This window comes from Nostoc sp. (genome assembly GCF_036917615.1).
GTDB lineage: Bacteria > Cyanobacteriota > Cyanobacteriia > Cyanobacteriales > Nostocaceae > Nostoc.
Genome location: NZ_JBALCZ010000017.1, coordinates 1 through 115,343, shown reverse-complemented (window position 1 = coordinate 115,343; position 115,343 = coordinate 1). Strand labels below are relative to the sequence as shown.

Here is a 115,343-nt window from a genome sequence, read left to right as displayed (position 1 = left end):
GCGCTGCATTGAATTAGCTGGTTCACTACCCTGGTATTCAGGGGGCGAAAGCAAAGATATTAGAGTGCAACTTCTAAGATTTTATCCCAGATAAACAAAAGGCAGATTAAAGAACGCACACTCTCTCTATAGCTACCTTGTGAATCAGTAACTAACAGCAGGCTCGGTTAGCTTCTCTAAATCCATGCTTTTTAAACAACTGCTGAATGTCTAATCCACAGTAGTGCCCAAGAGCTAGTGCGTTACTTTTCTAGAGTTGAAGCAACTGCCGTCGGTTATGCCGACTTGTAGAGGTTCACAAACGCGCAAAGGGCGGCTTGCCATAGGCTAGGGCAGCTTAAGGCAGGGTAGCAGCTGGCGTTGCTGAGTATAACCCTAAGGATAAATCCGGGGAATGGAAAATAGAAATAGTTTCTTTTTCTTAACGACTTCAGTAGGTTACTCTCAAATGAAGCGTCCTGAGTTAAAATGCTTACTCAGGATTGAGAACTTTCAACTCAGAACTCTCTTGATTGAGGGTATTGCATCACGAATCAACCACGGACGGTTGATTAATTGCTGAGAGAATATGCAGCCGTTCTGGAATAATCAGCCGTGTAAACGCTCTTAAGAGCGCCAATAGCTATTTAACTTAGAAGCTCAGGTTTGCGATTTTTATTACCAGTAGCGCCTTTTAAGGGTTGTAGGGACAACAAAAGAAAACACAAACCTCCAGACCTATTGGTGCTGCCAGTTTTTGAGGAAATTGAATGCCAAAACAAATTATCATCGCGGAGCAGCACCAAATTGCTGCGGTTTTTTCTGAAGATCAAATACAGGAACTCGTTGTTGCTACAGGTCATCATCAAATAGGTGATATCTACTTAGGAGTAGTAGAAAACGTATTGCCTGGGATAGATGCGGCTTTTGTCAATATTGGCGACCCAGAGCGCAACGGTTTTATTCACGTCACCGACTTGGGGCCATTGAAGCTAAAGCGTACCGCAGCGGCAATTACAGAACTCCTAGCACCACAGCAGAAAGTTTTGGTGCAAGTAATGAAAGAGCCAACGGGGACAAAAGGGCCCAGGCTCACGGGTAATATTACCTTACCCGGACGCTACGTAGTACTGATGCCCTATGGTAGGGGCGTAAATTTATCCCGACGGATTAAAAGTGAAAGTGAGCGCAACCGCTTACGGGCGCTGGCAATTTTGGTAAAACCAGCGGGAATGGGTTTGCTTGTGCGTACAGAAGCTGAAGGCAAACCAGAAGAAGCGATTATGGAAGATTTGGAGGTGCTGCAAAAGCAATGGGAGGCGATCCAGCAGGAAGCGCATTCCACCCGTGCTCCAGCACTGCTCAACCGGGACGATGACTTTATCCAGCGCGTATTGCGGGATATGTACGGCGCGGATGTAAATCGGATTGTCGTGGATTCCAGTACTGGTTTGAAGCGCGTGAAGCAGTACTTGCAGAACTGGAGTGGAGGTCAAACACCGCAGGGATTGTTAATAGACCATCATCGCGATCGCTCTCCAATTTTAGAGTACTTCCGCATCAGTGCCGCGATTCGAGAAGCCCTTAAACCAAGAGTAGACCTACCTTCTGGAGGCTACGTCATCATTGAGCCGACTGAGGCCTTAACCGTAATCGATGTTAACTCAGGTTCCTTCACGCGATCGGCAACAGCTAGAGAAACAGTTTTGTGGACAAACTGCGAAGCTGCAACAGAAATTGCTCGCCAGTTGCGTCTGCGGAATATCGCTGGGGTAATCGTCGTTGATTTTATTGATATGGAATCGCGACGTGACCAACTGCAAGTTCTCGAACACTTTAATAAAGCACTCAAAGCAGATAAAGCTCGTCCCCAGATTGCCCAACTCACCGAACTGGGTTTAGTAGAATTGACCCGCAAGCGTCAGGGTCAAAACATTTACGAATTGTTTGGTGAAACTTGCCCAACCTGTGGCGGTTTAGGACATACTGTGCGTCTGCCTGGAGAAATCGAAAACCGATTGCCAATACCGGCAGAAACACCAGAGCGTGAGCGTTTTGTATCCCTGCCTCACCGAGAACCACGTCAGCCATCTGCCCGCATCCCGGAACCACGAGAAACCTATGATGGATTTGGGGAAGCATTTGACAGCGACTCGGAATTGAGTAATCTTAATTTGATTAATCATCCTAGTTATCAAGAACTTAATGATAATAAGCGTCGTACCCGCACTCGCCGCAGTCGAATTGGCATCAATGGGTTAAACGGGAAAGATGAAGCTCGGGTTGTTGCCAATCCACTGGCTTTTGTCAACGAGCCAGACTTAGACCTTGATGTGGAACCAGAACTAGGAGTTGCACCAGAGATCCCCTTACCAACCCTTGGTAAACCAGGTTGGAGTGAAAGAGTAGAGCGCACTAAAGTTATCAAGGCAGAACCAGTCAAACCAGTGGTAGAACCACCGGAGATTAGAACTGTAGAAATGAGCCTCCAGGAACAGGATATGTTTGCCTTGATGGGAATATCTCCCTTGGTGAAGTTAGAGCAAGAGGTTAAAAATACCAAGTCTGTGATTATTAATGTGATTCAGCCTGGTCAACTGCCAACGACCCCAACTGAATCAACCTCTGAATCAACTATTGCCCAAAAAGCAACATCTGAAATAAGCGCAAGCAAGATACCGACACCAAAATTTATTGAGCCAGAACAAAAATCTTTGATAGAAGAGACAACTGAACCATCGGAGTTGACTGCGAACCCAACGGGTAGCTTGTCTGCGAAAGCCTCAGCCGCCAACGAGATCGCAGATGAAAGTGATGCGAACAGCGCCGCCACTGCCAGCCGTCGTCGCCGCCGTCGTTCCTCAGCGATCGAGGATAATTAATTTGCCTTATGGTAGAAACGTCGCCAGCACCCTTGGAAAAATCCAGTTGGCTGGAGTTTTCTACCTTGTCAGGGATTCCAGGGTTGGTTGCAGGTGTGGATGAAGTAGGGCGAGGTGCTCTATTTGGGCCTGTGGTAGCGGCAGCAGTGATCCTACCAGATCATGCTTTGCCAATACTGATGGCAGCTAAAATTAAAGACAGTAAAAAGTTGTCTAGTTCTCGTAGAACTCAGCTAGCGCAGCAAATTTGTGGGCTGGCTATAGATTGGAAAATTGGGTTTGCTTCTACTGCCGAAATTGACAAGATAAATATTTTGCAAGCGACGCTGTTAGCAATGAAGCGGGCTGTGCTGAAGTTCAAGGTACAGCCTGCACTCTGCTTGGTTGATGGCAATCAGTCAATCAAAGACTTGTTACTGCCGCAACAAACAATAGTCAAAGGGGACGAGCGATCGCTCGTTATTGCCTCTGCTAGTATTGTCGCTAAGGTTTGGCGTGACGACCTGGTACTGCGTCTGGCAATAAAATACCCTATGTACAACTTGGAGTGTAACAAGGGTTATGGTAGCCAGCGGCATAAGCTTGCTTTGCAACAATACGGGCCCTCGCCCCTACATCGTCAGTCTTTTCGTCCTTGCCAAATCAAACGACTGAGTGTTGAGTGATTAAATAATTACTCAGCATTCAGGATTGGTAATTCAGTACTGTCACCGTCAAGTCCTCTATCTTTGGTTTGTGATATCACCCAGTAGCGATAATCCGCCAAAAGTTGATTTAATAACCGTTGCTTGACCGATAACAGCACGCTTTTGAGCAAACCATTGCCAGTAGCTTCTAAAATCGGCTTAGGAGTCAAGGAAAATGGCAAAGGGAAATCCACCAGCACTTCTAAATCAGCTCTTCCTTCGAGGCGAGTGCCAGTACTAAACTCTTTGGGAGACAAATACCCTTTTAAATTGAGAGCAAAGCGCTGGTTAATATACTCGAAACCCAGGATTTCACAGCTTAGCGATCGCAAATAAATTATTCCATTTGATTCTGCCCAGACTCTCATGTCTACAGTAGGTTGAATACTCAGTGACATAAAAGTCAGCGGACGCATTTTCAAGCGAAATACCTCCTCAGAAAGCTGCTGAATCCGGCTATTGTCAACTAAAGCCTTAACCAGACGTTGAGGCTGACGCAAGTAGTGCTGAATAGGAATAGGCTGCTCTGGAACAGCAATTTCCACTGATTGGGAGGCAGTAAACTTGGTAGCCATGAATTGAAGGAAGTAATTGTTTGATACTTCTATTATTGATTAATTTATTATGTTTATTTTTTTTAATTTAGATTACATTGGACTAGCAATTTCAACAAGAATTCCATCCAAATCACGGACATAAGCCACTGTTTGTCCCCAAGGCTTAACTTTGGCATCTACAATAACCACAGCACCAGCTTCTATGGCACACGACAAAGCTGCTGCTATATCGTCTGTTACAAAACCAACCTCAATACCAGCAGGTAGATTTAATAGGCTGTTTTCTTGAAATCCTTGGGGGAGGTTAGATTTTGCAATTTCATTTGAGGCGAAAGCGAGAGTTGTTCCACCCGTTTGCATCTCGGCGTATTGTTTGCTCTCGTGAATAAACTGCTGTTTGAGTCCGAACGCCTTTTCATAAAAAGCGACCGATTGGGCAACATCCTTTACATAGAGAATTGTGTAGGAGAACTTCATAATCTTTATTTCTGACTGAAACAACTACTGAAATCAAGCTAGTACATTTGCTCTACCTAGTCAAGCACCCACACAGTTGTACAGCCATAAACTGTATAATTATGCCACCTAAAAGAGCGGTACGCAATCAAATGAATCAAATTAAAGCAATATTCTCGGTCAATAAAGAAAGGCTGGGTTGACTCACGATATAGTCTATAAATTGAACAGATAACTAATAAACACATGACTATATCGATCGCACATTTAGGACCTCCCGGCACTTACGTAGAACAAGCAGCTGTTTTTTATGTCAACTGGCTAGCTAAAAGTACGGGACTTGAAGCTACGTTATATCCCTATCCCACCATCTCCCAGTCACTACACGCCGTTGCTGATGGTCAAGCTCATTTGGCTGTTGTGCCAGTGGAAAATTCTATTGAAGGGAGTGTTACCACAACACTGGATACACTATGGCAGTTGGACAGTTTGCGAATTCAGTTGGCTTTGGTATTACCCATTGCCCATATGTTAATTTCTTGCGCCTCTAGCTTAGATAGGATTAAAACTGTTTACTCTCACCCGCAAGCTTTGGCTCAATGCCAGGGATGGTTAGAGCGGTTTCTGCCGGCTGTACAAATTATTCCCAGCAATTCTACAACCGAAGCGCTACAGGGATTGGAACAAGACACGACAACGGCAGCGATCGCTTCTAGTAGAGCAGCTCAACTCTACAACCTGCCCATACTTGCCAGTAATATCAACGACTATCCAGAAAACTTTACTCGTTTTTGGGTAGTAAGTCAGGGTGAAGCGGAGGCTGGATACCAGACATCAAGAACATGTGCCAGTCACACATCGCTGGCTTTTAGTATGCCTGCCAACACACCCGGAGCATTGGTCAAACCTTTGCATATATTTGCTCAGTTAGGGATTAACCTTAGCCGGATTGAATCTCGTCCAACGAAGCGATCGCTAGGCGAATACTTGTTTTTCATCGATTTAGAAGCGGATGCCAAGCAAGCACAAATGCAATCTGCTTTAGTAGAATTAAGTATCCACACAGAGATTTTAAAAATTCTTGGCGCTTACAATGTTTTGCCGATCAGCGCTCTTACTTGAAAAGTTAGGAGTGAGGAGTTAAGAATTATCAGTTATCAGTTAGCCAATATAAATTATAAGTTGTCAATCTTTTATTTTTTGTTATTTCTTCTTCACTCCCCACTCCTAACTCCTCACTCCTAACTCCTCACTTTTCATTAAATGTGTCTTTGAGAACAGCGCGAGCTGCCAAGTGATTCCTAGTAGAAGTTAAAATTTCTGCTTCTCGCTCTAGACGAGTTGCAGTATCTTGCATTTCTAGCAATAACTGCTGCTCTGCGGCGACACCGTAAAGATTACTGGCTACCCAATAAGATAGCTCTGTTGGTAGGTCAGGCAAATCTTCTGGCAGTTCGATATTTTGTTCGGTTAATTTGGCTGACAGACGCACAACATCTCGCAGTAGTTGTTCTACCTCAGAAGACAAAGGTCGCAAATCTTTAGCCGGTGGTTGGTCTTCAATCCACTCAACTAAACCAACACGGTATGGCTTTTCACGAACATATTCTAATACACGAAATCTTTGCTGCCCTAAAGTCAACATCTTGATCCGATCATCTGGCAGCCGTTGGTGATGAACAATTTCCGCACAGCAACCAGTGTTTGCAATTGTACCTTTAACAGGATCGACCATCAAAACACCGAACCTGCGATCGCTCTCCAAAATCGTGTTCATCATGATTCGGTAGCGAAATTCAAAGATGTGCAGGGGCAATGGCCTGGTAGGAAACAGAACTACTTCGGGTAACGGGAACAGAGGTAGTTCGCGAACTGCAATTTTAGAAGATGATGTCATTGTTACCTTGGTATAAACTTAATCTTTAAAATTTATTTTTCTCTGCTTTTCCCGTACTTTGTCTACATTCTATCATTTGTTTCCTAGCTAAATAAAAGCCCTGAGATATATTTCTTCAGGGCTATGTCAAAATTCATACTAATGTCATTTGTCCTCTCTTACAAACTTCTGAGCGGAGGTTTCCTCCGCTCAGACTTTGCGCTTTGTCCTTTGTCATTTGCCTGAGTACTAATGACTAATTACTAATGACTAATTAAAGTTTGACTTCGATATCTACACCCGATGGTAGATCCAATTTCATCAGGGCATCAATAGTCTTAGAAGAGGGCTGGTAAATGTCAATAATCCGGCGATGAGTTCGGGTTTCAAAGTGTTCCCGTGAATCTTTATCTACGTGAGGCGATCGCAGCACACAGTAGATCCGGCGTTTTGTTGGTAAAGGAATTGGCCCTATGGCTGTAGCGTTGGTGCGGTTAGCTGTGTCTACAATCTTCTCGCAAGATGTATCTAATAGGCGTCGGTCAAAAGCCTGTAAGCGAATTCTAATCTTCTGCTGCTGTAGAGTTGCCATCTTTAATTGTCCAGGTTCTGCGTAATTAGGGGAGTATTTACAAAGTAAAGGTTACAAGTTATAGGTTACAGAAAACTATCACCTGTCCCCTGTAACCTATTACCTTATTTATAGAGGGAAGAGAAAGGAGCAGAGAGGCATTATACCATCCCTGCTCCTTTGTAATGAGCAAAAAGGTGCTACTTGAGAATTTTGGAGACGACACCAGCACCGATGGTGCGCCCACCTTCGCGGATAGCGAAGCGCATTCCTTGTTCAATAGCGATCGCGTTGATCAATTCTACTGTCATCTTGATGCGATCGCCTGGCATCACCATTTCGGCTTCACTACCATCATCGGAGGTGAAGGCTTTGATGGTACCGGTTACATCGGTTGTCCGCACATAGAACTGGGGACGGTAGCCGGAGAAAAATGGAGTTTTACGACCACCTTCTTTTTCCGTTAGAACGTACACTTCACCTTCAAATTGAATGTGAGGTTTAATTGAACCTGGTTTGGCGATTACCATGCCCCGTTCAATATCAGCCTTCTGGATACCCCGGAGGAGTACGCCAGCGTTGTCCCCAGCCATACCTTGGTCAAGACTCTTCTTGAACATTTCAATACCAGTTACGGTAGTGGCGCGAGTATCTCTGATACCCACTAGTTCAACGTTATCGCCGACTTTGACTATACCCCGTTCAATCCGACCAGTGGCGACAGTACCACGACCTGTGATTGAAAATACGTCTTCTACAGCCATCAGGAAGGGCTTATCAACATCCCGCTCAGGGGTGGGGATGAAAGAATCCACAGCGTCCATCAATTCGTAGATTTTGTCTACCCAGGGGTTTTCACCTTTTTTAGTCTTAGGATTCTTGGTCATTGCTTCGAGAGCTTGTAGACCAGAGCCTTTGATAATGGGGATATCATCGCCAGGGAAATCATAGCTGCTTAACAGTTCTCGAAGTTCTAGTTCTACTAGTTCCAAGAGTTCTGGGTCATCCATCAAGTCTTCTTTGTTCAAGAAAACAACCAGACTGGGAACGCCTACCTGTTTTGCCAGTAGGATGTGTTCACGGGTTTGGGGCATTGGCCCATCGGTAGCAGCTACTACCAGGATGCCACCATCCATCTGAGCAGCGCCGGTGATCATGTTCTTCACATAGTCAGCGTGTCCTGGACAGTCTACGTGAGCATAGTGCCGATTTTCGGTTTCATACTCAACGTGAGCAGTATTAATGGTAATACCCCGTGCCTTTTCTTCTGGCGCGTTATCGATTTGGTCGTAGCCTTTAGCTATAGCTTGACCCATAGCTGCCAAGGTCATGGTGATGGCTGCTGTTAACGTAGTTTTACCGTGGTCAACGTGGCCAATGGTACCGATATTGATGTGGGGTTTATTCCTTTCAAACTTTGCGCGTGCCATGAATGCTCATTTCCTTATTTTAACTAAGCGTTCCCTTTGCTTTTAGCAATGATTGCCTCAGCCACGTTGCGAGGTACTTCTTCGTAGCGGCTAAACTCCATTGAGAAGATGCCCCGACCTTGGGTCTTCGACCGGATATCAGTGGCGTAGCCAAACATTTCTGCCAACGGGACTTTAGCTGTCACTTTGGCAATACCCTGCTCAGATCCCATGCCTTCAATTTGCCCACGACGGGAATTGAGATCGCCCATAACATCCCCAAGGTAGTTTTCGGGAACTTCTACCTCAACTTTCATCATAGGCTCTAAGAGGACGGGTGAAGCTTTTAGCACAGCCTCTTTCATCGCCATTGAGCCAGCGATTTTGAAAGCCATTTCCGAAGAGTCTACATCATGATATGAACCATCAATTAGCGTCGCTTTGACGTCAATCAACGGATATCCAGCTAGAACACCGGATTCGCAGCTTTCTTTCATTCCTTGTTCTGCTGGGCTGATGTACTCTTTAGGTACTGTACCACCGACAATTTTGGAGACGAATTCAAAGCCAGTACCGGGTTCTCCAGGCTCCAAATTGATCACAACGTGACCGTATTGACCTTTACCACCACTTTGGCGGATGAATTTGCCCTCAATTTTGCTCACAGCTTTCCGAATTGTTTCTCGGTAAGCTACTTGCGGCGCACCTACATTCGCTTCCACCTTGAATTCTCGTAACATCCGGTCTACTAGAATTTCTAGGTGTAGCTCTCCCATCCCCGCGATCACGGTTTGGTTTGTTTCGGGATCGACACGGACACGGAATGTGGGGTCTTCTTCTGAGAGAGATTGCAGAGCCTTGGATAGTTTATCCATGTCGTTCTTGGTTTTGGGTTCAACCGCCACCGAGATTACAGGCTCAGGAATGAATAGGGATTCCAGAATTACTGGCGATCCTTCATCACAGATCGTGTCACCTGTCAAGGTGTCTTTCAATCCCAGGGCTGCTCCCAAATCACCCGCTCGCAGTTCATCGACATCTTGCCGATCATCTGCCTTCATCAGAACTAAGCGGGAAATCCGTTCTTTTTTATTCTTACTAGCGTTGAGGACGTAGCTACCCTTTTTCAACACACCAGAATAAACACGGACAAACGTGAGGCGACCGTAAGGGTCAGCCATAATCTTGAATGCCAGAGCCGCTAGGGGTTCGTTGTCATCAGCCCGCCGCTCAACAGTATCGCCATTCGGCAGTATGCCTTGAATTGGCGGCACTTCACTTGGCGCTGGCAGGTAATCGACAACGGCATCCAGCATCAATTGCACGCCTTTGTTTTTGAATGCCGAGCCACAAAGTACTGGTACGATTGTGCCAGCAACTGTGCCTTTACGCAGTCCAGTAGCGATTTCGTCTTCTGTCAGTTCTTCGCCCTCGAAGTACTTAGCCATCAGACTATCATCAGTTTCTGCCACTGCTTCCACTAGCTTGACGCGGTATTCATCTACCTGCGCTTGCAATTCGGCGGGGATATCCGTTTCCTGGATATCGGTTCCTTGGTCATTGGCGTAAATATACGCACGTTGCCGTACTAGGTCGATGATCCCTTGGAATTCGGTTTCACTACCAATTGGTAATTGAATGGCGATCGCATTTGCTCGCAGGCGATCGCGCATCTGCTCGTGAACTTTATAGAAGTTCGCTCCAGTGCGATCCATCTTGTTGATGAAGGCTATCCGAGGAACTTTGTAGCGGTCTGCTTGTCGCCACACTGTCTCAGACTGCGGTTGCACGCCACCCACAGAACAAAATACTGCGATTACACCATCCAACACGCGCATGGAACGCTCAACTTCAATTGTGAAGTCTACGTGACCTGGAGTATCGATAATGTTAATTTGATGATCATTCCAACTGGTACTGATAGCAGCGGCAGTAATGGTAATTCCCCGCTCCCGCTCCTGCTCCATCCAGTCAGTAACGGCAGTTCCTTCATGAACTTCGCCAATTTTATGAATTATCCCAGAGTAAAATAATATTCTCTCTGTTGTTGTTGTTTTGCCCGCATCTATATGCGCCGCAATACCAATGTTGCGTACTTTCTCTAGCGGGATCGTACGTGCCACAGCTACCTCCTATAGTTTTTGCCTCATGATATCTTGTATATTACTCTTTGTTAAGATTCTATACTTTTACGGAAAACCGCCTTTTTTTGTAAATCTACGATATACCGCTTCGGGAGGGCGATATATCGCTTTTCTACTTAGTAACGATAGTGTGCAAATGCTTTGTTAGCTTCCGCCATCCGGTGCGTTTCTTCCCGTTTGCGAATGGCATTTCCAGTTTCGTTGGCAGCATCCATTAACTCATTTGCCAGTTTGCTTGCCATTGTCCGACCTGGTCTAGACCGGGAATATTGCACTAACCAACGCAGTGCTAGGGTAGTGCCCCGTTCTGAACGCACTTCCATTGGTACTTGGTAGGTTGCTCCACCAACTCGCCGAGCTTTTACTTCTACTAAAGGCGTGGCATTTCGCACTGCTCTTTCAAAGGTTTCCAAGGCAGCGCTACCAGTGCGTTCCTCAATAGTTTTCAATGCATCATAAACAATGCGTGCGGCAAGTGATTTCTTGCCATGACGCATGATTCGCCTGATAATCATGCTCACAAGGCGACTGTTATATACGGAGTCAGACGGAACTGGGCGCCTTTGAATAACACCACGACGAGACATACTTCACCTTTAATTCGGAATTGGCAACGAAATTATATGCTATCAGACACCGGAAACTAAAAGCGGTGGAACCCAACCCTCAGACTTCCTCAATTTTTCCGATCGTTGCAGCGAGGCTGACTTCTTGAGTGCCAATTTGGGATTTGGGATTTGGGATTAAGAATTTTCGGTAGATGTTCAGACCACAAGGGTTGGAACAAATCAAAAATCAAGAGTCTATAAGCTTCATCCCTTTGTGGGTTAGACCAATCCAAAATCACAAATCTAAAATTGTTTGACTTGCTACCTGCAACTAAATACTTAAGGCGACAAGATTGTAAACCTTAATGCCCAGATGAGAATTCTGCTGTCGGTTACAGCGTTCTCCTCAGAACTTCTACACTTGCTCGCTTAGTGTAGGGTGTAGTTTGCTTGATTTATTTAAACGGACTTTAGCAGCCTTCATGACTGCTGTTAGAACACAGATACTGATCGTTTTTTTGTCCTTGGGCGCTTCTAAGGTAAACGATTAATCGTGTTGGATGCGATTAATCGCCTAATCCTATTTTTTGGCTTCTTTGGGACGCTTGGTTCCATACTTGGAACGGCCTTGCTTGCGGTCTTTAACTCCGGCTGTATCTAAGGTGCCACGGATGATGTGGTATCTCACGCCTGGTAGATCCTTAACCCGACCGCCGCGAATCATCACAACTGAGTGTTCTTGTAAGTTGTGACCAATGCCTGGAATGTAAGCTGTGACTTCAAATCCAGAGGTAAGTCTTACTCTTGCTACTTTGCGTAGAGCTGAGTTAGGCTTTTTTGGTGTGGTCGTGTATACTCTGGTACAAACTCCCCGACGTTGGGGACATTGTTTCAGAGCAGGTGACTTGGTTTTCTGACGCGCTTGTTCGCGTTCAGTACGTATTAGCTGCTGTATTGTTGGCATGAGTTACAGCGCGTAAAGCTGCTTATGGTCTAAGTTTTAACAAATCCTGATTATATCGTTTTTTAATGTTTTATGTCAATCGTTATTTTTCCTTAATCATTATTGGTCATTTTTCCTTTGTTATTGGCAAATGATCACTAATTAAGGACTATTAACTAGTTGTGGAGAAGGAATTGCCACAGCTACAGGTAGCGATCGCCTGGGGATTGTGGAAGCGAAAACCACCACCCATTAAGTCTTCTGAATAATCCACCCTCAAACCGTTGAGGTAATTTAAGCTTGCTTTATCTATAACTACTTGAATCTCATCCAAGTCGAAAACCTGGTCGCCAACTTTTATTGCTTTATCGAAGGACATATCATAAAAGAACCCGGAACAACCACCTGGTCTTACTGCCAATCGAAACAATACATTTGGTTGCTGCTTGGACTTTATGCGCTCAATCTCACTCGCGGCTGCTTGACTCAGATGAATCATGGAACTCATTTTTTGCAATTGAATACCCCATCTTCATTTTACAGATGGGTTGACCGTTGCTATCTCCCTGTGCCAAATCACCGAACCCATGAGCGCGATCGCTATTACTACATTTATAACACAAGATGTTTCAATCCCCACCTTAACTAGGTAGGGACTTCTGGGGTGCGGTGATTACCAAAGACAGTTTGCACAAAAATGTATTCAGTTTTGGGATTAAAGCTTTAGTAGCTTTTTTTTGGCATTAATCCTTGGTACGGGCATAGTCATCTTGGTAGCGAATAATATCATCTTCTCCCAAGTATTCGCCATTTTGCACTTCAATCAACACCAAGGGGATGACGCCAGGATTCTCTAAACGATGAGATGTACATTGGGGTACATAGGTTGACTCATTATTGCTCAGTAGTACTTCTTTCTCGCCACAAACTACCCTAGCTGTACCAGAGACAACAATCCAATGTTCACTGCGGTGGTGGTGCATTTGTAGACTGAGGCGGTGTCCGGGCTTAACCTCAATGCGCTTGATTTTATATCCGCGTCCTTCTTCCAAAACTGTAAAAGCACCCCAAGGACGTAACTCAGTTGCAGCAACGCCTCTGGAAGTGATACCTGGAGGTAGGTGTAGAGTGTCAGTCTGTGTAGTTTCTTGATATCGAGCCATAGTTACCTCATTTGGAGACATAACAAACCGTTGGTACTCTTAACTATTGATCAAAAATTTGGCGCTATCTTGCAACGTTAAAAATCAGCAATTTTGTTGCACCTTGATAAACATAGCAAAATCAAACGTGATGGTGTAAATCATTACCACTAAAATTCTGATGTCTACATCAAGTCTTCATCAAGCAAAATTGCAGCTTGTTCTAAACTTTAAAAAAAGGATAGGGCATTGGGGAGCCAGCGCTCTTACAGGGGGTTTCCACGCCACTTACTTCTCCTGTCGGAGACGCTCTTGCTAGCTTGCTTCTCCGTAGGAGTACAACTCTTGGAACCCCGCAACAGAGTGGCTCCCCTTTCCTCGGCTAGCGTCATCGGGCATTGGTGATTAAGAGACTTCCCTATTCCCTGATTATCGGAAATTAAAGGGTTAAGACCTTCAGCCGCCACCGTCCCCTTAGCACCTACTACCTATTCCCTGATTATCGGAAATTAAAGGGTTTAAGACCCCTACCTCTACACGTAGCTCGGAGCTCCTCCCAAGGGGAGACGCCAAGGGCAAACGGTGGCTCCGACTTTGCTCAGTTACCCTGCAGGATCTTGCTACAGTCAGGGTTTAAATTCCCCGCACTCGCCACAACTCTTGGGACCCCCGTAAGGCGCTGCTCCTGTCTAAAAATGTCTTTAATGCGTGAATTTGGAATTGTTAACGTGGTTGCAAGAAAATACCAATTCCGTTATGAACACGAGCAGCTGTACTAGGTAAGCGATCGAGTAGTTGCCCTCCTAAGTAAAGGCTGGTAGAACTGCCACCGTCCAAATTTAGGGCATCCACACAGCCCATGAGTTGCATCAATTGGGCATGTTCTGTCAAATTAGGCCCATAACCGCCGACACGATTATGTATGGCAGTAATCATCAGTGTGCCTGTTGCCGTTGTGCAAATACCGCTACGAATAGCCTTTTCTGCAATAAAAGCATTGCTGAATTTTTCGCCTTTGGCATCAAGGACAATTTGACGATTTTGGACTAATAGCGGTCCAGCTCCGATAATGTAGGGATAACGACTAAAATCACTGGGAGCAGTGGCGCTGGAAATACTTACTGCGCTTCCAATAGATAGCTGTGAAGCAGCACTAGCAGCGTTGCCGCGTAAGGTTAAAAGATAGCCATCTTGAGGAATGGGAACCGCCGTCTCACCAACTTTGCCGCCTGGTAACTGATTAGTAATTTGGTCTTTCTGTACCACGAGGATGATTTCGTTATCCGTCAAGGGTGTGTAAGTTGATCCCCAAGCTGGGGTGTAACGAGCAATGCCACTCTGGACGTAGCCGCTGTTAAGAAACAGAATTGGTAGACGCTGGTCATTTGCCGTGATTAAAGTTTCTTCTAAGGTGAGACGACCGAAGTAAAATTGGCCAGAATCATTCCAAGCGATCGCACCCCGGTTAAGAATGGGGCCTGATAACCACTGACCATCCCGACGAATTGCACCCAATGGCAATCTGTTATTGCGGTTAAAATAACCACCATTAATTCCAGCTACTGCTAAGTAACGTTGTGCTGTTTGAATTAAGGGAGCAGTACCCGCAAGCCCATCAAGACTAGCCCACATGGGTTTCAGTGTTAGCCCAAATTTACGAGGATTAACTTCTAACCAGACCACCGGAAAGCGTTCTGTGCCTAAGTTTACATAATGCTGTCGCCAGCGCAATCCTGGCCCCCAAGTAATATCTCGTTCTTCTAAAGGATCGGGTCGAATATCGATAATCAGGCGATTGGGGCTACCGACAGTACTAACTTGAGGCGATAAACCAAAGGGAATACTCAGAGAAATAATGGTTTGGTTTTTCACCACCTCCACTTGTTGAATCAGTGGTTCAGGGGCTGGTGTTGGTGGTATTGGTTGTGTTGGTGTAACTGGTGATAATTGTTTGAGCAGGTTTGGCAGTAATATTGCTGGTGCAGCTGTTGGTGCTGGTGGCTGCGGGGTATAGCGTTCTATCAAAACGGGATCGGCTATTCCATCCAGGGTGACTGTCCACTCTCGATTTGGCGGTGCAGTGGATTTGGGGATTAATGTGTCTGGATCTGAAGATGGAGGTTGAATTTTTTTAACAGTTGACCCTTGTGTAACTTGCCAGGGAGTTGGACGATCTAAATCGACAAGAATGCGAACTTGTTGCAAAGGATTTACACTCGTGTCTAAAGATTGCTGACTCGGAACAATATTTGTCACTTGCGCTTTTGGAGTAGCAATCACCAAAATGTTGCCATTGGCTTGGATTTGCCATCCAGATGTTTGAGCAAAATTAGTAATATCCAGATAGCGATATGCTCCTAGTAACTTGGTGGCTAAAACTAGTGGCGTTGTCACCGACGAAAACCACTGTACTGGTTGCCTACCTGAATTACTACTGTTTAAGAAATTAACTCCAATTAATTGCCTAAATGCCCCGTCACTGAGATGAGTTGTGATCTGACCAGATTTTCCAGGTCGCTGCAACCAACTTCCTGGTAAAGTACGACCATTGAGGGAAATTTGATTACCAGAGGATGCTACACCTGTTAAAGGGGGTGCAGGTGACTGTGAGATTAACCTGGGTGTTGATTTGGTGCTTTTTGGCGACTCCTGGGCGTTGGTAGCACAGGTAGTAGTTAAGCATAGTGCTGTCAAAAGTATCGGTGAGACAGTAGCCCGGAAAAATCTGCGTTTGGTAATCCCTGATTGCCAACAATTCGGCATTTTTACCATAATTTACTAGGTACTTTTGAAAACTATCACCCAAGGTATAAACTAACTAATTATTTGGAACTCTAAAAAAACATGACTTTATTTTTTAAAAAACATGATATTTTATATATTGGCTAGCTATCTCTTTTAGACAAAAAACAATTTAGACGCCAAAGCCATTGCAATCAAGTGTTTTAACTAGCACTAATTATAATCGCACTATACACGGTAGTCTTGGTTATCAAAACTGGATTAAGATATTCAATCCTCGCTGAACGTTGCTAGTGTTGATTTTTAAGTAAGATCAAGTAAATAATAAGACATGAGGCAACTGATAAGCAGCAAAACTCCAGACAACAACAGAAATATTTGGGAATTGTCAAATGGGTATATATTGTAATACGCTGATTTTATTGCCGGATCAGGATGAGTTTGGCTTTAAAACATAGGACAGCGTTCAGTTTTAATTTTGTTTCAGGTGAGCCGAAATAGGCTCTATGAGTAGCTAGCGTGCATCTGGAAAAAGGGGATTGAAAAAATACTTAGCTTCACAATATAAAAAAGAAACTGTCAGGGCAAAAATAATGTCTTGGCTGAGTTAACTTGTCTAACACCGCATTAATACATAAAAACAAGTAATAATTTTAACACGGATGAACTAACTAAAGTAAAACCGAAGTTAAAATTTTTTTTCCCTAAATTTCGGTGCTTATATATTTCTCCATCGCTGAATTTAGAAATTTTTCCGATAATTAGTGGCAAAATTGGTAACTCAATACTTCAGGAACAGGGTATGAATAATAAACCGATAAATCAAGACCAGAAAATCACGGCGGATATAATCTCAAGAGATACCTATCAGGGGCAAAAGTGGTTAGTAGAGGAACGAGATGCCTGTGGTGTCGGTTTTATTGCTCATCGTCAAAATCATACCAGCCATGAAATTGTAGAAAAAGCCTTAGCTGCTTTAACCTGCTTAGAGCACCGGGGAGGTTGTAGCGCTGATCGAGACTCTGGTGATGGTGCAGGAGTATTGACAGCTATCCCTTGGGAGTTGTTCCAACAAGACTTTGCCCAAATAGGGAAGGAATTTTCATCCACTAATAATATAGCTGTGGGGATGATCTTTCTACCACAAGATCAAGAAGCAGCACAAAAAGCGAGGACGACAGTTGAACAAGTAGCTGCTGAAGAAAAATTGATTGTACTGGGTTGGCGAGTAGTCCCAGTACAACCTGATTTACTCGGTGTACAAGCAAGAGAAAATCAACCCCAGATTGAACAAGTTTTGCTAGCTTCTGTTGATAAAAGTGGCGATGAATTGGAACGACAGTTGTATATTACGCGCCGCCGAATTAGCAAAACAGCAAACAACATCTCAGAAGAATTTTATATCTGCTCCTTGTCAAATCGCACAATTGTCTACAAAGGCATGGTGCGTTCTGCTGTATTGGGAGAATTTTATAAAGATTTACAAAATCCGGTTTACAAAAGCGCCTTTGCTGTCTATCATCGCCGCTTTAGTACCAACACTATGCCCAAGTGGCCCCTAGCTCAACCAATGCGGCTTTTGGGTCACAATGGCGAAATCAATACTTTGTTGGGTAACATCAACTGGATGATGGCACGAGAAGCTAGCCTGAATCATCCTGTATGGGGCGATCGCATCGATGAACTCAAGCCATTAGTTCATATTGATAACAGCGACTCAGCTACCCTAGACAACGTACTGGAATTGCTGGTGTGTTCTGGACGCAGCCCCTTGGAAGCTTTAATGATTATGGTTCCAGAGGCTTACCAAAATCAGCCTTCTTTACGTGACTCTCCAGAAATTGTCGATTTCTACGAATATTACAGTGGTCTGCAAGAAGCGTGGGATGGGCCAGCACTTTTAGTATTCAGCGATGGCAAAAAAGTTGGTGCAACACTAGATCGTAATGGCTTAAGACCAGCTCGCTACCTGATCACCAAAGATGACTATATTGTTGTAGCTTCGGAAGCTGGTGTAGTGGACTTTCCAGAAGCCAATATTGTTGAGAAAGGTAGACTTGGGCCAGGGCAAATGATTGCCGTAGATTTAGAAAACCATGAAGTGCTGAAGAATTGGGAGATTAAGCAGCGCATCGCCAAACAGCATCCATATGGAAAATGGCTGCAACAGCACCGTCAAGAACTTAAACAAATTGTCAGTAGTCAGTCGTCAGATGTGAATGGAAATGGACATCTGGCTGCTGAAAATGGTAAAGGGCATAGTACAACTGAGAAAATTGACAAACAAACCTTGCTTCAACTTCAAACTGCCTTTGGCTACACCAAAGAAGATGTAAAAATGGTGATTCATAAAATGGCGGAGACAGGTTCAGAGCCGACTTTCTGCATGGGGGATGATATTCCTTTAGCGGTGCTGTCAACAAAACCCCACCTGCTTTATGACTATTTCAAACAGCGCTTTGCTCAGGTGACGAACCCGGCGATCGATCCCCTACGGGAAAAGCTAGTGATGTCTTTGAAAGTTGAACTGGGTGAACGGGGTAACTTATTAGAACCTAAGCCAGAATATGCTCGGAGATTGAAGCTGGAATCGCCAGTGTTAACGGATGCTGAATTAGAGGCAATTAAGCTGTCAGGATTTGCCACAGCCGAGTTGTCAACCCTATTTGCGATCACCACTGGTCCCGAAGGATTGAAAACCGCAGTCCAGTGTTTACAAGCACAAGCAGCTGAATCAGTCCGGGCAGGTGCAAAGATTTTAATATTAAGTGACCAAATCCCCCCAAGCTCTCTTAATAATGCGGGAATCAGCACAGAATACACCTACATTCCTCCCCTGTTAGCAGTGGGTGCAGTGCATCACCACCTGATTCGTGAAGGGTTGCGAATGAAAACATCCCTGATTGTCAATACTGCCCAATGCTGGAGTACTCATCACTTCGCTTGTCTGATTGGCTACGGTGCTGGTGCAGTTTGCCCGTATATGGCTTTGGACACGGTGCGTGATTGGTGCATTCCCAAAACCCAAAAGTTAACGGCTGTGGAGGAAATTCCTACCCTCACCGTAGAACAAGCTTTAGGAAACTATCGCAAAGCGGTAGAGTTAGGCTTGCTAAAAATTCTCTCCAAAATGGGAATTTCTCTACTGTCCAGCTATCAAGCAGCCCAAATCTTTGAAGCTATTGGCATCGGTGGGGATTTAATAGAACTAGGATTTCAAGGTACGACTTCCCGCATTGGTGGTTTGAGTGTTAGCGAACTCGCTGATGAAGTACTTTCCTTCCACAGCAAGGCTTTCCCAGAAATGACGATCAAGAAGTTAGAAAATCTCGGCTTTGTGCAGTACCATCGTGGCGGCGAGTATCACATGAATAATCCAGAAATGGTTGACGCGCTGCATAAGGCTCTAGATGGCGAAAACTATGACCACTACGAAGTTTACAAAAAGCACCTCGAAGGCAGACCAGTAACAGCCTTGCGGGACTTGCTAGACTTCCAAGGCCACACACCGATTCCCATAGAAGAAGTGGAGTCGGTATCTGAAATTGTCAAGCGCTTCTGCACTGGTGGTATGTCTTTAGGTGCTTTGTCAAGAGAAGCCCATGAAACTTTAGCGATCGCCATGAACCGCATTGGCGGTAAATCAAACTCTGGGGAAGGCGGCGAAGACCCAGTGCGCTATACAGTTCTAGATGATGTAAACGATGGTCACTCGCCAACCCTACCGCATTTGAAAGGATTGCGGAATGGCGACACTGCCTCTAGTGCTATTAAGCAAGTCGCATCAGGACGCTTTGGTGTCACGCCAGCGTATTTAAGCAGCGCCAAACAAATTGAAATCAAAATCGCCCAAGGTGCCAAGCCTGGGGAAGGTGGACAACTACCAGGGCCCAAGGTGAGCAAATATATTGCAATGTTAAGACGCTCCAAGCCAGGTGTGACGCTGATTTCACCGCCACCGCACCATGATATATATTCCATTGAAGACCTAGCACAACTGATTTTTGATTTGCACCAAATTAATCCGAAAGCAAAGGTATCGGTGAAGCTAGTTGCAGAAGTTGGCATTGGCACGATTGCTGCTGGTGTAGCCAAGGCAAACGCTGATATCATCCAGATTTCTGGTCATGATGGTGGTACAGGTGCATCGCCACTAAGTTCGATTAAACATGCTGGTTCCCCGTGGGAATTGGGTTTAAGTGAAGTGCATCGCGTCTTGATGGAAAATAGCCTGCGCGATCGCGTGATTTTACGCGTGGATGGCGGTCTGAAAAGTGGCTGGGATGTGGTAATAGGTGCATTGATGGGCGGTGAAGAATTCGGTTTCGGCTCCATCGCCATGATTGCTGAAGGCTGTATTATGGCACGAATTTGCCACTTGAACACCTGCCCTGTGGGTGTTGCTACTCAAAAAGAAGAACTCCGCAAGCGGTTTACGGGAATACCGGAACAGGTTGTCAACTTCTTCTACTTCATCGCCGAAGAAGTGCGTAGTCTGTTAGCACGACTAGGTTACCGTTCTTTGTCAGAAATCATTGGACGTGCAGATTTGTTGAAACTGCGCCAAGAGGCAAAACTCAGCAAAACGCAATCACTCAATCTCAACTGTTTACTTCAGCTACCAGATACCAGAGAAAATCGTAATTGGTTGGTGCATGAAGAAGTCCACAGCAACGGCGTGGTTTTGGATGACAACTTGCTTGCCGATCCCGACATTCAAGCTGCCATTAGGGATCAATCCACCGTTACTAAGACTTACCCTATTGTCAATACTGACAGAACAGTGGGCACAAGATTAGCGGGAGCGATCGCTTCTCAATATGGTGACAGCGGCTTTGAGGGACAAATTAATCTCAACTTTACAGGTAGTGTTGGGCAAAGCTTTGGTGCGTTCAACCTCCCTGGTATAATCCTCAGCTTGGAAGGAGAGGCGAACGACTACGTAGGTAAAGGGATGCATGGTGGTGAAATCATCATCAAACCTCCAACTGATGCTACCTATAACGCATCACAAAACGTGATAGTTGGCAATACTTGCCTCTATGGTGCTACTGGTGGCATGTTATTTGCCAACGGTTTAGCAGGAGAGCGTTTTGCTGTAAGAAACTCCAAAGCCATAGCAGTGATTGAAGGCGCTGGGGATCACTGCTGCGAATATATGACTGGTGGTGTGATTGTCGTCCTCGGTAAAGTAGGACGTAACGTCGCAGCTGGAATGACTGGTGGATTGGCATACTTCTTGGATGAAGACGACTCATTTGGTGAGTTAGTCAACCCGGAAATTGTCAAAATCCAGCGGGTGATTACAGAAGCAGGTGCAAAACAACTGCAAGAGTTAATCCAAACTCATGCAGAACGCACTGGTTCACCAAAGGCGAAGAAAATTCTGCAAAATTGGCAAGAATTCTTACCGAAATTCTGGCAGTTGGTTCCACCTTCTGAAGCTGATAGTCTAGAAGCTGATCCTGAAAAAAAAACAACTGAGTTCAGTTTAGTAACTACTCATTAGTAGCTGTAACCATTCTCATCCTCTGCCTTAAGCCATTCTCCCGTCAAAGAAGCTGGATAAACAGGTACTGTGCGAAAACCCTTTGGATGCCCAAAGTAGTCGCCTGAATTTACTCTTTAAAAAGAGCCTAGAGAGAAAAAAATATTCTCCCTAAAAAAGGGAGAATATTCACCAACTGATTCACAACTGAACTTTGGACGGTCAATAGTTTTAGTAGAATTTCCTTGACTATGCGCCTATGGTTGGCATTGAGTGCGTTAGGTAGCTGTTAATGCCGCCAAAAATGCCAACAATCCGATGTGCCCAACCGCTAAATAAGTAGAATTACTTGTAAAATAGTCAAGCAGGCGAGAAATTTACCCACCACTAGAACCTTAGCGAGAAGGTAGTTTACAAGTTTCCGCTCTTCACACCATTCATTTGACATTCTTACAAAATGGAAGATAATTACCTTGAATACAAAATGTCTGAAGAAGAACGTTTTCAATCAGACTGTTATTCCTACTTGGAACAGCCGGAAAATGCTACCCGCTATACACTACCAGTTCATTTTCTAAAGGATGCTTTTAAAGAAAGGTCATTCTCTTTATTGGATCTGGGCTGTGGAAATGGGGCTTTGCTCAAATATCTACCTTCTCAATGCAACTACGTTGGCGTAGATCACAGTGAATATGCCATTAAATACTGTTTAAACCTATACCCCAACAGAACCTTTGTGTGCGAAGACTTATGGGTATTTCTGCGTCAACTTGCTATAGAAGATAAAAAGTTTGATGCAGTGGTACTATGCGGGATGATATATCATACCGTTGATAAGGAAAGCCAACAACACAAGGATGAGCAGGAAATTATTCAATTTTGTCTGGACAAGATAATAAGCGACAAAGGATATGTGGTGATAATTGTCGGACTTAATTATGGCAACCATCCAGATCATAATCTGTTTGTTCGAGCGGAATGGCTACAAAAGTTAGTAGAAAAAATGCTGGAAACTACGAAGGCAAACATTGTTTACGAAAATCTGTGCCTACAGATTGGCTTGGAAGAAAAAATTGCACAGCAAAAAGCGATTCCTGAGTGGTTTGTTCCGGATGCCTCTACTGACTATTCAAGTAAGTTCGTTGGAACATATTGGGCAAGTTGGACATTTATTGCCTCTCCCTTATGTGTGACAGGTTAAAAATAGTTGATAAAATTTGATTGCGATCGCAGGAATTATGCTTAACTAGTCAAAAACTCGGTTTCTTTAACCTAGTTTCTTTGTATACGATTTGTTGTCTCGAAATTCATCACCTGAAGGAATGAGCAATTATCCTTTGAATGAAATGGAGAGATGATAAAAATCTAAAAAATATGGCTCGATTGACTGTTATCCGTTGGCTAATTCTTTGCTTCATCTGTCTATTTCTGCTTTCAGGTTGTAGTTTTACAAACGGTTCCACTGCTGGTAAAACACTTACGGTGGCAGTAGAACCTACGTTTCCGCCTTTCGAGTTTCAATCTGCAACTAGTGAGTTGCAGGGTTTTGACGTTGACTTGATGAATGCGATCGCGCAATCTGCTGGCTTTCAAGTTAAGTACCAAAATATGCCTTTTGCTGGTATGATTCCAGGATTGCAGACGCAAACTGTAGATGCGGCAGTTGCGGCTATGGCAATTACTGCCCAACGGGTGAAGATAATTTCCTTCTCGCGTCCTTACTTCAAATCTGGTATAGCGATCGCCACCCGCATAGACAATCAAAATATTACCAATTTCGACAGCCTTAAAAACAAGATTATTGGTGTGCAAATTGGAACCACCGGCGCACTCAAGGCTAAAAATCTTCCTGGATCTGAAATTCGCACTTTTAATGATTCACCTTTAACTCTTCAGGCATTAATCAACGGTAATGTCGATGCCGTTCTTAACGATCAAGTCGTTATCTTATACGGCATAAAGAGTGGCAACCTCAACCGACTCAAAGTAGTCAGCAGTCTGCTTACAGAAGAATTTTATGGCATTCCTACACCCAAAGGATCGCCTAACCTAGACCTGATTAATCAAGGCCTGGCAACAGTGCTGAAAAATGGCACTTACGCCCAAATTTACCAAAAGTGGTTTGGTACTCAGCCGCCACAATTACCAGAAAAATCGCCCATTGAAAACCAGACTAGCAAAAAAGGCGTATCTGAGCTATTTACCTCACTAAGTATTATTTTCAAGTCACTACCCGCCCTGCTGGGTGGGGCTTTGGTGACTCTTGAACTCACTACACTTTCAGTATTGCTGGGAATACTCGGTGGTTCACTGATTGGGATTGTTCGCCTTTCTCCTGCTTTGCCTTTGCGTTTTTGTGCCGGAGCATATGTGGATTTTTTCAGGGGAACGCCGTTGCTGGTGCAGATTTTTATGATTTACTTTGGGTTGCCTGCTTTAGCCCAAACTTTTGATTTCAACTTCAACTTAAATCGTCTGGTGGCAGCGGTGATTGCATTAAGTCTCAATAGCGCTGCCTACATCGCGGAAATTGTCCGCGCAGGTATCCAATCAATTGAGCCGGGGCAAGCAGAAGCCTCGCAATCACTAGGCTTGAGTTCAGTGCAAACGATGCGCTATGTAATCTTTCCTCAAGCCCTGCGGCGGATGCTGCCACCCCTTGGCAATCAGTTCATTAGCCTGCTCAAAGACACGAGCTTAGTTGCTGTCATCGGCTTTGAAGAGTTGTTCCGCAAGGGGCAGCTGATTGTAGCAGAAAACTATCGCTCGTTTGAGGTTTACGCCACTGTTGCCTTGGTTTATTTATTTCTGACGCTGCTTTTTTCCCAAGCATTTAGTCGCTGGGAGCGATCGCTCAATCCTATTAAAAAACAGAGTAAGTGAAAAAGGATAGACAAGGGAGAGGTGTTTTACAATTCATTAAGGACTGCTATAGAGAACCTGACTTTATTATTATTCGTCCTCACAAAGGAATACTTATTTATTGCCTCTCAATCGCTGAGTTAAACCGTCATCTAAATAACCAAGATTATTCATCAGATTTTAAGTTGATTTGTTCTTTAGTTTTGCATTGGTAACTAGTCTAAACTCCAGTCACAAATAATGCATCTTAACCAAAAAACATAATTTGAGTTTTTAGCCAATTGCTATTAACTAATCACCGATAATTAATAATTATTGCTTTTTGTGATCGAGCAACTTTTGGTCTGTATCTTCCATTTCTAAAAGTTCTGGAATAGTAACAAAGCGATACCCTTGCTTTCTAAAGTGGCTAATAATTTCTGGTAAAGCTTGCACGGTTCTGGAACGGTTACCACCACCATCATGCATTAGCACAATACCACCAGGTTTTGAATCTTTAATCACGTTATTGATCAACTTTGGTACAGCTGGCAACTTGTAGTCTGTAGAGTCAGCTGACCACATCACCACAGCATATTTCTCTCCTTTAGCATAAGCAGCTAATCCATTATGCAGGATACCCCCAGGCGGTCGGAACAGATTTGCTTTAGCACCTGTAATTTGATAAATTAGGTCTTCTGTGCGATCAATTTCAAAAGCAGCTGCTTGTGGATTAAAGAAGTGATACCAGTGATGCCAAGTATGGTTGGCAATTACGTGACCTTGAGCGACAATTTGCTTTCCTATTTCTGGATAATTTTTTAGATTCTGCCCGACGACAAAAAACGTCCCTTTGATATTATTTGATTTCAGGATATCTAGTACTTGCTCTGTGGTCTGAGGCCAAGGACCATCATCAAAGGTGAGAGCAATCACTTTCTCACCCTGAGTAAGTTTTGCAGCGCTAATTATTGCCCCTTGAAAACGTGACGGTATAGCGTAGGCTAGTCCCTTTACTTGTGCTTCTTGCTGCCAACTTGTAAGCATCGCCGCCTTTAATTTCTCAATGCGCTGCTGAGTTCCTACGTTTGCAGTTACATCCTTGACATTTATACTTTGTCTACTCTGAGCCTCCGAAGTATTTGGTCTTAGAAGCATCATGAAAGCAAGGCTAAAAACACCACATAAGGCAAGCAACGCAATTAATATTCCTTCTGGCCACAAAAACGACTTATTGTTTTCCACCTCATAGCTCCTTCAAAGATCGAACCATCCACCACGATTATGACGGTACGTTATAGCACATTTTTTTAGATATCTTAGAGACCAGTTGCTTTCTGGTAATCCTGAAAATTGGAATTGGGACTAACGGAAATTTACAATCGAGAAGACAGACTATATGGCTTTAACTGAATTCTAGATGCTCTATATTTGGACGAACGCTTATACAATACTTGGTACTGTTTAATGTCAACCCACTCATAAAAGGCAAGGTCTGCACTTCCACATTCTTATCGCTAGCTCTAAGAAGGAGCGCAATCAGATAATTAACCACACCCCAAAATCCTCTTAATAGGAATTCTGAATTAGTTACTGTCTTTCACTTCACCGCTAAGGCAGTATTATGCTTTCAAGTTTTATAGCTTTGCAAATAAGATGAGCCAAGCTGTTGCGCCGACAATTTCCACTTTTCACGGGCTGAAGTTTTTATAGCAAGACTTTCTGAGAGGAAAGTTGTATAATTTACAGCTTAGTGAATTATTTTATTAACATACAAAACTACTTACAAGAGACGGAGTATCTTTCAAAGAACAGTATAATCAACTATTAGTTCTATTCTTAATAAGATATATTCTACTGCCTGCTGTCATTGCTTCCTTTTTAAGAAAAAGTTAAATTTTTAACTGACAGAATGTTGCCTTGTACTTTCTATGAAATAGACAGACGAAAATTGATTCAATATAGTTTCTCATTGCCAAGGGGCACTTATTCGTTAATCTAGATACTTTTGACTCATTCAGCAAAAATAATTTTATTGGCAGTTTACTTCTATTTTTGATGCTGATACTTGAGCCGAAATTGCTAGTAGCTTTCTGTCTGTTAATGTTTTTCTCGATAATTGAAGATATCTATATCTTATTAATAGTACAATTTAATATGTACTGTCACCGTGTAATTACGGCATTTAATCGCATATATAATATATAGGCAAGTTGTTAAAATTGCAATAGTATGACATCTATCTATTAAACCATTAAATTCTCCATTTAAATGTAATATTTTTTACTAAAAACACCGATTAACCGAAAATTTTGTATTTAAAAATACATTTAAATTGCAGTTTATTTTATGTAATATCACTTAAGAATACCTATAAAAATATATTTTCTTTCAACTCAGCCTCCAGCAAGACTGCCCTCTGCCTTTTTTCGGTAAAGTGAAGCAGATATTCTCAGATATTCGGTAAACTGTTTTGCCACTCAACGACCAATTTTCTGCTCAGAGAAAAAACCGACTGGCTGTATTGCTTTACCAGTCGGCCACTAGCTTTTTTAGTAGGAGTAAGCAAAACTGAAAATCATTTAATAACTTGCCTTATAATTACAGCAATTAGAATTAAGATTTTTAATTATCTATTTAGGAATCCTAATTATCAGCTTATATTGCCTTAGACAGGTCATAGTTTATTTACAGTACTTTTGCTTATCTTTGATAGATGCAATAACTGTATTATTTGATACTTATATGGATTCGTACAGAAACCAGCTTGCCTATCAGTATACCTTTTGAGTCAAAATAATCAAGGTATTTGTCCCACTTCTGAAACTGGCTAGAAACTTTTATGATTCCTCACGAAAGTGATGCAAAACAAGAGCGTGCGTCGTTAAAAGTATGGCGTAGTTGGCAAGAAAATCTGATTTTAATTGCGATCGCATTGTGTTTGGCATTCCTGATCCGGACTTTTATCGCCGAACCCCGCTATATACCTTCTGATTCAATGTTGCCCACCTTACATACTGGCGATCGCTTGGTAGTTGAAAAAATCTCTTACCATTTTCACCCTCCCATAACTGGGGATATTATTGTTTTTCAGCCACCCGCAGAACTACAACGTCGAGGATATCCCAAAGACCAAGCCTTCATCAAGCGAGTTATTGGCAAATCTGGTGAGGTAATTAGTGTTGCTTCTGGCAAAGTCTACCTCAACGGTCAACCCTTGGTAGAAGACTACATCGCTGAACCCCCAAATCAGCCATATCAACCAGTGAAAGTTCCAGAAGACGAATTTTTTGTCATGGGCGATAACCGCAACGATAGTAATGACTCTCGCTATTGGGGTTTTTTACCCAGAAAAAATATTATCGGTCGGGCAACGTTTCGCTTTTGGCCTCTCGACCGTATTGGGTTCATTTAATCAATTTTGGATTTTAGATTTTAGATTTTTCCTTCAATCCCTTCGGCTTGGTGCAGTCACTCATGGGGGAAACCCCTTTCTCTACGAGACGCTCTGCGTTGGCGTAGCCTCTCCCAAAGGGAGAAGACCGTGCTGCTTCACCAAAATCCAAGTTGCGCTGGAAGGGCACCTTTGGTGCGACCCAAAATCTAAAATTGGCAGAGTTAGGAGTTATTTTAAAACTTCTAACTTTTAACTTAAAACCTTAAATAATACATCAGTTGAGCGATCGCATCACCAGTTAACTCCAGCCGTCGCTGGAAATCAGCCAGGTTACGGTAAGGCCCGGCTGATTGCCGATTTTGAACCACTGCTTGCGCGACAGACAAATCTATAAATGGAATTTGTGCTAACTTTTCAACTGTTGCTGTATTCGGATTGACTAAATGCAGAGGATTTTCTAAAGATTCGTGGTCATAGTAAATAAAATTCAGCAGAGGTGTTAATGGCTCTAGCCGCTGCGCTGGCATACCCAAAGCCGCAGCGATATCTTCAATACAGTAAAATTTCACACCCGAACGCGAAAGTTCCACAAGCGATCGCGCTTGGTGAATTGACAAACCTGGTAGGCGTAACCAATCATCTATAGTGGCTTGATTAGCATCAATGCGAATACCTAATTTTGCCGCTATCTGAATTTCTTCCCCAGATTGTAGGCGATAGTAGGGATCGTTGAGGAGCTTGGCACGGAGTTTTTGCAGCTTGGGGTTCAAAGGTAGCCAGTTATTCATGATTGTTGCTCACCTCAAGAAATCTGGTCTAGCAGTTGGCGGCGCTTTTGCTCAAATTCATACTCTGAAATCAGTCCATCCTGGCGCAGAGCATCTAATTCTCGCATTGCCTCAGCGATCACTCCTACCTGATTACTCACCCGTTGGGAGTTCCTTGTCGCTGACTTGCCTAGATTAAAATTACGATCAAAAGCTTCTTCATCTTGGGCTAAATACCAAACTCCCTCAATGGCACTAGCTACCTTGGGGATAGGCGTCCAGGAAAGCAACACATACAAAACACCCCAGAGCGGCTGTCCCAGATAGAATTTATGTAATCCTGAAATTGTCAGCGTGCCAGAAAAAGCTAGAACAGCGGCAACACTTCGGCTTTTGCGCTTAGTCAACATATTTCTAATAAATCTACCAGTACCACAGTTCCTACAATAAGACAGCCATAGTAGCAAAGCACCTTGATAAATTAAGCATTACAGAATTTTTACTTACCAGCAATTATATGAATCTATTCTAGTCAACTAAATCGTAAGACAGCTTCGATTTATAGTAATGGCTATGTCGAACTGCTACTAAATCGCAGTGCTAAGGGGAACTATGTGCAAAAGCTAGATTCGGTAACTAGTACGGTACGGCGGAAATAAACCACCCATTCCTAATCAATGAAACGCTTGCGGTAGAAGAATTCTGAATTACAAATTCTGTTAGCGTAGCGGGGCGTAGACCATTACGAATTATGCGTAGCGGTACTAGTGAATTTATCAATTAAGTTCATCTGTGAGCAGTATGAAAATCTCAAGTAGCGGAGAATACTTAGGATATAAGGATTAATTGATATGCTAAGTAATGGCGCATAAAAAAGTAGAGGCTGAGAGGATAGCCAACATGTCATCTTGTGAATCAAACAATCCTAATACTATTGAAGTAGATGAAATCTGCTTTGAAAATTTCATACCTGAAGCAATGGTATGCCTCCCTAAATATGGGGAAGAAATCCCTGTTCAAGTTGGAGTTCGTATTACTAATCAAGCATCAATACCCTATCGCTTTGACTTGCCTTATGTTTTGCCATAAATCTTAGAGCCTTATGGCAACGCTATGCAAAGGTCTTTAAATAAAAATGCAACAAGGAAGGTAAAAAAATCAGATATCCCGCTAATCATGCCTGGAGAAAGTTTAGAATTTTTAATGGATGCCAAATTTAATTGGTACAGCGAAAATTGTCTACGGCTTTTAGGCAATGCCATTTATGGAGGTATTTGGATTTTCTGGTACATTCAGCCTGGGAAATATCAAGTTAGGTTCACCTATAAAAATCAACTAGCCAAGAAGGAAATGCTTACATTACAAGAAGGATGGACTGAAATTGATGGATTTTGTACAGGGAAACTTATCTCATCCTTTGCAGATTTAATTCTCAGATAGAGCTAAAATCTCTATTACTTATTAAGAAGAGATAGAAGGTATAGGATTAACTTTATAAAGTTTGATTTTTTAATTCAGTAGATGCTTGCTTTTACAATTCACTGAATATTAGGTTATCACTTACTCAAAGGAGCTTACGTTTATCTTAATGTTCTCTAATTAATCAGATGTAGCGCCGCAGTACAGAATTTATTTTCAGCCTCTGGTTGAAATATTGTTTCTACAAAATCCTCGCACAACACGCTTTAAATATCACATGTTTTTCATACATCAGCCACCACTTTTAAAACATTCTCTCAGACTAGGGCGGAAATATTAGCCTTACTAATAATAACTATCTACCTATTAGAACGCCAGCATTATAAGCTTTCTCGCCAGTAATCAACAAAAAGCGATCGCCTTTTTGCAATCTGAAGACGCTTTATTCTAGTTTTACCTTCAAAGGTAAAGTCTGCAAATACTTCTATAGGACACTGACTGTTTAAGTAAATTTGAGTAGGTTTCACATGATTGTGCATTGAGCTTTGATGCTAAATTTGAGTTTTTAAGGCCTCATATTACTACGATGTCACAGACCTTCCTACCACCAGAATGGCTTAAACAGCTTTGTGATCCTTACGCTGTGCTTGGAATTTCTGTGACTGCTGATGAGCGTCAGATTTTTAAACGCTATCACACTTTAGCGAAGCTGCTACATCCCGATCGCAATACCAAAAACGGCAATCCAGACCAAAAATTAGCAACGGCAATATTGAGCCATTTAATTAATCCAGCTTATGAACAACTAAAACATCGAGATAAGCGCTTTATTGCCATAGCTATGCTGCGCTCAGACGCAAGAGTTTTGGAGCAGCAAGCTTTGTCTTCTCAAAGTGCCATAGCTGAGGAAATTATGGAAATGTCTGCACCCCAGGCAGAATTGTTTTACGAAGAAGCGATCGCCTGTTATGCAGAAGCTCAATACAAATCACTACATCAGTTTTATCAGGTGACGAAACAAATTAGTATACTGAATTTAGTTTACTTACAGTTGCATAAACCTGACCTGTTCTTGCCACAAAAAGCTGTTAGCATCATCCCTGAGGTAGAAGTCAAGCCAGTTGAATTGACATTAGATGAAAAAACTAATGTCAAACCAGTTTTGACAAACTACGCTCAACGTCACTACCAGCGAGCTATTGAGTACGTCAGGCTAGCAAAATGGACGCTAGCTGTGCAAGAACTGCGCGATGCCATCAAGTTAGAGCCAAATAACAGCGACTATTATGCCTTATTAGGTTTGGTACATCTCCAACAGAAATTTATCGGCATGGCCAGGGTTTACATCCGTCAAGCATTAAAACTGAACCCGGAAAATTCACTAGCATTGAAATACGCTCCCGGACTGAAAATTCAACCGCATGAAAACACCAATCCTAAATCAATGGCTAAAGCTCTGAATATTGTGGCTTTATTAAGTCGGTTTACAGTCGGGAAAGGTTCTCAAGTCAAGTGTTGAAATTTCGCTAACAAACCGTACTAAAACCGAAGCTTCGTCATTAAATTACTCACCTAGACTAAAATAATAAATAGAAGTAAAACTATTAAGCTGCTGAGTCTGGGCGCTCAGTTTAATATAAGCAATATGGGATTCTTCGATTCTGAGATAGTTCAGCAAGAAGCAAAACAGCTGTTTGAGGATTATCAAGCGCTGATCAAGCTTGGCAACGGTTACGGCAAATTTGACCGCGATGGCAAAAAGCTGTTTATTGAGCAAATGGAAGCCATGATGGATCGGTATCGCATCTTTATGAAGCGCTTCGAGCTATCAGAAGATTTCATGGCGCAAATGACAGTAGAACAACTGAAAACGCAATTAGGTCAGTTCGGTGTCACCCCGCAACAAATGTTTGACCAAATGCACCTCACTTTAGAACGGATGAAAGCCGAGCTAGAAAAACAGGTCTAGTCAATTTTAGATTTTGCAGAAAGTCGAGCCAGTGCATTCCTGTCGCCTTGCGTCGGAATGTTCTGGCATGGAGCGTCGACTTGCGGCAATTTGTTAGCGCAGGCTCTTCGATCCAGGAGCGTCACTTTCCAAGACAGATTTTGGATTAATTGCCAATCCCAAATCCGAAATTCCAAATCCCAAATTATTGTGACTTGGGGCGAGAAAACTGCGAAGGTGGCTTGAAGTTTTCTACTGGTACGTTCTTAAGTGCCTTCTCCATAAAATCTTTCCAAATGGGAGCAACCAGAACACCACCTGTCGCATGGTCAGCTAATTGTCTGTTGTCGTCTCTCCCTACCCAGACAGCAGTTGTTAACTGTGGTACAGTACCAACAAACCAAATATCCTTTTCTGATGATGTTGTTCCCGTCTTTCCGGCAGCTGGGCGACCGATAGCAGCACCTTTACCTGTACCTTCAGTGATTACCGATCGCATCACATCTATAATTGCTGCTGAGGCCCAAGGATCGAGAACTAGCTGGGGTTTAGGGGTATTGTCTAGCAGCACGTTACCACTACTATCGGTGACGCGGGCAATTACAGTTGGTGGAGATTGCCAGCCATAATTAGCAAAGGTAGCATAGGCACTAGCCATTTCCAGAGGAGTGACACCAATTGCACCAAGTGGCAAGGAACTTACAGGTTCCATCGGACTCATAATCCCCAAGGTACGGCAGGTTTCTATAACTCTATTCATCCCCACAGCCTTACCAACCTTGATCACGGGAATGTTCCGCGATTGGGCTATAGCTGTACGGATTGGCATCGCTCCCCTAAAAGTGCCATCATAATTTCTAGGAAAGTACCAACCGTTACCATCTCGATAGCTAACTGGAGCATCTACGACCGTTGAGTCTGGCCCATATTTACCGGTAGCAAAAGCAGTATAGTATACAAACGGTTTAAAAGAAGATCCGGGCTGCCGTTGAGCTTGAGTTGCACGATTGAATTCACTGGTCTTAGGATCTATACCACCCACTAGTGCTTTGATAAAATGCGTGCGCGGGTCAATTGCCACCAAGGCCATTTGATTCTTAGATAATCCTTGTCCCAGGAGTGATTTATGCCATTTACTGATAGTTTCTTCTGCCATCATTTGGAAATCGGCATCAACTGTAGTTTGCACCCGCATCCCACCTTTGAGTAGTGCTTCACGCCCAAACTTCTTAGCCAACTCCTGCGCTACAGTATTGGTTACATAAGGTAGGGCACTACCTTGAAAGGATTTGATTCTACCAAGCTTGATTTCTTGCTTGAGGGCATCGTCGTACTCTGACTGGGTGATCCAGTTTAATTCCAGCATCCGTCCCAGCACTTCTTTTTGTTTCTGTTTTGCCAGCTTCATGCTCACAAACGGGCTGAATTCTTCTGGTGCTTGGATCAAACCCGCCATCATTGCTGACTCACCCAAGCTTAAATATTCTGCTGACTTATTAAAGTAACTGCGGGCCGCCGTTTGTACACCATAATTGTTATGACCCCAATAAACTTGATTGAGGTACATTTCTAAAATTTGGTCTTTATTGAGAATTTGCTCTAACCGAATTGCCAGCACTCCTTCAGCTAACTTCCGGGTAAAGGCACGCTTGTGAGACAAAAATAGGTTTTTTACCAATTGCATGGTAACAGTAGAGCCACCCTCTCGGACTCCACCTGCTGCCCAGTTAACTACAACAGCACGCCCAACGCCGACGGGGTTAATACCGTGGTGATCGTAAAAGTGGCTATCTTCACTTGCCAATACCGCCCGTTTTAGATTCGGGGAAATCCTATCTAAGGGAACTACTTCTCGGTTGGCTTCTCCGTGGACACTGGCTAAGAGTTTACCCTTAACGTCATAGATGTAAGTCGTTTCTGAGGGAAAGAAGTTACGTAGCTGTCTCACATCTGGCAAATTACGGAAACTAATCGCTAAACCAACCAGTCCTCCGGCTACAATGGAACTTGCCAGCATGGTAATTGACAGGAGAGTACCGCCAGTTACCTGACCGACTCCTTTCAAAAACTCAAAACCTGATGAAGCCCGACGCTGTGGCTGTTTATCTTCAAAAGTCCTAGACGACGACACGGCGATTTCACTTCCTCACTTGTAAATTTAACTGTAATTGATTGGGCGAAGCAAGGCGGTTAATTTTTTGCAATTATAGTAGTTTGGCAGATGAGAAAGCGGATAAATTGCAAGTGTTTATAACCAACTTAACTTCTAGTGTGCAAAACATAGCTAACAGTGAATTTTATAGTATGACGCAAGATTTTGCTTGGCTGCGTCGTGGTGTAGTAGAAGTTTTCCCACAACCAGTTGATGCTAACAGCGAAAGTCTAGAAAAGCGCTTGGTAACTACAAATCAACCTTTGAGGATCAAATTGGGGATTGACCCGACAGGTACTGACATTCATCTCGGTCATAGCATACCAGTACGGAAATTGCGAGCGTTTCAAGATGCAGGTCATATAGCAGTTCTGATTATTGGCGATTTTACAGCACGCATTGGCGATCCGACTGGGAAATCTGAAGTGCGTCGTCAGCTTACAGAAGCAGAGGTAGCGCAAAATGCTCAGACTTATCTTGACCAAGTACGTCCTATCTTGGATTTTGACACACCCGGAAGGTTAGAGGTGCGCTATAACTCCGAATGGCTCTCTGGACTAAACTTAGAGAAAATTTTGGAGTTACTCTCCACGATGACGGTAGGGCAGATGTTGGCTAAGGAAGGATTTGCCGATCGCTATAGAAAAGAGAATCCGATTTTTATCCATGAGTTCCTGTACCCGTTAATGCAAGGTTTTGATTCGGTTGCAGTTGAGGCAGATGTAGAATTAGGTGGCACTGATCAAAAATTTAACATTGCTGTGGGCAGAGATTTGCAGCGCCATTTTGGTCAAAAGCCCCAGTTTGGGATGCTGCTGCCAATTTTGATTGGCACCGATGGCGTGCAAAAAATGTCCAAGTCTTTAGGTAATTATATCGGATTGTCGGAACATCCAGGACAAAAGTATCAGAAGTTACAAGGAGTCCCAGATCATCTGCTCTCACAGTATTTTGAACTTTTGACAGATTTACCTTTGGACAAACTCCCAGAAAATCCCCGCGATCGCCAAACACTCCTAGCATGGGAAATTGTCAAACAATACCACGGCCAAACAGCAGCCCAAGAGGCGAAAGAAGCAGCACAAAGCGGCGGAAAGGAAGGTGCAGTTCCAGAATTCTCTCTAGCTGGTGTGCAACAGTTTCCTACTAAGTTAGCTTATATTCTCAATCTTAGTGGCTTGTGCAAAAGTACCGGGGAAGGAAAGCGGAAAATTCAAGAGGGTGGAGTGCGCTTAGATAGCGATCGCATTACCGATGTCGATACCACTTTTGCTGATCCTGCTGAGTTACAAGGTAAGGTTTTACAAGTTGGGAAAAAGAAGTTTGTGCGTTTAGTGCCTTAATGTTAAGGAACCACGGATAAATACTGATGAATACAGATGAGCGGATTATTGTTCCCCTAGATGTGCCAGATATGGAAAGTGCGATCGCTCTTGTGGATCAACTTCCGCAAGTGGTTTGCTGGAAGGTGGGTTTAGAGTTGTTTACCAGCACTGGCCCGAAAATTCTGGAAGTGCTAAAGTCCCAGCAAAAGCGCATTTTCCTGGATTTAAAGTTTCACGATATCCCTAACACAGTTGCTGGTGCTTGTCGTAGGGCAGCTAGTTACGGGGTGGATTTATTGACAATTCATGCTACATCTGGTGTAGATGCTCTGAAAGCTGCAACAGAGGCGGCACAAGAAGGGGCTACCCAAGCGGGTGTAAAACCGCCTAAATTAATTGCTATTACTTTGTTAACGAGTATTTCTACTAGGCAGTTGGCGTTTGATTTAAAAATTCCCCTAGAATTACCAGAATACGCCCTAGAAATGGCACTGCTGGCTCAAAAGGCGGGATTGGATGGGGCAGTTTGTTCGCCTCAAGAAGTGGCACAGCTACGGCAAACTTGTGGAGATGACTTTTTGCTAGTTTGTCCGGGGGTTAGACCAACTTGGGCAGATAAAGGCGATCAAAAGCGATCGCTCACCCCAGCACAAGCAATCATTGCTGGTGCTGATTATCTAGTGATTGGGCGTCCCATCACTACTGCTACTGAGCCTGAGTTAGCCTGGAAGAGGATTTCTGAGGAGTTAACTACGGTGGCATGAAGCTAAGAGTCAGTCAGAAGCTGGGGGATAGGGTGCAGGGTCTAGGAAAGAACAATCTTGCCTCTTCGCTCAGAAAGAAAAATTATAGTTCGCTTTTAGCTTGTGGCTTCTGGGTTTTAGTATCAAATAACCTTGCTTACCCAGCGTTTTCGACAAACCTCACCCTTAAAACCTCTGCGCTAGTAGAAAGGGAAAATATCAAGGGTGGAGCGAGGTCTTTGTGTTCTGAGCAAAATTTAGAAATATTAACTATAAAGCTACTGGAAGATTTGCCTAGTTATACTAATCGCGTCAGCCAACGCGCCCGCCGCCTCAGTAGAAGCAGTGATGTTTACAGTTATATGCTAGTGGCAGGAAGACCTGAGTTTACTCCTCTGCCCCTTAACCTTGAAGAATATAGTGCAGATGCGTCTAAAAGCTCTGCATCAGGAGTTGAGCAAGTTTTCTTTACTACCTTGGAGCGCCAGTATATAGGAAAGAAAGCGGTAGAATTGGAAGAATTCCACTGGCTGTTGTTGACTAAAACGAAAACTGGTTGGCGTCTAGTGATGATGTTTTCTCAAACTGGTTCCCATTCAGCACAGCAGCCACTATCCCCGCCACGCGATAGTAGTAACGGCACTGTTGCCCAAGCGGTTGAAGCTTGGTTACGCGATTGTCAAGCTGGAAGTGTACGTCAATAAAACCTAATTCCAAATCTTTGTAAATTAGGAGAACATTAAATAATGTCTATGCTCGACTTTATCCAAAATGAGCACCTAAGTTTTCTTTATCCGGCAAAAACCCTAACTTTTTAGCACAAACTTTTTGCATGTCACTAGTAATCGTTGAACTTCATAAAGTAAAACTACCATCCCACAAAGGTTTCACCTTCAGCGTTGGTGTTTCCAAAAAATGGATAAAGTCGAGCTAAAATACTCACTCAAATTCTCTATGAACAGGATTATCACTTGTGGTTAGAAACTACGTTGAAACAATTACAAGAACGAAATTTAGAGGATCTTGATTAGGAGCATTTGATTGAGGAGATTGAAAGATTGGCTAATGAACACAAACACAAGCTCGAAAGTTCTTTACTGCAACTTCTCAAACATCTGCTTTTGTATCAATATTGCAGTCTTCCTGAATGTAAAAATCATTGGGAAGTAGAAATTGATAATTTTCGGGTGGAACTCAGGAAATGAACCAAATCTAAAAATATCTACAACTATCTGCTTACAGTGCTTGAAGAAGTCTACATTGATGTGCTACGACAAGCAAAAAAGAAAAGTGGCTTGAATTGTTTTTTGCAAAATTGTCCTGATCGCATTGAGCAAATTTTAGATGTGGATTATTTACCACCATTTATTTATTGATAAAATGCACAAGTAAGAAAAAAAGTAAGAAAAGTTTTGATGATCAAGCTCAAACGCTTTATTGATAAGAGTTTTAAGAGCCATTACTTGGAAATGCTCTGACGCGGCATAGCCCACTTTTAAAGGTAGGCAAACTGACGCCACAGTCTACTAGTCCCTTTTATAAAGATACATCACCCAACTAGCCTGTATCAGTGGAATTGCGCCTATGTCTTTGGGAAGATTTTCAGGGAGTATAGCTGATAAACAGCAAAAAAAAAGCAGACCTTATTTAAAAACGAATGCTGGCTTGAATTTGAGCGTTGTAACTCCCGTTTTTTGACGATAACATGGAAATAAGTTTATTTCAAGCTTCTCAAACCGCGTTTAGCGTCAGTTTTTTTTATGGACATTCAGTTAATCAACATCGGCTTTGGTAACATCGTGTCTGCCAACCGAGTAGTTGCCATTGTCAGTCCAGAATCTGCCCCGATTAAACGGATTATTACCGATGCACGGGATAGAGGTCAACTGATTGATGCAACTTATGGTCGTCGGACTAGAGCTGTAATTATCACCGATTCCAGCCACGTAATTCTGTCAGCGATTCAGCCGGAAACGGTAGCGAATCGCTTTGTGATTTCCCGCGATCATCAGACTGTAGATAATTGACTATCAGTGGATTATTCCCACTCTTCTTTGCACCATATCGGCAGTGCCATGTGAATTAAACAAGTTTTCTGTCACCCTTACTACAAATTCTTTAGTCACTAGTGGACTAGGCCAGAAACACAAGACTAATGAATAATATCTATTGATTGATTCACAGGTTGAAGAAATGATGCCAGTTTTACCCATCCAGAGTAGTGCTACTACCGAAGAATGCTTACATTTAGGCAGGTTAATTGTTTTAACTGGCCCCAGTGGGGTCGGTAAAGGCACTTTAATGCGATCGCTCCTACAACGTCATCCGGAACTATATTATTCCGTATCCGTGACAACTCGTTCTCCCCGTCCAGGAGAAATCGATGGCAAAGATTATTACTTTATCAGCCGCAATAAGTTTGAACAATTAGTTGCTGAAGGTGAATTTTTGGAATGGGCAGAATTTGCTGGTAACTATTACGGCACTCCCCGTGAAGCTGTGCTTAACCAAATTCATTTTGGTAAGTTGGTGGTGCTGGAAATTGAGCTAGAAGGGGCAAGACAAATTCGTGCTTCCTTCCCCAGTGCCCTCAGCATTTTTATTTTACCGCCTTCTTTTGATGAATTGGAGAAACGGATACGTTCTCGCGCCCAAGACTCCCAAGAAGCGATCGGCCGTCGTTTGTTCCGCGCCCGACAAGAAATTCAAGCCGTAGATGAATTTGATATTCAAATCGTTAATGACGATTTTGAAACTGCTTTAAATGATATTGAAGCTGTTTTTTTTAAATAAGTTAGGAGCAAAGCAAGGAAAGCTCCGCCTCCTGTTAAGAGTTAGAAGTTATGAATTTAAACTCCTAACTCTTAAACGGCAGTTAATTCTCCTGTCAAAGACGCTGCGCGAACAAGTGGGGAAACCCGCTATTAGCGCTTGCCTCCTTCTAACTCCTAATAATTAACCAAATAGACCTTGAATTACTGCCAAATTACTAGTCAAGAAGTAAGCGACTACTGCACCACCAATACCACCAATCAAGAAAGAACTGGCGAAGTTGTTCCAGCTTTCTTTAGAGTTAAAAGCATCTATCGGAGGGTTAGGTACGGTAACGCTAGGAAGTGCTTTGGGTGGATTGCTATTAGCATACAGAGATAGGGCACCGGTAAGAAGAACAACTAAAGCGATGGCTGCTAGTAACCCAGCTAAGTTAGCATTAACTGTGTCCCGCAGTGGCCCCAATTTAGCAAAGGGGCCAAATAGCCAGTAACCATGAGCCATGCCAACTTCTAAACCGCGTCTGGCAGGAGAGAGATCTGGGCGATAGGCAGGTAAGTTATTAATGAACCACTTGACCAAAGGAGAAGCATTTACTGGGGTTTCTAGGTTGCCCTTCTGCGGATCGCGGAATGCGGGAAAAACAACTTCGCGATTTCTCGGATCGCTGGGGAGATTTTTTGATGCATCTACTGCTTGCGCCATATTTTTATGTTCGCCTCTAAATTAAAATGGTGGCATTTTTATATTAATAATAATTGTAGCTAAAGTTGCTTTTTGTTTAGGAAGTTTAGAAAAATTAATTTAGCTTCTTTTAAAACTATGAAACTCGCGATCTGTAAACAGGATCACGAGTTTCAAAAAACTATTTTTGCTGCGTATTTTGGTGAGAATTCTGCCTAACTAAGCTGAATACATCAACTACACAATATTAGACAAAAAACAAGACATTGATTCAACTGTCCTAAATCCCATTTGACTAGCAATTTTAGATTTTTGATTTTGCGAAAGTCTGAGCGCCGATTTCCAGCGCTCAGACTTTCTAATGACGGATTTTGGATTAAAAGAATTTTTTGGTTCATGCCCCGTCCCTTTTAGGCGGAACCAATTTAAAAGATGCTCGTTCGCCTTGATGTACCGTAGGCAAGACTCACTCTAAGCGAACGCGAAGAGCGTCTCTAAGAGTTGCCATGCCGTTGGCGAACGCGAACAGCGTGTCTTAGACAAGCCTCTCGTAGAGAAGGCTTTACGCTAGGCTATCACAAATTTAAAATCCAAAATCGTTTGACACTTATGGGAGTGGATGGAAAAGTAGATCGGGGAAAAAGCGGTTAAATTCAATCAAGATACCTGCTGTGATGGTCAGCCATATCGTAGCTGCCACGGGCGCTGTGGAAATAAACTTAACCAAATAGGATGATTGGTCGCCTTTGTCTGCCATGAATTTAGTCTCCAAAACAAATGAATTAGTTAAGCTGATTTAGCGTGGAGAAATGGGGATTTCTGTATCCTTGGCTGCTAATTTGCCAGAGAGGAGTTCTTGGACTGCTGCTACTGGCCAAGTAAAGCCTGACGCCATTATAGGTAGTGCCAAACCAAGATCGATTTGGATTTCTTTTAATTCCGTGTCAGATTGCTTTTTAATCGCTTGCAGATAGGCACGACCTACCCAACCAATCCAACCAGCAATATATAGAAACAGAATGCTAGGGATCAGGAAGTCACCAGCATGATTTAGACTCCCATCAACAATCAAGTGGGGGTAACCCTCAGGACCACACAGTTCTTGAGAATAACGCTCAAATCGCTTTATCCCTGAATTGGGGTCAGCGGTGGTATTACGGGCATTAGCTGCTAGCTGTTGAAAAGCGGGATTGTCCTTGCACGGTGTCAAATTAGCCCCTAGAGCTTTTGCTGGGGAGGCAAAATTGAACCAAAGACAAATCGCTAAAATCAAAGCAAACAATCGTCGCATAGAGTTGTTTCCTTTTATTACAAAACAAAAAGTTCTTTGTACAAAACGAAGCGGCTTGTACAGTTGTTTATTTGCATAACTAGGAAGTCATCATACTCTTGGGTGGGAACCGAGTAAAGTTTAAGTAAATAAAAGTTAAAGCTTCTCAAAGAAGTTTCCGATTCAGTCCTAAGTAGTGAGTAACGAGTCCTAAGTATAAGAATTATTGTAGTAGGGTAGTAAAGAAGCAAGATTTTGTCTCTATTACTCAAAACCCAGCACTCAGCACTCAGCACTCTCAATGGTAACCGTTTTAGCAATAGAAACCAGTTGTGATGAAACAGCCGTCGCAATTGTTAACAATCGTAAAGTTTGCAGTAGTATCGTAGCCTCACAAATTCCAGTCCATCAGCAGTATGGCGGGGTAGTGCCAGAAGTAGCGTCTCGCCAGCACTTAGAAACAATCAATGAAGCGATCGCTCAAGCCCTAGAGCAAGCCCAACTAGACTGGGACAAAATTGACGCAATTGCTGCCACTTGTGCCCCTGGACTCGTAGGAGCGCTGTTGGTGGGGTTAACTGCTGCCAAAACCCTAGCGATGATACACAACAAACCATTTTTGGGAGTTCATCACCTTGAAGGTCACATTTACGCCACTTATTTGAGCGAACCAACTTTAAATCCCCCTTTCTTGAGTTTATTAGTTTCTGGCGGACATACAAGCTTGATTTATGTCAAGGATTGTGGTATATACGAAACACTGGGACAAACCCGTGATGATGCAGCAGGTGAAGCCTTTGATAAAGTGGCGCGATTGTTAAAGCTGGGTTATCCCGGTGGCCCAGTGATTGACAAACTGGCACAAGAGGGCAATCCTCAAGCCTTTGTCCTACCAGAAGGAAAAGTTTCTCTACCGGGCGGGGGATTTCATCGTTATGATGCGAGTTTTAGTGGGTTAAAAACGGCTGTATTACGTTTATTGCAGCAGTTAGAGAAAGATGGTGGACAAGTTCCAGTGGCAGATGTAGCAGCTAGCTTTCAGGAAACTGTAGCGCGATCGCTGAGCAAAAGAGCGATCGCCTGTGCCCTAGACTATGGTCTAGACACAATTGTTGTTGGTGGCGGTGTTGCAGCTAATAGCGGGTTGAGAAAAAACCTCCAAGCTGCCGCCGTTGAACATAACCTATACGTCCTATTCCCACCTTTAAAATTCTGTACTGATAACGCCGCCATGATTGGTTGTGCCGCCGCTGACCATCTATGCCGTGGTCATACATCCCCCCTGACACTGGGCGTTGAGTCGAGGTTAGCGCTTACCCAGGTGATGAAGTTGTATCACTCTGAGTCGTGAGGAGGAGAGGGGCAGTGGAGCAGGGGGAGCAGGGGAAGAAAGAATAATGATGCCCGATGACTAATGACTTTTAACTATTGACCGGATGTGATCAGCCACTGCATCCGGCTGTTCCAACATAGCTAGGTGTCCACAATCAGGAATTTCTAAAACATTGTCACCACTATATTGGAACAGTCTGTGAAAGCTAGCTAAATGGCGCACATACTTAGGTTCCATAACCTTGTCTTCCGCGCCAGCCAAAAAATAAACTGGCTGCTTCAGTTGGGATACTAGCTCAGGTAAACGATTGATTTCTTCTTCCGTTGTGGAGTCTAACAGACTTCCCAGAGCCGCTTCTGGGTCAGCCACCACGAAATCTATTACCCGCTGACGTGCCCAATAGCGCTCCAAAGGACGAGCCACACTGGCTCTGGTAAACAGCAAATCAATCAAAGGCACTTGGGACAGCCAGCGCGGGCGGACTTGCAAAAATTTCTGACCCGCCGAGCGAAACTGCTCAAAGGCTTCTTTGAGGTAAATACCACCGCCAGCGTTGATACAGATAACTCCTTTAACACACTCAGGTATTTGATCTGCTCCCCAGAGAGCGATCGTCCCACCCAAGGAGTGACCAATTAGCCAAGCACTGGTAATATTCAGCTGTTTTAGAAGAACTGCTAAATCATGAGCATAGGCAGCAGGAGTATAAAGAGAATCGAAAGGTGAGCCAACCGCACTACTGGAGATGGGCGTAAGATTCAGAGACGTTTGTGCCCGACTAAAATCGGTTTTTACCTGAGACTGGGATTCACCAAAACCCCGCAAATCATAGGAAAGGCACTGCAAATCATCTGATAGGCGGGAAATCACAGGTTGCCAATATCCACGGCTATTGAGCCAACCGTGGATAAATACTAAAGCATGGGGGCAGGAAGTGGGAGCCGTTAGCTCGTATGCGTGTGGAACGCCCAAGATTTCGATAGTTGCCATACTTATATCGTACCCCTAAGGGCGGGTGCGACTAAATACGGAATAACAAAAGAGTTAGGACAAAGCCGGAGACGCTCCGCCTCCGGTTAGGAGTGAGAAATTGTTAATTTTTAACTCATAACTCCTCACTCCTGACTTTTTTCATTTACCCAGCAATCGGTGTCGCACCCCTTCAGCAATTTTGTGACCGAGATATTCAGGAATGAGGCTTTCATTCGGCCCCAACAAGTAAAGAATTAGCCGTGTACGTCCACGCCAAACCAATAAATTGGCATTGACTACCAGCAAATCTTCCTGCCAGATGGCGTACATCACTTTGTAGAATAATCCTGGTTGATTATCGGCTTCAATCACTAGGGCAGGGAGATGAAAAACCGGATCGACATAGAACTCAGTTTGTACCTGCTCTAAGCCAGTGTCAAGATTGAATTCCACTGCCAGCATCTCTTCTACCTCAAACCGACCTCCTAAAGCCTCGCGAATGGCGCGACAGACATTTTCTGCGGTTTTGTCGGTCAAGGCTTTACTACCACGAGACACCAACAGTTTGATAAAAACTAACATCGGCGGACGGATCTGACCATATAGACTCAGACCGTGAATAGTCAACCCATAAGCTGCTAGTACACCAAAAATATCGCTGAGGAGAAAAGACTGGTTGCGGTAAGCAAAATGCAAGGCACTTTTGCTACCTTCCGGTTTCAGCTCAATAACAGCGCGTCTAGTTTTATAGAGACGGTAGGCTAGCCGTAAATTTTGCAGTTGAATCTCACTGCTGACAAATTGCTCATAAAACTGGGGAAACGCTCGGTTAAAGCGCTTTAGGAGTTCCAGTGTTGAAGATTTTAAACCAGAAGCCATTGTTAAGGGTAAGACTCGCTTGCTTTCGTCACCTGGGGACAAGGGGGACTGGGGACAAGGGGGAACTCGGGGCCCCCTCTGCGGATAATGGGCAATGGGGAACTCGGGGCCCCTTCTGGGGATAAGGGGCAATGGGGACAAGAGGGACAAGAGAACACTCTTCTCTTGTCCCTCTTGTCCAATGTTCCATGCCCCATGCCCAATCACTTGTATACAATTCACTCCTAAGCTAACGTGCATTTAAGCTCTATACGAGCAATTGCCAGGATTAGGTTTTCCATTTTGAATTTTGAATGCGTGAATTTTAAATTGTTTATATCCTTACCCTTTTGATGAATTTCTCCTAGCCTTTACAACAAAATGCTAAAGTTGAAAATGATTGGTGTGAAACACGCTCTAACTGGCTGTTGCCATTGCAAATCCCGAAAACAACCGAAAAAATTTGAGTGTAAGGGGTAGTAAATGGGGGTAGTTATGCTAAACGTGAATCAACACTCCTGAGAGTGGAAACCATTTCAGTTATATTACCCGAACCACGTTGGCATGGGTTTTTGGAAAACTTGGTTTAGTACTCCTGAATCTGTAGCGACAACTAGGACAAACCCCTTTGAAGAGCATACAACGGAAACTGCGGGCAACTCAAACCCTAGCAGCATTAGTGAAGCTTCTTCAAAGGAGGCTCGCATCGTCTTCAGCACGGAGCGAGACATTGACCTGTATGAGCTAGAAGAACTCTGTGATGCAGTTGGTTGGTCGCGTCGTCCTCTAAGAAAAGTGAAAAAAGCTATTGAGCATAGTTTTCTTGTCGCCTCAATGTGGCAGGTGAGAGGAAACCAAAAGCGGCTCATTGGTTTTGCCCGCGCTACCTCAGATCACGCGTTTAATGCCACTATTTGGGATGTGGTGGTTCACCCAGACTTTCAAAGTCAAGGACTGGGCAAGGCGCTGATGAAATACGTTCTCAAAAAACTTCGGAGTGAAGAAATTAGTAATGTCACTCTCTTCGCCGACCCCCATGTTGTAGATTTCTACCGAACTATGGGGTTTATGGCTGATCCAGAAGGCATCAAAGGCATGTTCTGGTATCCTCACTAGCCCTAAATCAAAATAAAACCCGATTTGCACAATAAAATCAGGTATAATAGTTAAAACCTATTATTTTGAAGTGGTTTTGCAAGGTTCAGCCGACGAACACGCAGGTATATATCTTGTAAAACTAAGTCGGCAAAAAACCTTTACCAGTGTAACTATGTAATGTATCTTGTCTTTGCAAAGGATGAAAAAGATTAGGGATAAGCCGTATGATCTGATATAATAAATTTAATACTTTTGGTAAAGCGCGATCGCTTTAATGGTAAGTTAAAAGCAAACCGCAAAAAGTAGATAAGTCTAACCGGGATGTAGCGCAGCTTGGTAGCGCGCCTGCTTTGGGAGCAGGATGCCGCAGGTTCAAATCCTGTCATCCCGATTTAAGTAATATACTTAACTGCTAAGGCGGATTAACTTTTTATTGCTAAGATGTGCAATTAAATTGTACATTTTTACACATATGAAGAAATTGCCTGTTTTACTGTTGGGTTGGCTGTTAAAGCCTAACAGGCAAATTTCGCCCTCAAGCAGTAAGATATTCCTGATATTGAGCTTTGGATAGATTTGAGAAGATATCAAACCAATCGCACATGGAACGATTGATTAAGTAATAGCGTCACCCGATATTATAAAAAGCCGATAAAATCGCATTTATCATCTCCAAGGTCTCAGAGATGGAGAGACTTTTCACTGCTTAAGAAGACATATAATAGGCATCTACGGCATTTCACGGTGAATAGCGAAGCGAAACCGAGAAAAACACAACGTTAGCACAATCAATTTGTGAAAACGATACTATAGCAATCCTAAATAGTTGGGTAAGATTCAATTTTGATCGTTGACGTTTAACACTCAACCTCAACACGCACAATGAATTTTTTACAACTGAAATAAATTGCTATATAACTAAAGCTAGTTGGTGCTTTGCAAATCCAACCATTTGTTTAATTTAATTGGATTATTGATGCGAGGAGCAGTCATGAAATCATTTATTCGCTTGGGCGCAACATTGGGTATAGCTGGCAGTGTATTTTTAGGGGGACTTTCAGGAATAGGCAATCTACCAGGAATAAGCAATCTAGAGGCGATGGCGTTGCCACAAGATCAGGTAGTGAAAAAGCTCCAAGAAGTACCTGTATTCACGCTCACCAATCCTAAAGGCGAATTCGTAGTTCTTTCGAGGAACAACGCATCCAAGCCTGTCTCTCAAGTGGGATTTTTTATTAGCAAGCAAGATGCTCAAAAATTTCTTGACAATCGGCTCAAAAAAGAAAACCCCCAGTTAGCAAGCACCCTACAGGTTAGACCTTTGTCCTTGGCGGACTACTATAAAATAGTCCAAGAAAGCAAAAAGAAATCAGACTCTGTAATTTATACTTTAGTACCGACGCAACAACAGGTAGCTTCAGCAACAAATATGCTGAGTCAAAATGGTAAAAAAGGGGAGCAATTCAATGGTATTCCCTTATTTGTACCCAAATTTAAGAAAGATAATAGCTATTTGACCATTCCCGTTCCCAAAAGCAATGAGCGGTACATCCCTTTCTTTTTTGAGAAAGAGCAAGCAGTGGCTCTGTTAGACGAATTCAAAAAAGCCGTGCCAAAGGAAGCAGCCAATACTGAAATTCAGGTGGTGGATTTGTACGGTGTTATGGAGGCTCTGAATAGCAGCAACGATCCTGGTATAAATAAAATTGTTCTGTATCCATCAAGAGAGTCCATCAATTTTATTCGCTCGCTTGCGCCGAATCAATCATCAGGTGCTGCGCCCGCTCGGAAAAAATAACGGATATACACTCCGAGGTTGAGGCATGGGGGAGAAACATCTGATAGTTTCTGGTTTACAACTTTGGCAGTGGCGGAATGCTGCTCACCAAGCAGCAGGAGCCACTGATGTCCCACCAATGGAGGTAGATTGGCTGCTCCAAGAGGTAGCTGGGTTAGACCGCTTGGCACTGCGTTTGGAGTCTTTTAAAAACTGGCCGCAAATTCAGCTGCAATTGCCTCTAGAAGAGTTAGACCAACTGTGGCAGAGACGATTAAATGATCGCTTACCAGTGCAGTACATTGCGGGAGTTACACCTTGGCGTAACTTTCAAATCGCGGTGTCGAGTGCGGTTTTGATTCCCAGACCAGAGACAGAGTGCTTAATTGATTTAGCTGTAGCAGCAAATGCTAGCAATCCTTCAGGACACTGGGCGGATTTAGGGACTGGGAGTGGAGTGATCGCTTTGGGACTAGCAGATGTCTTGCCAAAAGCAACAATTCATGCAGTTGATTACAGTTTAGAAGCTCTGGCGATCGCCCAAGCCAACGCCGATAATTTGAGTCTTGCTGACCGGATTAAATTTTATCAAGGTTTCTGGTGGGAGCCACTGGCATTCTTAAAAGGTCAGTTCAGTGGTATGGTGTCGAATCCCCCTTACATACCCACCAGTACCTTACCTACCCTGCAACCAGAAGTAGTTAACCATGAACCACATCTAGCTTTGGATGGTGGCGCTGATGGCTTAGATTGCATTCGCCATTTGATAGAAATCTCTCCTAGTTATTTGCGATCGGGTGGCGTGTGGTTAATTGAGATGATGGCAGGACAGGCGGATGCAGTGCGAGAACTTTTGCAAAATCAAGGTAACTATTGTAAGATTCAAATTCACGCGGACTTAGCGGGAATTGAACGCTTCGCCCTGGCCTATAAAAGTTAGGAGTGATGAGTGATGAGTTATGAGTTATGAAATTACTCACTCCTAACTCTTAATTGCCAACTCCTAATTCTGTAAACATGACCCAAGTTTCTCTAGTAAATCTAATAGCTGGCGCACGCACTGGCCTTTTGGTGAGTTTTCCCACGGATACTGTTCCTGCACTTGCAGCTATACCAGAAAAAGCAGGATTAATTTTTGCGGCGAAGCAACGCAGTCAAGACAAACCTTTGATTTTGATGGCTGCTAGTGCTGAAGATTTGTGGCTGTATGTCAAAGGTAGTGAGAACGAGTATAAAGTTTGGCAAAAACTAGCAGATAAATATTGGCCAGGAGGGCTGACGTTAGTTTTGCCAGCGAGTGAACGCCTCCCCAAAGTTATGAACCCCATTGATCCGACAACAATTGGCATCCGAGTACCAAACAGTGCGATCGCCCAAACTATTTTGACGCAAACAGGCCCTCTTGCTACTACTAGCGCCAATTTTTCTGGTCAGCCGCCTTTGCAAACGATGACAGAAATTGAGAATCAGTTTCCCAAGGTTCTGACTCTAGCAACGACAGAATACCAGGGTGAAATACCAGGAGTGGGTGTACCTTCTACCGTTGCTAAATGGACAGGGATAAATTGGCAAATTTTGCGGCAAGGTGCGATCAAGTTAGATTTATCAAGTGATAACCAGATATAGGTAGCTATAATATTGTTTTCCTGATTTGAACAACAGAGAAATTTGGAACTTTAGTTTGCGCTGTTGTGGTCAATTAACAAGTTAATAATTACCAGATTATGAATTGGAGCAACTGGATATATCTAGGAGCAGGAATAGCACTAGGTATGGTTTTCCGTCAGTTATTTGTGCGCTCGTCAAAGGTTTCATCTAGCTCATCCCCAGTAGCGCCATTAGTTCAAGAGGATATGCTACCAATATCGCAACAGCTACAGCAAACGCAGCTGGCATACCAAATGGCAAGGGAAATGAGCCAGTTTAAAGCTGGTTTTTTGGCACGGACTAGCCATGAATTGCGATCGCCCCTCAATGGTCTGATTGGCTTACATCAGTTAATTTTGTCAGATTTGTGTGAAGATCCAGCTGAAGAGCGAGAATTTATTGCCCAAGCTCAAGAGCGAACGCTGAAGTTGCTCAAGCTGATGGATGAAATTCTCAGCGTTGCTAAAACTGAACATGGTACGAATAAATTAGATATTCAGCCCAGACCGTTAGCCGAAGTTTTGGAAGAGGTTCATAACTTAACTTATATGCTGGCGGCAAATCGCAATTTTCCCTTGCAATTATTACCCGCCGACCCAGAAATTTATGTTTTGGCAGATTACCTCTGGCTCCGCCAAATATTGATAAGTTTAATAGACACTGCCATTACTCAAATGCAGGAAGGCAGCATCTGTATTTCCACCAGCACTCTACCTACAAATAATTTTGTAAACATTTGGCTGGATATACCAACCCATGCCATACCCTGGAGCGAGCCGATTGATTTGATCAAATCTGAAGACCAGCCGACCCAGATTGACCAAAAGAAGACTGCTCTTTCTCCAGGAATGAGGCTATTAATCAATCAGACTTTAGTGGAAGTTATGGGGGGAAAGCTGGAAATCCTGCCCTCGACCATCGCAAAGGAACTACCTCAGCAGCTTACCAGACTACAAATCTCTATCCCCCTAGTGATTCCTGAAGCTGATCTTCTGTAGCAGGAACGAAAGCAAGGTTAGCTAGGTTGTGTAACACCATCGTAGTGGTGGTGTTGGGTTGAAAACCAATCTTTTCGTAGAAACCCTGCTGGTGAGTAGTCATCAGGTAAACGCGCTCAACCCACCTCATGCGGGGATGACTTAAAACTGTTTCCACTAATTTGCTTCCCAGCCCAGTATTTTGATATTCTGGATGAATCACAACATCCCAAATCGTGGCGCGATATATCCCATCAGATGTTGCCCTCGCAAAGCCAATGAGTTGATCGCGATCGCTGACGAAAATTACTGGCTCACTATTGGCAATGGCTATACCTAAATCTTCAATACTGCGGCCTTTTGCCCAGAAAGCTGAAACGTTTAACAGTTCTTGGAGTTGGTAAAGGTCAATTTCAGACTTGCCTTCGCCTCCGGCGCCGCGAAGCTGTTCGCTAAATTGAATTTGAGACTCGTTCATGTATGGCATCCACTTTTGGCAATATCTTTGTATGGTTAATTCATATTTTGCTAGAAATTGCTGTACGTGTATATGTATATGCAACGATAAAGAAAAATTAATCACAAACCCACTTCCACAGAGGATGAGTTGCTCCCTGTTGACGTATCCGATAAACTTGTTTTTCTAAACGTTGTTTTTCCTGCTGTGGTAGTCCGAGTAGAATATTCCGACTTTGCCAAACTAAAACAGCAGCGGTCATCCCCAGACAAAAAGCTAAACCGAAGGTAGACAGTGGATGGTAGAAGAGTCCATATCTCACTGCTACCCAGGTAAAATATTGTTGCCACAGAGAAATTTCTGCATGTAGACCCCATAAGGAAACAGGTGCAATTGTGAGCCACAAACAGCCCACAAATAGCCACCTGCCATATACTGTCAGCTGATGTAGCCTTTGTACTTGTTGAGCAAACGATGGGTCAGATTTCTCAAAGTCTGGGACAGTAGTTAATGGTTCTTCCGGTTGATCCATAGGGGAATAAAATTGCCAAGTATAGATGAGCAATTCAAAATGCTTTAACCCAATTGTGAAATACACACAAGTTTAACTATCCTGGGAACTGGCAGATGTATCAATCGGTTCAGCGGTGTTTCCCACCTGGGATTGAGCCTTGCGCTCTCGCCACCAAGCTAAAAGAGAACCGGCAATGAAAATACTTGAATAAGCGCCCATCGTGAAGCCAATAATCAAAGCTAGAGAAAAGTTTCTCAGGGTTTCGCCGCCAAATAGGAATAGGGAAAATAATGTTAGCAAAACAGTAAACGTGGTATTAATTGATCGCGTTAAAGTTTGATTGATTGCATCATCGACAACTTTATCAATGCGATCATTAGGATGTAGTTTCAGTATTTCCCGAATGCGATCGTAAATGACCACGGTATCTGTTACCGAGAAACCAGTAATAGTCAAAATCGCAACGACGAAAAGGCTATCAACTTCAATACCTGCTACTAATCCCAAGATGGAGAAAACACCCAGCGTAATCAAAACATCATGGAACAAGGCAATAATTGCGATTACGGCATAGTCCAGCTGGAACCGCACACTCAAATAAATAACGATCGCAGCGAAGGAGACAACCAGAGCTAATAACCCTTGAGAAAATAGTTGACGACCAAGTGTCGGGCCAACGGTGTCAATTTGGGTGGCTTTCGGGTCAAAGGCTCCAACTTTTTGACTCAAAGCTGTTTGCAACTGAGTGCGTTGCTCGACATCTAATGTCTTTGTGCGAATAGATATTCCCTGTTGGTTTTTACCAACAACTTGGATGCTACTATTATTTAGCTTCTGAGCGTCAACTACTTCCCTGACGTCAGAGGTTTCAATCGGTTGAGTGCAGTTGTTTGGTTGTGTACAATCGCGTTCAAATTGTAGTCGCGTACCACCAATAAAATCTAAACTGGGACGTAGCGGTGCGCCTAGTTGTTGCCAAGAAATCACCATCGCCACGATGCCAATGATCATTAGGGTGGCAGAAATTGCCCACCAAAGTCCCCGCTGTTTGACGACACTAAATTTCATGACTGCACCTCTGCACCAGACTTAATTGACGTTGAGAGATTGGGACAAAACAACTCTGGCTTACGCAAGTTGGGAAATTGCAATGATAGGAATAGCAGTGTGCGACTACAAGTAATGGCAGTAAACAAATTCACCAATAACCCTAGCGCCAATGTCAAAGCAAAGCCTTTAACTAAACCTGCTCCTAAGAAAAACAGTGCTGCACAAGAAATTAATGATGTGACATGACTGTCTAAAATGCTAGACCAAGCTCGGTAGAATCCTGCCTCTACAGAACGATATAAAGTTTTACCAGCGCGTAGTTCTTCACGGGTGCGCTCAAAAATCAATACGTTAGCATCAACTGCCATGCCGATACTGAGGATAAACCCAGCAATACCGGGGAGAGTTAATGTAACGCCTAGCAAAGCGAAGGTGGCATAGGTCAATAGCGCATAGATAATCAAAGCAAAGTCGGCAATTAACCCTGGTAGTCGGTAGTAAACTAACATGAAAATCAATACTAACAGCAATCCGCCAGTACCAGCATAAATACTGCGTTGAATACTATCTTTACCTAAGGTTGCCCCAACAGTACGGTTTTCGACGATTTGCACTGGTACGGGTAAAGCACCTCCCCGTAGCTGCACACCTAAGTTGTTAGCTTCTTGTGCGGTAAACCTACCTGTAATCACAGCAGCACCACCACTAATACCACTAGCAGCAAATTCTGGCCCTACACTCGGAGCGCTGATCAGTTCATTGTCTAGAAAAATGCCAATGGTGCGTCCTGTACCGGCAAGTTTTTTCGTCAGTTCGGCAAATAGTTCACCACCCTTTTGGTCGAAGCGAATCGCAACATTCCAATTGTTGCCTTGAGTGGGTTCACCGGCTGCATCTTTGAGGAATTTCCCTGTGAGTGGGGGGTTTGTGCTTTCAAACAATTCGGCGATCGCTTGATTATTTTTCTGCAATTCTTGCTGATTTTTGACAATTGCTGCTTGATCGTTACTCTTTCTCAAATCTTGTTGCTTTACTTTCAATTCAGCTCGTGATGTTTGGAAAGCAAACAGTTGGGTTTCCGTACCAGGCTTTTGCGTGCGAAATTCTAACTGCGCTGTACCCCCTAGAACCCGTTCAGCTTGCTGTGGATCGCTCACTCCCGGTAACTGCACTAGGATTTGGTTGTTTCCAACAGTTTGCACCACTGGTTCAGAAACGCCAAGACCGTTAATGCGACCTTCAACTACTTTTTTCACGGCTTCCAATTCGCGTTCGGTGATTTGCTTAATCTCCGGTGTTGTTTTCACTTGAATTGTGAGCTGTGAACCTCCGCGCAAGTCCAGTCCTAATGGAATCGAAATTGTGGTAATCACCGCAATGGCGGCAATTACCAAGACTAAAATCAAGATTAATAGCGATCGCTGTCTTTGCATACCATAACTCGCAACTGACAAAGGCTATAATAGCGCTCTTTTATGGAGTTATGAGTTATGAGTTATGAGTTATGAGTTGAGAGTCATTCAATTTTAGATTTTGAATTTTGGATTGAAGGAAAAATCTAAAATTGGCAGAATTGGGAGTTAAGACTCATGCTTTAAAATTCTTAACTCCTCACTCCTAACTTTTAACTCCTAACTTTTAAACCCGCAATGCTACCATTTTTTCCACAGCTTCCACTATTTGCTCTGGTTGGACGATTGTTAGTCGTTCCAGATTGCCGTTGTAAGGCGTGGGGATATCTTGGGAAGAAAGTCGTAGTACTGGCGCATCCAATTCATCAAATAAGCGATCGTTAATTGAGGCGATGACTTCTGCTCCAATGCCTGCCGTTCGCATGGATTCTTCCACAACAATCACTTTATGGGTTTTACGTACTGATGCACCAATTGTATCAAAATCTAATGGCTTAAGGGAGATTAAATCAATAACTTCTGGATCATAACCTTGTTTTTCCAAAGTTTTTACCGCTTGCAGCACATGATGCCGCATCCGCGAATAAGTGATAATTGTGACATCTTTTCCTTGACGTACAACTTCTGCTTTATCTAGGGGTAGTAAATATTCTTCTTCTGGTAAATCTTCTTTCAAGTTGTAAAGTAGAACGTGTTCAAAGAACAACACCGGGTTATCATCGCGGATAGCTGATTTGAGTAGTCCTTTGGCGTTTCTAGGTGTGGAGCAGGCAACAATCTTCAACCCTGGCACAGCTTGAAAGTAAGTTTCCAGTCGCTGAGAATGTTCCGCACCTAGCTGCCGTCCCACACCCCCAGGACCGCGAATTACCATCGGAATTTTAAAGTTACCGCCAGAAGTATAGCGCAGCATCCCAGCGTTGTTGGCTATTTGGTTGAAGGCCAGCAATAAAAAGCCCATATTCATGCCTTCGATTATGGGGCGCAACCCAGTCATCGCTGCTCCCACTGCCATGCCGGTAAAGCTATTTTCGGCAATGGGGGTGTCTAGAATGCGGAGTTCGCCATATTTTTGGTACAGGTCTTTGGTAACTTTATAGGAACCGCCGTAGTGTCCTACATCTTCACCGAGAACGAATACGCTGGCGTCACGTGCCATTTCTTCATCAATGGCTTCCCGCAAGGCGTTGAAGAATAGTGTTTCTGCCATTTAGACCTTTAGTACGATTATGGTTTTAGAATTTTATCGTGCTGCTGTCGCAAATACCGTGAGCGATCGCACTAGTTAGAGATTGGTTTTTTAAACGAGCCGCCCCAAGCATAGAGCGAGGAATTGCCATAACTATATCAAAGCTATTTAATTTAGATTTTAGAGGTTTTATGAGCGATCGCCTCCACTCTGCCAAATGCTGCTGATTTATCTATGTAATAAAATTTAGAGATAATGTATAAAATACATTAAAACTTCACAGTTTAAAGATCCCAACCTGACTGAAGTCACGCTAGAGGAAAAAATCTGTTATGGCAATAATTTAAATATGCCTACTGTAGAACAATTGAAAACGTTGTTCATCTTAACTTTTTGGGCTACCAAAATGTATTTACCTGTGTTTTTAGTGCGAATCGATGAACGAACAAAAAATGTTGTAATTCTCGCTGGTGAAGAAAATGAAATTATAATTTACCTAGACGGGAAGTGGAGATATGTATGAGTAAGCTAGATTTTATGACAATGCCCCGTGCCCAATTGCGTCAATATATCCTTGACCATAGAGAAGATGATGAAGCTTTTCAAACTTATCTAGATAGATTCACCTCTGAAGACGCTGTAATCTTTCCTGCACCACAGTCAATAGATGATTTAGAAAACTTCCCAGAGTTGCATCAACAAAACTTAGAAAGACTACGAAAGCAAGCTTAAACCTTCTCCAACAAGACAAACGAACCTTATCAATATAGATACCCGACTTTTGGTGATAAGTCGGGTATCTGGGCATTCAGTTTAGGTTTTTGTAGGGTGGGTTAGGTGGAGTCATAACCCACCAATTCACTAAGAATTAATTTTTCGCAAACAAACGATCCAAGAAATCGATTTTTACCGCCAGGTTGATTATCCCTCGATTTGTAGCAGCGTCTGTTATTTCAGCATTGTTCAGGGCCATAATATATGGTTCACCTCCAACTAAACCAATAATTGGGCCACCAGAAGAACCACCTGTAGTGTCACAATCATGTAACAGTACTTCTTGCTGCTCCTGGACAATACTACATTCTTCCTGGAAGCTTGCAGTCATACCTTGACCAGCAGAGAGAAACTCATAGCCTTTTTTATCAGGGTTAGGGAAGTCACCAGAATAGCCTACAAAGAAGAATTCTTTCTTGTTTTTGATTAGAGTTGAAGAAGGTAGAGAATCCCATCCTAAATAACCGTACTTCCGACCGAGAGGCTTATTAATTTTCATAACAGCCCAGTCATTAATTTGATTTTTGATCTTGTCCTTAGTAGTGAAGTCTGTACCATAAGTAACTTGCTCTACGAAGGCTATATCGTTTTTACTTGGTACAACACCATTAATGAGGTTTGGCAGAAACAGAATTTTTTTACTTAATTGGTGAGTTTCGGGATCAATAACGCAGTGAGAATTTGTTAAAACCAGATTTTCAGAAATTAAAGTTCCCGTGCAATGATAGCTTCTAGCATCAGCAGTTGTTCCTTGCACCCGCCCAATGGTTGACCAAGGATATTCTCTACTAATCATAGGAATACGATCATCCCAGTTAATAATAGCTCGGTCTTTATCATAGGGTTTTTCAGATTGGTTCAACCCAGAAGGTTTAAAAGGCTTGCCATCTCCTGACAGTTGCAATTGACCAGCATCTTCAAATTTAGTAAATTTTGGTGGCTTACTTTCTGGCGTTTGCGTCTGTTCTTTCGCTTGGACAGATACCCAACCACCCAATGTTGTAAAACCCAACATTCCAGCGATAAAGAGAGCGAAAAACAAAGCAAAAGTTTGCTTTTTAATCATTGATAAAACTCCTTACTTAATTGATACTTCCAAATTCATCATTAATTACGAATTACGTAGCTTGCTTCTCGCTTCTAAAGCGAGTATTACGAATTAGGAATTATTTCGCCATTCGCCTTGCAGACTAAAAGCAGCCCAATAGCGGGGATTTTGCCAATCTTTCTGTTGCCATAATTTCAATTGCGCTTCCCTCAGAGCAACAGCAGGTGATTTATCTTGTTGCAAAATTTGTTTGTACAACTCTTCCATTAATAATGATGTGGCTTGGTCATTGACATTCCACAAAGAAACAATCACTCGTGGTGAACCTGCATACATTAATCCTCTTGTCAACCCCACTAATCCTTCTCCTTTTACTTCTTGACCCAGACCAGTTTCACAGGCACTTAACACTATTAACTCTGCGGGAAGGTCAAGGTTAAAAATATCGTTGAGGCGCAAGAAACCTTTTTGGGCTTTACCTTGTTTGTCTACCAGTGATGTGACTATTCCTGATAATTCCGGGTTCATGTCATCGAAAATGCCGTGAGTGGCAAACAGCAGCAGACGATATTGATTGAGTTGTTTGCTAGTTGCCAAATTGTAGTTAGCATTAAAATCAAAAGCCCGGAAACTCTCGGAAGGTGACACCATTTTTAGAATCACCTCAGCTTCTTGGCGCGTACCTGGAAGTCTATCTAAACCACTACGATTAATGTTTTTCAAAGACCGTTGCAGGGCAGAATTTTCTTCAATATCAAGAGATGAAGAAGTTTGTGGTGCTTTGCCTGTGACTCGTTTATCATCAGCGCTGAATACTGGGTCAGCGAGGACAGCTATAGTTTTAGGTGCCATTTTCCGCCCTTTGAGTTGGTGTCTTTGGGTCGCCAGACTGGTGACAGAAGGCAGATTGACGATTTCATGATTCATCAGTAAAGGTTGATAATTGACCCCTCCCCCTGCTCCCTGCTCCCCGCTCCCTTGCCTATTTTGGTCACTCAACACCGCAAATGGAATTTGATGCAAAATCCCATCAGCGACAATCACCAAGCGTTTTTGACCTAACTGACCTGCTACAGGCGCAATGATGAGTTGGCTGAGTTCTTGAGCAGCTTTAGTAGTATCCGTCACAGCTTGGGCTTGTTCCTCTGGGGATGCGCCAGCGATGAGTGGACGTGTTAACTGTTGCTTTAAATTTGTTGCCGCCTTGTTTATCTTTTCTGAGTTAGCAAGTTCATAACTCTTGAGAGAATTGGGCGTAACTACCCACAAATAGCTGCGTTCTTTACCTAAAGAATACTGCAATAATAGAGAACCTTGATCTAATTGTTGTTGAATTTGGGGCAAAGTGAGCGGTTGAGGATACTTCAGTGCGGCATACTCAAAGTTATTAGCGCGGATGTTGGCCTTTAAATCTTGCTGTTGCTTTAGTAAGTCTTCGATTTGTTGTTTTGTGGTTGCTACCAGTTGGACTGGAGATTCTTTTTTACTCAATAGTTCTGATAACTGCTTGTCTCTGGCATCAATTCGCCATTGCAATTGGCGTTCTTCTGCCAAGAGTTTGGGGTCAATACCTTTACGGATATCTACGTTAGCTTGGGTTAATAATTCTACCAAACCCCGGGCGCGCGATCGCTCGCTAATGTGCAGTGCCAATGCATCGTATCCTTTGGATGGGTCTTTTTTGTGCAACTGCATCAGCAAGTCGATGTAAAACTTGTAATAATCTTGCACTGTGGCGAAGTAGGAAGTACGCAAGTCCTCGTTACTAACTTTGGTGCGTATATCTTCTACTATCTTAATTGTGGTTTGAATTTGAGTCAGGGCATCTTGAAGATTACCTCTATCGCGCTCTGTCACAGCAAGATTGTATCGTGTGTCAGCTTCGCCTACCTTATCCGCTAATTTATGCCGCAGCGCTAGTGCTTGATTGTAGATATCAATTGCCTGCTGCGGTTGCTTCAAAGCATTGTAAATCTTACCCAAGTAGTCAAGTGAGTTTGCTTCTCCCAAGCGAAACCCCATATTGTGCCACGCTGATAGCCCTTCTTTGGATGATTCGAGGGCTTTTTGATATTCACCCGATGCCAGATATACTCTGCTCAAAAAGAATGAGGCTACACCTTTGTGAAAGTTGTCATTTTGTTGGCTAGCTAATACCTCAAGCTTCTTGGCATTATCTAACGCCTGAGGATAATGCTTCGATAACTCGTAAACCTTAACTAACCCAACCAGTGCGTTCTGTTCCGACGAGAAATACTTTTGTTCATGGCTCAAATTCAGTGCGGAGTTACAATGATCCAACGCCTGCTTATAATCTTGAGCTTTGCGGGAGACATTACACATATCATTAAGAGTTATGGCTTCCGTATTGCGATCGCCTAACCGCTCAAATATTTTTAACGCCTGCTCACTTGTTTTAAGACTTTGCTTATAGTCGCCTAATGAACTGTAAACTAGAGCCATATCTTTGAGGGTTTTCGCTTCTTCAGGGAGAAGTTTTAGCCGTCTTTGAATATCTAGTGCTTTGTGGTGATAGTCCAGTGCTTGCTGTGGTTTACCCGTTGAAAGATAAGTTCCGGCAATATCATTGAGCGTTTTAGCTTCTGCTGCTGAATTTTCAATGGCATGGTTTAGTGCCAAAGCTTCGTTGAGAGAGTCTAGCTCTTTTTGTTTCTCACCCAATGAACTATAGACATATGCGATTGAGGAAAGTGCCAACGCTTCCAAACTCCGATCCCCTATTTTTTGACTGAGCGTTCGCGCTTGATTTAAGTAGTTCAGTGCTTCCTGAAAATCATATAAAGAAACGTAGGTGGCAGCAATACTTGAAAGAACACTGCTTTGTGTGAGCAAGCCATTATTAGCTTCAGACAGTTTTACCAGTGCTGTTTTTTGTAGCTGTAGTGCTTCTTCTAAGGATGCTAATGCATTTCGCTTGTCGCCTGAGAAGTTGTAGATTGAGGCTATCTGGCTGAGAATCTCAGCTTGCCCAAGTAAATCCTTCCTTTGACGCTGGATCTCTAGTGCCTGATTAAAAAACTTAAGTGCATTCTGGTAATCACCTAATGAATCATAGTATGTTACACCAATAAGCTGAAGTATACTTGCTTGCTGCTCTAGCTCTTTGTTCCTCTTATGAATCTCCAACGCTTTGTTGTAAAAGTCAATTGCCTTTTGTGCCTGACCCAAATCCTTATAGTTTTGAGCAATTGAGTTAAATGTCCTAGCAGCTGAAGAGTCTTGTTTTTCAGCCTGAAACACTGATAGTGCTTGGTTGTAATAGTCTACTGCTTTTTGCTTGTCGCCAAAACCAGAGTAAACACTAGCGATACCCGAGAGTATATTACCTTTTATAATGCGGTGTTTAGGTTGAAGTTGAATAACTAACCCTTGGTTAAAATATTCCAGTGCTTTTTGGTTTTCACCCAGAAGACTGTAATCTGAGCCTATATTGTGCAGTATTGCAGCTTCTATAAAGCCAGCATACTTTGGGATAGTAGCTCTTATATCTTTTTGCCGCCAGATTTTGAGTAATTCTTCCCATTTAGCAATTGCTTGTCGCCGAGATTTTCCTGTTTCTTGATTAAACAATTTCATAGCTTCATCAAACAGTTGATGATTTCGAGCAAAGGCTGTATTCACCTTAGCCTTTACATAGGGTGTTGCTTGCTCTAGTTTTTGTTGCTCTTCTGACGACAATCCTAGTCCCTGATCCTTTGGGGAGTTAGGTTTAGTAGGGGCTTGTGGCTGTTGTGCTATTAACAAACTTCTACTCAAAGGTCTTGCGGCGATATCTTTTTTTGTTTGTGTAACCGCATTCTTGCTGGTCATAGATGTTGATCTATGAGTGCTTGCTGTTACCCCCATCGACTCAGACAACAAAACCGTACTCAGCAACAAAGTTAAACTGTAGCGGGTAAATTTTGGTAGCAAGCACCAGAAAACCCACTGAGATTTTGCACTCCCCATCATTTTTAACCTCAATCAGTGATTATTGACAGCCCTATTCCTGCCGGAACCAATCCCGCTTATTAGTAAATTATTTAATTGTCCTCAGGGATCTTGCTGAAACTTTATGTTGATTTTATGGGTGTGGTCAGAGTTTACGGTCGTGGTTTCTGTTTTTGCAACGAACTTCTTCATTAAACCTTGATTTTCTCGTTCTCACGCTTCTTAACGGGAGGCTACGCTGTACACACAAGTTATCGAATTATCCTCGCTATCCCCATAACACCCACTCGAAAAACCGCAAGCATCGCAGTTACTATCAAGATTGATAGACCTACTGTACTCAAGACAAAAATGAAGCAAACAACACAATTCACTGCTATCATTGAGCGCGAAAGGGATGGCTATGTATCCCTCTGTCCCGAACTCGATATCGCCAGCCAAGGTGACACAATTGAAGAAGCACGGAATAACCTAATTGAGGCATTAGAATTATTCTTTGAGACAGCAGATCCTTCTGAAATTCAGCAAAGGCTGCACACAGAAGTTTTTGTTACACGCTTAGAGATAAATATTGGGTAAACTGCGTGTTCTTTCTGCTAGAGAAGTCTGCCGCATTCTAGAGGAGAACGGCTTTGTACAAGTGCGCCAGCGTGGTAGTCATATTATTATGCAGATGCAAACCGAAGACTCAACAATTACTGTTCCTGTCCCTAATTACGAAGAGTTACGCATCGGTACTTTGCGATCTATTATTCGTCAGTCAGGATTACCTCGTGTTTTATTTGAAGTTACTTAAACCGAAAAAGTCTTTTTAGCCTTATATTGAACTTGGTAGGCGAGCAAAAACCGCAAACATAGCAATAGCCATAAACAAAGAATCTCACACCCAGACACCAAAACACAACTTTGTATCTTTACGCCTCTGTGTGAGATTTCCCACTAAATTATTATTTAATAAGCCTAGCCTACTTTAACCATCGCGCCGCATCTTTGGCATGATAAGTCAAAATTAAGTCTGCACCAGCCCGTTTAAACCCTGTTAAAGTTTCCATAACCACCCGCTCCTCATCAATCCAACCATTCAGAGCCGCAGCTTTCACCATCGCATACTCACCAGAAACATTGTAAGCCGCTACTGGTAAGTTACTCGCTTCCTTCACACGCCAGATAATGTCCATGTATGCCAAAGCTGGCTTCACCATAAGCATATCAGCACCTTCAGCAATATCCAGTTCAATTTCTTTAAGGGCTTCACGCGCGTTACCTGGGTCCATTTGATAAGTTCTTCTGTCCCCAAATTGCGGTGTCGAGTCTGCTGCATCCCGAAAGGGCCCATAATAACCCGAAGCATACTTAGCAGCATAAGACAAAATCGGTGTGTCTTGAAATCCTGCTTCATCCAAACCCACACGAATTGCCTGGACAAAGCCATCCATCATTCCCGAAGGGGCGATGATATCGGCACCGGCTTTCGCTTGAGAAACCGCTGTTTTTTTCAACAATTCCAGAGTCGGGTCATTTAAAACTCGTCCTGTTAAATCACCAACTTGCAGATAACCACAATGACCGTGGCTAGTGTACTCACACAAACAAGTATCAGCAATTACAATCAAATCTGGCACTGCTGCTTTTACCGCAGTCGCTGCTTTTTGGACGATACCGCAATCATGCCAAGCACCAGTGGCATCCACATCTTTATCAGCCGGAATACCAAATAAAATAATCGAGGGAATTCCTAAGTCGTAAACTTCTTTTGCCTCTTCGACAATTTTATCTACCGAAAGTTGGTAGACTCCGGGCATCGATTTCACCTCATTAGCGATTCCCTCACCTGGTACGGCAAATAGTGGGTAGATTAAATCGCTTGTTGTCAAAACAGTTTCACGAACCATCCGGCGCAGTTGGGGATGAGTACGCAGACGACGGGGGCGATGTATAGGAAACATAAAATTTTATAACAAAAAACAACGCAAATGGACACAAAACAAAGCGTCACAAAAGCAGGCTAAAACTTTCCTGCCGTCAGACAGACTACAAACAGTGCTTAACTGTCCTTTGCCCTACTCTTAATCAAGCTGTGGGGCAATTTTGTATTTTACAGCTTGGTTGCATCTATCCGACGGACTAGAAAAAAAACAACATAGATAGCAAATTCCACCAAATCAATTACAAAAATTGGCTAATGGGGAAACATTTTTCTGAAGTTGGTAATTTTTAATTACCGAATACCATAATTTCTGTTAAAAAACTCGGAAAATGTAGGGATAACGGAAGGGTATATCAGGATTGTTGAAAACTCCGATGAGTGCCCAAATTGTTAATCCCCAGTGCAATAGATATCCCAAACCGGCTAGTGGTCCCAGCAATAATAGAGGTAACACTAACCAACCGAATAGAAAAAACAGCGCTCCCAGAATCCCTCCATAAAGCCAGACATTAAAGTGGAAATTAATGGATTCTCTGGCGTTTTCTTTAACAATAGGATCATCAGATACCAGCAGTATGGCAATAGGTATACCTACAGATACCACTGTTGTACTAAAAAAAATGGCTCCATGAGACAAGGCAGATAAAAGCTTTCGCTTGTCTGTGTCGTACATTGCTTTCTCCTATTTAGTCAGATTGTTGATTATATTACGACCCTATCACGAGCATCGTTGTCTTAAGATTAAAAGACTTGCCAGAGTCAAAAAAAATTAAGCTAACTAACAAACAAATACACTTATGTCTACTGAACTTCAGTCTGAACTTATTCAAGCAGTTGAACTTCGCCGCAACTTTGCGATTATATCTCACCCCGATGCGGGTAAGACTACACTAACAGAAAAGCTACTCCTGTACGGAGGTGCAATTCACGAAGCTGGAGCGGTCAAAGCACGACGGGCACAGCGCAAAGCTACCTCTGACTGGATGGCGATGGAACAACAACGGGGTATTTCCATTACGTCCACAGTGTTGCAATTTGAATACCGGGACTGTCAAATAAATTTATTAGATACTCCTGGACACCAAGACTTCAGTGAAGATACTTATCGCACCCTTGCCGCCGCCGATAATGCAGTGATGCTGATTGATGCAGCAAAAGGTTTGGAACCCCAAACCCGCAAATTGTTTGAAGTGTGTAAGTTGCGGGGTATCCCGATCTTTACATTTGTCAACAAGCTCGACCGTCCAGGTAGGGAACCTCTGGAACTGTTGGATGAAATTGAACAAGAACTGGGATTGCAAACCTATGCGGTAAACTGGCCAATTGGTATGGGCGATCGCTTTAAAGGTGTTTTTGACCGACACAAGCAACAAATTCACCTGTTTGAACGTAGCGCCCACGGCAGCCGAGAAGCCCTTGATACAATAGTGGAATTAGGTGATCCGAGAATAGAAGAGCAGCTAGAACAAGAACTCTACTACCAACTGAAAAATGATTTAGAACTGTTAGAAGGAGTTGGACCAGAGCTAGATTTACAGTTGGTACACGAAGGTAAAATGACGCCTGTGTTCTTTGGGAGCGCCATGACTAACTTTGGGGTAGAGTTATTCCTCAAGTACTTCCTCGACTATGCCCTCAAACCCGGTTCTCACTATAGCAGTGTTGGCGAAGTTCCTCCTACATACCCGGAGTTTTCGGGGTTTGTCTTCAAACTGCAAGCGAACATGGACCCGAAGCACCGCGATCGCGTCGCATTTATCCGGGTCTGCACTGGCAAGTTTGAAAAAGATATGATGGTGAATCACGCCCGCATCGGTAAACTCATCCGTCTGTCTCGCCCGCAAAAGCTCTTTGCCCAAGAGCGGGAATCAATTGATGTGGCTTATCCTGGCGATGTGATCGGTTTGAACAATCCCGGTGTTTTTGCGATCGGGGATACAATTTACACGGGACAAAAGCTGGAATATGAGGGGATTCCGTATTTCTCGCCGGAACTGTTTGCGACTCTCAGGAATCCCAACCCCTCGAAGTCTAAACAATTCCAAAAAGGCGTTGCGGAATTGCGAGAAGAAGGTGCTGTGCAAATTATGTATTCAACTGATGAAGCCAAGCGCGATCCAATTTTGGCGGCGGTGGGTCAGTTGCAATTCGAGGTGGTGCAGTTTCGCTTACAAAACGAGTATGGCGTAGAAACCCTACTAGAGGTATTACCCTACAGTGTCGCCCGTTGGGTTGAGGGTGGTTGGGAAGCATTAGAACAGGTGGGACGGATATTCAATACCACTACAGTTAAAGACAGTATGGGACGCCCAGTGTTGCTATTCCGAAATGAATGGAATTGTCAACAGTTACTGGGTGACCATCCAGAGTTAAAATTAAGCGCGATCGCTCCAGTATTTTCTAGTCAACAACCAGTGGAGGAATAATTCACTTGATGTGGCTCTAACTGGGCGCGGTTGAGTTCCACGGCATCCGAGGTTCGCGCTTTTGCACAAACGTGGATCACTTAGAAGAGATTGGAGTGCCAGAATTTGTATGCCTTCACATGCCAAATCGTCTTTGGAGGCTGGTTTAGTTGCCCTCAAGCAGGGAAATTACCAAACAGCGATCGCTCAACTAGAACCGATTGCTAGCAGCCAAAGCAATGCGACTGCTAGTTTACAAGCCCAGGTTGGTTTAGTGATGGCTTATGCACGTATTGGCGAAGCCTCCAAAGCGATCGCTATTTCCCAGAATCTCATTGAGAGTAATAATCCGCAAGTTCAAGAGTGGGCAACACGCGCTCTCGAACACCTGACAAAACGTAAAAAACCTGATCAAGAATCAAAAAATGTCGAAACTGGATTTGTTGCCTTTGAGAATTCAACCCCAGATTCTCCCGCAGTTACTCCCCCGGTAACTCCTACATTAGAGGAAAAGCCAAAAGATCAAGTAATAGAAACCAAGAGCGACGACACCCCGGCGATGGTGCCACTAGGTAGACTCAAAGCTACAGTCGCAACACCACCACCACCTGCTACGCCCCTAAGCGGCTTCATGGGGTCTGTTACCCGCACCCAAGCCAAATTATTCGGCGTTATTTATTGGCGGCAAGCACAACGCGCCAGAGCATGGCAACCACTACGTAAACCAAAATTAATTCCCTTACGGCTGCTGACAGCAGGAACATTCATCGCCCTGTTTTGGGTGATGCGAGAAATGCTCAAGTTAGCAATGGGATTTATCAACCAGACTTTAGTAAAACTTCCCTACTTGGAGCCGTTGCAGCTTTTATACCGCGACCCTACTCAATTGTTGCTAATAGTATTGGTGATTTTGATCGGAGTATCACCTTGGTTGCTGGATTTGCTACTGACGAACTTGTATGGTCAGCGAGAATTTTCTAAAGATGTATTGAATGCCCATAGCCGTGAAGCAGTTCGCGTGCTACAACGTTGTTGCCAACAGCGGCACTGGCCCTTACCTAAACTGCGGATTTTACCAATGGCTGGACCAATTATCCTGACCTATGGTAGTTTACCACGTAATGCCAGGATTGTTGTGAGTCAGGGGCTATTAGAGCAACTGGCAGATGATGAAATCGCCACTATCTACGCCACGCAGCTAGGGCATGTTGCTCACTGGGATTTTGCTGTGATGTCTTTGTTGCTGCTGGTGACACTACCAACTTATAAGCTATATCAGCAAGTGTCGCAATGGGGTAACAAAATATCAGGGATTTGGCGCTGGCCGCTGACAATTCTGGCTAGTCTCGTTTATGGAATTTGGTGTTTACTGACTGGGACTGCATTGTGGTTATCGCGGTTGCGGCTTTATTATAGCGATCGCGTCGCCGCTGAAATTACTGGTAATCCCAATGCGCTAATTCGCGCTTTACTCAAAATTGCTATTGGAATTGCAGCTGATATCCAAAAACAAGAACACACCAGTTGGCAATTAGAAAGCTTAAATCTCCTGACACCAGTTAGCCACCAACAGAGCTTATCTTTGGGCACTATTGCCAGTAATTTATCTTTTGAATCCTTTTTAAAGTGGGATACTGCCAATCCCTATCGCCGATGGTTTACGATTAATAATAGTCATCCCTTAATGGGCGATCGCATTGAACGCCTCTGCCAAATAGCCCGTCACTGGCATCTAGACACCGAACTACATTTTGTTAGCGAACCATCAAAGGTTAAGCGTCAGTCTTTCTTATTACAAATTGCTCCCTGGTTGGGAATTCCTCTAGGGGTTCTGTTTGCAGCTTTGGTCTGGCTAACCTGGCAACTAGCATTTGCACTCAAGTTTTTAAATCTAAAGTGGATATATGAAGATTGGTCTTTCATTACAGGCTGCCTTCTAATTGGCTTTAGCATCGGTACAGTGATGCGGATTAATTCTTTCTTCCCCGATATTAAACCTGCTACCGTGCAAACTGACGACTGCCTACCCAACCTTTTAGCTGACCCTTCTGCCTTACCGATTGACAGCATCAGTGTGCGGATTGTGGGCAAACTATTAGGTCGTCAAGGCACTAGCAACTCCCTAGCGCAAGATTTAATCCTCCAATCCAGTGCGGGCTTAGTGAAGTTACACCACATTTCTTGGCTAGGACAGTCAGTCAATCACCAGGATTTGATCGGTCGGCAAATTATCGTCACAGGTTGGTTCCGGCGAGGAGCAACACCTTGGATCGATATCCAAACCCTAGAAACTCAAAGTGGTAAAACCATTCATAGCCCTCATCCCATTTGGTCTACTTTTTTGGCAGTTGCAGCACAGGCTTGGGGCGCATACGTTTTTCTCACTGGTTAATCTATTGGTCATTGGTCATTGGTCATTGGTCATTGGTCATTGGTCATTGGTCATTGGTCATTGGTCATTGGGCATTGGGCATTAGCAAAGGACAAAGGACAAATCGGAATGTAAACAAATGTTGCAGATTTTCTTTCAAAGTGTTACATTTATTTACATAAACCAGAGCAGCCAACGCAACTCAGCATCACCGCTTAGTCGTGAATTCGGATGCTTTTTCCCCTGCTCCATACCTTTTCTTCTCCTAACACAGCAGCAAATTAACCAGCCAGTGGCTGGTTTTTGTTTCAAAATATGCTCCCTTAAATAAAAAAATGTGTTTTATGTTACGATACAGTAATAGTAACGTCGGAAATGTACGCGCTAAACTAGCTACGTAGAAAATACCGTGGTAATGTAAGGAATGGTATTTGATTCTGCGAAAAAGGGCATGGAAGAAAGCGTGTACTTTAGCAGGCAGTAGGCTATTAAATTTACAATTCTTAGAATTAAGGTGTTATTAGCTCACCATAGTGTGAGCCTTTGGATTAAACAAGCTTGATCCCGACGAAAAACTGTATTGTTGTATAGGTTGACAGTTTCGAGGAAAAAAATTGGTTGATGGCAGTCTTGGTCAATAGCATCTATTTAAAAGCCAAAGCCAAGTGATTGTTTTCTCGCCTTGCCATGTTCATTCAACTCTGGAGGTATAGTTCATGTCCGTTCGCCTATATATAGGTAATTTGCCTAAAGAAGAAATAGATCGTCAAGATCTGCAAGCAGTTTTTGCAGCAGAAGGTGATGCTGTAACTACTAAATTAATTAAAGACCGCAAAACTGGCAAATGCCGTGGCTTCGGTTTTCTTACAGTCAACAACGACGAACAAGCTGACGAAATCATTGAAAAGTATAATGGTCAGATGTTCAAAGACACTGCCATTAAGCTAGAGAAGGCATTACCTCGTACAAAGGGTGATGAGGGCGAGGAGCAAGCTCCTAAACCAGTTAATCTTGCTGCTAGTAGTACCCCCACTCCTACCCCTAATAGAGAAGGTAGCCGTCGGGAGAAAAGCTCTAAGAAGCCTCGTCGTGGCGGTGGCGGTAGCGGTGGCGGTGGTTCTCGTGAAAGTACCACGACTACCGATTCAGACGCTATTCGTCCAGATCCTCGTTGGGCTTCGGAATTAGAAAAGCTGAAGCAGATGCTAGCTGCACAAACTACGAATTAATCCCTAAGGGAGAGAAATTAAAAATTAAAAATCAGAATTTTTTTTTGATTTTTAATTTTTAATTGTCGATTATTATGTAGCTGCTTAGTTAACAGCTACTTGCAGCTAATTTTGTAAGTGCGTAGTTTACCGCCGTAGGTATCGCATAATCAAATCAAACGACACATAAATTTCACGCATTCCCCATACTTACGTAATAGCAAGAAGTCTATACTGATACAACAGTAACTTTAATAGAGTTGCTGTTAAAGCCTGCTTATAAAAAAATTAAGTTTTTGTGATTAGGCGGATTAAAAAACCTGACGGTTGTGAATGCGATGCCTACAGTGGGCTGCGCCTACGCAGTAATTATCTGGATTTGACAAGTTATAGTCAGTAATGGCTAGCTCCATATGCCAAGGTTAACCGGAGGCGCGATCGCTCTAAAGATAATCTACACTCAAGGTGATACCGATCATTTGCAGCTTCTGTTATGTCCTCAACTCTAGATTCTTTGCCACCTGCGCTCGCTAAAATTGTCCAGCGCTTTCAACGCGCTTCCGAACCGAAGCGACGCTACGAACAGCTAATCTGGTATGCTCAGAAGCTCAATGAGTTCCCAGAAGCTGAAAAATTACCCGAAAATAAAGTTCCTGGTTGCGTGTCTCAAGTTTATATCACAGCAGCCTTGGATGACGGTAAAGTTGTGTTTCAGGGCGATTCCGATTCCCAGTTAACCAAAGGATTAGTAGGGCTTCTGGTTGAAGGATTGGATGGACTAACGCCAACTGAGATTGTCCAACTTACTCCAGATTTTATTCAAGCAACAGGTTTAAACGTTAGTCTGACACCTTCCCGTGCTAATGGGTTTTACAACATTTTTAAAACCATGCAAAAAAAAGCATTGGAATGTAAGTTAGATATGCCTAGCTAAACAGATAATTGCAAATAAATATCAAAAGTTAAGAGTCATGAGTTTTGAATTCCTAACTCCTAACTTCAAACTCCTAACTTCAAACTCCTAACTCTAAACTCCTAACTCCTAACTCCTAACTCCTAACTCTTAATAATAAATTTATTCTCATGTCAACAAATTTATTATCTACCTCGGCTGCTATTGGCTTTGGTGGAGTAGTTCAAGAATATCTCTGGAATTGGGAAAATCAGCAATTGCGCGTTGTTTATGAAACTCTCGGTAAAGGTTCACCGCTATTGCTACTACCATCTTTCAGTACTGTTTCGACGCGCTTGGAAATGGGTGAACTTGCTAAGTTACTAGCTCCAAATTTTCAAGTTGTAGCCGTAGACTGGCCTGGATTTGGTGAATCTTCTCGCCCTAGTTTGAATTATAGACCGGAAATATATCAGCAATTTCTGGAAGATTTTGTCAAAGCTGTTTTTAATAATCCCATTACTGTGGTGGCGGCTGGCCATGCTGCAAGTTACGTTTTACAATTAGCTGTGAAGCAGGCTGCTTTCTCACGAATTGTGTTGTTAGCTCCTACTTGGCGTGGGCCTTTGCCGACAATGGGAGCAAGTCAGCAAATAGCTGGCATGGTGAGAGAATTGGTGCGATCGCCTATACTTGGTCAAGCTCTCTACAAACTCAACACTACCCAATCTTTCTTAAGTTTTATGTACCGTCGTCATGTCTTTACTGACGCGGCTAAAATTACACCCAGTTTCATTGAGAATAAATGGCAAACGACTCAACAACCAGGAGCGCGATTTGCATCTGCTGCCTTTGTAACTGGTAATCTTGATGCTGTACACAAACAATCTGATTTTCTGGAACTTGTGCAGTCTTTAACTGTACCCCTGATGGTAGTAATTGGGGAATCCAGCCCTCCCAAATCACGAGAAGAAATGAACGCTTTGGTAGCCTTATCAGGAGTGAGAAGCGTTGTCATTCCTGGTTCTCTGGGATTGCATGAAGAATACCCAGCACTTGTTTTAGAAGCAGTTCAAGATTTTTTGTTCTCCCTAAAAAATTAAATACTCACACCAAGATGCAAAGAATCATTTTGCCCCTTGGTGCGAGATTAAGATTAGTTCAAGCTACTGCGAGTGAGTTTTTGCAAGCAAGAAAGAGAAAGCGTTAAACTCGCTATAAATAGAGTATCAATTGAAACTGGTAAGAAGATAATGAAACAGTGGTATGAAGAATTATTTGATAATTATGCAGATAAGTATGATCAGGAGGGGTATACCTCTGGAACCTTGGGTGAAGTTGATTTTATTGAAAAAGAACTTGATTATGATAAAAATAAGTTAATCCTTGATGTTGGCTGTGGAACCGGGAGACATTCACTAGAACTGGCCAGGCGTGGTTACAGTGTTACAGGGATCGATTTATCAGAATCTATGCTCGAAAAAGCCATAAAAACTGCTGCTGAAGAAAAACTAAAAATTCGTTTTATCATAAAAGATGCCCGAAATTTTTATTTTGAAACACAATTTGATCTTTCAATTATGATTTGTGAGGGAGCTTTTCCTTTAATGGAAACAGATGAAATGAATTTTTCTATTTTAAAAAATATTTATGCCTCCTTAAAATCTTCAGGTAAGCTGATATTGACTACCTGCAATGGTTTATATCCTCTGTTTAATTCTATTAAGGATTTTCTTAACTCCAATCCAGGTGAAGCAAAAAGCCTGGAAAGTTCTTTTGATTTGATGACTTTCCGCGATCATTCCGTTTATGAAATAACTGATGATTCAGGTAATAAAAAAGTTCTGAAATGTAATGAAAGATATTATACTCCCCCGGAAATTAGCTGGCTACTGAAATCGATTGGTTTTACCAGAACAGAAATTTTTGGCTGCCATTTAGGGGCTTTTAGCCGTAATAATAAACTAACCACTGAAGATTACGAAATGCTTGTTATTGCAGAAAAGTAACCCGAATAAAACAATGAAAATCGCTAATAGATAGACTAAATCAAAGCCAAGAACAGTTGAGGTCTTAGCGGCTTGTATGCAATATTTATACTAGGCTGCGCCAAATTGTGAATATTTATTACTTATTACAGATGCGTAAAAAAAAATATTTCTTGATTAAATTATGTGATGATTTTGCTGAAACACCAAAAAACAGCAAGTTCACACAAAAATATAAAAAGTCTTATCATGGGTGATAATGATTATCCATAAGGTGAGACAAGAGGAATTTAGAGTATGGTGGCTGACGTAATCAACAATTCAGTTCCCGTTACTGTTCTTACAGGCTATTTGGGAGCAGGTAAAACGACTCTACTTAATCACATCCTCACCTACGAACATGGCAAAAAAGTTGCTGTGATTGTCAATGAATTTGGGGAAGTGGGTATTGATAATCAATTGATTATCGATGCAGATGAAGAAATTTTTGAAATGAACAATGGCTGTATCTGTTGTACAGTGCGCGGCGATTTAATTCGGATCATTGGTAATTTGATGAAGCGGCGCGATAAATTTGACCATTTAGTAATTGAAACAACTGGATTAGCCGATCCGGCACCAGTGATTCAGACATTTTTTGTTGATGAAGATTTGCAAAGCCAACTGTCTTTAGATGCAGTGGTGACAGTCGTAGATGCCAAGCATATCTGGCAGCACTGGGATGCAGACGAAGCACAAGAACAGATTGCTTTTGCTGATGTAATTTTACTTAATAAAACAGATTTAGTAGCGCCAGAAGAGTTAGATGAATTAGAAAAACGGATTCGGGCGATGAATGCGATCGCAAAAATCTACCGTACCCGCAACTCTGAACTAGGAATGGATGCTTTGTTGGGTGTAAAAGCCTTTGATTTAGACCGGGCATTAGAAATTGATCCTGATTTCTTAGGCGAAGATGCCCATGTACACGATGAAAGTGTCTTTTCTGTGGCTTTAGTAGAAGCAGGTGCAGTTGATGGAGAAAAATTAAACGCTTGGCTTTCGGAGTTACTGCGTACCCAAGGCCCAGATATTTTTCGGATGAAAGGCATTTTAAATATTGCAGGAGAAGATAATCGATTTGTATTCCAAGGAGTACACATGATATTTGATGGCAAACCCGATCGCCCCTGGAAACCAAGCGAAACCCCCAAAAACGAACTAGTCTTCATCGGTCGTAATCTTGATGCAGCCCAACTCAAGCAAGATTTTCTCGCCTGTCTAGCTTAAAAAGCGAGTTAGGAGTTATGAGTGATCAGTGATGAGTTAAAAATTCTTAACTCCTAACTCCTAACTTCTAACTCCTAACTCCTAACTTCTCTACATAACTATGAACACCACAATCAGCAAATCTAAGGAATTTGAACAACATTATTCGGGGACACTTTCAGATTATGTAACTGCGATCGCTTGGTCGCCACAAGGTAAAACTTTAGCAGCAACTTCTGCCGCCGGGGAAGTAATTCTGTGGAATGATGGCGAACTCACAACCTTACAAACTGGTAACGGGAAATCAGTAGACTGTCTGGCCTTTTCGCCAGATGGGAAATTTTTAGCCGTTGGCGGACAGGATGGACAGGTCAAAATTTGGCGCGACACTGAATTAATCGCCACGTTGGAAAATGCCCCTGCATGGGTTGACAAGCTAGCTTGGAATTACACCAGTAACCAACTGGCTTTTAGTTTAGGACGTTACGTCCAAGTTTGGAATGCAGATACTCATGAAATTGTCGTGACGCTGAATTTCGACAACTCTTCAGTATTGGGTATAGATTGGCGCATTGACGGACAATACTTAGCCATTAGTGGTTATAAAGGAGTCAAGATTTGGCATAGTCAAAACTGGGATGAAGAACCATACATCTTAGATATGACTACTGTCAGTTTAGCTATGGCTTGGTCGCCCGATGGCAAATTCCTGGCTTCTGGCAATATGGATCGTAGTGTCACCGTATTGGAATGGAACAACCCTGACCCTTGGGTGATGCGTGGCTTCCCTGGTAAAATTCGCCAATTGGCATGGTCAGAAGCTACCACGAAAGTCGGTGCGCCAATACTGGCATCTTCTAGCGTTGAAGGTATTGTGGTCTGGGAAAAGCTAGAGGATGATTCCTTAGGTTGGGAAGCGCGAGTCTTAACTAATCATGTAGATGTGATCAATGCGATCGCGTTTGCACCTAAAAGCTTCCTTCTCGCTTCTGCTGCTGCTGACGGCTGGTTGTGTTTGTGGAACCAAGCCAAGGAAGTATCCCAAATTATCACAGGTGTCTCAGGAGGATTTTCCACCCTAGCTTGGCATCCCCAAGGCAAGTTACTGGCCGCAGGCGGTGAGAAGGGCGAATTACTAGTATGGTCAAAAGTTTTACGGGGTCAAGGATTCGGGCGCAGTTAAGCAATACTCAGCACTTGAAGTTGAAGCTGGGCAATTTATTGGCTATGCTGTATCAGCAAAGGTATGTTTGTGTAAATTATGAAAATAGCCAAACTGATTTTACTTGCCTGTCCTGCGCTTCTGGCATTTATGCTGCTGGTAGTCAATCCAGCACACGCATCCAGCCTGAAATCTGCATATGTTACACAAATTATTCCGGTAGCATCTACACAACAAATTCCTGATTTAGCAACACCAAAGTTGACTCAAACATCTAATCCGATTATTGATCAACTTGGTTGCAATTGTGCAAACTGTGTTCAGCCTAAATTTCAGTCGCTACAAGGTAAACTGCCATCTGCCGATTTTTAATAAAGTTGGGAGTTATGAATATTGTAGGGGCACAGCAATGCTGTGCCCTTATTAATTTTAATCTAAGTTCGATAAACCTCTCCCTGCCTTGAACTTTCGTTCAAGTCAGTCCCTCTCCGAGTCGGAGAGGGACTTTTGTGTAGTAAAACCTCTTAGATTAGAGATTTCAAGATTTACGCAAATTAGGCGGTTACACATGAGCTGTCGAACTCACGTTAATTTTATGTAATCAAGATATTCGCTGAAGGTCACGCCTAAAAAACGAGATAGGAAAGTTTTTAGGTGAATTCCTAGATACTGAGAAAGTTGCTGGTAAGCTAGTGAAGTTGGTGCGTTCGCGTAGCGTGCCGTAGGCGATCGCGATCTGTGCCCAAACTGTTAAGCTCTTGAACAAAAAAGCTAGTCTCTTAATTAGAAAACTTGCTAGAGTGAACAGAGTTAGCCTTAATGTCTAATCGCCAAAACCTATACATATCATGGATTTTGCTAATATTGCATCCCAGCTAAACGCTGGAACTATTTTGCCAGAGGGGATTGTTATTCTCACCCTCTTGGGGGTTTTGATTGTTGATTTGATTTTGGGGCGTACATCTGCACGCTGGATTGGATATCTAGCGATCGCAGGTTTATTTGCTTCGATCATCGCCCTATACTTCCAATGGGATGCGCCAAATCCCATCTCCTTTACTGGTGCTTTCATTGGTGATGACCTTAGTATCGTCTTTCGCGGTATTATTGCCTTGTCTGCGGTTGCGACTATACTGATGTCAATTCGCTACGTTGAGCAGAGCGGCACCGCTTTAGCCGAATTCATCGCTATTTTGCTGAGTGCTACTTTAGGAGGGATGTTTTTATCCGGGGCTAGTGAGTTGGTGATGATTTTCATCTCCCTAGAAACCCTGAGTATTTCCTCTTACTTATTAACAGGTTATACCAAGCGTGACCCACGCTCCAATGAAGCGGCGCTGAAATACTTGTTAATTGGGGCTTCCAGTACGGCAATATTTTTGTACGGTGTATCACTGCTGTATGGACTATCGGGAGGACAAACTGAACTAAGTGCGATCGCTAATGGCATTGCCACAGCTAAAGTCGGTCAATCTTTAGGTTTAGTGATTGCCCTGGTTTTTGCGATCGCAGGTATTGGCTTCAAAATCTCCGCTGCACCCTTCCACCAGTGGACACCAGACGTTTACGAAGGCGCTCCCACCCCAGTAATCGCCTTTTTATCTGTCGGTTCCAAAGCAGCTGGGTTTGCCCTAGCCATCCGCTTGCTGACAACAGCCTTCCCCCTTGTTGCTGACGAGTGGAGGTTTGTCTTCACTGCTCTGGCCGTTCTCAGTATGATCTTAGGTAACGTAGTCGCCCTAGCCCAAACCAGCATGAAACGGATGCTTGCTTATTCATCCATTGCTCAAGCTGGGTTTGTGATGATTGGCTTGATTGCTGGTACACAGGCAGGGTATGCCAGTATGATATTTTACTTACTGGTTTACTTGTTCATGAATCTGTGCGGCTTTACCTGCATCATCCTATTCTCACTACGGACGGGAACCGACCAGATTGCCGAATACTCTGGGTTATATCAAAAAGACCCACTCCTAACATTGGGCTTGAGTATCGCCCTGCTTTCCTTGGGTGGTATTCCACCATTAGCTGGGTTTTTCGGCAAGATTTACTTATTCTGGGCTGGTTGGCAAGCAGGTCTTTATTGGTTAGTTTTGCTGGGCTTAGTTACCAGCGTCGTCTCCATCTACTACTACATTCGCGTAGTCAAGATGATGGTAGTTAAAGAACCCCATGAAATGTCCGACGCGGTAAAGAATTATCCACAAGTGCGTTGGGATTTGCCTGGGCTAAGACCTTTGCAGGTCGGGTTGGTGGTCACTTTAATTGCCACTACCATAGCAGGTATTTTGTCAAATCCACTGTTTACATTGGCTAACAATTCCATCTCCCATACCCCAATTTTGCAAGCAACAATCAACAGTAATGTAAAAGCACAAAATCTACTGCTTTTGCCCAAGTTAGATTCGGTTAGTCAGTCTCAACCCTCAGTTGATTCTACTACTAAGATTTAATAACCCGAGTCTCAACTAAACTTTGTACTCAAAGACACGCCTGTTTGCTAATCAGCAGACAGGCGTTGGCTTTGAAACCCAGTTTTATTTTTTTCTCTGCTTGTATAAAACCACCCTGCTTTTTAAGGGTGGTTGGGGGGATCTTCCGGGGCAAAATCTCACTAACACCAAGCGTATTGTTTGAAATAAAATTATTATTAATAGATGAGCGTTATCTTGATTTCTCGCAAAAATCCTAAAGCAGTAATTAACTTCTATTAGATTGAGCTAACAGGTATCTTAATTACAAATTCTGCACCTTTTCCTGGAACAGAAAAACAGTTAAGTTGTCCGTTATGTTTTTCAACTATAATCTGATAGCTTATATATAGCCCTAGTCCAGTACCTTTGCCCACAGCTTTAGTGGTGAAAAACGGATCAAATAGCTTTGAGCGAACTTGTTCATTTATCCCCAAACCATTATCAGCAATACTAACTACTATCCATTTTTCATCGATTACCTCAGTTTGAATTTGAATTTGGGGATTATTTTTTGTGAATTTTTGATTGTCATTGATCGCCGATGCCTCTAGTGCATCAATCGCATTAGCAAGAATATTCATAAACACTTGGTTGAGTTGACCTGGGTAGCAAGTTACATTCGGCAGTTGACTATATTTTTTGATGATTTTGATTTCTGAATACTCATGTGTAGCTTGCAGGCGATGCTCCAAAATCATTAAAGTACTATCAATTCCTTCATGGATATTAACTTGCTTAAGTTCTGCTTCATCAAGTCGGGAAAAGTTACGTAGTGATTTAACGATTTCCTGAATGCGTTCTGTTCCTACTTTCATTGACTGGAAGAGTTTAGCTATATCTTGAATCAGAAACTCTAAGTCTATTTCTTCTACTTGCTCTTGGATTTCTGGAGGAGGATTTGGACAAAGTTGTTGATAAATTTGCACCAATTTCAGTAAATCCTGAGTGTATTGATGGGCGTGGTGAAGGTTCCCATGAATAAAACTCACGGGGTTATTAATTTCATGGGCAATACCAGCGACCATCTGACCTAAACTAGACATTTTCTCAGCTAGGATAAGTTGAGTTTGGGTAAGTTGTAGTTCCAGAAGTGTTTCTTGTAAAGCAGTTGTACGTTCCTTAACCCGAATTTCTAGCTCTTGATTCGCTTTCTTGAGCGCTTCCTCTGCCTGTTTCCGTCTCTGAACTTCTTTTGCTAACTGATCGATTTTCTCGTTCAAGAGAACGAAATTACTGGTGGCTAAAGTTCTATTTTCCAAGCGTAAGAGAATTAAAGCTGAAGATTCAGGAGACCAAGGTTGAATAACTGCTCCTTGACTACGACATATTAACGTTTGTCCATCATTCTTTCGTAAAGTCAAGGAGCCAATAACCATTGCCCTGCTACTTGAACAAGCTTGCAAGTACTTTACAACATCGTTAGCAGACTCAGTTACAAGTTCAAAGAGCATTCTTCCCCGCAGTTCTTGACGGCGTAACCCCAGCATATCTGCTACTGGTTGATTGGTAGTTAACAACTGACCCTCTCCACTCACTAGGAGTAAAGGTTCTGGTAAAACTCTGGCAAGTTCAAGAAATTGTTCAGGAGTCATGGGGCTTCCAATTTCAGAGTTAAACTATACTTTACATATCTGCACTAAGCTTGTATTCTGGGATTGGTTTAGTGCTGAAGGGTTTACACAGATTCTAGTCCCCTAAAGTATTCTCGACCTTCTGCATCTTCTGCCTCTTCTGTAATTTTTAAGTAGATAATAACTCTACATCCAGAAGCACCCTCTGCTATTGTCTCTTGCAATTCTACTTTCGCATACCCTAGATTATTAGCTGCGATCGTCCCAAAGACGTTTGAAGTCATCATGCACATGGCAGGGCAATTAAGCACTTTGTCGCCAAATGGGCAGACGCGATTGCCAAAGACAATTTTTTGATCATTCTGTTCAATGATATAAAAATCCCCCTGGATTCGTCTTTTTAAATCAACTAAGACATCAGCTACCTGCTTACGAGAAAGGTTGGAGACTTCCAGGGCAGATTTGTAATCTTGGTTGAGCTGCCTACCCATCCTTTCACCAACTACGCTAATAAATCCAGAAGCTTCTTCTAAGCCAACTACGTCCTGCAAAGTGCCAGATAATTCTCTGATTAATGTACGTAAAAATATATCGCGTTCTAAAGAAAGATTAAGCCTAGGTAATGAATGGTTAAGTGCATTGGTCATAAATTTTGAGAACACAATCTTGCAACTACAGTTCTAGAGTTCCCCAAAATGCCTCTAAAGTAACTGCTTAACCTGTTTCTTCAGAAAACTTGATGCTTGCTTTTGTTTCTAATGCATGGGAATGGTGATTACAAATTCTAAACCTTGTCGTTGCGACAGTTCCCGGTTTTGCAAAGTCTCTTCTAGCTTACGTCCTCATTATTACCCCACGTATAAATCCGCTTGCTCGCAATCAGGATAAAAGTTTCCTGTTTTCCATAAATAAACTTTGTTGCTTTGAAACCGTAATTTGTAATTAAACGATACAAACCCCTTGATTCATCAATAGAGACATAAAAGCGCGTAGCATCATTCTCTTACAAAGTTCTGTTCGTCCTTGGCGTTAACGAGTCCGCGTCCCTTGCGTGTTTCGTAGAGAGTGTCATTATCAATTACGAATTCTTTTCACCTGCTACCACATTGAACATTTCTTTTTCCTAATATTAATTTTAATAATTTGGATATTTGCTACTTTAATAAATTGGAATGGTAATAATAAACTCAGAACCTTCTTTTAACACAGAGTTTACTTCTAGAGTTCCGCTATGTTTTTGGACAATTATTTGATAGGCGATTGATAATCCTAATCCTGTTCCTTTTCCCACAGGTTTGGTTGTGAATAAATGGTCAAACATTTTTTGCTGAACCTCAGCCGATATTCCCACACCATTATCTTTAATCCGAATCAATGCGTGATTTGTATCTTTAATTAGGGCAGTAAGAATTGTAAGTTGATTGGGATTTGCCTTAATCTCATTAAAATTCAGTCCAGAATTAGACTCTTCTAAAGCATCAATGGCATTTGCCAATAAATTCATAAATACCTGATTAAGTTGTCCTGGAAAACATTCTACTAGAGGAATTTCTCCATAATCTTGAACTACTTGAATAGCAGGACGAATCTTATTAGATTTCAAACGGTGCTTGAGAATGAGGAGAGTGCTGTTAATACCTTCATGAAGATTAAATAGAATTTTTTGCTCTGTGTCTGCTCTAGAGAAAGTTCGCAAGCTGTTGCTAATATTGGAAATGCGATCTGTCCCTTCTTTCATTGAGTAAATGAGTTTAGGTAGATCCTCACGCACATACTCCAGGTCAATCACTTGGATTGTTTCTTGAATTTCCTGAGATGCTTTGGGATAAGTTTGCTGATAAAGGTCGATGAGATGTAACAAATTCTGAATATACTCTTGAGCCGGAGTCAGATTACCTGCTATAAACCCAACTGGGTTGTTAATCTCGTGAGCTACATCTGCAACAAAACTTCCCAAAGTAGACATTTTATTCTGCATTATCTGAAGATTAAGAAGCATCATTTCTAGTTCATGGCTTTTTTCTTCTAACTTGTTTTGATATTCCTTTAATTCATCAATTACTCTCCTGAGTAAACATTCTTTTTTTTGATTCGTCTCCTCGAGTTTTATCCGGTCTGATTCAGAACGAGCCAATTGCTTTTGGATTATTCTATTCGCTTTTTTTAGTTCCTTAATTTCTTGTTCATAATCCTCAATTTCCATGAGATGCTACCGATTTCCCAGAATTAAAGTTACAAAACTTTCATTATGAAATTGCATCTGGCTAATTCCATCTATAGGAGCAATCTCTCCATAAGAATAAAATTCACAGGCAGATAAATAGTCAGTAAGACAAAGTTTTATATTCTGGTACTCTTCTTTTGCTCTTGTACCAAGTATTTGCCGACGAGCTACACATGAAAAAAATAAAATAGCACTTGGCTCTGCACCTGGATAGTTATATAAGGCATTCATGAATGATGTTTTAGAAGCTGCCAGAATATCTTCATAAGTTGTTTCTGCAATTTGAATAACTGCTTGATCGGGAATATCTCCAAAAAAGGTAATGCTACCAGATTCCTGATTGTAAGCAATAGGTGCTCTTATATAAAAATTGTCTCCATTCTGATTAAACACTGCTAGTGGGTATTCAATTGAAGGAGGAAGCAAACCTAAATAATGATGATAAAAATCTAAAGCTGGCTTACCATCTATTTCATAAACTATGTTCTTATCTACTTTAGTAACTTTGCTTATTTGACCGATGGGATGCCAACCACTTGCAACACCGTGGGAAAATAATATTGTGCCTGAAAAAAGCAGAATTGGTACAGAATCACTTAATACTTCTGTTTGAAAAAATTGATATGTATTTTGATATCTTGACTGATCGGCTGCCAAACCACCAAATATCGGCATATCTTGCCCCAGAGCTAGCTTTAAGCCATTCAATATAGAGACACCACTAGTTGTAAGACTCTCTGGATGAGTTAAGCATAACTTTGGGGCTACGGTACTTTTTGCTTTAGCTTGCTCCACAGCTTGTTTAATGACAGCAATTGGATCGCTTGAAACTTTGCGTCCAACTCCTGCATGAATTTCAACTTCGTCTGAGCAAAACAACATTAAGGTGATTGAGTCCTGCTGAAACTCTAAGACGGAAGAAATTTCTCCATCTGTTGTTCCACCAATCAACTCAATCCCTGGAAAAGCTTGATGAATTTGCTGCAAAATCAGAGAATGTTCAAAGTCAATTGCAGCAAAAATAATCCCAGCTTTTGGTATATCTCCTGCAAGAGAATTAGCACATTGCTGAAGAACTTCTTCAACTGCTGATAGAGAATCTGGATCGTTACTGTGACCTACTACTGCCTTGAACATACATTTATCTATTATGTTTATGAACGCGACTTGCTATGATTATTAAATGGGAAGCTTAATAATAAACTCTGAACCTTGTCCTAGTGCTGAATTAACCTCCAAAGTTCCTCCATGTTTTTCGACAACAATTTGACGGGCAATTGATAATCCTAATCCTGTGCCTTGGCCCACAGCCTTGGTGGTGAATAAATGGTCAAAGATTTTTTGCTGGACATCAGCTGACATTCCGACGCCATTATCTTTAATCCGAATCAAGATGTGATTTTTATCTTCAGTAAGAGTAGTCTGAATCAAAACTTGATTGGGATCTGCTTCAATTTCAATATAGGTGCATCCTATATTAGACTCCTCTAAAGCATCAATAGCATTAGCTAATAAATTCATAAATACCTGATTTAGTTGCCCGATAAAGCATTCTAATTCTGGCAAATTATCGTAATCTCTAATTACTTGAATTTCGGGTCGATCCTCGGATGCTTTTAAGCGGTGTTTTAGGATCATGATTGTACTGTCGATGCCATCATGAATGTTGCAACAAACTTTGCGATCGCTATCTGCTCGAGAAAAGGTTCTCAGACTGGTACTAATGTTGCGAATGCGCTGAACACCCTCTTTCATTGAGGAAATTAAGTTAGGTAGATCAGAGAGCATATACTTCAAATCTATCGCTGCAATTTCCTCTTGAATTTCTGGAACCGGATTAGGATAGTGCTGCTGATAGAGATCAATGAGTTTAATCATCTCTTGGAAATACACTGAAGCGTGTCCGAGATTGCCATGAATGAAACCAACTGGATTATTAATTTCATGAGCAACTCCTGCTACTAATTGACCAAGAGCAGACATTTTTTCTGTCTGTACAAGCTGAAGTTGAGACTCTTGTAAGTCTTTTAATGCCCTAGATAACGCTGCTGTCCTTTCTGCAACTCGTTTTTCTAAAGTTTTTGTGAGATTTCGTAATTGAAGATGGGTTTTAATTCTAGCTAATAATTCTTCTTGATGAAAGGGTTTGGTAATGTAATCAACTGCCCCTATATTTAGACCCTTTACTTTACTATTAGTATCAGAATAAGCCGTCATAAAAATTACTGGTATATCACATGTCGCTAAATTTTCTTTCAGCCTTTTACAGGTTTCAAATCCATCTATCCCCGGCATCATTACATCTAATAATATCAAATCAGGCAGTCTAGATTCAACTTGCATAAGTGCCCTCTCTCCATCATTTTCTGTAATCACTTTAAAGCCGACATTAGTTAATATTTCAAAGACAATTTTTAAATTTGTAGTAGTATCATCTACTACTAAAATTAAACTATCTTCTGGGACATTAAGCATTTTTATATCTGGCTTGTAATTCATGTATTTAAATTAATATGACTCCTTGTTACTTGTTCCCTATTCGCCCTGCGATCGCAGCTAAGTCACCTCTATTTTATTGGCACACTGACTGACAAATTTCTAGTCTGACAATCTTATAGTTCCCAAAAATTCTGATAACAGCAACATTCTCACACTAAATTGCCCACAGCTTTTCGCTGGGCGGATCGCTACAGGGTGGAAATTAACCACGAATCTTCACTTTCACTAGAGTTTAACAACGTGCGCGTCAACAGTCTTTAGTTAATATGACAACTACACCCATATCCTAGTAGCTTGTCAGAGTTGTTTTGATGAGTCCTAGAGGATGTTTTAAAAGTATTATTGCTAACATAAAGGTTTTCATACTTAAACCACCGAGTAAGTTTTCCCTTCTAGAGAAGGGGGTTTCAAAGCCTCTCGACCTTTGGGGAGAGTAATGGAAGTGGGGTTTTTAGTATACTTTAAGACTTTTAAAACAACCTCTAAGCTTGACTTTATCCAAAATTAAGAACTTGGTTCTCTTGATACGGCAAAGACCCTAGCTTTTTGGCAAAAACTTTTTCCATGTCACTGATTCTCGGTGAAATCGAAAAAGTAAAACTACCGTCCCACAAAGGTTTCAGCGTCAGCTTCCGCGTTGCCAAAAAATGGATAAAGTCGAGCTTAGTGGGACTTAAACAAAAAACACTCAGAAAAAAGCCTCAAATCTATATACAGAGAAACTTGGAAACTTCATTATCTGGATATAAACCAACTAATAATAAACCCCCCTTAGTTTCACGTATCTGTTCTATCTATTCTGAAAAAGAAGACAATTTTTTAGTAAATATCTGATATTAAACTATGTAATTCTGGGAATGCTAATTTTGGTATAAAGGCATAAGGTTTCCAAGGATATTGCTACCAAATTTCTCTGGTAAATATTTGCTCTTGCTGCTTTCGAGATGTGGACTATTTATCACGTTTTCACGTAGATTTTATATGTAGCAGACCAAATAATAAAAAAGCCTGCCGTTCTCCTTAGCTTAAGAGCAAACAGCGGCAGGTTTAGTGGGTCTAGAGCTGCTTTGCTAGACTAACAACTGAGTTCAACCCCTTTTCCTTCAAAGACGCTATGCGTAACTTGCTTTTCCATAGGAGTACGGGAAATTGAAAATTCAAAATTCAAAAATTCTAGAGGTGCAGATAATCGCTAGTTATTTTTTCCCATTTTTGAATCTTGTTGTCAACCCTGATTTGTGAACATAAGTGTTTTTGAACTAACTATTTTTACCCGCTTTCAATCGGACACCCATTATTAGAGACGGTGTATTTTCAGCTGCGATAATAATAACGAGCACAAATGCTACTTAATTTTTTGTTTAATAAAAGTCACAACCTGAGTTAGCTGTTTCTTCAAACCATCAATTTCTGCTTGCATTTTGACAATTTTCTCATTCAACGCATTAATTTCTGTGTCAGAGGCTCCTCTGGCACTAGGAGTTGCAATCGGAGTATTTGCAGCACTAGGGGTTGCGTTGCTTGCCGCCGTAGGCATCGCAGCATTGGCGACGCTAGGAGCTACTACCGTACCATTGGCGACACCAGAAGTTGCAATTGTGCCATTTTTGACACCAACCCCAGATGCTACTGAAACTAGTTCTGGGCGTGGCTGTTTCGCCTTGGTCATAGCTAACTTAATTGCGCCAATTAGTTGCTTCTGATCAAAAGGCTTGCCCAGAAATTCAAAATATTCAAAGGGTTCTGTGATTTTCTCGGTCACCTCTTCCTTGCGACCAGACATGATCACCAAAGGAATTTTCCTTAACTCTGGGTGGGCTTGAACTTGCTGGAAAACCTCCCAGCCACTCATTTTAGGCAACAGGAAATCCAGCATAATCAGGCTGAGTTTTTCCTGAAGGATGAAATTTAGTCCTTCCACACCGTCTTTTGCTTCCAGTACCTCAAAATTGCCCGGAGGCAACATTTCTCGTACTTTTACCCTGACAACTGTAGTGTCATCGATAACTAAAATCTTGTTGCTTGCCACGACTGTTTGCTCTTACAGAAACTTTAAGTGTAAATAGCGGCTTTGCCGATTGTCCTTGAGAATTCTCCCACTATATACAAAATTTCTCGCAATTGGGGGATAGTATATTTCGGTATAAATGACCTTGCTAGAGGTGTTTTGCAAAACTTCTATTTCTGTTATAGGCAATTTATGTCATGGTGATATTTAAAGCTTAAAACTTGCCCCACAGTTCCTTTGGATCTAGCTTGAATGTCTATGATTTCGTCACAACAAGCCGAACTCAAGTCTGAAATTACGGCAATGCCTAGCTGGTTACGTCGCCCTATTGGCAAAGCCAGTGAAATCTCTAGCGTACAACGCATTATTAAGCAGCGCCAAATTCACACGATTTGCGAAGAAGGCCGCTGTCCCAACCGGGGAGAGTGCTATGCCCAAAAAACTGTAACTTTCTTACTAATGGGGCCTAGATGTACACGCTCTTGTGCTTTCTGTCAAGTAGATAAAGGTTATGCACCAATGCCTCTTGATTTAGAGGAACCCCAAAAGGTAGCACAGGCGGTGCAGCTTTTGGGATTGCGTTATGTGGTGCTGACTTCTGTAGCCCGTGATGACTTGCCCGATCAGGGTGCAGGGCATTTTGTGAAGACGATCGCGACTATCCGCCAGTTAAACTCAGAAACTCAAATTGAAGTGCTGACCCCAGATTTTTGGGGTGGTGCTGGTGTAGGTAAGTCAGGTCAACGCCAGCGGATAGCCATGATTGTAAAAGCCAAACCAGCTTGTTTCAATCACAATATCGAGACAGTGCAACGGTTAACTGGGCCAGTGCGCCGGGGAGCCAAGTACGATCGCTCGCTCTCGGTACTGGCTATGGTCAAAGAAATCGATCCGACAATTCCCACCAAATCAGGTTTGATGCTGGGACACGGAGAAACACTTGATGAAGTCGTTGAAGCAATGGCTGATCTAAGGGCTGTGGGGTGCGATCGCTTGACTATCGGGCAGTATATGCGTCCTTCTCTAGAACATCTGCCAGTCCAAAAATATTGGACTCCAGAGGAATTCGATCAACTCGGCAGATTAGCATGGGATATGGGATTTAACCATGTTCGTTCTGGACCTCTGGTTCGCAGTTCCTATCATGCTGGAGAGTAGGGAGTAGGCAGTGGGGGAGCAGAGGAGCAGGGGGAGCAGGGAGAGCAAGGGGAGCAGGGGAAGAAATAAATAACCAATGCCCAATCTCCAATGCCCCATGCCCAATTCCCAATCCCCTGTTTGGCCAATTTCCAACTTCACACAAATATTCTTAAAGAATTTGGATATTTGGTACACCAGTTTGGTATTTCTTAAAAAGTCCTGACATTAGGAGAACCGCATTATGACTGCTAAAGCTAAGAATTCCCCAGTTGCCGACAGTGGAGCTAAACCTCCCTACGCCTATCGCACAGGCTGGGCACTGTTCTTATTAGCTATCAACTTCCTGGTTGCAGCCTACTATTTCCACATTATTCAATAGTTAGAAGTGGAGTGGTGCTGCTCAAATCGTTCCTTTGAATAAACCTTTGGGACGAATGAGCAGCACCAAAATCATTATCAATAGTGCTACACCTTGTTTATACTGTGAACCCAGCCAAGGAGTGCTGACTTCTTGGACGATGCCAATGATAAAAGCTGCTGCGATCGCACCATAAGGGTTACCAATTCCACCAAGAATCACTGAGGCAAATAATGGTAAAATTAAGAACCATCCCATATTCGGGCGCACGGCTGTAATTAACCCATACATACTGCCACCCAATGACGTAAGAGTGCCAGCAATTAGCCAAGTCCAGAAAATTACTCGGTCAACATTGATACCTGAAACCCTGGCTAAGTCCAGATCGTCGGCAACTGCTCGCATCGCCTTACCAATTTTGGTATTTTGCAGCAGGTAATGCAGCGCCAAAATTGCTAGCACCGCCAATCCCAATACTAATAATTGATTTTGCGGCACCTTTAAACCCAAAATATCTAAAGCTGGGGTAACAGGTAAATTATAATTTTGGTTCTTGCCACCCCAGATAAAAATAATGCCATTGCGAAGAAATAAGGCAAGTCCGATAGAAACTATAATCAGCGTAGTGGAAGTAGCACGGATAGAGCGCATCTTTGACCACAATAATTTTTCCGATAACAGCATTGCTGCTACTGTTCCCGCCGCCGCCAGGATCATCGACAGCCAAATATTGACTCCAATAGTGTTTATCAGCCAGGTCAGATAGGCTCCTAAAGTTAAAAAGTCACCATGAGCAAAGTTAGATAGCCGTAAAATTCCATAGGTAAGAGTGAGTCCGACTGCCGCTAGAGCAATAATGCTCCCCACCGCAATCCCATTAACGATTAGTTGGGCGAATTGTGTATCCATAAGTCTTACAGTTACTTTTAAAAATTTTAGGTCAGTAATTCATATAATAATTTTTTTGGTCTAGCTGCTAAATTCGACATCATAAGTTATGGTTAATAACAACGTAAGTTATGGTTTATAAATAAAAAAGAATTGTCCGTTAATATACATAGAATCCTGTTCGGATTTTTATGCGAAGCTAAACTTGTTCAGCGGTCTAGTTGACCATGCAGCAGTATTCAAGCTTACCAAACCAGAACTCACAGATAGATGCAACGCCAAAACTTTTGACAACAATTGAGCAACTTCACGCACAGCTGTGGCTGGAGAGCAGCTTGAACCAGTTGCAAAGTCGCCTTAATGATTGCCTGCTCTCTGCTTGTAACACTGTCCCACAGACAGGAGCCGCACAAGCGGAAATTTTCCAAACTGTAGTTAACGAGATTAACAGTGCTGTTCACAGCAGTAATCTGGCGCTTACAGATTGTGCCGTAGGCATTGCTCTGTCTCAACCACAAGAAACTGTTACCACAGTTTGCTATGTTTGTTCTCCATCCCCAAACCCACAACCTCTATTTCTAGAAGTGCTAACAGCAGAAAAAGAGCTGCTGTTGAGATTGCAAGAGGTTATAGAACTCGAAGATTTGGAGCAGCTTGAGAATCAACAACCACCGAGCGCTTGGCGGTTAGCTGATGATTCTGGCAGCGTTATGGGCTGGCTAATTATTGCCGCAGCACCCCTAAGCTCTGATCGTGAGTTGCTCATAGAATCACAAGCTCAACTCAGATCACAATTGATGGCAAGGTCTGCCAAGCACTGTACTACAGCCTTAGTACAACTTAGACATATCCTATCTTGGCAGCAACGGTATCAACAATTAAGTAACTCTAATCAAGAATTGGAGCGCACCAATCAACTTAAAAATCAGTTTCTGGCAAACACCAGCCACGAAATTCGCACACTGCTTAATTGTATTACTGTACCGGTTTACATGCTTTTAACCCCAGGATTTGAACCAACTAGAGAAAGCCAGCGAAACTATTTAAATATCATTCAGTCTAGTGGCAAGCACTTGCTAGCTCTGATTAATGATATTTTGGATCTTTCTAAAATTGAAGCAAATCAGCTAGAAGTGAAGGGGGAAATACTAGATGTGCGATTCGTATGTGACAGTGTTTTCGCACTGGTGAAAGAGAAAGCCGCTGATAAGGGTTTAAACCTGCGTCTAGAAATTGACCCCGATATCACAACCCTAGTAGCTGATGATTTGCGACTCAAGCAAATGCTGTTGAATTTACTCTTGAATGCCCTAAAGTTCACCAGCAAAGGAAGTGTTGGCTTAGAGGTTGTTCCCGAAGGTGTATTTGTACATTTTACAGTTTGGGATACTGGCACTGGCATTTCCCAAGAAGACCAGACTCAACTATTTGAACCCTATATCCAAATTGCCAACACTGTCGCTGGTCGTGCTGAAGGTACTGGTTTGGGTTTAGCACTGACTCAAAAACTCGCCCAAATTCACGGTGGTTCTGTGAAAGTGGAATCTGAAGTAGATTGCGGCTCTCGTTTTACCCTCGTACTTCCCCTTAAGCAAGAGGAGGGATTGGGGGGAGATCAGGGAGATGAGGGAGCAGGGGAAGCAAAATTTTCCTCATCTCCTCTGCCTTTGACTCCTAGTTCCTCTGTAGATATTTTGCTGGTAGAAAATGACTTACCCAATGCTGATTTGATGCAAATTTATCTACGTAAATTGGGCTATCAGGTGACTTGGGTTGAGAATGCTGCCGAGATGTGGGAAGCTCTAACACAGTTAGACCCGGCGGTGATTTTAATGGATGTTTATCTGGCAGATGGAAATGGTCTTAACTTGGTGCAACAACTCCGAGAAAATGGGCAATATCGGACGATTCCGGTAATTGTTCAAACAGCAATGGCGATGAAAGGCGATCGCGAAACTTGTTTAGCAGCTGGAGTAGATGACTATATTTCTAAACCGATTGATTTACCACTTTTAGCCAGTCTAGTAGCCAAGTACAGCAAACCATCAATAACGGGGAAAACAGGGGAGTAGGGGAGGCAGTGCGGTCTTGGGGGTTTCCCCCAGGAGCAACTGCCGTCGAGCACAGGGAAATGACTACAATAGAAATTGTTGGGTGCTATAGGGTTTTGGCAGGATTGGGAAATGATGCTGACAGAAAAATTTGAGCAATTAAGAGCCTTATTTAGAGAAATGGAGCAGGCGTTGATTGCCTACTCTGGGGGCGTTGATAGCACTTTGGTTGCCAAAATTGCTTATGATGCTTTGGGCGATCGCGCTTTGGCTGTCACTGCTGTTTCTCCTTCGCTATTGCCAGAAGAGTTGGAAGATGCCAAAATTCAAGCCGCAACTATTGGGATTCCTCATAAAATTGTCCAGACTCATGAGATGGAAAATCCCAGTTACACCTCTAACCCTGTTAACCGCTGTTATTTTTGCAAAAGTGAGTTGCACGACACTCTCAAACCTTTAGCTTTACAGTTAGGTTATCCCTATGTAGTGGATGGGGTGAATGCTGATGATTTGCATGATTATCGCCCAGGAATTCAGGCGGCTAAGGAAAGAGGTGCGCGATCGCCTTTAGCAGAAATTAGTGTCACCAAAGTTGAAGTCCGCCAACTGTCGCAACAACTCGGTTTACCTTGGTGGGATAAACCTGCTCAACCTTGCCTCAGTTCCCGCTTTCCTTATGGTGAAGAGATTACTGTCGCTAAGTTGCAACGAGTTGGCAGAGGAGAAATTTTCTTAAGAAAGCTAGGTTGGCAGAATTTGCGTGTGCGTTCAGAAGCTGATACAGCACGCATTGAATTACCACCAGAACAAATCAAAGAGTTTGTGCTGACTACGGATTTACAATCATTAGTTTCTGCATTTCAAGATTTTGGATTTATCTACGTAACCCTAGATTTAGAAGGGTATCGCAGTGGTAAGTTGAATCAGGTTTTGAATCAGCAAGCCTTGGGCGTTAAACTATAGGATTTTAGTTGTATAGACATACAGTTATATATTTATTTACCTTCTATAGAAACTAGAAAGCAACCGTTAATCCTCCAGATATTATCCGGCTGTTTTTCCATAAAATATAAAGCCCTCAAGGGAACTCCATCAGGAGCAAGTAGCAGCACTGGTTGAGTTATGTTTCTTTGGATGGTTGTTATCTTCTCAAAAAAGACAGAACGAGGACGGTATACTGCTGGATAGGTTGTCTTCACCATCTGGATAAAATTTTCTGGGGTTCCGAATTGCGCCTGAATTGCCGGACTAGCAAAGGTAAAAGCGTCTTCAGCATCATCCTTTTTAAAGGCTGCCAATTGCTGTTCAATTAGAGAACGTATATTGATGGAATCGCTATCAGTAACTTCCATAAATCTAAAAATGGCAATCGCGATCACAAGAAGCATCGGCATCAGAATTGAGCGATCATTCAATTCTGGCGCTGAGTGAACTTGTATTCTATCTGCTGTAGTGCCGATCGCCACACATCGTACCCCTGTTGAGACAGGTGCAACCCATCTGTGGTCAACTCTGGGCGCAAATTGCCTTCCATATCCGTAAACCAGCTATAGATATTTAGATAATTAGCGCCTTCTTGTTTGGCAATCAGGGTTAGTTGTGTGTTGATGTGACGAATGCGGCTATTGGAAAGTTTTGGTAGCCGAGTAGGCAAAATTGATTGGACAATAATTTGAGCTTGTGGGTGAGTCTGTCGTAAACGACGGACAATTCGGCGATAATTACGCAAAATTGTGTCATCACTAGCGCCTTTTCGTAAGTCGTTAATCCCAGCCATGATGTAAATCACATCCGGACGCGTCGCCGAAAATGCCCCCAATCTTTTTAAAACGCCACTGGAAGTATCTCCAGATATGCCTTGATTGAGCCACAATTTACCAGCAGGCAGTTTTTCTCTAGGAAACCACATGCTCAAAGAATCACCAACTAGGATACTCAGATGATTTGCACCTTGACCTTGAGCGATCGCTCTAGCTTCTAAAGCTAATAAACTTTTCCAATCGTCATAAGTTAGTTGACGTTTCTTGATCGACTCCCACAATGATTGCAAATTATCACTATCTACGCGTGTATAAATCTGACCTGTTTTCAGAGCCGCCAATCTTTGGTAGTAAAGTTGATTCCCAGATGTCAATAAGAGGCTAGTTGCTTGGGTGCTGGGGTTGAGTGATGACTCTGTTGGGGCTGGTAATCCCTGACTGCTGAATTCTGGTACGCTAGGGACGTTTTTCTCACCTACTGTTGGCTGCGAACTTTTTAGGGGTTGGAACGCTTGGCCGCTGAGTTCTGGTAAAGAGAGATCAACGCTCTTGATAATTTTTGTACTGACTATTGTCTGCGAACCCTGTTTTAAATCCCACAGGAATTTAGAACTTTCTGGCAGGACAATCGACAGATGTGGAAGAGCCGATGCTGGTATTGCTAATCCTGTTAACAACCATGCTGCCAACAGATAAGGATCCCTCATCGCTTTCTCTCTCCTCTACTCACTGCTTTTCCCTATGACAGCATTAGTTGCCTGTATTCAGGAAAATTTTACTTCGGTTAAGTTATTATTCTTATTTACACTGTATAGTTCTGTAAAGCGTGTTGACGAGATTATATTTGACAATTCACGATCTCTTTAAAGTACGGTTTTACCGATGGTATACAAGTCTTATTTGTGAGAATACTTCTACTGAAAGTACTGTTTTCATCAGTCGTCCACTTTCCATAACTCAGTTGTCATAAATATTGCAAGTGTTTGCAAACTCGGCGATTAGTGAGTGATTTTTGAGTATCTTAGGACAGAGGTTTTTGCTTTTGATGTTGCTAATATAATAAATAACCATTTGATTTAAGGTTTCCAGATTTCAGTAAATTGTGGCGATCGCATGAGAGTTTGCTAGAGCGAGAGGCGATGTCTGACGACAAGCCGTTTCTGTACGATACGCTTTGCGTAGCTTGCTTCTTTGCAGGAGTACACGTCTACGCTTTTTAATTTCTCATATGAAATTGATAGGTGCAAATGCATCAATTATCAAATATGGAATTAGTCAAATTAAAGATTCGAGAACTAGCATAAGAGAAAGGATGGACACTAAAAGAAGTTTTTGACCGTTCTGGAATAATTTACAGCACAGTTATAAGTTATGCCTGTCGTCCCGAAATGACAACAGTTGACTTTACTGCTATCCACAAATTAGATCGCACCTTTGATGTGATGATTGAAGACTTAGTAGAAATTCTAGAGGAATAGGCAAAAGTTTAACTGTTGAGAATATTGATATCATACGATGGTATGTCCTCAATCAGCAAGCATTAAGTTTGCCATACTGAGAATTTTAGAACTCACTCAAAAAAGAGGTTATAACCTCAATCAAATAGGTTTAGGATAACTATGGACTCATTTATAGCACTGTTACACACTATATCTGTATGGTGGAATGACAAAAGTTAAATTTATTTTCATCCAAAACTAGGCTCTTACGTTTGATGCCATGATTGAGGGTTTGATATAGATTATCCAGTAATATGACAATGCCCTGCACTTAGAACAGTTGTTCTCTATATACGTAATTTAAAATTTATGTTTACTTATTGAAGTATGAGTTGAAACACATTTAAATTAAGTTTTAACTCTAGAAAATAACCTCATTGGAAGTGCTAAGATTTAGGCTGAATCATTAGTGTTTCCTTTTCTTCTGTGGCAAGAGCGAGTACAGCAATTGGTGTCAGTCCCATTATTAAGGAGATTGTGCAAAAACAGGCACATTCTACACGTTTAACCCTGAAAGAAGTTATTCTTATGGGAATGTTAGCTATTGACAAACTAGATGATCAAGGTCGTCAAGAGCTAGCAGATCAAGTTCATCAAATGCAGGTGAATGGAGAAATTTAATTGAGTAGTTATGAGTTACGAGTTATGAGTTATAAATTTTAACTCCTGACTCCTGACTCCTGACTCTTTACTTAATTTGGTTATTGGCTAAATCAATAACGACTTCTCATTACATAATTTTCATTAATTTTCAAAGATATCCATCAGCTTTGCAGAGTCTGTGCAACAAAGCCCGTTGTCTTAGAACCTGTAAATGGAGCTAAAACCATATCACCTTCATCAGTGAAGAATTTGATGAATAACTCGGCGAATCCTTGAGGAAAACGTGCTGGATGGGGTCTAATTTATGCTGTTTTGCAGTATTGTAAATAAGCGCTATAGGGCTCCGATTTGATTTCTGAAAACATACTGAGACTGAAAAGCTTGTTTTATCAGGGTTTTATCTTAAATATTGTTCAAAAATCAGATATGAGTCCTATATTAGATTCAGTATTAGCAATTTCTAGCAAATTTGGCGGGATTGCACCGTGGTTATTCTTTTGGAATTTATCCGAAATCTCATGTCCACTAGGACGTATTTTGGTTAACGCGTCACGTCCGAGAATTTTTTCCAAATCGGCAAAGCTTAGTCCTTTGTCTCGTTTTGCTACTAACAGCTTTTGAGTAATTTCGGGAATGGACACCTGATAACTCCTCTAGCGAATTAATGATTACTTGTTTTATACAATAGCTTTTTGTTTAAAATTTTACCTTGGTAGTGTTATGTCATCTTGCAGTCAACAGTCTTTTCATAATGCAAGCAATTTCACCATACCCAGGCTGTCCTGTTAAACCTTGTAAATTATTATGTTCTATATCTTCATCTTGACCCAACTTACTTGTCCATTGACCATTAGGTAGTTGTCTAGCAACGTGTCTTGGTACTTTATTTGAATCAACATATATAGCTATTTTTTGAAATCCTTCTTCCAATACATCATTTTGACAGATTTCATAGCCAAGTGTGGCAAATGCCTGCTGGAAAGCTTCAAGAGTTTCCTCTCTAGGAACACCTGGAGGCCAATACTCTTCATATTGAGTATCTGGCCACCACCAATTTTGAGCATTTTCTGCTGCCCAAGCAACACAGTTGTACTCAGTTGTATCTGGACTTGTGAGCTTATATCCGTGGGTAACTAGATTGGGATAATCACGTTCAATAAATGATTTTACATAGCTACCCCAAGCGTTATTGCTTACCACTTATAGCCCCTCTGTCTACCCCAATCTAGCCAAATTTTAGTCATCTCCTTCGTGTTTCCTCGATGTTCTGGAGGCACAGGATCTTCTCTTGTAATAGACTTTAATGCCCAGAACCAGCGTCCAGTTTTCTTTTCTAGCTCTCTTAATAGGAATGGGATTGCAGCTTCACCCATTCCTATAATCTGTTGGTATGCAGGATGCATTGACATTTGGTTACTAGATGACACACCACGATTTTCTTCACGCCATTGGTTAACGAGCGCTGTAAAAGTTACTTGTAATTTTATCTGTTTAGATACAAAGCTATATCGAGAGCGTTCCAATCCATATTTACGATCTTTAGCACTTTTGAAGAAGAGTAAATTGTCACCGTTATTCTCATCACGTATTTTTCGTTTATCTTCCGGACGATTCCAGTCAAATCGAGCTTTTAACTTGGCTTGATTATTTGATGAATCAAGCTGAGATCGCTTTAAATTATGTTGGTTTTTCTTAACCCAAGGATTACACTTTTCTAACGCAACTTGCATTTTTATAACCTTTACTCTACATTCAGATAATTCAAGTATGGAATATTTGCTCTGTCTAGCATCAATTTGATAGATTTTCCTTTTTTTTCTGCTCTATCTAACTGTTGGCGTAATTCTTCTAAATCTATTGAATCCAAAGCTACAAAAAACTCATGTGTACCATCTAAATCTGCATACTGAATTTTCAGCATATGAACTATTACGACAGCAGCTGGCCCTTTTTCTAAATCCACTTCAAAGATAGGACGCATATCGGTAAGAACACGAGAGCGTGTGAATATACGTTCATGGTCACGCATCACATCAATTGCTTTGGATGTAACACCAAGAACACTGTCAAATTCTAATAAAGCAGCTAATCGTCGCTCAAATTCTTGCTTTTCTCCTCCAGAAAGATTGGGAAGGTCTTCATCATCCTGAACAGCCTGACTAATTCCTTCTACAATCTTATTTGTGGGTGCGTCAAAAGAATCTCGAAAATTGTAAAGAGAAATTAATGCTTCTATCAAATCTTCTACTTCTTCTAGAGTCAAGGCTTGAACCTGTGAAGCTACTATTGATGCCAAATCCTCGATAAGTAGTGAAGGGGGGGCTTGCTTCAAAGCATCAATTAATTCATCTACAGTTCTAACGTCTACGGTTACAAGTTGTTTGAACCCAGGCTTATATTTTTCTGGTATTTCCAGTTCTGCCATATTACTTATGCCCCACTACAATAACCTAAGATTCTTGCTAGATGAAAAAATAAGTTGAAAAAGACTGCAAAACTGTGTAATACCGGCCATAAATCAGGTCAAAACTTATATAGTATTTTTTAACAAAACTTTATTTAGGCGAATTACTGTAATTCTATCAAATCTATTGCTCCCACCTCTAGAGATTATTTATAAGCCTACAGTTCAGTTAAGCATTTTCTTCTTCTCTCTGCGCCTCTAAGGTTTGTTAAAAAACCGTATTGATATATTGATATAAAAATCCCCCACCTTTCGGCAGGGGATTTTTATTACTTACCTACAAAACTAGCAGCCGAATTAACCGAATTTACCAGCCGTAGAAGCAATCAAGAATGCTGCGTAAGTCACGATGTAGCCAACAGTGAAGTGAGCTAGACCAACTACACGAGCTTGAACAATTGACAGAGCCACGGGCTTATCTTTCCAGCGAACTAGGTTAGCCAGAGGAGTGCGTTCGTGTGCCCAAACAAGGGTTTCAATCAACTCTTGCCAGTAACCTCTCCAGGAGATTAAGAACATGAAGCCAGTAGCCCAAACTAGGTGTCCAAACAGGAACATCCAAGCCCAGACAGACAAGTTATTCACGCCGTAGGGGTTGTAACCGTTAATCAACTGAGCAGAGTTAGCCCAAAGGTAATCGCGGAACCAGCCCATGAGATATGTAGAGTTCTCATTGAACTGAGCTACGTTGCCTTGCCAAATACCTAAATGCTTCCAATGCCAGTAGAACGTGACCCAACCAAGGGTGTTGAGCATCCAGAATGTAGCGAGGTAGAAGGAATCCCAAGCTGAGATGTCGCAAGTACCGCCACGACCGGGGCCGTCGCAAGGGAAGGCATAGCCGAAGTCCTTTTTATCGGGCATCAGCTTAGAACCACGGGCATCCAAAGCACCTTTGACCAAGATCAAGGTGGTGGTGTGCAGACCTAAGGCGATCGCATGGTGTACCAAGAAGTCGCCAGGGCCAATTGTTAAGAACAGGGAGTTAGTACCAGCATTGATCGCATCTAGCCAGCCTGGTAACCAGACGTTAGCGTAGTTGGGCCATGCTGTGTAAGCAATACTATCTGGGTTAGATAGCAAGGTGTCTAAACCGTACAGTACTTTACCGTTAGCAGCTTGGACGAATTGAGCAAATACTGGCTCAATCAAGATTTGCTTTTCAGGAGTGCCGAAAGCAACTACTACATCGTTGTGGACGTACAGACCAAGAGTGTGGAAGCCTAAGAAAAGGGATACCCAGCTGAGGTGGGAAATAATCGCTTCTTTGTGCTTCAACACGCGCTCAAGGACGTTGCCTTTATTTTGCTCTGGGTCGTAATCACGTACCCAGAATATTGCTCCGTGAGCAAAAGCACCAAGCATCAGGAATCCAGCAATATACTGGTGATGCGTGTACAACGCTGCCTGGGTTGTATAGTCCTTGGCAATAAATGCGTAGGAAGGCATGGAGTACATGTGCTGCGCTACCAGGGAAGTAACAACACCTAACGCTGCTAAGTGCCACCCCAACTGGAAGTGCAGGGAGTTGTTGTAGGTGTCGTAGATACCTTGGTGAGGTAGGTTGAACGGACCTTCAACAGGAATACCAAAGAAATTCTTGGCATTCAAGGCTTCTTTGAGACTGTGACCAATCCCAAAGTTTGTCCGGTACATATGACCGGCAACGATGAATAAAACTGCGATCGCTAGGTGGTGGTGAGCTATGTCAGTCAGCCACAAAGCTTCTGTCTGAGGATGGAAGCCACCCAAGAAACTCAGAATTGCAGTCCCTGCACCTTGCGATGTCCCGAATATATGTCCAGGAGTATCAGGGTTTTGAGAGTAAACACCCCAGTTGCCTGTAAAGAATGGTGTCAAACCGGCTGGGTGGGGTGGGGTGGATAGGAAGTTATCCCAACCTACGTGCTGACCGCGAGATTCGGGAACAGCTACGTGAATTAAGTGACCAGCCCACGCCAAAGAACTAACACCAAACAAACCTGCTAGGTGGTGATTTAGGCGATGTTCAGCGCTCTTAAACCATGCCAGGCTAGGACGGTACTTGGGTTGCAAGTGCAGCCAACCAGCGAACAATAATATCGCTGCGAATAACAGCAAGAACACTGAACCGTTGTACAGTTCGCCGTTCGTCCGCATTCCGATGGTATACCACCAATGGTAGAGACCAGAGTAGGTAATGTTTACCGGATTGCTAGCACCAGCTTGGGTAAAAGCTTCGATCGCTGGTTTACCGAAGTGGGGGTCCCAAATCGCGTGGGCAATGGGACGGATGTGAAGGGGATCTTTAATCCACTGTTCAAAGTTACCTTGCCAGGCTACGTGGAACAGGAGGCTGGATGCCCACAGGAAGATGATTGCCAAGTGACCGAAGTGAGTTGCGAAAATCTTTTGGTAAAGATTTTCTTCCGTCATGCCATCATGGGTTTCAAAGTCGTTGCCTGTAGCGATCGCATACCATATCCGACGAGTCGTCGGGTCCTGTGCGAGATCCTGGCTAAATTTGGGAAATTTTGTCGCCATAGGTTTAATAAATCCTCATGACCTTTAGCCATCAAGTACCAGCTGGGGTAGTTAGGAGTTATGAGTTGAGAGTTATGAGTTGTAAGTTATGAGTTTTAAATTTTTATTTCTAACTCCTAACTTCTAACTTCATTCTTAACTCCTAACTCCTAACTTTTAGCAAGCTGATTGCTACCCTACTGAAAGGATGTGTGCATGGAAGAATGCCCAAGTAGTGGCAATCCCTCCCAAGAGGTAATGAGCTACCCCTACAGCCCGACCCTGAATAATGCTCAGAGCGCGAGGCTGAATTGCTGGTGCTACCTTCAGTTTATTATGCGCCCAAACTATGGACTCAATCAGTTCTTGCCAGTAGCCGCGACCACTGAACAGGAACATCAAGCTGAATGCCCAGACAAAGTGAGCGCCTAAGAAGAGTAGACCATAGGCAGATAGCGCGCTGCCATAGGAATTGATGACTTGTGTAGCTTGTGCCCACAAGAAGTCCCGCAACCAACCGTTGATGGTGATGGCGCTTTGGGCAAAGTTATCACCAGTGATGTGAGTCACCACACCATCTGCATCTACGGTTCCCCAGACATCTGATTGCATCTTCCAGCTGAAGTGGAAAATTACAATCGACAGGGAGTTGTACATCCAGAAAAGTCCGAGGAATACGTGATCCCAACCAGACACTTGACAGGTACCGCCACGACCAGGACCGTCGCAGGGGAAGCGGAAGCCCAGGTTTGCTTTGTCTGGAATCAGACGAGAGCTACGGGCGTATAGCACACCTTTGAGCAGAATTAGGACAGTGACGTGAATGGTGAAGGCGTGAATGTGGTGAATTAGGAAGTCCGCTGTACCCAAAGCAATGGGTGCAGCTGCCACTTTGCCGCCAACAGCCAAGATACCGCCACCAAAGACATAGCTTACTGGTTCTAGGGCATTGGGTGCAGTTGTACCAGGAGCCAAGGCGTGGATATTTTGTATCCACTGGGCAAATACTGGCTGCAACTGAATTGCCGTATCAGAAAACATGTCTTGTGGACGACCCAATGCACGCATTGTGTCGTTGTGGATGTAAAGTCCAAAGCTATGGAAGCCGAGGAAAATACACACCCAGTTTAGGTGAGAAATAATCGCGTCACGGTGACGAATTACCCGATCCAGTAAGTTGTTTTGGTTCACAACTGGATCGTAATCCCGCACCATGAAGATAGCAGCGTGAGCCGCTCCACCAACGATTAAGAAGCCACCGATCCAAATATGGTGAGTGAATATGCACAACTGCGTAGCGTAGTCAGTTGCCAAATATGGATAAGGGGGCATCGCGTACATGTGATGCGCGATAATGATGGTCAACGAACCCAAGAAGGCCAGGTTAGTAGCCAACTGAGCGTGCCAAGATGTGGTCAGGTTTTCGTAGAGACCTTTGTGACCTTCACCGGTGAAAGGCCCTTTGTGGTTTTCTAGGATCTCTTTAATGCTGTGACCAATACCCCAGTTGGTACGGTATTGATGACCAGCAACGATAAACAGAACTGCGATCGCTAAGTGGTGATGCGCTATGTCAGTCATCCACAAGCCGCCAGTTACTGGGTTCAGACCGCCCTTGAAGGTAAGGAAGTCAGCATACTGACCCCAGTTCAAGGTGAAGAAAGGTGCTAAACCAGCAGCAAAGCTGGGATACAACTCGGTCAACAAGTCTTTGTTCAAGATGAACTCATGGGGCAAGGGGATGTCTTTGAGAGCAACGCCTGCATCCAAAAGCTTGTTGGTCGGTGCGGACACGTGGATTATGTGACCTGCCCATCCCAAGGAACCACAACCTAGCAATACTTGCAAGTGGTGATTCAGCATCGACTCCACATTCTGGAACCATTCCAGTTTAGGAGCGCGTTTGTGGTAGTGGAACCAGCCAGCAAATAGGAATAAGCCTGCTAGTACCAAGCCACCGATCGCAGTTACATAAAGCTGGAAGGAGTTTGTAATCCCCCAACCACGCCATACTTGGAACAAACCGGAGGTGATTTGAATACCGTGGAAACCACCGCCAACATCACCGTTTAAAATGTCTTGTCCAACAATGGGCCAAACGACTTGAGCGCTAGGCTTTACGTTTAACGGGTCACTTAGCCAAGCTTCATAGTTAGAAAACTTCGCGCCGTGGAAAATCATTCCGCTTAACCAAACCATCACTACGGCTAAGTGGCCGAAGTGGGCTGAGAATATCTTGCGGGATATGTCTTCTAAATCGCTTGTATGTGTATCAAAATCATGGGCGAGTGCGTGCAGGTTCCAAATCCATGTGGTGGTTTTGGGACCTCTGGCTAAGGATTTGTCAAAGTGTCCAGGTTGCGCCCATCTCTCGAATGAGGTTGGAACTGGATCGTTATCGACGATTACTCTTGCCTTTTTTTCCTCTCGCTCCGGAGGACTTATTGTCATTCGACCTCCTCTCTTGATAAGGAATGAGGAATCATGAATACCACAAAATGAACCATTACCACATACTCCAGAATTTTACTGAAGCCGCGATGAAGACCCGATGTGGATAGTTGTTTCTCGTTGAATTATAGAGTCTTCACTTGTACTTTGTTAGAGATATTTTAACAATAATTCAAACTTGCTGAAATATTGCTGGAATTCGTGCCTGAGCAAGCTTTTAACTTCAAACTAGTTGTACAAAAGTCAATAGATTATCCATTTAATTTACAAAGGATAACAATTCGTAAAATTTAGGGTTTGACTGTATGTAAAGGATGTTCCAGCTTTTGCTGCTGTTACTCGTGAATATTTGTGTCATGTTTCAATTGTTATAAGTAAAAAGGTGTAGTGAATATGGCTTATTTTAAAATTTCCTGAGAGCCACAGAAAAACTTATGGGAGGTGAGGCAGATTTCAGCTTTTGGGCTATAGTTCCCTATGGACAGTTTGAGCCAAAATAATCTGTCAATCAATTTTGGATTTTGGATTTTGGATTTTGGATTTTGGATTTTGGATTTTGGTTCAGCAGCGCGGTCTTCTCCCAAAGGGAGAGGCTAGCGCCTGCCGTAGGATGCCCGTTCGCGTAGCGTCTCCTTTAGGAGAAGGGCTGTAGGGGGTTTCCCCCATGAGCGACTGCACCAAGCCGAAGGGATTGACCCCGACGACCACTGAATCTTCTCTACGAGACGCTCCGCCAACCTAGGAAGACGAAGTAAGGATACTTGGCTCTGAGGATTTTGGATTTCCAATCTTGGTAGGCGTTAGCTAGTTATACGCTCCTACGGACGCTCGTTCCGACGCTCCTACGTCGCTAACGCTGCGCTATCGCTACCGCTTCTCTACGAGACGCGCAAGGGACGCTAACGCTAAAGCTACGCTATCGAGCGAATGAGTGGATTTGTTCCGCCCACTAGGGACAGAGCATGAACCAAAATAATCTAAAATCTAAAATCTAAAATCTAAAATTGGTATGGTCAATTGTCGAAGACTATCACTGGGTGCAACGCATGAACTCGTGGCAGAAAAGGGTGTTAGAGAAGCTCCTCCCTAAGAGGTTCCCGATTTTCAGGTGGGTAATGACATTGGTGCTGGTATTAAGCTTGATTAGTTGTGGCGAGAAAGTCGGTAGCCAGGAAGTATCTACTGGCTATAGAGAAAACTCTCCACAGATTTCTCAAATTTCCAAGCAATTTTCGGAAGTTTCCCCACCATCTGTTATCCAAGAATTGCGGACAATTTTGGAAGTTTATCAGCCACAGGTGACAATTGTTAGTCCACAAACTGATGAAGTTCTCCAAGACAACAAAGTCACAGCCAGTTTTCAGGTTAAGGATCTACCAATATTTAAAGATCCACAATTGCAACTGGGGCCCCATCTCCACGTAATTCTGGATAACCAACCTTATATACCTGTTTACGATCTGAATCAGCCCTTGGTTTTGCCAGACTTGTCCCCAGGTACTCATACCCTGCGCGTCTTTGCCTCCCGTCCTTGGCATGAAAGCTTCAAAAATGAAGGCGCCTATGCCCAGACAACATTTCACGTCTTTACTAAAACCGACGACAACAACCCAGATCCCAAATTACCGTTGCTAACTTACAGCCGTCCTCAAAGTAGCTACGGAGCAGAACCAATCTTACTCGACTTTTACCTAACTAACGCTCCTCTGCACCTCGTCGGCAAGGAAAACGCTAACGATCAATTCAGTGATTGGCGTATCCGCTCCACAATTAATGGTGAAAGCTTTATTTTCGATCGCTGGCAAGCAGTTTATCTTAAAGGCTTCCGTCCAGGAAAAAACTGGGTAAAACTGGAATTTCTCGATAACCAGGGAAATTCTCTCAAAAATGTCTTTAATACCACAGTCAGACTGATTGACTACCAGCCAAAGGGGAAAGACACCTTGTCGAGAATTGTCAGAGGAGAACTTACAGCAGATGAGGTGCGCCCCATTGTAGACCAGAATTATAAACTTTTACCTAAACCTACACCCACGCCTTCTGTTGAAAAAACACCCCAAATACAACCGGAGGTAGAAAAACAGCCCATTCCTGAAACTGAAATTCCCAAAGAATTCAAAACACAGCCAGAACAACCAAAGTTAGAAGTTCCAACGGGTGCACCATCTCCCACCTTATCCCCGACACCACCAGAAATAATTACGCCAGCACCAGAACAACAGCCAGAGGTAACGCCAACTCCTGAATCAACGCCGTTACCAGAAAAAGTTATACCTCAGCCAACAAAACCTAGATTTGGCGGATTTTTTAACCGTCGGGCGGGCAAGATGCCGACTCCACAAGCACCAGTTGCACCATCTCCTAGTTTGCCACCCACGCTGCCAGAGATTATTGAGTCTCCAGCACCGGAAACAATTGCGCCAACACCAGAACCACAGCCAGAGGTAACACCAACTCCTGAATCAACGCCGTTACCCGAAAAAGTTATACCTCAGCCAACAAAACCTAGATTTGGCGGATTTTTTAACCGTCGGGCGGGCAAGATGCTGACTCCACAAACACCAATTGCACCATCTCCTAGTTTGCCACCCACGCTGCCAGAGATTATTGAGTCTCCAGCACCGGAAACAATTACGCTAACACCAGAACTACAGCCAACGGTAACGCCAACTCCTGAATCAACGCTATTACCTCAAAAAATCGCTCCCGATCCTGAAAAACCAGAATTAAAAAGATATTTCAACCCGCGTCAGTTCCCAAATGCGACACCATCTCCCAGTTTGCCAGCTACACCTACCCCAGCAGTTCCAGAAACTACACCAGAAGAGAAGTAAAAAAATAATGATTAGCTTAACCAAAAACACTCAACTGTAACTCTTGCGCTAAAACCTCAACAAATGCGATCGCTGCTACAGGATTACCTGTATTATCCAACTCAGGACTGTAACAAGCGATCGCTCCCTCACCTGGTACTATTGCTACAAGTCCACCACCAATGCCTGATTTCATCGGTAGACCAATCCTGACTGCAAACTGGGCAGAAGCTTCGTACAGTCCACAAGTTAACATCACCGCGTTGACAATTCGGCGGTTTTGTGATGATAAACAGCTATTTTCACAAGCTAGGAGTTTTCCTAACAGGGCTAAATCTTCAACTCGCCCAGATATACAGCATATTTGCTCATAGGTGTCAAGTGCTGTTTCCAGATTTTCTAGATGACCGGCTTCGGCGAGATAATTAGCGATCGCTTGATTGGCTGTTGAGCGGGTTAATCGTACTGAAGCCAGCATTACCTCATCTAACGTTGGTTGGCAACCTGCTAATTGGTTGAGCCATTCACAAAATAAAAAAGTGCGATTGCTTGCGTCCTTTCCTGGTAATTTATCAGATAGGGTAATTGCTCCACTATTAATCATCGGGTTGCGGGGATGACCGCGATCGGCAATGAGTTGTTCTAAAGAATTGAAGGGTGCATCCGAAGGTTCAACTCCAACCCACCCAAAAACTGTTTCTGCTCCTAGATGTTCTAGTAGATAAAGTAGTGAAAATGTCTTAATAACGCTCATCAGCGGAAATACACAAGCCGTATCTCCAAAGCTAATAGTTTGTCCTGATTCACAGCAAATATGAACTGCGAACCAACCAGGATCAGCCAAAGCCAATTGCGGAATGCGATCGCTAACTCGTCCTTTTTCAGCTTGGATTTTGGCTAGTTGCACCCAAGCTGACAACTTCGTAGTAGTTATTTTCTCAAGTCCTTTCAAAGTGTAAATTTTCTATAAGTTCATTTATTCAGTAGCAACTAACAGTCTAGTCTGATGTTAATCAATACTGACTTTACGGCTAAGTGGTTACGCAAAATTACTTATGTAATTGTGAGCGAAAGCAAATGTAGCGATCGCGGTAGCGTTTCGTAAAAAAGCAATCCTAAACGCAAGGGAATTGCTTAATTTTGCTTGGCTTCATTCACAATGACAAATGTATATAGCGTTTCCTAAGCAGCTGAGGTACACCTAAATCTTTTCTCGGAAAATAAGCAGCTTTAAAAACCTACCTCACTAGGTAGGGAACCCCTATATTTAATTTTGCACTACTAATTAATTATCGCACCTCAGCACTCTATTATAGACAACAGAACTTTATTGGAGATAGTTTTGTGAAATTATTTAAACTCTCAAAAATTCTCGGTTTAACAACAGCATTTGCAATTTCATCACAAGCTGCGTTGCTTATTCAACAAAACAAGGCTCTAGCGGGTATTGGTACATCTATCCTCAATTCAGGCGAATACTTATTCGTTAATCAATCTTTGATTTCACCTAATGGGAAATATAAAGCTATACAGCAATCTGATGGAAGACTTGGTCTTTATAATTACAACACTCCTCTGTGGGCATCATACACTTACAACAAAGTAGCTTACTACACCATCATGCAAACCGACTGTAATTTAGTCACTTATACATATAATCGAATCCCTCTCTGGGCAAGTCGTACAAATGGGCTTGGTTCTGGTTGTCGTCTGCGAGTTCAAGATGATGGAAACTTGGTAATTTATACAGATAATAATGTTCCTGTATGGCAGACGGGTACTTACAGATAAGCTGCCTTGCTTAATCCGATAAATGCATTGCTGTATCTGGAGATCCTGACACAGCTAATGGTACGCCATTGGTACTTTCTGATTGTGAAGTATCTGGATTTAGGATAAACGCTATCAGATCAGAGGTGGCGGTGGCAACCAAGTTTTTAAGGGATTAAGGCGAGCCAGTGCGGTCTTTTCCCATTCGTGAGAGGCTAGCGCCAAGGCGTTTCCCCAAGTGGAGCATCTGGCGTGTAGGGTGCAATGACTGTGGGAATCATAACTAATTATCCGAACATGATATAACTCGTCCTCATTCAGCTTGGGTTTTGGCTAGTTGCACCCAAGCTGACAACTTCGTAGTAGGTAGTTTCTCAAGTACTTTCAAAGTGTAAATTTTCTATAAGTTCACTTATTTAGTAACAACTAACAATGTACTCTGTAATCAAGGCTGACTTTCATGCTAAGTGGTTACGCAAAATTACTTATGTAATTGTGAGCGAAATGAAATGTAGCGATCGCCGTAGCATCTAGTAGAGAAGCAATCCTAAACTGCAAGGAAATTGCTTGATTTTGCTTGGCTTCATTCACAATGACAAATGTATATGGCGTTTCCTAAGCAACTGAGGTACACCTAAATCTTTTCTCGGAAAATAAGTAGCTTTAAAAACGTACCTCACGAAGTCGGGAACCCCTATATTTAATTTTCCACTACTACTTTTCGTACCTCAGCACTGTTTATAGATAACAGAACTTTATTGGAGGTAAATTTGTGAAATTATCTAAACTCTCGAAAATTCTCGGTTTAACAACAGCATTTGCAATTTCATCACAAGCTACGTTGCTTATTCAACAAAACAAGGCTTTCGCGGGTACTAGTACATTTACAATTTCATCACAAGCTACGGTGATTATTCAACAAAACAAGGTTTTCGTGGATACTGATCCATCTGTCCTTAATTCAGGCGAATACTTATTCGCTAATCAATACTTGATTTCACCTAATGGGGAATATAAAGCTATAGAGCAATCTGATGGAAACTTTGTTCTTTATGACTACAACACTCCTCTGTGGGAATCAAAAACTGACAAAATAGAAGTTTACTACACTGTCATGCAAACCGACTGCAATTTAGTCAGTTATAATTTTATGAAAACCCCTGTGTGGCAAAGTAAAACATCTGGACGTGGTACTAATTGTCGTCTCCAAGTTCAAGATGATGGAAACTTGGTAATTTATACAGGTGATAATGTTCCTATATGGCAAACGGGTACTTACAGATAAGCTGCCTTGCTTAATCCGATAAATGCATTGCTGTATCTGGAGATCCTAGCACAGCTAGTGGTAGGCTATTGGTAGTTTCTGATGGTGAAGTATCTGGATTTAGGATAAACGGTATCAGGTTCACAGGTGGCGATGGCAACCAAGTTTTTAAGAGATTAACGGATGGGGTGCAACGCTAAAAACATTTCTAATTTATGCGGTTCCTGAAAGTTAGAAACTGGCAGTTCTCAAGACTAGCCAGTTTTTAGCTTTAAACTTGTTGGCGTTTTAACTCTTGTATTAATCCTTGGCAGCGCTTACTAGCTTCTCTTGCCTGTTGCCTGAACTGTTTAGCTTGCTCTTGGTTAGTTAAATATACTTCAGATGCTTTTTGCCTGAGTTCAACAGCTTGTTTACTGAGTTCCTGAATACGAGTCTTTAATTCTTCAATTGTTTTCATCTTTGCTCCTGTTCTGAAATTACAATTTCCAAATTTTCGGCTTTTTCATAAAGTATATGTGCTCTACTAGCCAGCAAGCTAGCATCATCAAAATCATTGTTTGCTATTGCTCTATCATGAGCTTCATACAACTCATCAATTATTTCTTGTAATTGTGCGTAAGCTTGTAATAATATATTGCGGGTTTCTGACTTCATATTGACTGGTTAAATATCTAACTTTCCTGCAATTAAACTTAGATTTGGTTTTGTCTAAGCCCCTAGTAGCAACACACGGTAATATATCATTATTTTTCATCGGCCTATTTCAGAAAATTTAGTATAAACATCCTCTAAAAGCAAAGTATATCTCATGATTCCCCGTGTCAGAGCGCCAGAATTACCACAAAATTACTCTTGGCTCAACACCGATAAACCCTTGTCTCTTAAACAATTCAAAGGTAGAGTCGTAATCTTGGATTTTTGGACATACTGCTGTATTAATTGTCTGCATATTCTGCCAAGCCTGAAATATTTAGAACAGAAATATAAAAATAGTCTTACTGTTATCGGCGTTCATTCTGCCAAATTTGACAACGAAAAGGAAACAGAAAACATTCGCCAAGCTATCCTGCGCTACGACATTGAACATCCGGTTTTAGTTGACAGCAATTTTCGAGTTTGGGAAGAATATGCTGTACGTGCTTGGCCTACGTTAATCATTATTGATCCAGAAGGTTATGTAATTGGCCAGATTTCTGGTGAAGGAAATCGTGACGCTTTAGACGAATTAATTCAAAAGTTAATTCAGCAACACCAGCAGAAAGGCACGATTAATTTTCAAGAACTCAGTTTGATTTTAGAAAAACAGCGCCAACCATTAATTACACCCCTAGCTTTTCCTGGTAAAGTTCTAGCTACACAATCGGGTTTGTTTATCGTTGACTCTGGACATCATCGCCTGGTTATGAGTAGCTTCGACGGCGAAATTCTGCATTTAATTGGTACTGGAAAATCTGGCTTAACTGATGGTGCTTTTAACGAAGTGCAGTTTTTTGCACCACAGGGAATGGCATTTGATGCCGAAAATCAAATTCTTTATGTTGCTGACACAGAAAATCATGCCCTGCGACGAGTTGACTTGAAGCGTCAAGTAGTAGAAGCGATCGCCGGAACTGGTGAACAAAGCCGCAATATTCGTCCTCATGGAGGTGCTGGTTTAGAAACAGCGCTGAATTCCCCTTGGGATTTAGTGAAAGTGGGAAATACCTTGTTTATTGCAATGGCTGGGCCGCATCAAATTTGGCAAATGGATTTAGAAACTAGCATCATTAAAACTTATGCTGGTACTGGTGCAGAAGCTTGCATTGATGGTTCTCTTGCTGAATCTGCCTTTGCTCAACCTAGCGGTATCACCACCGATGGAAAAGAATTATATATCGCTGACAGTGAAGTTAGCTCAATTCGTAGCGTTGGAATTGTAGAACCGTACCAAGTGCGAACTGTTTGCGGTAGTGGGAGTTTATTTGGTTTTGGCGATGTAGATGGACAGGGTGAAGATGTCCGTCTACAACACTGTTTAGGAGTGGAATACGCTCAGAATTTTTTGTGGGTAGCAGATACTTATAACCATAAAATTAAATTAGTTAGTTCCAGTGGGAATTGTCAAACAGTTTTAGGAGATGGTTCTGCGGGTTTACAAGATGGACAAGGTAAAAATAGCCGCTTTTTTGAACCTTCGGGATTGAGTGCGATCGCTTCTTTTTTATATATTGCCGATACCAATAATCATGCTATCCGCCGTGTAGATTTGAATACTCTTGAGGTGACAACGCTAGAATTTATTGGTTTGTGTGCGCCAGATGTTTGTATTCCGTCTAATTTATAAGCTAAAAAACGTCTAATTTGCATAACTGAATTAAACATAACTCTTGTGGGGTGGGCATCTTGCCCGCCCAGTATATGCAATTTAAATGTCAAACAGTTTAGAATGATTACCTCAGGCAAAGGCCTATAGACGCAGAGTTTTTATTAGTGCCTCTGCGTGAGATTTTAAAGGATAGTTTTTTGAGCGATCGCTTAATATTATTTATAGTTTTGATTCAGTATTTTTACTATATTTGTACCAATAATATTACGTTATAATCTCATGTTGGGGATAAAATAAAAAGTAAGTACTACCAACTCTGAGTTGACAGTAAAGGCATTGATATGAAAAATAAATTTATTTCTTTAGAGTGTGGAGATGATGTAATTATTTTTAATAAAGATACTTTTAAAGTAAGTAAATTAAGAGAGTTAATTATCCGAGAAGTTATAAATAATTGGCGTCAGGAAGTTTGCAAATACAAAACTCAAATCTTGGATGCTTCAGTTGGTAATTTATTTAGCAATATCCGTGCTCGTGACGAGTCCATTCCAGTCAGTGAATTTAAACTAAATGCTGTCAAAGATTGTCAGTTTATTCAAAGTGGTAAAAACTTGCAGAAAGGCAAATTAGAAATTAGGATATCTATATATCCTAATAGCCATAAGCAAAATAATGTATGTCTTGAATTTTATCCAGATGAACCTATTGAGATAAAATCACCTTGAGACAAGCAATATGAAAACCATCCTCCACATCACCAAACGCCAACAATGGGAAGAAGCAAAAATAATTGGTAGATATCGGGCTGATTCGTTAAACAGTGAAGGTTTTATCCATTGTTCAAAATCAACGCAAATACTCAAAGTTGCAAAGAGATTTTTTGATAATCAAAAAGAATTGGTATTACTTTTTATTGATTCTGATCAAGTACAAGCTGAAATTCGCTATGAACCTGCTGAAATAGGCGAATTATTTCCTCATATTTATGGGGAATTAAATATTGATGCTGTGTATCAGGTGATTAATTTTGAAGCTGGGGAAGATGGTTTATTTGAGTTACCGCAAGAAGTTATAGATTTATAATTAACGTAGACGCGTGCGTAGCGGCTTGCCGCAGGCTACCGCAGAGGCGCAGAGGACACTGAGGAGGAGAGATGAGAAGTCAGGGGTTGTGGGTGAGTATGTTGAGCAAATAGCGTTATTGTAGGATTTGCAGTTAAGAGATGAATATCGGGATGGAGTGGTGGCAAATTTTGAGAAAATTAAAGCGATCGCTTTTTGGCTAGGGTGTTTGCTACATCCAATTCCGGAAAATTCCCTTTTCGCTCATCTCAAATTTGAGTAAAAATTAAATTATTTAACAACTAACATCCTATGGTTAATCTTCAACTCAGACAAATTCGAGTTCCACCAGGGCAAAGAATAATCCTGGAAGATGTGAGTTGGCAAGTATTTGAAGCAATTCTCAACGAGTTAGGGGAGCATCGCGGGAGTCGAGTAGCATACAGCCAAGGAACGTTAGAAATTATGGCTCCATTACCAGAACATGAGCGAGCTAAGGTAATCATCGGAGACTTGGTGAAAGTTTTGCTAGATGAACTTGATCTCAATTGGGAGTCTTTAGGTTCAACCACCTTTAAGCGAAAAGATATAAGTGCTGGTATTGAACCCGATGATTGTTTTTATATTCAAAACTATAAGCTAATGATTGGGAAAGACAGGATCGACTTAACTGTTGACCCTCCTCCTGATTTGGCAATTGAAATTGATGTCACCTCTAAAACCCAAATTAGTGCCTATGAGGCGTTGAGAGTACCTGAAATCTGGCGATATGAAAGCAAAAACCTAGAAATTAGCTTGCTGCAAGGTGAGCAATATGTGAAGTCTCTCATCAGCCCCACATTTCCTACTTTTTCTATCACGGAACTCATTCCCCGGTTTGTGGAAATGGCGCGAACCACAGGAACGAGTTCAGCACTTAGAGCGTTTCGACAATGGGTGAAAGAACAAATACAAGACAGGGGAGTGTAAAGTTTACAGTAGATTTCAGCTTGGTTCAGTACTACAAACTAGGTATCAAAGTCAGATATTAAAGCCTGTTTGACCCTGACTCCTGAATTCTACTGTATTAATTGACTTAGCAAGTTCAGAAGCCCAACTAAAAGCATTCCGCGCTTTACTTAAAGAATGGGGAATTAATTTAGAGCAATTGTGACCGAATTTAATTTACAAATCCAAGAAAATAGCGATCGCTTGTCTTCTGTTATGGAGGATGCTACGTCTAGTTTGCTTCCCCTTAGGAGTACGATACACTGCGTCAACACTAAAAGCGATCGTCTTGACCGTTATCTTTCCCAAGAATTACCAGATTTATCCCGTTCCCGCATCCAACAGTTAATCGAACAGGGTAATGTCCAACTTAACGACAAAGTTTGCACATCTAAGAAGATCAATGTCAAGGTAGGCGATCGCATCACTCTCGAAATACCAGAAGCGCAACCTTTAGAACTGCAAGCAGAAGATATCCCCTTAGATATCCTCTACGAAGACGATCAGTTACTTATTCTTAACAAACCCGCAGGCTTAGTTGTCCATCCTGCGCCCGGTCATCCAGATGGCACGTTGGTAAATGCTCTGTTGGCACACTGTCCTAATTTACCAGGAATTGGCGGAGTCCAACGTCCGGGAATCGTCCATCGATTGGATAAGGATACAACGGGGGCGATTGCGATCGCTAAAACAGATATTGCCCATCATCATCTACAAGCGCAACTCAAAGCTAAAACAGCACGGCGAGAATACTTGGGCGTGGTTTACGGAGCGCCAAAAGTCGAAAGTGGCACAATTGACTTGCCTATTGGTCGCCATCCCCAAGACCGCAAGAAAATGGCTATTATGTCTGTTGAACAAGGAGGACGATCCGCCGTCACTCATTGGCAAGTACTAGAACGCCTTGGTAACTATACATTAATTCACTTCCAACTAGAAACCGGACGCACCCATCAAATTCGTGTCCATAGCGCCAAAATGGGTCATCCCATTGTCGGCGACCCAGTTTATAGTTCTGGTCATTCAGTGGGGGTAAATTTGCCTGGTCAAGCATTGCACGCCTGGCGACTCAAATTACAGCATCCCCTATCTGGCGAGATGATTGAGGTGACAGCTACCCCTCCCACCCAATTTACAAAACTTTTGGAGATGCTAAAAAGACGAATTGCATCTTAACCTTTTTTTATTCAAAGGCGATCGCACTTTTGTAGGGGATTTGAGGTCGCCCTGTTGACAAAAATGCACTTACCTTAACCCTCTTTTGTCAGTCTCGGAAAACAACAATTGAAGCTTGATTCTGAAACTTTTATTTAATCAAGGTTTGAGCCAATATTATCTAACAGGAACTAAAATTTCTAGCCAAAACATGGAGATTAAAGCTCCGAAAGGCTTTCAGCGGTTGGTTTCTCCCAAAGTGACAAAAGAGGGTTAATCTCTCATATCATACACATCTGGTGAAAATTAATTATGCGTTCACTCAAACCCTTGTAGAGACGCGAAATTTCGCGTCTCTACATTCTTTTCTGGAGATGTCTCATGTCCGCTTAATCACTTATCAAAAAAAATTCTCCGCGTCCCCGCGTCCCCGTGTCTTTGCGTCAGTCTAAATGATAACTATTCAACCGGACATGATATCAATTCATGTCCGCGGTGGATTCCAGCACTAGGAACAAACCCCGTCTCTTTGAGCAGCAGCTCTAGTTCTGCGTGATGAAGTTTCGTGTCCTTCTTCTTATTTTCCCACATATCAGAAAAGAAGTCTTGCATCAGCGCAATGATGCTCCGGTATTTGACGATGCTGGCAACATAGAACTCATCTAACTTCATCACCCCATCAGAATGTATCTGCTCGATGTTGTCGAGTAATGTAATATAGACCTCATTTCATAAGGTTTTAAGCCTTCTTTTATGCCATATTTTTCCATCATCGTGCGTTTATCGTTCTTTGAACATAAATCATACGGCGAGCGAATAAGGTGACTAAGATTCCGCAGGACTTCACCATAGTCGTAAAATGTGTTCTGCTTAAAGAAAGACTCTTCATCTTTCGTCAACGTAAAACTTTTGTCAAGTACCAAACCAAAATCGGTCAAATATATTTGCTTGCCGTCGGTGAGGATGTTGCGAAAATGTGCGTCGAAGTGGATGATTCCCTTCGTCCTCAAAAAGGTAATCGTCGTGCGTAGGTCATCCAGGGGTTTCTGAAGTTTGTTGGGGTTTAAGAGCAGCCATGTTTCTAGAACATGCGGTATGTACTCTAGAAACAGAACTAACTCATACTTGGCGTTCGCTCTATCTAATACATAATTCCCGGCGTTCGCACTATTTTCTATATCAACCTTAGCCATTTTCCCCATCCAGCCACAGCATGAGAAACCCTTGGTGCTATTTGATTCTACTCAAATCTGACTTTATCTAGTTTGAAATCTACTAAGCTACGACCGGGCAAGGAAGTTAGGCAAAGTGCTAAAGTCACAGCAAAACACTTTTCAAACAACCTCTAAGACATTCATCTAAACAAACGACTAGCGTGCATTAGACATGGGATAGAGTCTGTTTCACTAGTGATACCTAAATGAAACTCCACGTAACCCAAGACTTATGCACGCTATAAAATGGTCAAATTGATGTATTAGCTAGCCGCCGACCAAAAATCGTTACTTAATTCCAGGTAACTGGCGATAAGGTACAGACTTTTCGATATCGATGTTGAATGACGAGATCCTTTGTGGCGGATTGCCAGTTGCATTGACACTTTGTGCCATAGACAAGAATAGAGATGGATCTCCAGCCTTGACCTTTTGCTCTTGTGGGAGGAATCTGCGTACTTCTACCTGCCAAATGATTTGGGGGAAACCCAGTTTGGTACGGTGGTAATCTTCGTATCGCGGAGATTTGATGTTAAATGGCAACTCACCTTCAGATTGGGATGGCAGTATCCGACGGCGCTGATAAGGGACTGTGGAGTATCCAAAATTGCTCAGGTACTCTTCAGTATTCAGAACTTCATCAATAAAGCCTCTAATACCCTTGGTAGCGACTACAATTGACCAGGCGATTTTTTCCCGTTCGTTGTATGGATCGCGTCCTAGAACCCGCTGGATTACTTGCTCAACAAAGCGATAATTATTGTTGAGGTCATAGAAGCTTTTCTTAAAGGTATTGGAAAGCACCAACCCACGAACAAAGTCCCGCACTGTAATTTGTCCATTACGGAGTTGGGACTCTAAATATGTTTCGCGATCGGCAGCAAAGGCATAAAAGAAAAGTTGACGATATGCTGCTTCGATCAGATCACCTAAATCTGACGGGGACAGTATATTGTCTGTTGTAAAAATCCTGGGCTGTTCATCACCCGGTACTTCATATGCAGCTACACGCTGGTTTTGGCTTGAAGGGTCATATGTTAATAGAGGAATTGCCACTCTCAGGCCTCCGTATTCTTAATTAAAGTTAACAACTTTAAATCATATATTAAGGGAGTAGTGGGATCAGAATCTGAGGTTCTGATGAAATTTCACGAAACTTAACTAAGGGTAATTTAAGTATTCGTAGGAAAAACGATTAGGCTACTGGATTCAAGCCATAGCTACTCAATAAAAACAGTGGGGCTTCCAGCTTAATGATTACGTAAATTACTAAAAACTTTGTTCACATAGTTCAGATTAGAAGATTCAGTTTCACCTTTTTGAACTGAAGCAATAATTTTTAACATTTAGCAAAAGAAATTAATGGGGCATGGGGTATTGGTTATTTCCCCCTGCCCCCTTCAGCGACCTATCCAAAATTCCAGGGGATCTATGGTTGACTTACAGTGAGGCCAGCTACGCAAAGTTGCTTCCATCCCTACTTCCCAGTAGGGTGGTTCCAATCCCAGCCCTAAACATAGATGAGATAGGATGTTAGCAAACTGCCGATTGTGACCAAAGTCTCCTAGATGGGCGTGGGCGTATTCATGGACGACCACAGCAAACCAGTCTCTAGGTGCAATTCGACCGACATCTACCAAAATCGTGATTGGGTTTGTGAGAATGTTGCACAAACCGTCTATGCCGAAGGATTGAGCTATGGGTACTGCAAAAATTTGGATGTGGCGACGCTCTTGGGGATGAAAGCACTCATGACAAACTTCTAGGTAGGCGTTGATCTGAGCGTTTACGGTGTTAATATTTTCACCGATCCAAGTGCAAATGGGGATGCGATCGCGCTTGTTTTCAAACACATCCACCATACCCGGTTCTAGGGCAAGTCCCTGTACCAGATGCAGATAATTTCGCCCACGAGTAAAAGCATCGCTCTGCTTAAGATAATTCACCAGCCCAAAACTGAATAAAACTGTCTTTTTTCCAGAACATCCTGCCCTTGTGTGGATGTTACTTCTTCTGTGCTGGAAACCTCAACAGAAGTCTCAATGCGAGTTTCGGTACAAAATGATGCCGTGCTGAAGCCACCAAACCGTTTGACTGTACTAGTTCGCAGTCGCATATTTGGGCTGGCGAACCAGAATCGCTCAATGGAACTCATTGTTTCGTATTCGGTTGTCAACACTAGTCCATCTTCATCATCCATGTGAAAAAGACCGACTACAGGCACAATTTCGGCGTATCCTCTTTCGCGGAGTAATTTGCCAACCCTTGGGTTATCGCCATCAGGCACGATCGCAAATATAGTTTTCCCCTGATGGTTCTCCTCATCCTCTCTATCCCAAGCCATTGTGCCTAGCCAACGTACACGCGACCCTCCTACGGAAAGGCTGGGGTCAATCTGATGATACTGGCACAGTTCTATGATTTCTGGATGATCGGCATCCAGAGTTTCCACCTGTATATCGGATTCTCCAGTCTCTGAGCGCTTGAAGGCCAAATGATGAGTTGCACGTTGCGATCGCCACTTACCAGCACTTAGCTGAAAAAATTCCATTGCGTCTATCAATCTTCTGACTCCTACTTAATTACTCCTGCGGATGATGTTTTAGAGGTTCTTTCTTTTTAGAGTTGTTGGTATATAAACATTCTAAACATTACAGCCATTAGCGGTCAGCTTCAATAAACTCCCTACTAAAGGAAAGGCAGATGTGTTTTTTGAAAATTGTAAACTTTTATTATGATGATTTTATATAGCTTGACAAGGTAGACTATTTAATATCTCAGTGCTAAAATAGTGGAAAGCGATGTTTACGATGGGCTAGGCCTACGCGTTCACACTAGCAGTAACAACAAATACCCTTCGATTCAGTCAATCAGAGGAGTGGCTCATGGACTTACCAGTCGAATTAACCTTAGAGCAACAGTTTCGCTTAAAAAATTTGAAAGACCAGGTAAAAAATTTGAGCCAACAAGAGGCTCAGGAATTTTTGTTAGAAGTTTTACGGCAGATGATGGTGAAAGATAATTTGGTCAAATATCTACTAAAACAAGCTTGATCAAGTAAAAAACAATATTTTTTCCTTAAGACTTACGCAGTGGCAGAGTTCCAGTGAAATGCGTAAGTCTTAATTTTTTGGGCATTGGGTACAAGAGGCAGAGGGGCAGTTCTTGCTGGGTGCAAGAGTGAGAACTGGAGTTTAGACTAAGCCATGCAAAAAGACCCAGCAGGGCTGAGTGAATCAGAGACTTAGCAAAAGTATGAACAATCTTTGATATTAAACA

At 42.5% G+C, this 115,343-nt stretch carries 103 protein-coding genes, 1 tRNA gene and 6 pseudogenes; 54 read left to right on the top strand and 56 right to left on the bottom strand.

Annotated features, from left to right (window positions below; all coding sequences use genetic code 11):
* Positions 1-749 precede the first annotated feature (749 nt).
* Complete coding sequence (locus V7K85_RS05145) at positions 750-2,861, top strand: Rne/Rng family ribonuclease (RefSeq protein WP_334811574.1); 2,112 nt, start codon at positions 750-752, stop codon at positions 2,859-2,861.
* Positions 2,862-2,869: 8 nt separating this feature from the next.
* The gene (locus V7K85_RS05140) at positions 2,870-3,526 is read left to right on the top strand and encodes a ribonuclease HII (protein ID WP_334811573.1); all 657 of its coding nucleotides are present in this window, start codon (positions 2,870-2,872) and stop codon (positions 3,524-3,526) included.
* Positions 3,527-3,534: 8 nt separating this feature from the next.
* Here the strand turns inward: V7K85_RS05140 and V7K85_RS05135 are convergent, their stop codons facing one another.
* Together V7K85_RS05135 and V7K85_RS05130 are read right to left on the bottom strand one after the other, a co-directional pair.
* Positions 3,535-4,122 carry a DUF1997 domain-containing protein gene (locus V7K85_RS05135; protein ID WP_334811572.1) on the bottom strand — a complete coding sequence of 196 codons (588 nt, stop codon included), beginning with the start codon at positions 4,120-4,122 and terminating at the stop codon, positions 3,535-3,537.
* A 72-nt stretch (positions 4,123-4,194) separates the two neighbouring features.
* Positions 4,195-4,581 carry a VOC family protein gene (locus V7K85_RS05130; protein WP_334811571.1) on the bottom strand — a complete coding sequence of 129 codons (387 nt, stop codon included), beginning with the start codon at positions 4,579-4,581 and terminating at the stop codon, positions 4,195-4,197.
* A 225-nt stretch (positions 4,582-4,806) separates the two neighbouring features.
* Here V7K85_RS05130 and pheA point away from each other — a divergent pair, with 225 nt between their 5' ends.
* Positions 4,807-5,682, top strand: a complete 876-nt coding sequence (gene pheA / locus V7K85_RS05125; RefSeq protein ID WP_334811570.1) for a prephenate dehydratase — start codon at positions 4,807-4,809, stop codon at positions 5,680-5,682.
* A 127-nt stretch (positions 5,683-5,809) separates the two neighbouring features.
* Here the strand turns inward: pheA and V7K85_RS05120 are convergent, their stop codons facing one another.
* From V7K85_RS05120 to V7K85_RS05080, 9 genes are all read right to left on the bottom strand, one after another.
* Positions 5,810-6,457: an LON peptidase substrate-binding domain-containing protein gene (locus V7K85_RS05120; protein ID WP_334811569.1), complete on the bottom strand. Its 648-nt coding sequence runs from the start codon at positions 6,455-6,457 to the stop codon at positions 5,810-5,812.
* A 253-nt stretch (positions 6,458-6,710) separates the two neighbouring features.
* Positions 6,711-7,028, bottom strand: coding sequence for a 30S ribosomal protein S10 (rpsJ, locus tag V7K85_RS05115; RefSeq protein WP_008232935.1), 318 nt, complete (start codon positions 7,026-7,028; stop codon positions 6,711-6,713).
* A gap of 179 nt (positions 7,029-7,207) precedes the next feature.
* The gene (gene tuf / locus V7K85_RS05110) at positions 7,208-8,437 is read right to left on the bottom strand and encodes an elongation factor Tu (protein WP_334811568.1); all 1,230 of its coding nucleotides are present in this window, start codon (positions 8,435-8,437) and stop codon (positions 7,208-7,210) included.
* Between the two features lie 23 nt (positions 8,438-8,460).
* Positions 8,461-10,539, bottom strand: coding sequence for an elongation factor G (gene fusA / locus V7K85_RS05105; RefSeq protein WP_334811567.1), 2,079 nt, complete (start codon positions 10,537-10,539; stop codon positions 8,461-8,463).
* A gap of 137 nt (positions 10,540-10,676) precedes the next feature.
* On the bottom strand, positions 10,677-11,147 hold the full coding sequence (gene rpsG / locus V7K85_RS05100) for a 30S ribosomal protein S7 (protein WP_229465239.1): 471 nt from the start codon (positions 11,145-11,147) through the stop codon (positions 10,677-10,679).
* A 541-nt stretch (positions 11,148-11,688) separates the two neighbouring features.
* Positions 11,689-12,072 (bottom strand): 30S ribosomal protein S12, encoded by a 384-nt coding sequence (gene rpsL / locus V7K85_RS05095; RefSeq protein ID WP_015214573.1) that lies wholly within the window; start codon positions 12,070-12,072, stop codon positions 11,689-11,691.
* A 151-nt stretch (positions 12,073-12,223) separates the two neighbouring features.
* Entirely contained in the window at positions 12,224-12,550 is a 327-nt protein-coding gene (locus V7K85_RS05090; protein WP_334811595.1) for a HesB/IscA family protein, read from the bottom strand.
* A 244-nt stretch (positions 12,551-12,794) separates the two neighbouring features.
* Positions 12,795-13,214 (bottom strand): cupin domain-containing protein, encoded by a 420-nt coding sequence (locus V7K85_RS05085; protein WP_334811566.1) that lies wholly within the window; start codon positions 13,212-13,214, stop codon positions 12,795-12,797.
* 702 nt (positions 13,215-13,916) lie between these two features.
* Positions 13,917-15,956 carry a phosphodiester glycosidase family protein gene (locus V7K85_RS05080; RefSeq protein WP_334811565.1) on the bottom strand — a complete coding sequence of 680 codons (2,040 nt, stop codon included), beginning with the start codon at positions 15,954-15,956 and terminating at the stop codon, positions 13,917-13,919.
* Positions 15,957-16,737: 781 nt separating this feature from the next.
* On the opposite strand from V7K85_RS05080, the gene gltB reads away from it, so the two are divergent.
* The 3 genes from gltB (at position 16,738) to V7K85_RS05065 (ending at position 24,306) form a co-directional block, all read left to right on the top strand.
* Positions 16,738-21,444: a glutamate synthase large subunit gene (gene gltB, locus V7K85_RS05075; RefSeq protein ID WP_334811564.1), complete on the top strand. Its 4,707-nt coding sequence runs from the start codon at positions 16,738-16,740 to the stop codon at positions 21,442-21,444.
* A gap of 463 nt (positions 21,445-21,907) precedes the next feature.
* A complete protein-coding gene (locus V7K85_RS05070) occupies positions 21,908-22,624 on the top strand; it encodes a class I SAM-dependent methyltransferase (protein WP_334811563.1) in 717 nt (238 codons plus the stop codon).
* Positions 22,625-22,797: 173 nt separating this feature from the next.
* Positions 22,798-24,306 carry an ABC transporter permease subunit gene (locus V7K85_RS05065; protein WP_334811562.1) on the top strand — a complete coding sequence of 503 codons (1,509 nt, stop codon included), beginning with the start codon at positions 22,798-22,800 and terminating at the stop codon, positions 24,304-24,306.
* Positions 24,307-24,597: 291 nt separating this feature from the next.
* On the opposite strand, the gene V7K85_RS05060 is transcribed toward V7K85_RS05065, so the two are convergent.
* Positions 24,598-25,509: a polysaccharide deacetylase family protein gene (locus tag V7K85_RS05060; RefSeq protein WP_334811561.1), complete on the bottom strand. Its 912-nt coding sequence runs from the start codon at positions 25,507-25,509 to the stop codon at positions 24,598-24,600.
* Between the two features lie 1,597 nt (positions 25,510-27,106).
* On the opposite strand from V7K85_RS05060, the gene lepB reads away from it, so the two are divergent.
* Positions 27,107-27,679, top strand: coding sequence for a signal peptidase I (gene lepB / locus V7K85_RS05055; protein ID WP_334811560.1), 573 nt, complete (start codon positions 27,107-27,109; stop codon positions 27,677-27,679).
* A gap of 236 nt (positions 27,680-27,915) precedes the next feature.
* On the opposite strand, the gene V7K85_RS05050 is transcribed toward lepB, so the two are convergent.
* Complete coding sequence (locus V7K85_RS05050; RefSeq protein WP_334811559.1) at positions 27,916-28,449, bottom strand: ComEA family DNA-binding protein; 534 nt, start codon at positions 28,447-28,449, stop codon at positions 27,916-27,918.
* Between the two features lie 14 nt (positions 28,450-28,463).
* Entirely contained in the window at positions 28,464-28,838 is a 375-nt protein-coding gene (locus V7K85_RS05045; RefSeq protein WP_334811558.1) for an NINE protein, read from the bottom strand.
* 451 nt (positions 28,839-29,289) lie between these two features.
* Here V7K85_RS05045 and V7K85_RS05040 point away from each other — a divergent pair, with 451 nt between their 5' ends.
* The 4 genes from V7K85_RS05040 to V7K85_RS05025 all read left to right on the top strand — a co-directional run bounded on the left by V7K85_RS05040 (position 29,290) and on the right by V7K85_RS05025 (position 31,816).
* The gene (locus V7K85_RS05040; RefSeq protein WP_334811557.1) at positions 29,290-29,517 is read left to right on the top strand and encodes a hypothetical protein; all 228 of its coding nucleotides are present in this window, start codon (positions 29,290-29,292) and stop codon (positions 29,515-29,517) included.
* An 87-nt stretch (positions 29,518-29,604) separates the two neighbouring features.
* Positions 29,605-29,868 (top strand): hypothetical protein, encoded by a 264-nt coding sequence (locus V7K85_RS05035; protein WP_334811556.1) that lies wholly within the window; start codon positions 29,605-29,607, stop codon positions 29,866-29,868.
* 565 nt (positions 29,869-30,433) lie between these two features.
* Entirely contained in the window at positions 30,434-31,366 is a 933-nt protein-coding gene (locus tag V7K85_RS05030; protein WP_334811555.1) for a DnaJ domain-containing protein, read from the top strand.
* Between the two features lie 126 nt (positions 31,367-31,492).
* Positions 31,493-31,816: a DUF1825 family protein gene (locus V7K85_RS05025; protein WP_334811554.1), complete on the top strand. Its 324-nt coding sequence runs from the start codon at positions 31,493-31,495 to the stop codon at positions 31,814-31,816.
* Between the two features lie 184 nt (positions 31,817-32,000).
* On the opposite strand, the gene V7K85_RS05020 is transcribed toward V7K85_RS05025, so the two are convergent.
* Positions 32,001-33,926: a transglycosylase domain-containing protein gene (locus V7K85_RS05020; RefSeq protein ID WP_334811553.1), complete on the bottom strand. Its 1,926-nt coding sequence runs from the start codon at positions 33,924-33,926 to the stop codon at positions 32,001-32,003.
* 173 nt (positions 33,927-34,099) lie between these two features.
* Between V7K85_RS05020 and tyrS the strand changes: the two genes are divergently transcribed.
* The 6 genes and pseudogenes from tyrS (at position 34,100) to gmk (ending at position 38,808) form a co-directional block, all read left to right on the top strand.
* Complete coding sequence (gene tyrS, locus V7K85_RS05015; protein ID WP_334811552.1) at positions 34,100-35,290, top strand: tyrosine--tRNA ligase; 1,191 nt, start codon at positions 34,100-34,102, stop codon at positions 35,288-35,290.
* A gap of 26 nt (positions 35,291-35,316) precedes the next feature.
* Positions 35,317-36,036, top strand: a complete 720-nt coding sequence (pyrF, locus tag V7K85_RS05010; protein WP_334811551.1) for an orotidine-5'-phosphate decarboxylase — start codon at positions 35,317-35,319, stop codon at positions 36,034-36,036.
* The gene (locus V7K85_RS05005) at positions 36,033-36,719 is read left to right on the top strand and encodes a hypothetical protein (RefSeq protein WP_334811550.1); all 687 of its coding nucleotides are present in this window, start codon (positions 36,033-36,035) and stop codon (positions 36,717-36,719) included. Before pyrF ends, V7K85_RS05005 begins: the two co-directional genes overlap by 4 nt.
* A gap of 231 nt (positions 36,720-36,950) precedes the next feature.
* Positions 36,951-37,391 (top strand): annotated as a pseudogene (locus V7K85_RS05000) (DUF29 domain-containing protein).
* Positions 37,392-37,775: 384 nt separating this feature from the next.
* Positions 37,776-38,042, top strand: a complete 267-nt coding sequence (gene remA, locus V7K85_RS04995; protein WP_073639751.1) for an extracellular matrix/biofilm regulator RemA — start codon at positions 37,776-37,778, stop codon at positions 38,040-38,042.
* 166 nt (positions 38,043-38,208) lie between these two features.
* Complete coding sequence (gene gmk / locus V7K85_RS04990; RefSeq protein ID WP_334811594.1) at positions 38,209-38,808, top strand: guanylate kinase; 600 nt, start codon at positions 38,209-38,211, stop codon at positions 38,806-38,808.
* A gap of 162 nt (positions 38,809-38,970) precedes the next feature.
* On the opposite strand, the gene V7K85_RS04985 is transcribed toward gmk, so the two are convergent.
* The 3 genes from V7K85_RS04985 to V7K85_RS04975 form a co-directional block, all read right to left on the bottom strand.
* Positions 38,971-39,492, bottom strand: coding sequence for a photosystem I reaction center protein subunit XI (locus tag V7K85_RS04985; protein WP_334811549.1), 522 nt, complete (start codon positions 39,490-39,492; stop codon positions 38,971-38,973).
* A gap of 586 nt (positions 39,493-40,078) precedes the next feature.
* Positions 40,079-40,228, bottom strand: a complete 150-nt coding sequence (gene psaJ, locus V7K85_RS04980; RefSeq protein ID WP_281485063.1) for a photosystem I reaction center subunit IX — start codon at positions 40,226-40,228, stop codon at positions 40,079-40,081.
* 39 nt (positions 40,229-40,267) lie between these two features.
* Positions 40,268-40,762, bottom strand: coding sequence for a Photosystem I reaction center subunit III (locus tag V7K85_RS04975; RefSeq protein ID WP_334811548.1), 495 nt, complete (start codon positions 40,760-40,762; stop codon positions 40,268-40,270).
* 280 nt (positions 40,763-41,042) lie between these two features.
* Between V7K85_RS04975 and tsaD the strand changes: the two genes are divergently transcribed.
* Positions 41,043-42,092 carry a tRNA (adenosine(37)-N6)-threonylcarbamoyltransferase complex transferase subunit TsaD gene (gene tsaD / locus V7K85_RS04970; RefSeq protein ID WP_334811546.1) on the top strand — a complete coding sequence of 350 codons (1,050 nt, stop codon included), beginning with the start codon at positions 41,043-41,045 and terminating at the stop codon, positions 42,090-42,092.
* 60 nt (positions 42,093-42,152) lie between these two features.
* Here tsaD and V7K85_RS04965 read toward each other — a convergent pair whose 3' ends face one another.
* Positions 42,153-43,064 (bottom strand): alpha/beta fold hydrolase, encoded by a 912-nt coding sequence (locus V7K85_RS04965; protein WP_334811544.1) that lies wholly within the window; start codon positions 43,062-43,064, stop codon positions 42,153-42,155.
* Positions 43,065-43,205: 141 nt separating this feature from the next.
* A complete protein-coding gene (locus tag V7K85_RS04960; protein ID WP_073639758.1) occupies positions 43,206-43,925 on the bottom strand; it encodes a hypothetical protein in 720 nt (239 codons plus the stop codon).
* Between the two features lie 543 nt (positions 43,926-44,468).
* Here V7K85_RS04960 and V7K85_RS04955 point away from each other — a divergent pair.
* From V7K85_RS04955 to V7K85_RS04930, 6 genes are all read left to right on the top strand, one after another.
* Positions 44,469-45,020 (top strand): GNAT family N-acetyltransferase, encoded by a 552-nt coding sequence (locus tag V7K85_RS04955; protein WP_334811543.1) that lies wholly within the window; start codon positions 44,469-44,471, stop codon positions 45,018-45,020.
* Between the two features lie 299 nt (positions 45,021-45,319).
* Positions 45,320-45,393: transfer RNA gene (locus V7K85_RS04950), tRNA-Pro, on the top strand.
* Positions 45,394-45,993: 600 nt separating this feature from the next.
* Positions 45,994-46,800 (top strand): Tic22 family protein, encoded by an 807-nt coding sequence (locus V7K85_RS04945; RefSeq protein WP_334811542.1) that lies wholly within the window; start codon positions 45,994-45,996, stop codon positions 46,798-46,800.
* A 25-nt stretch (positions 46,801-46,825) separates the two neighbouring features.
* Entirely contained in the window at positions 46,826-47,719 is an 894-nt protein-coding gene (gene prmC, locus V7K85_RS04940; protein ID WP_334811541.1) for a peptide chain release factor N(5)-glutamine methyltransferase, read from the top strand.
* Positions 47,720-47,796: 77 nt separating this feature from the next.
* Entirely contained in the window at positions 47,797-48,405 is a 609-nt protein-coding gene (locus V7K85_RS04935) for an L-threonylcarbamoyladenylate synthase (RefSeq protein ID WP_334811539.1), read from the top strand.
* 98 nt (positions 48,406-48,503) lie between these two features.
* The gene (locus V7K85_RS04930) at positions 48,504-49,424 is read left to right on the top strand and encodes a sensor histidine kinase (RefSeq protein ID WP_334811538.1); all 921 of its coding nucleotides are present in this window, start codon (positions 48,504-48,506) and stop codon (positions 49,422-49,424) included.
* Here the strand turns inward: V7K85_RS04930 and V7K85_RS04925 are convergent.
* The 5 genes from V7K85_RS04925 to V7K85_RS04905 form a co-directional block, all read right to left on the bottom strand.
* A complete protein-coding gene (locus tag V7K85_RS04925) occupies positions 49,387-49,881 on the bottom strand; it encodes a GNAT family N-acetyltransferase (protein WP_334811537.1) in 495 nt (164 codons plus the stop codon). The genes V7K85_RS04930 and V7K85_RS04925 overlap by 38 nt on opposite strands.
* 97 nt (positions 49,882-49,978) lie before the next feature.
* Entirely contained in the window at positions 49,979-50,392 is a 414-nt protein-coding gene (locus V7K85_RS04920) for a hypothetical protein (protein WP_334811536.1), read from the bottom strand.
* 72 nt (positions 50,393-50,464) lie between these two features.
* Positions 50,465-51,442: a protein translocase subunit SecF gene (secF, locus tag V7K85_RS04915; RefSeq protein WP_334811534.1), complete on the bottom strand. Its 978-nt coding sequence runs from the start codon at positions 51,440-51,442 to the stop codon at positions 50,465-50,467.
* Positions 51,439-52,857: a protein translocase subunit SecD gene (gene secD, locus V7K85_RS04910; RefSeq protein WP_334811593.1), complete on the bottom strand. Its 1,419-nt coding sequence runs from the start codon at positions 52,855-52,857 to the stop codon at positions 51,439-51,441. The genes secF and secD overlap by 4 nt, the downstream gene beginning before the upstream one ends.
* Before the next feature lie 205 nt (positions 52,858-53,062).
* Positions 53,063-54,046 carry an alpha-ketoacid dehydrogenase subunit beta gene (locus tag V7K85_RS04905; protein ID WP_334811532.1) on the bottom strand — a complete coding sequence of 328 codons (984 nt, stop codon included), beginning with the start codon at positions 54,044-54,046 and terminating at the stop codon, positions 53,063-53,065.
* Positions 54,047-54,374: 328 nt separating this feature from the next.
* Here V7K85_RS04905 and V7K85_RS36365 point away from each other — a divergent pair, with 328 nt between their 5' ends.
* Together V7K85_RS36365 and V7K85_RS04900 are read left to right on the top strand one after the other, a co-directional pair.
* Entirely contained in the window at positions 54,375-54,548 is a 174-nt protein-coding gene (locus V7K85_RS36365; protein ID WP_442940543.1) for a DUF6888 family protein, read from the top strand.
* Positions 54,545-54,757 (top strand): DUF6887 family protein, encoded by a 213-nt coding sequence (locus V7K85_RS04900; protein WP_334811531.1) that lies wholly within the window; start codon positions 54,545-54,547, stop codon positions 54,755-54,757. The genes V7K85_RS36365 and V7K85_RS04900 overlap by 4 nt, the downstream gene beginning before the upstream one ends.
* Positions 54,758-54,893: 136 nt before the next feature.
* Here the strand turns inward: V7K85_RS04900 and V7K85_RS04895 are convergent, their stop codons facing one another.
* Both V7K85_RS04895 and V7K85_RS04890 read right to left on the bottom strand, forming a co-directional pair.
* A complete protein-coding gene (locus tag V7K85_RS04895; protein WP_334811529.1) occupies positions 54,894-55,865 on the bottom strand; it encodes a trypsin-like serine peptidase in 972 nt (323 codons plus the stop codon).
* 93 nt (positions 55,866-55,958) lie between these two features.
* Positions 55,959-59,678, bottom strand: a complete 3,720-nt coding sequence (locus V7K85_RS04890; RefSeq protein WP_334811528.1) for a CHAT domain-containing tetratricopeptide repeat protein — start codon at positions 59,676-59,678, stop codon at positions 55,959-55,961.
* A 471-nt stretch (positions 59,679-60,149) separates the two neighbouring features.
* On the opposite strand from V7K85_RS04890, the gene V7K85_RS04885 reads away from it, so the two are divergent.
* Together V7K85_RS04885 and V7K85_RS04880 are read left to right on the top strand one after the other, a co-directional pair.
* Positions 60,150-60,377, top strand: a complete 228-nt coding sequence (locus V7K85_RS04885; RefSeq protein WP_334811527.1) for a type II toxin-antitoxin system HicB family antitoxin — start codon at positions 60,150-60,152, stop codon at positions 60,375-60,377.
* Entirely contained in the window at positions 60,370-60,594 is a 225-nt protein-coding gene (locus tag V7K85_RS04880) for a type II toxin-antitoxin system HicA family toxin (protein ID WP_273763866.1), read from the top strand. Before V7K85_RS04885 ends, V7K85_RS04880 begins: the two co-directional genes overlap by 8 nt.
* Positions 60,595-60,763: 169 nt before the next feature.
* Here the strand turns inward: V7K85_RS04880 and hemB are convergent, their stop codons facing one another.
* A complete protein-coding gene (hemB, locus tag V7K85_RS04875) occupies positions 60,764-61,744 on the bottom strand; it encodes a porphobilinogen synthase (RefSeq protein ID WP_334811526.1) in 981 nt (326 codons plus the stop codon).
* A 294-nt stretch (positions 61,745-62,038) separates the two neighbouring features.
* Complete coding sequence (locus V7K85_RS04870) at positions 62,039-62,398, bottom strand: DUF4870 domain-containing protein (RefSeq protein WP_334811525.1); 360 nt, start codon at positions 62,396-62,398, stop codon at positions 62,039-62,041.
* A gap of 124 nt (positions 62,399-62,522) precedes the next feature.
* Here V7K85_RS04870 and prfC point away from each other — a divergent pair, with 124 nt between their 5' ends.
* The 9 genes from prfC (at position 62,523) to V7K85_RS04825 (ending at position 73,371) form a co-directional block, all read left to right on the top strand.
* Positions 62,523-64,151: a peptide chain release factor 3 gene (gene prfC / locus V7K85_RS04865; RefSeq protein ID WP_334811524.1), complete on the top strand. Its 1,629-nt coding sequence runs from the start codon at positions 62,523-62,525 to the stop codon at positions 64,149-64,151.
* Between the two features lie 109 nt (positions 64,152-64,260).
* Complete coding sequence (locus V7K85_RS04860) at positions 64,261-66,522, top strand: M48 family metalloprotease (protein WP_334811523.1); 2,262 nt, start codon at positions 64,261-64,263, stop codon at positions 66,520-66,522.
* Positions 66,523-67,217: 695 nt separating this feature from the next.
* Entirely contained in the window at positions 67,218-67,730 is a 513-nt protein-coding gene (locus V7K85_RS04855) for an RNA recognition motif domain-containing protein (protein WP_334811522.1), read from the top strand.
* 472 nt (positions 67,731-68,202) lie between these two features.
* The gene (locus V7K85_RS04850) at positions 68,203-68,643 is read left to right on the top strand and encodes a SufE family protein (protein ID WP_334811521.1); all 441 of its coding nucleotides are present in this window, start codon (positions 68,203-68,205) and stop codon (positions 68,641-68,643) included.
* Between the two features lie 149 nt (positions 68,644-68,792).
* The gene (locus V7K85_RS04845; protein WP_334811520.1) at positions 68,793-69,704 is read left to right on the top strand and encodes an alpha/beta fold hydrolase; all 912 of its coding nucleotides are present in this window, start codon (positions 68,793-68,795) and stop codon (positions 69,702-69,704) included.
* 150 nt (positions 69,705-69,854) lie between these two features.
* Positions 69,855-70,610, top strand: a complete 756-nt coding sequence (locus V7K85_RS04840) for a class I SAM-dependent methyltransferase (protein ID WP_334811519.1) — start codon at positions 69,855-69,857, stop codon at positions 70,608-70,610.
* 276 nt (positions 70,611-70,886) lie between these two features.
* On the top strand, positions 70,887-71,858 hold the full coding sequence (locus V7K85_RS04835; protein ID WP_334811517.1) for a CobW family GTP-binding protein: 972 nt from the start codon (positions 70,887-70,889) through the stop codon (positions 71,856-71,858).
* Positions 71,859-71,958: 100 nt separating this feature from the next.
* Positions 71,959-73,020, top strand: coding sequence for a WD40 repeat domain-containing protein (locus V7K85_RS04830; RefSeq protein WP_334811516.1), 1,062 nt, complete (start codon positions 71,959-71,961; stop codon positions 73,018-73,020).
* A 78-nt stretch (positions 73,021-73,098) separates the two neighbouring features.
* Complete coding sequence (locus V7K85_RS04825; RefSeq protein WP_334811514.1) at positions 73,099-73,371, top strand: hypothetical protein; 273 nt, start codon at positions 73,099-73,101, stop codon at positions 73,369-73,371.
* Positions 73,372-73,600: 229 nt separating this feature from the next.
* Here the strand turns inward: V7K85_RS04825 and V7K85_RS04820 are convergent, their stop codons facing one another.
* Complete coding sequence (locus V7K85_RS04820) at positions 73,601-73,765, bottom strand: hypothetical protein (protein WP_334811513.1); 165 nt, start codon at positions 73,763-73,765, stop codon at positions 73,601-73,603.
* A gap of 82 nt (positions 73,766-73,847) precedes the next feature.
* On the opposite strand from V7K85_RS04820, the gene V7K85_RS04815 reads away from it, so the two are divergent.
* Positions 73,848-75,452 (top strand): NAD(P)H-quinone oxidoreductase subunit N, encoded by a 1,605-nt coding sequence (locus V7K85_RS04815; protein ID WP_334811512.1) that lies wholly within the window; start codon positions 73,848-73,850, stop codon positions 75,450-75,452.
* A gap of 257 nt (positions 75,453-75,709) precedes the next feature.
* Here the strand turns inward: V7K85_RS04815 and V7K85_RS04810 are convergent, their stop codons facing one another.
* The 6 genes from V7K85_RS04810 to V7K85_RS04785 all read right to left on the bottom strand — a co-directional run bounded on the left by V7K85_RS04810 (position 75,710) and on the right by V7K85_RS04785 (position 83,796).
* On the bottom strand, positions 75,710-77,065 hold the full coding sequence (locus V7K85_RS04810) for an ATP-binding protein (RefSeq protein ID WP_334811511.1): 1,356 nt from the start codon (positions 77,063-77,065) through the stop codon (positions 75,710-75,712).
* Between the two features lie 83 nt (positions 77,066-77,148).
* Positions 77,149-77,691, bottom strand: coding sequence for a methanogen output domain 1-containing protein (locus tag V7K85_RS04805; protein ID WP_334811510.1), 543 nt, complete (start codon positions 77,689-77,691; stop codon positions 77,149-77,151).
* Positions 77,692-78,203: 512 nt separating this feature from the next.
* A complete protein-coding gene (locus tag V7K85_RS04800) occupies positions 78,204-79,247 on the bottom strand; it encodes a sensor histidine kinase (RefSeq protein WP_334811509.1) in 1,044 nt (347 codons plus the stop codon).
* Between the two features lie 6 nt (positions 79,248-79,253).
* Entirely contained in the window at positions 79,254-80,405 is a 1,152-nt protein-coding gene (locus tag V7K85_RS04795) for an FIST signal transduction protein (protein WP_334811508.1), read from the bottom strand.
* A 42-nt stretch (positions 80,406-80,447) separates the two neighbouring features.
* Positions 80,448-81,767 (bottom strand): hybrid sensor histidine kinase/response regulator, encoded by a 1,320-nt coding sequence (locus V7K85_RS04790; protein WP_334811507.1) that lies wholly within the window; start codon positions 81,765-81,767, stop codon positions 80,448-80,450.
* Between the two features lie 1,345 nt (positions 81,768-83,112).
* A complete protein-coding gene (locus tag V7K85_RS04785; protein WP_334811506.1) occupies positions 83,113-83,796 on the bottom strand; it encodes a response regulator in 684 nt (227 codons plus the stop codon).
* A 237-nt stretch (positions 83,797-84,033) separates the two neighbouring features.
* Here V7K85_RS04785 and lipA point away from each other — a divergent pair, with 237 nt between their 5' ends.
* Complete coding sequence (lipA, locus tag V7K85_RS04780; RefSeq protein ID WP_334811592.1) at positions 84,034-84,933, top strand: lipoyl synthase; 900 nt, start codon at positions 84,034-84,036, stop codon at positions 84,931-84,933.
* 223 nt (positions 84,934-85,156) lie between these two features.
* Positions 85,157-85,294: a photosystem I protein PsaX gene (locus V7K85_RS04775; RefSeq protein ID WP_292759027.1), complete on the top strand. Its 138-nt coding sequence runs from the start codon at positions 85,157-85,159 to the stop codon at positions 85,292-85,294.
* A 21-nt stretch (positions 85,295-85,315) separates the two neighbouring features.
* Here V7K85_RS04775 and V7K85_RS04770 read toward each other — a convergent pair whose 3' ends face one another.
* A complete protein-coding gene (locus V7K85_RS04770; RefSeq protein ID WP_334811505.1) occupies positions 85,316-86,182 on the bottom strand; it encodes a branched-chain amino acid ABC transporter permease in 867 nt (288 codons plus the stop codon).
* A gap of 206 nt (positions 86,183-86,388) precedes the next feature.
* Here V7K85_RS04770 and hrmK point away from each other — a divergent pair, with 206 nt between their 5' ends.
* Both hrmK and larE read left to right on the top strand, forming a co-directional pair.
* Positions 86,389-88,233, top strand: coding sequence for a hybrid histidine kinase/response regulator HrmK (gene hrmK, locus V7K85_RS04765; protein ID WP_334811504.1), 1,845 nt, complete (start codon positions 86,389-86,391; stop codon positions 88,231-88,233).
* A 111-nt stretch (positions 88,234-88,344) separates the two neighbouring features.
* On the top strand, positions 88,345-89,175 hold the full coding sequence (gene larE / locus V7K85_RS04760; RefSeq protein WP_334811503.1) for an ATP-dependent sacrificial sulfur transferase LarE: 831 nt from the start codon (positions 88,345-88,347) through the stop codon (positions 89,173-89,175).
* 32 nt (positions 89,176-89,207) lie between these two features.
* Here larE and V7K85_RS04755 read toward each other — a convergent pair whose 3' ends face one another.
* Complete coding sequence (locus tag V7K85_RS04755) at positions 89,208-89,564, bottom strand: DUF4864 domain-containing protein (RefSeq protein ID WP_334811590.1); 357 nt, start codon at positions 89,562-89,564, stop codon at positions 89,208-89,210.
* A 59-nt stretch (positions 89,565-89,623) separates the two neighbouring features.
* Positions 89,624-90,679 (bottom strand): SGNH/GDSL hydrolase family protein, encoded by a 1,056-nt coding sequence (locus tag V7K85_RS04750; protein WP_334811502.1) that lies wholly within the window; start codon positions 90,677-90,679, stop codon positions 89,624-89,626.
* A 558-nt stretch (positions 90,680-91,237) separates the two neighbouring features.
* On the opposite strand from V7K85_RS04750, the pseudogene V7K85_RS04745 reads away from it, so the two are divergent.
* Both V7K85_RS04745 and V7K85_RS04740 read left to right on the top strand, forming a co-directional pair.
* Positions 91,238-91,450: pseudogene (locus V7K85_RS04745) on the top strand (helix-turn-helix domain-containing protein).
* A 447-nt stretch (positions 91,451-91,897) separates the two neighbouring features.
* Positions 91,898-92,092 carry a hypothetical protein gene (locus V7K85_RS04740; RefSeq protein WP_073640193.1) on the top strand — a complete coding sequence of 65 codons (195 nt, stop codon included), beginning with the start codon at positions 91,898-91,900 and terminating at the stop codon, positions 92,090-92,092.
* A 146-nt stretch (positions 92,093-92,238) separates the two neighbouring features.
* Here the strand turns inward: V7K85_RS04740 and V7K85_RS04735 are convergent.
* The 8 genes and pseudogenes from V7K85_RS04735 to psaA form a co-directional block, all read right to left on the bottom strand.
* A pseudogene (locus V7K85_RS04735) lies at positions 92,239-92,409 on the bottom strand (DNA methyltransferase); the annotation flags it as partial.
* A gap of 102 nt (positions 92,410-92,511) precedes the next feature.
* Positions 92,512-92,613, bottom strand: a pseudogene (locus V7K85_RS04730) (site-specific DNA-methyltransferase); the annotation flags it as partial.
* A 9-nt stretch (positions 92,614-92,622) separates the two neighbouring features.
* A pseudogene (locus V7K85_RS04725) lies at positions 92,623-92,715 on the bottom strand (cyanase); the annotation flags it as partial.
* Positions 92,716-92,797: 82 nt separating this feature from the next.
* Positions 92,798-93,274 carry a DUF7689 domain-containing protein gene (locus V7K85_RS04720; RefSeq protein WP_334811501.1) on the bottom strand — a complete coding sequence of 159 codons (477 nt, stop codon included), beginning with the start codon at positions 93,272-93,274 and terminating at the stop codon, positions 92,798-92,800.
* On the bottom strand, positions 93,268-93,804 hold the full coding sequence (locus V7K85_RS04715) for a hypothetical protein (protein ID WP_334811500.1): 537 nt from the start codon (positions 93,802-93,804) through the stop codon (positions 93,268-93,270). Before V7K85_RS04715 ends, V7K85_RS04720 begins: the two co-directional genes overlap by 7 nt.
* Positions 93,805-93,815: 11 nt before the next feature.
* On the bottom strand, positions 93,816-94,499 hold the full coding sequence (locus tag V7K85_RS04710; protein ID WP_334811499.1) for a hypothetical protein: 684 nt from the start codon (positions 94,497-94,499) through the stop codon (positions 93,816-93,818).
* Positions 94,500-94,835: 336 nt separating this feature from the next.
* A complete protein-coding gene (gene psaB / locus V7K85_RS04705) occupies positions 94,836-97,061 on the bottom strand; it encodes a photosystem I core protein PsaB (protein ID WP_334811498.1) in 2,226 nt (741 codons plus the stop codon).
* A 171-nt stretch (positions 97,062-97,232) separates the two neighbouring features.
* Entirely contained in the window at positions 97,233-99,491 is a 2,259-nt protein-coding gene (gene psaA, locus V7K85_RS04700; RefSeq protein ID WP_334811497.1) for a photosystem I core protein PsaA, read from the bottom strand.
* Between the two features lie 1,115 nt (positions 99,492-100,606).
* On the opposite strand from psaA, the gene V7K85_RS04695 reads away from it, so the two are divergent.
* The gene (locus V7K85_RS04695; RefSeq protein WP_442940542.1) at positions 100,607-102,325 is read left to right on the top strand and encodes a hypothetical protein; all 1,719 of its coding nucleotides are present in this window, start codon (positions 100,607-100,609) and stop codon (positions 102,323-102,325) included.
* A gap of 16 nt (positions 102,326-102,341) precedes the next feature.
* Here the strand turns inward: V7K85_RS04695 and glsA are convergent, their stop codons facing one another.
* The gene (glsA, locus tag V7K85_RS04690; protein ID WP_334811496.1) at positions 102,342-103,256 is read right to left on the bottom strand and encodes a glutaminase A; all 915 of its coding nucleotides are present in this window, start codon (positions 103,254-103,256) and stop codon (positions 102,342-102,344) included.
* 392 nt (positions 103,257-103,648) lie between these two features.
* Here glsA and V7K85_RS04685 point away from each other — a divergent pair, with 392 nt between their 5' ends.
* Positions 103,649-104,095: a hypothetical protein gene (locus V7K85_RS04685; protein WP_334811495.1), complete on the top strand. Its 447-nt coding sequence runs from the start codon at positions 103,649-103,651 to the stop codon at positions 104,093-104,095.
* 751 nt (positions 104,096-104,846) lie between these two features.
* Positions 104,847-105,359, top strand: coding sequence for a hypothetical protein (locus V7K85_RS04680; protein WP_334811494.1), 513 nt, complete (start codon positions 104,847-104,849; stop codon positions 105,357-105,359).
* A 10-nt stretch (positions 105,360-105,369) separates the two neighbouring features.
* On the opposite strand, the gene V7K85_RS04675 is transcribed toward V7K85_RS04680, so the two are convergent.
* From V7K85_RS04675 to V7K85_RS04665, 3 genes are all read right to left on the bottom strand, one after another.
* Entirely contained in the window at positions 105,370-105,498 is a 129-nt protein-coding gene (locus V7K85_RS04675; RefSeq protein WP_334811493.1) for a hypothetical protein, read from the bottom strand.
* 111 nt (positions 105,499-105,609) lie between these two features.
* Entirely contained in the window at positions 105,610-105,798 is a 189-nt protein-coding gene (locus V7K85_RS04670; RefSeq protein ID WP_334811491.1) for a hypothetical protein, read from the bottom strand.
* Positions 105,795-105,995, bottom strand: a complete 201-nt coding sequence (locus tag V7K85_RS04665; RefSeq protein ID WP_334811489.1) for a hypothetical protein — start codon at positions 105,993-105,995, stop codon at positions 105,795-105,797. Before V7K85_RS04665 ends, V7K85_RS04670 begins: the two co-directional genes overlap by 4 nt.
* Before the next feature lie 154 nt (positions 105,996-106,149).
* Between V7K85_RS04665 and V7K85_RS04660 the strand changes: the two genes are divergently transcribed.
* The 6 genes and pseudogenes from V7K85_RS04660 (at position 106,150) to V7K85_RS04635 (ending at position 110,871) form a co-directional block, all read left to right on the top strand.
* Entirely contained in the window at positions 106,150-107,664 is a 1,515-nt protein-coding gene (locus V7K85_RS04660) for a thioredoxin-like domain-containing protein (protein ID WP_334811488.1), read from the top strand.
* A gap of 323 nt (positions 107,665-107,987) precedes the next feature.
* Positions 107,988-108,371: a KGK domain-containing protein gene (locus V7K85_RS04655; RefSeq protein ID WP_334811486.1), complete on the top strand. Its 384-nt coding sequence runs from the start codon at positions 107,988-107,990 to the stop codon at positions 108,369-108,371.
* A gap of 10 nt (positions 108,372-108,381) precedes the next feature.
* On the top strand, positions 108,382-108,729 hold the full coding sequence (locus V7K85_RS04650) for a DUF952 domain-containing protein (protein ID WP_334811485.1): 348 nt from the start codon (positions 108,382-108,384) through the stop codon (positions 108,727-108,729).
* Positions 108,730-108,787: 58 nt separating this feature from the next.
* Positions 108,788-108,991, top strand: a pseudogene (locus tag V7K85_RS04645) (DUF4089 domain-containing protein).
* Between the two features lie 29 nt (positions 108,992-109,020).
* Complete coding sequence (locus V7K85_RS04640; protein ID WP_334811483.1) at positions 109,021-109,677, top strand: Uma2 family endonuclease; 657 nt, start codon at positions 109,021-109,023, stop codon at positions 109,675-109,677.
* Between the two features lie 180 nt (positions 109,678-109,857).
* Positions 109,858-110,871, top strand: a complete 1,014-nt coding sequence (locus tag V7K85_RS04635) for an RluA family pseudouridine synthase (RefSeq protein WP_442940541.1) — start codon at positions 109,858-109,860, stop codon at positions 110,869-110,871.
* 438 nt (positions 110,872-111,309) lie between these two features.
* Here V7K85_RS04635 and V7K85_RS04630 read toward each other — a convergent pair whose 3' ends face one another.
* From V7K85_RS04630 to V7K85_RS04610, 5 genes are all read right to left on the bottom strand, one after another.
* Positions 111,310-111,522 carry a hypothetical protein gene (locus tag V7K85_RS04630; RefSeq protein WP_334811482.1) on the bottom strand — a complete coding sequence of 71 codons (213 nt, stop codon included), beginning with the start codon at positions 111,520-111,522 and terminating at the stop codon, positions 111,310-111,312.
* Positions 111,522-112,043, bottom strand: a complete 522-nt coding sequence (locus V7K85_RS04625) for a hypothetical protein (protein WP_334811480.1) — start codon at positions 112,041-112,043, stop codon at positions 111,522-111,524. The genes V7K85_RS04630 and V7K85_RS04625 overlap by 1 nt, the downstream gene beginning before the upstream one ends.
* Before the next feature lie 309 nt (positions 112,044-112,352).
* A complete protein-coding gene (locus V7K85_RS04620) occupies positions 112,353-113,120 on the bottom strand; it encodes a phycobilisome rod-core linker polypeptide (protein WP_334811479.1) in 768 nt (255 codons plus the stop codon).
* Positions 113,121-113,464: 344 nt separating this feature from the next.
* The gene (locus V7K85_RS04615) at positions 113,465-114,010 is read right to left on the bottom strand and encodes a hypothetical protein (RefSeq protein ID WP_334811477.1); all 546 of its coding nucleotides are present in this window, start codon (positions 114,008-114,010) and stop codon (positions 113,465-113,467) included.
* The gene (locus V7K85_RS04610; RefSeq protein WP_334811587.1) at positions 114,007-114,624 is read right to left on the bottom strand and encodes a phycobiliprotein lyase; all 618 of its coding nucleotides are present in this window, start codon (positions 114,622-114,624) and stop codon (positions 114,007-114,009) included. Before V7K85_RS04610 ends, V7K85_RS04615 begins: the two co-directional genes overlap by 4 nt.
* A 325-nt stretch (positions 114,625-114,949) precedes the next feature.
* Here V7K85_RS04610 and V7K85_RS04605 point away from each other — a divergent pair, with 325 nt between their 5' ends.
* Entirely contained in the window at positions 114,950-115,117 is a 168-nt protein-coding gene (locus tag V7K85_RS04605; RefSeq protein WP_334811476.1) for an NblA/ycf18 family protein, read from the top strand.
* Positions 115,118-115,343: the final 226 nt, after the last annotated feature.

What these genes read in the sequence shown, in the direction of transcription:
- V7K85_RS04805 (WP_334811510.1), bottom strand. Translation starts at nt 77,691, where the DNA reads ATGACCAATGCACTTAACCATTCATTACCTAGGCTTAATCTTTCTTTA.
- V7K85_RS04830 (WP_334811516.1), top strand. Translation starts at nt 71,959, where the DNA reads ATGAACACCACAATCAGCAAATCTAAGGAATTTGAACAACATTATTCG.
- V7K85_RS04975 (WP_334811548.1), bottom strand. Translation starts at nt 40,762, where the DNA reads ATGCGACGATTGTTTGCTTTGATTTTAGCGATTTGTCTTTGGTTCAAT.
- V7K85_RS04815 (WP_334811512.1), top strand. Translation starts at nt 73,848, where the DNA reads ATGGATTTTGCTAATATTGCATCCCAGCTAAACGCTGGAACTATTTTG.
- V7K85_RS04900 (WP_334811531.1), top strand. Translation starts at nt 54,545, where the DNA reads ATGAGTAAGCTAGATTTTATGACAATGCCCCGTGCCCAATTGCGTCAA.
- V7K85_RS05090 (WP_334811595.1), bottom strand. Translation starts at nt 12,550, where the DNA reads ATGATTCATCTGAGTCAAGCAGCCGCGAGTGAGATTGAGCGCATAAAG.
- V7K85_RS04895 (WP_334811529.1), bottom strand. Translation starts at nt 55,865, where the DNA reads ATGATTAAAAAGCAAACTTTTGCTTTGTTTTTCGCTCTCTTTATCGCT.
- tuf (WP_334811568.1), bottom strand. Translation starts at nt 8,437, where the DNA reads ATGGCACGCGCAAAGTTTGAAAGGAATAAACCCCACATCAATATCGGT.
- V7K85_RS05050 (WP_334811559.1), bottom strand. Translation starts at nt 28,449, where the DNA reads ATGAATAACTGGCTACCTTTGAACCCCAAGCTGCAAAAACTCCGTGCC.
- V7K85_RS04790 (WP_334811507.1), bottom strand. Translation starts at nt 81,767, where the DNA reads ATGAATTACAAGCCAGATATAAAAATGCTTAATGTCCCAGAAGATAGT.
- V7K85_RS04920 (WP_334811536.1), bottom strand. Translation starts at nt 50,392, where the DNA reads ATGGATCAACCGGAAGAACCATTAACTACTGTCCCAGACTTTGAGAAA.
- V7K85_RS05035 (WP_334811556.1), top strand. Translation starts at nt 29,605, where the DNA reads ATGCCTGGAGAAAGTTTAGAATTTTTAATGGATGCCAAATTTAATTGG.
- V7K85_RS04860 (WP_334811523.1), top strand. Translation starts at nt 64,261, where the DNA reads ATGCCTTCACATGCCAAATCGTCTTTGGAGGCTGGTTTAGTTGCCCTC.
- V7K85_RS05140 (WP_334811573.1), top strand. Translation starts at nt 2,870, where the DNA reads ATGGTAGAAACGTCGCCAGCACCCTTGGAAAAATCCAGTTGGCTGGAG.
- V7K85_RS05130 (WP_334811571.1), bottom strand. Translation starts at nt 4,581, where the DNA reads ATGAAGTTCTCCTACACAATTCTCTATGTAAAGGATGTTGCCCAATCG.
- V7K85_RS04845 (WP_334811520.1), top strand. Translation starts at nt 68,793, where the DNA reads ATGTCAACAAATTTATTATCTACCTCGGCTGCTATTGGCTTTGGTGGA.
- V7K85_RS36365 (WP_442940543.1), top strand. Translation starts at nt 54,375, where the DNA reads ATGCCTACTGTAGAACAATTGAAAACGTTGTTCATCTTAACTTTTTGG.
- tsaD (WP_334811546.1), top strand. Translation starts at nt 41,043, where the DNA reads ATGGTAACCGTTTTAGCAATAGAAACCAGTTGTGATGAAACAGCCGTC.
- V7K85_RS04750 (WP_334811502.1), bottom strand. Translation starts at nt 90,679, where the DNA reads ATGAGGGATCCTTATCTGTTGGCAGCATGGTTGTTAACAGGATTAGCA.
- V7K85_RS05080 (WP_334811565.1), bottom strand. Translation starts at nt 15,956, where the DNA reads ATGCCGAATTGTTGGCAATCAGGGATTACCAAACGCAGATTTTTCCGG.
- secD (WP_334811593.1), bottom strand. Translation starts at nt 52,857, where the DNA reads ATGCAAAGACAGCGATCGCTATTAATCTTGATTTTAGTCTTGGTAATT.
- V7K85_RS04905 (WP_334811532.1), bottom strand. Translation starts at nt 54,046, where the DNA reads ATGGCAGAAACACTATTCTTCAACGCCTTGCGGGAAGCCATTGATGAA.
- psaJ (WP_281485063.1), bottom strand. Translation starts at nt 40,228, where the DNA reads ATGGCAGACAAAGGCGACCAATCATCCTATTTGGTTAAGTTTATTTCC.
- rpsG (WP_229465239.1), bottom strand. Translation starts at nt 11,147, where the DNA reads ATGTCTCGTCGTGGTGTTATTCAAAGGCGCCCAGTTCCGTCTGACTCC.
- V7K85_RS04955 (WP_334811543.1), top strand. Translation starts at nt 44,469, where the DNA reads ATGGGTTTTTGGAAAACTTGGTTTAGTACTCCTGAATCTGTAGCGACA.
- V7K85_RS04850 (WP_334811521.1), top strand. Translation starts at nt 68,203, where the DNA reads ATGTCCTCAACTCTAGATTCTTTGCCACCTGCGCTCGCTAAAATTGTC.
- V7K85_RS04795 (WP_334811508.1), bottom strand. Translation starts at nt 80,405, where the DNA reads ATGTTCAAGGCAGTAGTAGGTCACAGTAACGATCCAGATTCTCTATCA.
- gmk (WP_334811594.1), top strand. Translation starts at nt 38,209, where the DNA reads ATGATGCCAGTTTTACCCATCCAGAGTAGTGCTACTACCGAAGAATGC.
- V7K85_RS04835 (WP_334811517.1), top strand. Translation starts at nt 70,887, where the DNA reads ATGGTGGCTGACGTAATCAACAATTCAGTTCCCGTTACTGTTCTTACA.
- larE (WP_334811503.1), top strand. Translation starts at nt 88,345, where the DNA reads ATGATGCTGACAGAAAAATTTGAGCAATTAAGAGCCTTATTTAGAGAA.
- V7K85_RS05030 (WP_334811555.1), top strand. Translation starts at nt 30,434, where the DNA reads ATGTCACAGACCTTCCTACCACCAGAATGGCTTAAACAGCTTTGTGAT.
- V7K85_RS04650 (WP_334811485.1), top strand. Translation starts at nt 108,382, where the DNA reads ATGAAAACCATCCTCCACATCACCAAACGCCAACAATGGGAAGAAGCA.
- V7K85_RS04810 (WP_334811511.1), bottom strand. Translation starts at nt 77,065, where the DNA reads ATGACTCCTGAACAATTTCTTGAACTTGCCAGAGTTTTACCAGAACCT.
- pheA (WP_334811570.1), top strand. Translation starts at nt 4,807, where the DNA reads ATGACTATATCGATCGCACATTTAGGACCTCCCGGCACTTACGTAGAA.
- V7K85_RS04625 (WP_334811480.1), bottom strand. Translation starts at nt 112,043, where the DNA reads ATGGCTAAGGTTGATATAGAAAATAGTGCGAACGCCGGGAATTATGTA.
- V7K85_RS05070 (WP_334811563.1), top strand. Translation starts at nt 21,908, where the DNA reads ATGTCTGAAGAAGAACGTTTTCAATCAGACTGTTATTCCTACTTGGAA.
- V7K85_RS04885 (WP_334811527.1), top strand. Translation starts at nt 60,150, where the DNA reads ATGAAGCAAACAACACAATTCACTGCTATCATTGAGCGCGAAAGGGAT.
- V7K85_RS04665 (WP_334811489.1), bottom strand. Translation starts at nt 105,995, where the DNA reads ATGAAGTCAGAAACCCGCAATATATTATTACAAGCTTACGCACAATTA.
- gltB (WP_334811564.1), top strand. Translation starts at nt 16,738, where the DNA reads ATGAATAATAAACCGATAAATCAAGACCAGAAAATCACGGCGGATATA.
- secF (WP_334811534.1), bottom strand. Translation starts at nt 51,442, where the DNA reads ATGAAATTTAGTGTCGTCAAACAGCGGGGACTTTGGTGGGCAATTTCT.
- V7K85_RS04710 (WP_334811499.1), bottom strand. Translation starts at nt 94,499, where the DNA reads ATGGCAGAACTGGAAATACCAGAAAAATATAAGCCTGGGTTCAAACAA.
- V7K85_RS04670 (WP_334811491.1), bottom strand. Translation starts at nt 105,798, where the DNA reads ATGAAAACAATTGAAGAATTAAAGACTCGTATTCAGGAACTCAGTAAA.
- V7K85_RS04825 (WP_334811514.1), top strand. Translation starts at nt 73,099, where the DNA reads ATGAAAATAGCCAAACTGATTTTACTTGCCTGTCCTGCGCTTCTGGCA.
- V7K85_RS04960 (WP_073639758.1), bottom strand. Translation starts at nt 43,925, where the DNA reads ATGGCTTCTGGTTTAAAATCTTCAACACTGGAACTCCTAAAGCGCTTT.
- V7K85_RS05065 (WP_334811562.1), top strand. Translation starts at nt 22,798, where the DNA reads ATGGCTCGATTGACTGTTATCCGTTGGCTAATTCTTTGCTTCATCTGT.
- remA (WP_073639751.1), top strand. Translation starts at nt 37,776, where the DNA reads ATGGACATTCAGTTAATCAACATCGGCTTTGGTAACATCGTGTCTGCC.
- V7K85_RS04985 (WP_334811549.1), bottom strand. Translation starts at nt 39,492, where the DNA reads ATGGCGCAAGCAGTAGATGCATCAAAAAATCTCCCCAGCGATCCGAGA.
- V7K85_RS04640 (WP_334811483.1), top strand. Translation starts at nt 109,021, where the DNA reads ATGGTTAATCTTCAACTCAGACAAATTCGAGTTCCACCAGGGCAAAGA.
- rpsL (WP_015214573.1), bottom strand. Translation starts at nt 12,072, where the DNA reads ATGCCAACAATACAGCAGCTAATACGTACTGAACGCGAACAAGCGCGT.
- V7K85_RS05040 (WP_334811557.1), top strand. Translation starts at nt 29,290, where the DNA reads ATGGCGCATAAAAAAGTAGAGGCTGAGAGGATAGCCAACATGTCATCT.
- V7K85_RS05120 (WP_334811569.1), bottom strand. Translation starts at nt 6,457, where the DNA reads ATGACATCATCTTCTAAAATTGCAGTTCGCGAACTACCTCTGTTCCCG.
- lepB (WP_334811560.1), top strand. Translation starts at nt 27,107, where the DNA reads ATGATTCCTCACGAAAGTGATGCAAAACAAGAGCGTGCGTCGTTAAAA.
- prmC (WP_334811541.1), top strand. Translation starts at nt 46,826, where the DNA reads ATGGGGGAGAAACATCTGATAGTTTCTGGTTTACAACTTTGGCAGTGG.
- hrmK (WP_334811504.1), top strand. Translation starts at nt 86,389, where the DNA reads ATGCAGCAGTATTCAAGCTTACCAAACCAGAACTCACAGATAGATGCA.
- V7K85_RS04925 (WP_334811537.1), bottom strand. Translation starts at nt 49,881, where the DNA reads ATGAACGAGTCTCAAATTCAATTTAGCGAACAGCTTCGCGGCGCCGGA.
- V7K85_RS04840 (WP_334811519.1), top strand. Translation starts at nt 69,855, where the DNA reads ATGAAACAGTGGTATGAAGAATTATTTGATAATTATGCAGATAAGTAT.
- psaB (WP_334811498.1), bottom strand. Translation starts at nt 97,061, where the DNA reads ATGGCGACAAAATTTCCCAAATTTAGCCAGGATCTCGCACAGGACCCG.
- V7K85_RS04890 (WP_334811528.1), bottom strand. Translation starts at nt 59,678, where the DNA reads ATGACCAGCAAGAATGCGGTTACACAAACAAAAAAAGATATCGCCGCA.
- V7K85_RS04935 (WP_334811539.1), top strand. Translation starts at nt 47,797, where the DNA reads ATGACCCAAGTTTCTCTAGTAAATCTAATAGCTGGCGCACGCACTGGC.
- rpsJ (WP_008232935.1), bottom strand. Translation starts at nt 7,028, where the DNA reads ATGGCAACTCTACAGCAGCAGAAGATTAGAATTCGCTTACAGGCTTTT.
- V7K85_RS05005 (WP_334811550.1), top strand. Translation starts at nt 36,033, where the DNA reads ATGAAGCTAAGAGTCAGTCAGAAGCTGGGGGATAGGGTGCAGGGTCTA.
- V7K85_RS04770 (WP_334811505.1), bottom strand. Translation starts at nt 86,182, where the DNA reads ATGGATACACAATTCGCCCAACTAATCGTTAATGGGATTGCGGTGGGG.
- V7K85_RS04930 (WP_334811538.1), top strand. Translation starts at nt 48,504, where the DNA reads ATGAATTGGAGCAACTGGATATATCTAGGAGCAGGAATAGCACTAGGT.
- V7K85_RS05135 (WP_334811572.1), bottom strand. Translation starts at nt 4,122, where the DNA reads ATGGCTACCAAGTTTACTGCCTCCCAATCAGTGGAAATTGCTGTTCCA.
- V7K85_RS05025 (WP_334811554.1), top strand. Translation starts at nt 31,493, where the DNA reads ATGGGATTCTTCGATTCTGAGATAGTTCAGCAAGAAGCAAAACAGCTG.
- V7K85_RS04870 (WP_334811525.1), bottom strand. Translation starts at nt 62,398, where the DNA reads ATGTACGACACAGACAAGCGAAAGCTTTTATCTGCCTTGTCTCATGGA.
- V7K85_RS05045 (WP_334811558.1), bottom strand. Translation starts at nt 28,838, where the DNA reads ATGTTGACTAAGCGCAAAAGCCGAAGTGTTGCCGCTGTTCTAGCTTTT.
- tyrS (WP_334811552.1), top strand. Translation starts at nt 34,100, where the DNA reads ATGACGCAAGATTTTGCTTGGCTGCGTCGTGGTGTAGTAGAAGTTTTC.
- V7K85_RS04945 (WP_334811542.1), top strand. Translation starts at nt 45,994, where the DNA reads ATGAAATCATTTATTCGCTTGGGCGCAACATTGGGTATAGCTGGCAGT.
- lipA (WP_334811592.1), top strand. Translation starts at nt 84,034, where the DNA reads ATGATTTCGTCACAACAAGCCGAACTCAAGTCTGAAATTACGGCAATG.
- hemB (WP_334811526.1), bottom strand. Translation starts at nt 61,744, where the DNA reads ATGTTTCCTATACATCGCCCCCGTCGTCTGCGTACTCATCCCCAACTG.
- psaA (WP_334811497.1), bottom strand. Translation starts at nt 99,491, where the DNA reads ATGACAATAAGTCCTCCGGAGCGAGAGGAAAAAAAGGCAAGAGTAATC.
- V7K85_RS04965 (WP_334811544.1), bottom strand. Translation starts at nt 43,064, where the DNA reads ATGGCAACTATCGAAATCTTGGGCGTTCCACACGCATACGAGCTAACG.
- V7K85_RS04800 (WP_334811509.1), bottom strand. Translation starts at nt 79,247, where the DNA reads ATGGAAATTGAGGATTATGAACAAGAAATTAAGGAACTAAAAAAAGCG.
- V7K85_RS04605 (WP_334811476.1), top strand. Translation starts at nt 114,950, where the DNA reads ATGGACTTACCAGTCGAATTAACCTTAGAGCAACAGTTTCGCTTAAAA.
- V7K85_RS04855 (WP_334811522.1), top strand. Translation starts at nt 67,218, where the DNA reads ATGTCCGTTCGCCTATATATAGGTAATTTGCCTAAAGAAGAAATAGAT.
- pyrF (WP_334811551.1), top strand. Translation starts at nt 35,317, where the DNA reads ATGAATACAGATGAGCGGATTATTGTTCCCCTAGATGTGCCAGATATG.
- V7K85_RS04660 (WP_334811488.1), top strand. Translation starts at nt 106,150, where the DNA reads ATGATTCCCCGTGTCAGAGCGCCAGAATTACCACAAAATTACTCTTGG.
- V7K85_RS04755 (WP_334811590.1), bottom strand. Translation starts at nt 89,564, where the DNA reads ATGGAAGTTACTGATAGCGATTCCATCAATATACGTTCTCTAATTGAA.
- V7K85_RS05085 (WP_334811566.1), bottom strand. Translation starts at nt 13,214, where the DNA reads ATGGCTCGATATCAAGAAACTACACAGACTGACACTCTACACCTACCT.
- V7K85_RS04775 (WP_292759027.1), top strand. Translation starts at nt 85,157, where the DNA reads ATGACTGCTAAAGCTAAGAATTCCCCAGTTGCCGACAGTGGAGCTAAA.
- V7K85_RS04695 (WP_442940542.1), top strand. Translation starts at nt 100,607, where the DNA reads ATGACATTGGTGCTGGTATTAAGCTTGATTAGTTGTGGCGAGAAAGTC.
- V7K85_RS04630 (WP_334811482.1), bottom strand. Translation starts at nt 111,522, where the DNA reads ATGAAGTTAGATGAGTTCTATGTTGCCAGCATCGTCAAATACCGGAGC.
- V7K85_RS04715 (WP_334811500.1), bottom strand. Translation starts at nt 93,804, where the DNA reads ATGCAAGTTGCGTTAGAAAAGTGTAATCCTTGGGTTAAGAAAAACCAA.
- V7K85_RS04655 (WP_334811486.1), top strand. Translation starts at nt 107,988, where the DNA reads ATGAAAAATAAATTTATTTCTTTAGAGTGTGGAGATGATGTAATTATT.
- V7K85_RS05145 (WP_334811574.1), top strand. Translation starts at nt 750, where the DNA reads ATGCCAAAACAAATTATCATCGCGGAGCAGCACCAAATTGCTGCGGTT.
- prfC (WP_334811524.1), top strand. Translation starts at nt 62,523, where the DNA reads ATGTCTACTGAACTTCAGTCTGAACTTATTCAAGCAGTTGAACTTCGC.